This window comes from Paenibacillus sp. Y280, assembly GCF_056786335.1.
Genome location: NZ_JBXCIW010000019.1, coordinates 1 through 80,857 on the forward strand (window position 1 = coordinate 1; position 80,857 = coordinate 80,857).

General features: G+C 48.7%; 70 protein-coding genes and 4 pseudogenes. 25 read left to right on the plus strand and 49 right to left on the minus strand.

Translation table 11 applies throughout. The features are described from left to right. Positions 1-248: 248 nt before the first annotated feature. The 4 genes from AC1TPC_RS20620 to AC1TPC_RS20635 all read right to left on the minus strand — a co-directional run bounded on the left by AC1TPC_RS20620 (position 249) and on the right by AC1TPC_RS20635 (position 4,097). The gene (locus AC1TPC_RS20620; protein WP_482068685.1) at positions 249-1,202 is read right to left on the minus strand and encodes a hypothetical protein; all 954 of its coding nucleotides are present in this window, start codon (positions 1,200-1,202) and stop codon (positions 249-251) included. A 5-nt stretch (positions 1,203-1,207) separates the two neighbouring features. Then, entirely contained in the window at positions 1,208-3,385 is a 2,178-nt protein-coding gene (locus tag AC1TPC_RS20625) for a heavy metal translocating P-type ATPase (RefSeq protein WP_482068745.1), read from the minus strand. A gap of 155 nt (positions 3,386-3,540) precedes the next feature. Further along, on the minus strand, positions 3,541-3,741 hold the full coding sequence (locus tag AC1TPC_RS20630; protein WP_482068686.1) for a copper ion binding protein: 201 nt from the start codon (positions 3,739-3,741) through the stop codon (positions 3,541-3,543). A 17-nt stretch (positions 3,742-3,758) separates the two neighbouring features. Next, on the minus strand, positions 3,759-4,097 hold the full coding sequence (locus tag AC1TPC_RS20635; protein ID WP_482068746.1) for a metal-sensitive transcriptional regulator: 339 nt from the start codon (positions 4,095-4,097) through the stop codon (positions 3,759-3,761). A 238-nt stretch (positions 4,098-4,335) separates the two neighbouring features. On the opposite strand from AC1TPC_RS20635, the gene AC1TPC_RS20640 reads away from it, so the two are divergent. Beyond that, entirely contained in the window at positions 4,336-5,073 is a 738-nt protein-coding gene (locus tag AC1TPC_RS20640) for a glycerophosphodiester phosphodiesterase (protein ID WP_482068747.1), read from the plus strand. Between the two features lie 5 nt (positions 5,074-5,078). Continuing rightward, positions 5,079-6,281: an SLC45 family MFS transporter gene (locus AC1TPC_RS20645; RefSeq protein WP_482068687.1), complete on the plus strand. Its 1,203-nt coding sequence runs from the start codon at positions 5,079-5,081 to the stop codon at positions 6,279-6,281. 59 nt (positions 6,282-6,340) lie between these two features. On the opposite strand, the gene AC1TPC_RS20650 is transcribed toward AC1TPC_RS20645, so the two are convergent. From AC1TPC_RS20650 to AC1TPC_RS20680, 7 genes and pseudogenes are all read right to left on the minus strand, one after another. After that, a complete protein-coding gene (locus tag AC1TPC_RS20650; RefSeq protein WP_482068688.1) occupies positions 6,341-7,207 on the minus strand; it encodes a YitT family protein in 867 nt (288 codons plus the stop codon). A 79-nt stretch (positions 7,208-7,286) separates the two neighbouring features. Then, positions 7,287-7,729 (minus strand): annotated as a pseudogene (locus AC1TPC_RS20655) (substrate-binding domain-containing protein); the annotation flags it as partial. Positions 7,730-7,832: 103 nt separating this feature from the next. Then, positions 7,833-8,150 (minus strand): annotated as a pseudogene (locus AC1TPC_RS20660) (ATP-binding cassette domain-containing protein); the annotation flags it as partial. A 162-nt stretch (positions 8,151-8,312) separates the two neighbouring features. Then, positions 8,313-8,591 (minus strand): hypothetical protein, encoded by a 279-nt coding sequence (locus AC1TPC_RS20665; RefSeq protein ID WP_169087885.1) that lies wholly within the window; start codon positions 8,589-8,591, stop codon positions 8,313-8,315. A gap of 73 nt (positions 8,592-8,664) precedes the next feature. After that, positions 8,665-10,404: an ABC transporter ATP-binding protein gene (locus AC1TPC_RS20670; RefSeq protein WP_482068689.1), complete on the minus strand. Its 1,740-nt coding sequence runs from the start codon at positions 10,402-10,404 to the stop codon at positions 8,665-8,667. 2 nt (positions 10,405-10,406) lie between these two features. Next, positions 10,407-12,137 (minus strand): ABC transporter ATP-binding protein, encoded by a 1,731-nt coding sequence (locus AC1TPC_RS20675; protein ID WP_482068690.1) that lies wholly within the window; start codon positions 12,135-12,137, stop codon positions 10,407-10,409. Between the two features lie 81 nt (positions 12,138-12,218). Then, on the minus strand, positions 12,219-12,416 hold the full coding sequence (locus AC1TPC_RS20680) for a hypothetical protein (RefSeq protein ID WP_482068691.1): 198 nt from the start codon (positions 12,414-12,416) through the stop codon (positions 12,219-12,221). A 736-nt stretch (positions 12,417-13,152) separates the two neighbouring features. Between AC1TPC_RS20680 and AC1TPC_RS20685 the strand changes: the two genes are divergently transcribed. After that, complete coding sequence (locus AC1TPC_RS20685; protein WP_482068692.1) at positions 13,153-14,262, plus strand: IS4 family transposase; 1,110 nt, start codon at positions 13,153-13,155, stop codon at positions 14,260-14,262. A gap of 126 nt (positions 14,263-14,388) precedes the next feature. On the opposite strand, the gene AC1TPC_RS20690 is transcribed toward AC1TPC_RS20685, so the two are convergent. The 4 genes from AC1TPC_RS20690 to AC1TPC_RS20705 form a co-directional block, all read right to left on the minus strand. Continuing rightward, positions 14,389-15,345, minus strand: coding sequence for a sugar-binding transcriptional regulator (locus AC1TPC_RS20690; protein WP_482068693.1), 957 nt, complete (start codon positions 15,343-15,345; stop codon positions 14,389-14,391). A 212-nt stretch (positions 15,346-15,557) separates the two neighbouring features. Continuing rightward, a complete protein-coding gene (locus AC1TPC_RS20695; RefSeq protein ID WP_482068694.1) occupies positions 15,558-21,278 on the minus strand; it encodes an S-layer homology domain-containing protein in 5,721 nt (1,906 codons plus the stop codon). A gap of 454 nt (positions 21,279-21,732) precedes the next feature. Beyond that, entirely contained in the window at positions 21,733-23,493 is a 1,761-nt protein-coding gene (locus tag AC1TPC_RS20700; RefSeq protein ID WP_482068695.1) for an ABC transporter ATP-binding protein, read from the minus strand. A gap of 12 nt (positions 23,494-23,505) precedes the next feature. After that, a complete protein-coding gene (locus AC1TPC_RS20705; RefSeq protein ID WP_482068748.1) occupies positions 23,506-25,248 on the minus strand; it encodes an ABC transporter ATP-binding protein in 1,743 nt (580 codons plus the stop codon). 296 nt (positions 25,249-25,544) lie between these two features. Between AC1TPC_RS20705 and AC1TPC_RS20710 the strand changes: the two genes are divergently transcribed. Continuing rightward, positions 25,545-26,672 carry a glycosyltransferase family 2 protein gene (locus tag AC1TPC_RS20710; RefSeq protein ID WP_482068696.1) on the plus strand — a complete coding sequence of 376 codons (1,128 nt, stop codon included), beginning with the start codon at positions 25,545-25,547 and terminating at the stop codon, positions 26,670-26,672. A 409-nt stretch (positions 26,673-27,081) separates the two neighbouring features. Here the strand turns inward: AC1TPC_RS20710 and AC1TPC_RS20715 are convergent, their stop codons facing one another. Together AC1TPC_RS20715 and AC1TPC_RS20720 are read right to left on the minus strand one after the other, a co-directional pair. Continuing rightward, positions 27,082-28,128 carry an anthranilate phosphoribosyltransferase gene (locus tag AC1TPC_RS20715; RefSeq protein ID WP_482068749.1) on the minus strand — a complete coding sequence of 349 codons (1,047 nt, stop codon included), beginning with the start codon at positions 28,126-28,128 and terminating at the stop codon, positions 27,082-27,084. 15 nt (positions 28,129-28,143) lie between these two features. After that, the gene (locus AC1TPC_RS20720; protein ID WP_482068697.1) at positions 28,144-28,761 is read right to left on the minus strand and encodes an ANTAR domain-containing response regulator; all 618 of its coding nucleotides are present in this window, start codon (positions 28,759-28,761) and stop codon (positions 28,144-28,146) included. A 322-nt stretch (positions 28,762-29,083) separates the two neighbouring features. Here AC1TPC_RS20720 and nirB point away from each other — a divergent pair, with 322 nt between their 5' ends. The 4 genes from nirB to AC1TPC_RS20740 all read left to right on the plus strand — a co-directional run bounded on the left by nirB (position 29,084) and on the right by AC1TPC_RS20740 (position 33,771). Next, positions 29,084-31,525 (plus strand): nitrite reductase large subunit NirB, encoded by a 2,442-nt coding sequence (gene nirB, locus AC1TPC_RS20725; RefSeq protein WP_482068698.1) that lies wholly within the window; start codon positions 29,084-29,086, stop codon positions 31,523-31,525. 21 nt (positions 31,526-31,546) lie between these two features. Beyond that, positions 31,547-31,861, plus strand: coding sequence for a nitrite reductase small subunit NirD (nirD, locus tag AC1TPC_RS20730; RefSeq protein WP_482068699.1), 315 nt, complete (start codon positions 31,547-31,549; stop codon positions 31,859-31,861). Positions 31,862-31,935: 74 nt separating this feature from the next. After that, the gene (gene cobA / locus AC1TPC_RS20735) at positions 31,936-32,712 is read left to right on the plus strand and encodes a uroporphyrinogen-III C-methyltransferase (protein WP_482068700.1); all 777 of its coding nucleotides are present in this window, start codon (positions 31,936-31,938) and stop codon (positions 32,710-32,712) included. Between the two features lie 105 nt (positions 32,713-32,817). Beyond that, on the plus strand, positions 32,818-33,771 hold the full coding sequence (locus AC1TPC_RS20740) for a TRM11 family SAM-dependent methyltransferase (protein ID WP_482068701.1): 954 nt from the start codon (positions 32,818-32,820) through the stop codon (positions 33,769-33,771). Positions 33,772-33,793: 22 nt separating this feature from the next. On the opposite strand, the gene AC1TPC_RS20745 is transcribed toward AC1TPC_RS20740, so the two are convergent. Beyond that, positions 33,794-34,588 carry an alpha/beta hydrolase gene (locus AC1TPC_RS20745; protein WP_482068702.1) on the minus strand — a complete coding sequence of 265 codons (795 nt, stop codon included), beginning with the start codon at positions 34,586-34,588 and terminating at the stop codon, positions 33,794-33,796. A 191-nt stretch (positions 34,589-34,779) separates the two neighbouring features. Then, the gene (locus tag AC1TPC_RS20750) at positions 34,780-35,244 is read right to left on the minus strand and encodes a divergent PAP2 family protein (protein ID WP_482068703.1); all 465 of its coding nucleotides are present in this window, start codon (positions 35,242-35,244) and stop codon (positions 34,780-34,782) included. 231 nt (positions 35,245-35,475) lie between these two features. Between AC1TPC_RS20750 and AC1TPC_RS20755 the strand changes: the two genes are divergently transcribed. Both AC1TPC_RS20755 and AC1TPC_RS20760 read left to right on the plus strand, forming a co-directional pair. Next, positions 35,476-36,174 carry a cyclic nucleotide-binding domain-containing protein gene (locus AC1TPC_RS20755; protein ID WP_482068704.1) on the plus strand — a complete coding sequence of 233 codons (699 nt, stop codon included), beginning with the start codon at positions 35,476-35,478 and terminating at the stop codon, positions 36,172-36,174. A 24-nt stretch (positions 36,175-36,198) separates the two neighbouring features. After that, the gene (locus AC1TPC_RS20760; RefSeq protein ID WP_482068705.1) at positions 36,199-36,627 is read left to right on the plus strand and encodes a DMT family transporter; all 429 of its coding nucleotides are present in this window, start codon (positions 36,199-36,201) and stop codon (positions 36,625-36,627) included. A gap of 97 nt (positions 36,628-36,724) precedes the next feature. Here AC1TPC_RS20760 and AC1TPC_RS20765 read toward each other — a convergent pair. The 4 genes and pseudogenes from AC1TPC_RS20765 to AC1TPC_RS20780 form a co-directional block, all read right to left on the minus strand. After that, positions 36,725-37,057 (minus strand): annotated as a pseudogene (locus AC1TPC_RS20765) (aldo/keto reductase); the annotation flags it as partial. 113 nt (positions 37,058-37,170) lie between these two features. Beyond that, positions 37,171-38,670: a UxaA family hydrolase gene (locus tag AC1TPC_RS20770; RefSeq protein ID WP_482068706.1), complete on the minus strand. Its 1,500-nt coding sequence runs from the start codon at positions 38,668-38,670 to the stop codon at positions 37,171-37,173. Next, the gene (locus AC1TPC_RS20775; RefSeq protein ID WP_482068707.1) at positions 38,663-40,159 is read right to left on the minus strand and encodes a tagaturonate reductase; all 1,497 of its coding nucleotides are present in this window, start codon (positions 40,157-40,159) and stop codon (positions 38,663-38,665) included. Before AC1TPC_RS20775 ends, AC1TPC_RS20770 begins: the two co-directional genes overlap by 8 nt. Further along, complete coding sequence (locus tag AC1TPC_RS20780) at positions 40,156-40,986, minus strand: amidohydrolase family protein (RefSeq protein WP_482068708.1); 831 nt, start codon at positions 40,984-40,986, stop codon at positions 40,156-40,158. Before AC1TPC_RS20780 ends, AC1TPC_RS20775 begins: the two co-directional genes overlap by 4 nt. 147 nt (positions 40,987-41,133) lie before the next feature. Between AC1TPC_RS20780 and AC1TPC_RS20785 the strand changes: the two genes are divergently transcribed. The 3 genes from AC1TPC_RS20785 to AC1TPC_RS20795 all read left to right on the plus strand — a co-directional run bounded on the left by AC1TPC_RS20785 (position 41,134) and on the right by AC1TPC_RS20795 (position 42,488). Continuing rightward, positions 41,134-41,994: a helix-turn-helix domain-containing protein gene (locus tag AC1TPC_RS20785; RefSeq protein ID WP_482068709.1), complete on the plus strand. Its 861-nt coding sequence runs from the start codon at positions 41,134-41,136 to the stop codon at positions 41,992-41,994. 99 nt (positions 41,995-42,093) lie between these two features. Beyond that, on the plus strand, positions 42,094-42,264 hold the full coding sequence (locus tag AC1TPC_RS20790) for a hypothetical protein (RefSeq protein WP_482068710.1): 171 nt from the start codon (positions 42,094-42,096) through the stop codon (positions 42,262-42,264). A 53-nt stretch (positions 42,265-42,317) separates the two neighbouring features. Beyond that, the gene (locus AC1TPC_RS20795) at positions 42,318-42,488 is read left to right on the plus strand and encodes a hypothetical protein (RefSeq protein WP_482068711.1); all 171 of its coding nucleotides are present in this window, start codon (positions 42,318-42,320) and stop codon (positions 42,486-42,488) included. Between the two features lie 158 nt (positions 42,489-42,646). Here the strand turns inward: AC1TPC_RS20795 and AC1TPC_RS20800 are convergent, their stop codons facing one another. After that, positions 42,647-43,591 (minus strand): EamA family transporter, encoded by a 945-nt coding sequence (locus tag AC1TPC_RS20800; RefSeq protein WP_482068712.1) that lies wholly within the window; start codon positions 43,589-43,591, stop codon positions 42,647-42,649. A 235-nt stretch (positions 43,592-43,826) separates the two neighbouring features. On the opposite strand from AC1TPC_RS20800, the gene AC1TPC_RS20805 reads away from it, so the two are divergent. The 3 genes from AC1TPC_RS20805 to AC1TPC_RS20815 all read left to right on the plus strand — a co-directional run bounded on the left by AC1TPC_RS20805 (position 43,827) and on the right by AC1TPC_RS20815 (position 47,423). Beyond that, positions 43,827-45,044: an acyltransferase gene (locus tag AC1TPC_RS20805; protein ID WP_482068713.1), complete on the plus strand. Its 1,218-nt coding sequence runs from the start codon at positions 43,827-43,829 to the stop codon at positions 45,042-45,044. A 327-nt stretch (positions 45,045-45,371) separates the two neighbouring features. Continuing rightward, on the plus strand, positions 45,372-46,301 hold the full coding sequence (locus AC1TPC_RS20810; protein WP_482068714.1) for an ABC transporter ATP-binding protein: 930 nt from the start codon (positions 45,372-45,374) through the stop codon (positions 46,299-46,301). Continuing rightward, a complete protein-coding gene (locus AC1TPC_RS20815) occupies positions 46,302-47,423 on the plus strand; it encodes an ABC transporter permease (protein WP_482068715.1) in 1,122 nt (373 codons plus the stop codon). Between the two features lie 78 nt (positions 47,424-47,501). Here the strand turns inward: AC1TPC_RS20815 and AC1TPC_RS20820 are convergent, their stop codons facing one another. Continuing rightward, positions 47,502-48,632 carry a cation diffusion facilitator family transporter gene (locus tag AC1TPC_RS20820; RefSeq protein ID WP_482068716.1) on the minus strand — a complete coding sequence of 377 codons (1,131 nt, stop codon included), beginning with the start codon at positions 48,630-48,632 and terminating at the stop codon, positions 47,502-47,504. A 269-nt stretch (positions 48,633-48,901) separates the two neighbouring features. Between AC1TPC_RS20820 and AC1TPC_RS20825 the strand changes: the two genes are divergently transcribed. Beyond that, positions 48,902-49,540, plus strand: a complete 639-nt coding sequence (locus tag AC1TPC_RS20825; RefSeq protein WP_482068717.1) for a hypothetical protein — start codon at positions 48,902-48,904, stop codon at positions 49,538-49,540. Between the two features lie 134 nt (positions 49,541-49,674). Here the strand turns inward: AC1TPC_RS20825 and AC1TPC_RS20830 are convergent, their stop codons facing one another. Together AC1TPC_RS20830 and AC1TPC_RS20835 are read right to left on the minus strand one after the other, a co-directional pair. Continuing rightward, on the minus strand, positions 49,675-51,360 hold the full coding sequence (locus AC1TPC_RS20830) for a glycerol-3-phosphate dehydrogenase/oxidase (protein WP_482068718.1): 1,686 nt from the start codon (positions 51,358-51,360) through the stop codon (positions 49,675-49,677). 187 nt (positions 51,361-51,547) lie between these two features. Beyond that, the gene (locus tag AC1TPC_RS20835) at positions 51,548-51,808 is read right to left on the minus strand and encodes a hypothetical protein (protein ID WP_482068719.1); all 261 of its coding nucleotides are present in this window, start codon (positions 51,806-51,808) and stop codon (positions 51,548-51,550) included. Positions 51,809-51,918: 110 nt separating this feature from the next. Between AC1TPC_RS20835 and AC1TPC_RS20840 the strand changes: the two genes are divergently transcribed. After that, positions 51,919-52,401, plus strand: a complete 483-nt coding sequence (locus AC1TPC_RS20840) for a hypothetical protein (protein WP_482068720.1) — start codon at positions 51,919-51,921, stop codon at positions 52,399-52,401. 188 nt (positions 52,402-52,589) lie between these two features. Here AC1TPC_RS20840 and AC1TPC_RS20845 read toward each other — a convergent pair. The 3 genes and pseudogenes from AC1TPC_RS20845 to AC1TPC_RS20855 form a co-directional block, all read right to left on the minus strand. After that, positions 52,590-52,951, minus strand: a pseudogene (locus AC1TPC_RS20845) (FGGY family carbohydrate kinase); the annotation flags it as partial. A 24-nt stretch (positions 52,952-52,975) separates the two neighbouring features. Continuing rightward, positions 52,976-53,530 (minus strand): glycerol-3-phosphate responsive antiterminator, encoded by a 555-nt coding sequence (locus AC1TPC_RS20850; RefSeq protein WP_482068750.1) that lies wholly within the window; start codon positions 53,528-53,530, stop codon positions 52,976-52,978. Positions 53,531-53,587: 57 nt separating this feature from the next. Further along, a complete protein-coding gene (locus AC1TPC_RS20855) occupies positions 53,588-54,613 on the minus strand; it encodes a LacI family DNA-binding transcriptional regulator (RefSeq protein ID WP_482068721.1) in 1,026 nt (341 codons plus the stop codon). 433 nt (positions 54,614-55,046) lie between these two features. On the opposite strand from AC1TPC_RS20855, the gene AC1TPC_RS20860 reads away from it, so the two are divergent. The 3 genes from AC1TPC_RS20860 to AC1TPC_RS20870 are packed head-to-tail and all read left to right on the plus strand — an operon-like array spanning position 55,047 to position 55,902. After that, the gene (locus AC1TPC_RS20860; protein WP_169090968.1) at positions 55,047-55,208 is read left to right on the plus strand and encodes a hypothetical protein; all 162 of its coding nucleotides are present in this window, start codon (positions 55,047-55,049) and stop codon (positions 55,206-55,208) included. Positions 55,209-55,258: 50 nt separating this feature from the next. After that, a complete protein-coding gene (locus tag AC1TPC_RS20865) occupies positions 55,259-55,531 on the plus strand; it encodes a metal-dependent hydrolase (protein WP_482068722.1) in 273 nt (90 codons plus the stop codon). Then, positions 55,486-55,902: a metal-dependent hydrolase gene (locus AC1TPC_RS20870; protein WP_482068723.1), complete on the plus strand. Its 417-nt coding sequence runs from the start codon at positions 55,486-55,488 to the stop codon at positions 55,900-55,902. Before AC1TPC_RS20865 ends, AC1TPC_RS20870 begins: the two co-directional genes overlap by 46 nt. Positions 55,903-55,965: 63 nt before the next feature. Here the strand turns inward: AC1TPC_RS20870 and AC1TPC_RS20875 are convergent, their stop codons facing one another. From AC1TPC_RS20875 to AC1TPC_RS20885, 3 genes are all read right to left on the minus strand, one after another. Then, complete coding sequence (locus tag AC1TPC_RS20875; protein ID WP_482068724.1) at positions 55,966-57,450, minus strand: amidase family protein; 1,485 nt, start codon at positions 57,448-57,450, stop codon at positions 55,966-55,968. 222 nt (positions 57,451-57,672) lie between these two features. Continuing rightward, positions 57,673-58,968 (minus strand): aspartate aminotransferase type Ic, encoded by a 1,296-nt coding sequence (locus AC1TPC_RS20880; RefSeq protein ID WP_482068725.1) that lies wholly within the window; start codon positions 58,966-58,968, stop codon positions 57,673-57,675. Positions 58,969-59,522: 554 nt separating this feature from the next. Next, entirely contained in the window at positions 59,523-60,494 is a 972-nt protein-coding gene (locus AC1TPC_RS20885) for a DMT family transporter (protein WP_482068726.1), read from the minus strand. Positions 60,495-60,609: 115 nt separating this feature from the next. Here AC1TPC_RS20885 and AC1TPC_RS20890 point away from each other — a divergent pair, with 115 nt between their 5' ends. Further along, a complete protein-coding gene (locus tag AC1TPC_RS20890) occupies positions 60,610-61,962 on the plus strand; it encodes an aminotransferase-like domain-containing protein (RefSeq protein WP_482068727.1) in 1,353 nt (450 codons plus the stop codon). A 3-nt stretch (positions 61,963-61,965) separates the two neighbouring features. On the opposite strand, the gene pruA is transcribed toward AC1TPC_RS20890, so the two are convergent. From pruA to AC1TPC_RS20935, 9 genes are all read right to left on the minus strand, one after another. Beyond that, complete coding sequence (gene pruA / locus AC1TPC_RS20895; RefSeq protein ID WP_482068728.1) at positions 61,966-63,513, minus strand: L-glutamate gamma-semialdehyde dehydrogenase; 1,548 nt, start codon at positions 63,511-63,513, stop codon at positions 61,966-61,968. Between the two features lie 42 nt (positions 63,514-63,555). Continuing rightward, a complete protein-coding gene (gene rocF, locus AC1TPC_RS20900) occupies positions 63,556-64,458 on the minus strand; it encodes an arginase (protein WP_482068729.1) in 903 nt (300 codons plus the stop codon). Positions 64,459-64,463: 5 nt separating this feature from the next. Beyond that, the gene (locus tag AC1TPC_RS20905; protein WP_482068730.1) at positions 64,464-65,675 is read right to left on the minus strand and encodes an ornithine--oxo-acid transaminase; all 1,212 of its coding nucleotides are present in this window, start codon (positions 65,673-65,675) and stop codon (positions 64,464-64,466) included. A 140-nt stretch (positions 65,676-65,815) separates the two neighbouring features. After that, on the minus strand, positions 65,816-66,586 hold the full coding sequence (locus AC1TPC_RS20910; protein WP_482068731.1) for a DUF2167 domain-containing protein: 771 nt from the start codon (positions 66,584-66,586) through the stop codon (positions 65,816-65,818). 55 nt (positions 66,587-66,641) lie between these two features. Continuing rightward, positions 66,642-66,938, minus strand: a complete 297-nt coding sequence (locus AC1TPC_RS20915; RefSeq protein ID WP_482068732.1) for a DUF6509 family protein — start codon at positions 66,936-66,938, stop codon at positions 66,642-66,644. 109 nt (positions 66,939-67,047) lie between these two features. Further along, positions 67,048-67,980, minus strand: coding sequence for a manganese-dependent inorganic pyrophosphatase (locus AC1TPC_RS20920; protein ID WP_169090945.1), 933 nt, complete (start codon positions 67,978-67,980; stop codon positions 67,048-67,050). Between the two features lie 404 nt (positions 67,981-68,384). Then, complete coding sequence (locus AC1TPC_RS20925; protein ID WP_482068733.1) at positions 68,385-69,275, minus strand: sugar phosphate isomerase/epimerase family protein; 891 nt, start codon at positions 69,273-69,275, stop codon at positions 68,385-68,387. A gap of 19 nt (positions 69,276-69,294) precedes the next feature. Continuing rightward, positions 69,295-70,152 carry a sugar phosphate isomerase/epimerase family protein gene (locus AC1TPC_RS20930; protein WP_482068734.1) on the minus strand — a complete coding sequence of 286 codons (858 nt, stop codon included), beginning with the start codon at positions 70,150-70,152 and terminating at the stop codon, positions 69,295-69,297. Continuing rightward, on the minus strand, positions 70,149-71,207 hold the full coding sequence (locus AC1TPC_RS20935; RefSeq protein ID WP_482068735.1) for a Gfo/Idh/MocA family protein: 1,059 nt from the start codon (positions 71,205-71,207) through the stop codon (positions 70,149-70,151). The genes AC1TPC_RS20930 and AC1TPC_RS20935 overlap by 4 nt, the downstream gene beginning before the upstream one ends. A gap of 137 nt (positions 71,208-71,344) precedes the next feature. Here AC1TPC_RS20935 and AC1TPC_RS20940 point away from each other — a divergent pair, with 137 nt between their 5' ends. Continuing rightward, entirely contained in the window at positions 71,345-72,214 is an 870-nt protein-coding gene (locus AC1TPC_RS20940; RefSeq protein ID WP_482068736.1) for a helix-turn-helix domain-containing protein, read from the plus strand. Positions 72,215-72,234: 20 nt separating this feature from the next. Here the strand turns inward: AC1TPC_RS20940 and rnhA are convergent, their stop codons facing one another. The 3 genes from rnhA to AC1TPC_RS20955 are packed head-to-tail and all read right to left on the minus strand — an operon-like array spanning position 72,235 to position 75,113. After that, positions 72,235-72,888 carry a ribonuclease H gene (gene rnhA, locus AC1TPC_RS20945; RefSeq protein ID WP_482068737.1) on the minus strand — a complete coding sequence of 218 codons (654 nt, stop codon included), beginning with the start codon at positions 72,886-72,888 and terminating at the stop codon, positions 72,235-72,237. A 50-nt stretch (positions 72,889-72,938) separates the two neighbouring features. Then, positions 72,939-74,201 (minus strand): UTP--glucose-1-phosphate uridylyltransferase, encoded by a 1,263-nt coding sequence (locus AC1TPC_RS20950; protein ID WP_482068738.1) that lies wholly within the window; start codon positions 74,199-74,201, stop codon positions 72,939-72,941. 15 nt (positions 74,202-74,216) lie between these two features. Then, entirely contained in the window at positions 74,217-75,113 is an 897-nt protein-coding gene (locus tag AC1TPC_RS20955) for a LysR family transcriptional regulator (RefSeq protein WP_482068739.1), read from the minus strand. Between the two features lie 123 nt (positions 75,114-75,236). On the opposite strand from AC1TPC_RS20955, the gene AC1TPC_RS20960 reads away from it, so the two are divergent. Then, on the plus strand, positions 75,237-76,319 hold the full coding sequence (locus tag AC1TPC_RS20960) for a branched-chain amino acid aminotransferase (RefSeq protein ID WP_482068740.1): 1,083 nt from the start codon (positions 75,237-75,239) through the stop codon (positions 76,317-76,319). Positions 76,320-76,555: 236 nt separating this feature from the next. Here AC1TPC_RS20960 and tyrS read toward each other — a convergent pair whose 3' ends face one another. From tyrS to AC1TPC_RS20980, 4 genes are all read right to left on the minus strand, one after another. Further along, positions 76,556-77,845, minus strand: a complete 1,290-nt coding sequence (gene tyrS / locus AC1TPC_RS20965) for a tyrosine--tRNA ligase (RefSeq protein ID WP_482068741.1) — start codon at positions 77,843-77,845, stop codon at positions 76,556-76,558. A 1,108-nt stretch (positions 77,846-78,953) separates the two neighbouring features. Continuing rightward, entirely contained in the window at positions 78,954-79,295 is a 342-nt protein-coding gene (locus AC1TPC_RS20970; protein ID WP_482068742.1) for a YnfA family protein, read from the minus strand. Between the two features lie 35 nt (positions 79,296-79,330). Then, entirely contained in the window at positions 79,331-79,813 is a 483-nt protein-coding gene (locus AC1TPC_RS20975) for an SRPBCC family protein (RefSeq protein WP_482068743.1), read from the minus strand. An 18-nt stretch (positions 79,814-79,831) separates the two neighbouring features. Next, a complete protein-coding gene (locus AC1TPC_RS20980) occupies positions 79,832-80,140 on the minus strand; it encodes an ArsR/SmtB family transcription factor (RefSeq protein ID WP_169090905.1) in 309 nt (102 codons plus the stop codon). Positions 80,141-80,296: 156 nt separating this feature from the next. Here AC1TPC_RS20980 and AC1TPC_RS20985 point away from each other — a divergent pair, with 156 nt between their 5' ends. After that, complete coding sequence (locus AC1TPC_RS20985; RefSeq protein ID WP_482068744.1) at positions 80,297-80,794, plus strand: hypothetical protein; 498 nt, start codon at positions 80,297-80,299, stop codon at positions 80,792-80,794. Positions 80,795-80,857 lie beyond the last annotated feature (63 nt).

The following is an 80,857-nucleotide window of genomic DNA, read 5'->3' on the forward strand; positions in this document are numbered from 1 at the left end:
GTGTATGCTAAAATCTAGCAATACCTGTCGATTCATCATTTCCACTTACATTTTTGGAAGTAGTCCCCTATGACATCGTGTATTAAGGCTCATTACTATGGACTTTCGAAATTCAGGTTCAATAGTATTATTGACTAGAATGGGCAAAAGAAATGGAAAGCTTCATCCTCAACATACCAAAAATCCCGATGAATTCTATATCATCGGGACTGACTACAGCCGTTCAACACTTTTTCATCACTGGATACTCACTTCAGCTCAACCGTAAAAGGAACGATAAACGACTTGTCTCCACGCTGAAATTGGCCCCATATTTTATACATGCCCGGCTCTGGAAAGCTTGTCGAGAACTCGGCTGTCGGACCGCTCTCATTGCCTTCCTTCGGATGAACATGCAAATAGCGAGTCAAATCCTCACTCAAGATGACGACATGTCCGATAGCTCCCAAGTAAGGCTGCAAATCGGTAATCGGCTTCTTCGTTTTTTCATCGCTTAACGTAAACGTAATATCCACCTCTTCCCCCGACTTAAGGGAGGATATGCCCAAAGCGGCGCTAACACCGTCTACGTCTTTCACCAGCGTTGCATCTGCTTCCAGCGGCTGCGCGGCCTGCTTCTTGCCATCTACCTTGATGAGCGACGTTGCCGTCTTCTGAGAAGAGCCTGTCGGAATAAAGTCCGCATACAGCTTGTACGAGCCGCCTTTAGGGAAGGCGGTTGTCACTTCAAACTTCCCCTTCCCTATATACTCGGGATGGATATGGCTGAACTCCGACAAATCCTCGCTAACGACGATAAGATGCATCAGCTTCTCGTGATTGACATCGTATTTCTCGATCGACTTTCCGTCTGCATCAGATAGGTGCAGCTCGATCTTTGTCTCTTCGCCTGGTTTTGGTGCCGCCGGCGAATACTGCCATTCCAGCTTCACGTCTGTTCCAGAGCTGTCTGCGTCATCTGCCTTGCCGCCATGCTCGCTATGATTTTCCGCTGCTTCATCGTCCGGAGCATTCGTTGCCGCATTAGAAGCATGCCCTCTATGCTCGTTCGCCGCTGGCTCCTTCCCATTCGTAGCTGCATGCTCCGTGTGATCATTCTTCGATGCACTGCCGCAGCCTGCGGCAAGCAAGCTTATCACGATTAAAGCCGCTGCCGCGGAGCGTTTGCGATATTTTGTCTTCCGTCCCGTTTCCTTAAGCATATCGATCATCTCATCCTTTGCAGCCTAAGCGCATTCAGTACAACGGATACCGAGCTTAATGCCATCGCAGCTCCCGCCAGCCATGGAGCAAGAAACCCGGCTGCGGCAATCGGTATTCCTATCACATTGTAAGCGAGCGCCCAGAACAAATTTTGTTTGATATTGGCCATTGTTACTCTGCTCATCCGAATCGCATCGGCGATGCTGTTCAAATCTCCGCGCATAAGCGTTATGTCCGCGGCTTCAATTGCTACGTCAGTGCCTCCGCCAATCGCCATGCCGATATCGGCTGCTACGAGCGCAGGCGCATCATTCATCCCGTCGCCTACCATGGCGACCTTTCTTCCCTCTGCTTGCAGCTCTTGAACGGCCTTCGCCTTCTGCTCCGGCAGCACCTCGGCAAGCACGCGGTCTATCCCGACGAGGCTTGCGATCGCCTTCGCCGTGCGCTCATTGTCGCCGGTCAGCATAATGACCTCTAGACCCATTTCCTTCAGACGGGCTACAGCTGCCGCCGACGTTTCCTTTACCGTATCGGCTACGGCAACGAGGCCTGCATATGTCCCATTAACAGCAATGAGCATAACGGTCTTGCCTTCCGTTTCCAGTTGCTGCTGTTCTTGCCCTACAGCCATGATATCAACGCCATGCTTCTCCATCAGCTTCCGAGTGCCTACTAGCAATTGTTGACCATCAACCTGCGCTTCAATCCCAAAGCCAGGCACCGCTTCAAAATACTCAGCATTCGGCATGACGATTCCGCGAGCCGCAATGCCGGCTACGAGCGCTTCCGCAACCGGATGCTCCGAGCTTCTCTCCGCCGCGCCAACCCAGCTAAGCAGCTTTGCCTCCTCGAAGCCAGCAGCCGATCTAACATCGGTTAGCTCCGGTTTGCCTTTTGTAACCGTACCGGTTTTATCCAGCACGACCGTATCAATATGATGCGTGCTCTCCAAATGCTCTCCGCCCTTGAACAAGACGCCTAGCTCTGCCGCTCTGCCCGAACCGGCCATTATCGATGTAGGCGTAGCAAGACCAAGCGCACAAGGACAAGCAATGACAAGAACCGCAATCGCCTTCTCCAAAGCATTCCCAATGTCTCCCGGCTCCACGAAGAAATACCACACCAAAAAGGCAAGGAGTGCCAAAGCTGTTACGATCGGCACGAATATGCCCGAAATCCGATCCGCCACCCGCTGGATCGGCGCTTTCGAGCCCTGCGCTTCCTCCACGACTTTAATAATTTGCGCAAGCGCCGTCTGCTTGCCGACTTTTTCCGCTTGCATGCGCATGGCACCGTTTTTATTGATCGTAGCGCCAATCAACCTATCGCCTTGGCGCTTCTCCACCGGCATGCTCTCTCCGGTCAGCATCGATTCATCGACCGTTGAAGTACCTTCGAGCACGATTCCGTCAACAGGAATTTTCTCACCGGGTTTCACGATCAGCACATCGCCTGCGACGACTTCCTCAATGGCTACGCGCTGCTCAGAGCCGTCCTGAATGACGATAGCCGTTTGAGCTTGCAGCCCCATGAGCGTCTTGATCGCTTCGGATGATCTTCCTTTCGCTAAAGCTTCAAGCAGTTTGCCAAGCACAATCAATGTAATCAGCACGGCGCTCGTTTCGTAATAAAGCTCGACCTCATGGGCTCCATGACCCGACTGGCTCAAAGTCTGCAGCGTCACGTACAGACTGTAGAAGAAAGCGGCCGATGTTCCGAGCGCTACAAGCACATCCATATTGGCCGATCCGTTTCGCAGCGCTTTGAACGCTCCCACGTAAAATGGCCAACCAATGATGAACTGAACAGGAGCAGCTAATGCCAGCTGGAACCATGCGTTCATAAACAATTCCGGCACCGGTATGAAGTCGGTAAAGGAGAAATGTCCCGCCATCGCCCACAGCAGCGGAAGGGAAAGGAGGATCGCAACGCCAAGGCGAAGCTGCTGCATTCTGATTTCCCGCTTCTTGTAATCGCCTGCGCTATCGTCCGAGTCATCGGCCAGCTTAATCGTGCCGTATCCTAAATCTTTAATTTTATTCTCAAGCTTAGCTTCATCCATCATTTGCGGATCAAAACTGACGGATGCACGCTCTAATGCCAAATTCACATTCGCCTCTACGCTTTCCATCCGGTTGAGGCCCTTCTCAATCCGGTTGGCGCAGGCTGCACAGGTCATTCCAGTAATTTGAATCGTCGTCTGCACTTTATCCACGCTTACTCACCTACCGACCACATACCCTCACGGGGTATATTTTATTGTAAAAAAAGAGAGGCTTACGAAGCCTCATCATGAATAGCTCACATGCTCATTGTTGCTCGACTGCCCTTCACTTAAACAACGTCGTAGCCTTGATCTTCAATTGCCGCTTTGACAGCTTCAATCGTTACCTTTGACTCATCGAACTCAACCGTTACTTTCTTATTCGCCAAATCAACCTTGCCAACCGCACCTGCATGGCTAACTGCTTTCTCAACCGAGCTCACGCAATGTCCGCATGTCATGCCCTCAACCTTCAATACTGTGTTTGCCATTTTATTTTTCCCCTCTCTTATTTCATTAATTTGTTAACGGTAACCAGCAATTCATCAATAACTTCGCTTTCGCCCGCTTGAATGCGTTCGATGATGCAGCTTTTCATATGGCCCTCAAGCAAAAGCTTGCCGACGCTGTTCAGTGCGGATTGCGCAGCCGCGATCTGATTAAGCACATCATCGCAGTACGTATCCTTCTCGATCATCGCCTTCACGCCTCTAATTTGTCCTTCAATACGGTTGAGACGCTTCGTTAAATTGTCTTTCATTTGCTCCGAGTGATGACTTTTGCGCGGACCAGCCGTATCGCAGCAATCATCTGAAGCATGAGAATGCTCTTTCGACTCCTCGTTCATTGTGCGATTGTTCATTCAACATACCTCCATGGGGTATCTGTTTCTGAATTCAATATATCATACCCCCGAGGGGTATGTAAATAGGCTTTTTTATTTTGTTTTTTTATTCCAGTAAAGGCACTTTAAATCTAACAGGCAATATGCTACGATCCACATAATCAACTGTAAAATAGCAACAACGATGCTGCTTGGCCAAAAGCTGCGAGCGGTCGTTTCCAAACAGAGAGGATGAATCGTTATCAAAACCACTATTAATTATGCCCATCGCGGAGCCAGCGGCTATTGTCCCGAAAATACGCTTGGCGCATTCAAAAAAGCGCTTGAGCTAGGCGCTACCGGCATCGAAACCGATGTTCATTTAACGAAGGACGGCCGTATTGTGATCATTCATGATGAATCCTTAGCACGAACGACCGGACTAAACAAGCTAGTAAAGGATACCGATTACGAGGAGCTTGTTGACTTGGATGCTGGAAGCTGGTTCGCGCCACAATTCGCAGATGAGCGAATTCCTGCACTGGAGCAGCTGCTTGATCTATTGCAATCAACCGATACCATCCTCAATATCGAACTCAAAAACGATTACATTCAATATAAAGATATCGAGCAAAAAGTAATCGAGATGGTTCGCGCTTATCATATGACCGATCGTATTATTCTATCCAGCTTTAATCATTACTCGCTCGCGCTGTGCAAGCAGCTGGCACCGGAAATCCGCACCGGCATTTTGTACATGGAGGGTCTATATCGCCCTTGGGATTACGCCGCATCACTTCAAGCCGACGCGCTGCATGCCTACCATTATGCCGTATTGCCAGAATGGGTAGCCGAAGCGTCCGAGCAAGGCATTGACTATAATCCTTTTACCATTAACGATATACCTGATATGGAACGGCTTCTTGATGCAGGCGTTGCCGGTATCATTACCGACTTCCCTGATCGTTTGGCAGATTTGCTGATGAAGAGAGGAGCTTAGGCGTAATGAAAAAAACATGGCTGCTCGGGTTCGGTTTTTTCAGCATCAGCATCACGTGGGCATTGTATAATGCGTTCGTCCCTTTTTTCCTTGAAAAGTTTTTGACGAGCACAGCGCTTATCGGGTTCATGATGACGATCGATAACTACTTCGCCTTGTTTTTGCAGCCATGGATCGGAAGCCGCAGCGACCGCACGAACAGCCGTTTTGGCAAAAGAATGCCGTATTTGATCATCGGAATGCCGCTGGCCGCCTTGTTTGGAGCACTCATCCCTTGGCATACCAGCCTGTTGACGCTCGTTTTGTTTATGGTGCTGATGAACCTGTCGATGAGCTTGTACCGATCTCCGACCGTCGCGCTTATGCCCGATATTACGCAGGACAGCAAGCGGACGCAGGCGAATGGGATCATTAACTTTATGGGCGGCATCGGCTCCATACTCGCCTTTGCGGGCGGCTCATTCCTATATGAGAAGCATTCCTCGCTCCCGTTTCTGTCAGCATCCGTGTTGACGCTCATCTGTTTAGCCATACTCGTGTATGTTATTAAGGAGAAACGAGATGCGATTGCCTACACGCCAGCTGAGCAGCATCCGGCAGTATCATTCAAGGGACAGTGGAACCGCCCTACCATCTTCCTGCTGGGAGCAATCTTCTTCTGGTTTCTATCCTACCAGGGCGTCGAAGCCTTCTTCACTCTATATGGCAAAAACCATTTGCAGCTAACGGAAGGCCAGTCATCGTTCTCGCTTGCCTTCTTCTCGCTCGCTTTCGTCCTAGCCGCCATTCCAAGCGGGCTATTAGGCAATCGCTTTGGCAAGAAGCTCATTATCTCTTTTGGCGTCATTGGCCTTATTATCATTTTTGCCGCCATCTCATTTGTGGACGCGCTGCTGCCGCTTCGCACCTTGCTTATCCTCGGCGGCATTTGCTGGGCGATGATCAATATCAACTCCTACCCCTTTATCGTTTCGCTTGGGAAGGAGCAAAGCATCGGCACGCGTACCGGCATCTATTATTTGATCTCCTCGCTCGCCGCCATTGCCTCGCCGCCGCTATTGGGAGGATTGATCGATTTGCTGGGCTACTCGGTGCTGTTCTACTTCTCCTCGGGAGGCATGGTTATCGCTTTGCTGTTCCTTCTCTGCGTCAAGGATAAGGGACTGTCTAGAGCTACCACAGAGTCTAATGCTACAACAAGCCTTTAATCCAAAAAAATCCGGCGCCTTCGTCTACAGACGAGAGTGCCGGATTTTTCTTTATCTCATTAGTGAATGCTGCCTTTGCTGAAGCCGCCGCCCATAACGTCGGATACATGCTCGATTGCAATAAACGCATTCTCATCAATCGATTGCACGATTGCCTTCAGCTTTGCCAGCTCAAGACGAGATACGACGCAATAAATCATTTGCGTATCTTCCTTCGAATAGCCGCCGCGCGCTTGAATCAAAGTGGTTGTGCGTCCAAGCCGGTCAATGATCGCTTGCGATACCTCTTCGAATTCGGACGAAATAATCGTAACCGATTTCGATTCGTCGAGACCCTCCACCACGATATCGATCAATTTGATCGCAATATAGTATGTAAACATCGAGTACATGGCTGAATCCCATTCGAATATAAAACCCGCGATAACAAAAATAATAACGTTGAAAATCATAATGATTTGTCCGACAGGCATACGCAGCTTCTTCGAGATCAGAATCGATACAATTTCCACCCCGTCAAGCGAGCCGCCAAAGCGAATGGCAAGGCCTACGCCAGCTCCCAGAATAAGACCGCCGAACAAAACGGCCAGCAGCTTCTCCTCGGTGAATGCATCTACATGATGTAGCAGCGAAGTCGTAACCGACATGACAATAATGCCGTACAGCGTCGAGATCGCGAACGTTTTGCCGATTTGCTTATAGCCGAGAATGAGGAAAGGCACGTTCACAATGAACAAGTATACGCCGAGCGGCAGCGATGTTAAGTGCGCCAGCATGATCGAAATACCCGCTATGCCTCCGTCAATTACGTTGTTCGGCACAAGAAACAATTCCAAGGCTACACCCATTAGGATCGAACCAATTGTAATAAAAATAAATCGTTTCAGTATCTCTAAAAATGATAACCCCTTATGCGTTTTTGCCAACAGCTCAACCTCCGTTTATTACGAGTATATCCTTTAACTTTAACATAAACGAACCTTTTTTTCAAAAAAACTACTTTTGATTAACACACCCGTCGCGGCACGATCGATGCCGGTACGACTTGTTTGGTCATGGACGACAAGCGCAACCTCGCCGGAGCCGCCGATCAGCTCCGCCATTTTGTCCGCAGCCAGCGCCGCTGCCGCAATGTTGTTTGTTGCCGCTGTTGTCACAGGAATGTCGCTGTCTACGCCGGAGTCGAAGTCAACGACGGGAATATTGTTCGCTTTGGCTTTCTCAAGCAGCGGAGTAGAAGCTTTGCTGTCCAGAGCTGCGAATGCAATCGCGCTTGGCTTCTTATCGAGCGCAGCCTGCAGCATCTCGATTTGTTTGTCCACCTGCGCTTCTGTCTCAGGACCTTCGAACGTAATCTCGACATCCAGCTCTGCTGCTGCCTTCTCGGCGCCCTGCTTCACCGCTTGCCAGAACTGGTGCTGCAAGCCCTTGGAGATGACCGGAATATAAAGCTTCTTGTCTGCTGCGCCGTTTTTCGAATCGTTGGTTTCCGCTGCCGCCGGTTTATTCTCGCCTTTAGTGCCGCCATATTTCCGCCGTTAGAACCGCATGCTCGCGTCCGATAAAAATATTTTGCGCGATCGTGAGATCCGGCATGAGCTGAAGCTCTTGATGGATAATGCTGATGCCGAGATTTTGCGCCGCTCTCGTACTCGCGATTTCAACTTCCTTGCCTTTATAAACGATCCGTCCGGCATCCTTTTTGTAGACACCGGTTAATATTTTCATCATCGTCGATTTGCCGGCCCCGTTCTCTCCGACCAGCGCATGCACTTCCCCCGCATAAAGCTCAAAGCGGCATTGGTCAAGCGCCATTACGCCGGGAAACTGCTTCGTGATGCCGTCCATCGACACTAAAATCAGGCTCATTGCTCCCACCCCTAATCGGTTTGTGAACTCATTGTATGATGAATCCGGCGTGCAATATATGGAGTAATCTCCTGAAAAAAGTAGACGATTTGACGATATAGCCGGGTTTTGGGCAAAAAAAGACCCCTGCCGTTTTCCTTCTTGGCAGGAGTCTATTTTGCATTAATCTACGTATCCGGCAAGCCCTTTATCCATCAAGTAATCCATTTCCGCGTCCATAATCGATTCCACGACCAGCTCGTTCGATTTGACATCGGGACGGCTAAGAATATAATCGACCAGCTCGTCGCTGTCGATGTCAACCTCGCCATTCTTATCTTCCTTCGCATTGTTGATGAAGGCTTGCTCATGCTTCAAAACCAGCTTAATAAGCTGCTCATCCGCGTTCGTTTCGCTTGCAATGTATTGCACAAGCTCTTGCTCATTTAATTGTTCAGTCATCGTTTGTCATCTCCTAATCACATCGCTTGTCTCATTGTACCACATTCTACTCAACCTTATTAAGCGCTGCAGGCTAAGCGTTTTGTAAAAACTGGTTCCCGTGCAGCTGATAGTAAAGTCCTCTACTCGCGAGCAGCTCCTCATGGCTTCCGCGCTCCGCGATCTCGCCGTCCTTGATAAAAAGAATCGTATCGGCATGGCGAATCGTGCTTAGCCGATGGGCAATGACGAAGCTCGTTCTTCCGCTGATCAGCTTCTTCATCGCCTCTTGGATTTGAAGCTCGGCAAGCGTATCGACGCTGCTCGTTGCCTCATCCAGGATGAGCAGGGCAGGATCTCCAAGTATAGCGCGCGCGATCGTAATAAGCTGACGCTGTCCATGGCTGACATTTCCGCCTTCCGCATTCAGCTCCGTGTCGTAGCCTTGGGGCAGCCTCGCAATGAAGCTGTGCGCATTCGCTTGTGCCGCAGCTGCCTCCACCTCTTCGTCCGTTGCATCCAGCCTGCCATAGCGTATGTTCTCGCGGATGGTGCCAGAGAACAGATGGGCATCCTGCAGCACGATGCCGAGCTGGCATCTGAGGCTGTTTTTGTCCATGTCGCGAATATCTTCATCATCGATCAAAATTTGGCCGTCCTTTATCTCGAAGAAACGTCCGATCAAATTAATGATCGTCGTCTTGCCCGCGCCTGTCGGACCTACCAAAGCGATCGTCTCGCCGGGCTTAGCCGTAAAGCTAATATTTCTAAGCGCAGCTGTGCCGTCCGAATATTCAAAGCCTACGTCACGGAATTCCACCTTGCCCGCAAGCGACTCTACCTTCGATGCCGCCTCCGCCCCCTCGTATTCCGAAGGAACCTCCATCATTTCGAATACCCGCTCCGCACCTGCTATGCCGGACTGGATCATGTTGTATTGATTGGCAACTTCATTAAGCGGACCACTAAATTGCCTGGAATAACCGAGAAAGCTTATAATAACGCCCACGGTAGCAAGGTCATGCACGGCCAGCCAGCCGCCGACGCCTGCAATGATCAGATAGCTGATATGACCGAACATGTTCATAAAAGGACCCATCGTGCCGGAATAGATTTGAGCCTTGATTCCGACCTTCTTCAGCTTCGCGTTTGCCTCGCTGAAGCGCTCCGCCATCCTCTCCTCTTGATGGAACAAAGCAACGACCTTTTGCCCGGATACCGTCTCTTCAATAAAGCTGTTGAGTCCTCCCAGCTCCTGCTGCTGGCCTTTGAATTGGCGCTTCGTAATCTTTGCAATTCGTTTGGAAACGAACACAATGAGCGGAATGACGACGAGAGCGACCAACGTGAGCCAGACATTTAAGAGAAGCATCATCGTGAAGGAGCCTATGAGCATAATGACGCTCGATATGATCTGGATTGAGCTTTGATTCAACGTATTCGTCACATTATCGATGTCGTTCGTCGTGCGGCTCATCAGCTCTCCGTGATTTTTGCTGGCGAAAAACGGGATTGGCAGCTTTTGCAAATGAATGAACAGGTTGTTGCGCAAGCTCCATACCGTCCGCTGCGATACATCCGCTAAGAAAAAGGCTTGCAGCCAGCCAACTAAGCTGCCTGCCGCATATACGCCAAGCATAAGCAGGCAGATTTGCAGCAGACCGTCATATTGCTTGGCTATAATATAATCATCTAGCGCCGTGCCAAGCAAATAAGGACCCGCCAGCGTGAGACCGGCAGCAGCTATCGTAAGGATGATGACCGTTATAAGTCTTGCCCGCTGTTGAAATAAATAAGTGCCGAGTTTTTTTAATGTCGATAGCGTTTGATTCATCCTTAAGCTCCTTGCTGGGATAAGGCAATCTGTTTGTAAAGCATGCTTTGCTGCAGCAGCTCCTGATGCGCGCCCATCGCCGTTATTTGGCCATCCTCAAGTACGATAATGCGGTCAGCCTGCTGAACGGACGCAATGCGCTGACCAATAATGAGACATGTGCTGTCCTTCATCAGCGTTTGCAGCGATTTTCGGATGAGCAGGTCGGTGTTCAGGTCAACTGCACTTGTACAATCGTCGAGAATGACGATTTTCGGCTTCAGCAATAGCGTACGTGCGATGGATAAACGCTGCTTTTGCCCGCCCGACAGATTGACGCCTCTTTGTCCGAGTACGGTATTATAGCCATGCTCCAGCTTCATAATGAACGCATGCGCCTCAGCCGCCTTGGCTGCTGATTCGATCTCTTGCTGGCTGGCGTTCGGCTTGCCGTAGCTAATATTTTCCGCAATGGTGCCGCTGAACAAATACGCCTGCTGAAGCACCATGCCGATCTGGCTATGCAGCTCCTGCGGAGCTATCTCGTTGATCGGATGGGAATCGATACGCAGAACTCCCTCGGTAGGCTCATAAAAGCGCGGAATGAGGCTGACCAGCGTCGATTTGCCAGCTCCGTTAACACCTACGATTCCTATCGTCTCGCCAGGCTCTACAGCAAAGCTGATGTCGCGGAGAATGGCATTTTTGCTGTTGCCGTCATAACTGAAGCTTACGTTCTCGAAGGAGATGCGCCCTTCGCGTATTTGAATAGGCTGTTGAACGCATTGCTGCTGCTTCGTTTCTAGTTTATCGATCGGCTGCTCCAACACCTCATTGATGCGATCCGCCGAAGCTTTTGCACGGGATATCGCCATCAATTGATTGCCAAGCCCCAACGTAGAGAACAGCAGCTGTGTAATATAAGTTAAAAATGCCGCCAAGCTGCCGACTGACAGAGTGCCCTGCTCAGAGAGCTTTCCCCCGTACCATAAGGCAGCTACGATGCTGAAATTAAGAATGATCGACATGAGGGGCGTATTGAGCGCAACAATTTTGGCTGCTTTTAGACTAGCTTGCAGCAAATTCGAATTCGCCTCATTAAATCGCCCTTCCTCGTAATCGGACCGAACGAACGCTTTGACTACGCGAATGCCGGACAAATTTTCCTGTATGACGGTATTCACCTGATCGAGCCGCTGCTGCATTTTCGAGAAGAGAGGAACGGTAATCCGAGTCGTAATAACTAGAAAAACGGCGAGCAATGGAATCATTGCGAGCAGGATAACCGAAAGGCGAGGACTAATCATGAAGGCCATCGTTAAGCTTCCGATTATAATAAACGTATCGCGGGCGAAGACACGGAGAACTAGCAGCACGAGGCCCTGAATTTGAGTAACATCGCCCGTCAGCCTCGTCACAATGGAGCCTGAGCCGAATCGGTCGAGCGACTTTAGCGATAACGACTGAATTTTCTGAAACAGCTCCTGTCTCAGATCGGCACCAAAGCTCTGGGAAGCTATCGTCGCAAAAACCGTGCAGCCTACACCTGCAAGCAAGCCGATAATCGCTGCAATCAGCATTTTCGGCGCGGTCGCTGCGATTGCTCCCAAATCTCCAGCCATGATCCCATCATTCACTATGGTTGCCATAAATCGCGGCTGCAGCAGATCCATGCACACCTCAAGCAGCATGAAAAGCGGCGCAATTATTGCGGACAGCCAATATTTCTTCAGAAATCTAGCAAGCTTTAACACGAGGACACCTCAATCTACTGGCATTTTGCGAGAACCGCAAATAAAGAGGACCGCTCTTCAAGCGCCCTCCTGTTGATGTAATTATAGCATCCGCAGGTCTCGTCCCATACTCCAATAAATGGGATTAAATGAATATTGCGTATCGTTTCTGGCTATAACCATTTTCGTAGCTAAGCAAGGGACGATCCCCTTAACGCCAAGCGACTCTACTCTTGCCTTCAACTGCTCTTTAATCGCATCTGCCACACGTATTCCGTCCAAAATGAGTTTCTCCGTCATCCTCTACCCCAGCTCCTTCGAACGGTTGTCGAAAAACTTAAAAAGGCAAGGGGAATGTCCCCTTACCTTTGACCAGGCTCACCGCTAATGATTCTATGCGCTTCCTCATGGTTCCCCATGCTCCGCCAGTTACGCACAGCTTTTGATGTGAAGTCTATTGTAGCAAGCGATGATCCTGCTTCTGAGACTTGCGTATGGATGAATGGCAACACGCGCAAGCGGCTTGGCATCGAGTCGCGACGCGTTCATTTGGCACATATGTGCTAAAAGCTGCCTTTTGACGTTTCCGATACGCCAATTCGATGCAATAAGCGCATATGTGCGCTTACGGCTCACCAACACACTTGATTTGTTAGCTGTAAGAGCATATGCGTTCTTACAGCTGCCTTTTGACGTTCCTGATACGCCAATTCGATAAGGCTGTCCCAAAAGCTCCCTGCTTGAGAAAGGTGAGCCTCGCCTACGTTGCACTCTCTGCAACAGAAAATCTATTTTAGCAATGCATTGCCTGCTACGCTGCACTTACTGCAACAGAATCAGCCATTTACGCCTCACTCCGCTCATTATCAGCCGATTCTGATGCATTTCTGCAACGTAGCGGTTCAAATCGGCTGTCATGTCAGGTTTCTGTTGCATTTTATGTAGGCCTGTTGATTAGGGGAAAAATGGTAGAAAAAAGGCCGCTCATTCGGTAAAGTGTTTGTACCCCTACAAACATCCGAAACGAGGCGACCTCATGAAAAATTCTACTTCATTATCGATCATTCTACAATCGGTGATTCCCGAAGTACAAATCGTTTCCCTTCTTCAAGAACTTAACTATGTTGATGTGGCGCGGAAATTTACCGTCTATGACCTCTTTCTGTTCCTAGCCGAAGCTGCATTCCAGCAATGGGACGGTTATCGGGACGGAGAAATAAGAATGGGTTTGAGTGGCCTCAGACCTGCGGACCATTCCACGCTTTCAAAAAAGGCTAAAGATGTTCCGTTTGAATTATTTAAGCGGCTGCTGAACGTGATGATTAGCATCTGTAATCGCTCGACTCGACGACATTTGGGCATCCCCAAAGCCGTACTCCTTGTCGATTCCACCAAAATTACCGTGGGGAAAGAACGACTGCCCTGGGCTCCACTTAAAGGAGAACGAGCAGGAATTAAGCTGCATGTTTCCTTGGTGGCAGATGAAGGACGACTACACAAAGTGACCGAAACGACCGGGAACTCCCCTGATCTGAATAGTTCTGCCGATGTATTAGACGACCGATTTATTCTGGTAGCCGACCGCGCTTACGGTAAGCACAAACGATTCGATGAGTATCTCATGCAAAAACAGTATTTTGTGATCCGGATTCGGGATAACACGCACTTTAAAGACCCTGTTTCAAGAGAGCGAAAGCAACCATTTACAGGGACCATCGAACAGGATTTCACGTGTCGACTCGGAAAGAATAGTCGGCTTTCTAAACATCGGTTTCGAGTGGTGATCCTCAAAGATCCAAAGGGAAACCCTGTTATTCTAGCCACTAATTTGCATTGGCATTCCGCTGAGCGAATCGCTGAGATTTACAAGAAACGGTGGCAGGTGGAAGTGTTTTTCCGTTGGATAAAGCAACACTTAAACATCCCCAGACTATTTGGAACGACGCCGAATGCGGTCTATGGACAGTTGTATACGGCTTTACTGGTTTACGTCCTGCTCAAATTTCTGTTTGATCAGGGGAATTCCGTTGTTCATTCGAGTGTCAGACTAATGTTCGCTGAATTTGATCGCTTATTGACATTAAATGCTCTACCTGCAGAATGGAGGGTTTATTTGGCTAATCATGTGATTCTTCCGGTCCCATAATTTGGTTAATCAACAGGCCTACATTTTATGCAATGGGATGTCTTAATGCTCGCAGAGTTCTATATCAAGAGGGTATTGTGCGTTCAGATTCACTTTTTAGCGGACAATGGTCTCCCTCGCCCTATTCTACATATCACGTTCCAGTAAATATCTAGCGGTAAATTGGTCCGTGATCAGCACATTCGTATAGCCGCCGCGAAGCGCTCCATAAATGCCGTTCACCTTCTTCGCTCCGCCCGCTACAAGTATCGACTGCTCCTTACGCCTAAGCTCATCAAGACTAATGCCAATCGTGCGCCGATTTAGCTCCTCCGAGCATATAGCACCAGCCGTATCAATGTAGCGCGAGCAAATGTCCCCGGCTGCCTTCTCCCGAATAATGTCCAGATCCGTATCCGTAAAATAGTTCGCTCTAATTAATACAGAATCATCGGTTGGTGTTCCAACCGTCACAACGGCAATATTAGACATCTTCCCTAGCTCCAAAATATTGCGAATATGTCGATCCGACTCAATCGTTTCCTTAACAACCTCGTGATCGACAAGTGCTGGCAGCGGGATGAAGTATGGAATTGTATGGAATGCCTTGCCGAACAAATGAACGATTTCATAGGCGTATGTATTGGTCTCCGAATGACTGACCCCGCCATTTAATTGCACGACCTTCACATCCCGGACCGGCTTATCCTTTAGCTGAGTAGCCATTTGGAAAAGCGTTGTCCCCCATGTCGTAGCGATAATATCGCCATCCTTCACCGTATCATACAAATAGGTCGCTGCCGCTTCGCCAATATACCTTTTTACGATGCTATCCTCGAATTGCGGCACTGATACGATGACTGCTTTTTTAAGCCGAAACTTTGATTCCAGCCGCTCAGCAAGCACATCGTTATTGTCGTTAGGTGAAACGATCTTAATTTGAACGTAGCCCTCATCCTTCGCCTGCTGGAGAAACCTAGATATAGTCGGACGCGACACGCCAAGCTTCTGCGCGATTTCTTCCTGATTATAATTTAATTCATAATAAAGCCTTGCAGCATCAATCATTTTGCTCAGCTTATCGTCCAATCGATCATCTGCCATCCATGCTCAACTCTTTCTATATATGTCTAAAGCGTAAACGGCTGCTAATCCTGCTAGAGGCGAGCCGAAACGCTTGAATGGAATACGTCCCACTTATATATAACAAAGCCTTAACAAAATTACAATGAAAACCCCTATCCCCTTTCCACTGTAAAAATAAAACGTCCCAATCCACTCGTAACAAAGTGGACTGAGACGTTTGTACTTATTGATTACCCTTTATTCTTATCATACTTTAGCGCCGCCAAAATCAGTGTCACAACCTGTGCCCTTGTTGCATTCTCTTGCGGCGCAAATTGGTTGCCGCCCATTCCCCCAACAAGTCCTGCAGCCTGCGCCGCAGCGATATATGGCCGAGCCCATACCGGTATTTTGCTTATATCAGTAAAAGTTGTCTTTGCATTCGGATCAACTTTAATGCCGAGTGCGCGAACCATAATGACTGTCATTTCTGTTCTTGTTAATGGATTTGATGGACGAAGCGTATTATCCTCATACCCTGAGATGATCTTATCCTCGATAAGCTGTGCAAAGAAGGAGCTTGCCCAGGCAGGCACTTGACCCGCATCCGCAAAATTCAGCTTGCCACCTGTTGATTCAAGCTTCAGCGCTCTTCCGACCATCGTAATGAACTGTGCTCTTGTTGCTTTGTCTCCCGGATGGAATGTGCCGTCATCATATCCCTTAACAAAACCAATCTTCACAGCCTCTTCAATCGCTTTAGCCGCCCAATGGCTGCCTACGTCGCTAAATTCGACTGCCGGACTATTGCCACCAGGCGTTGGTGTCGGTGATGGAGTCGGCGTTGGTTTAGGCGTTGGTGTAGGCGTTGGTGTAGGTTTTGGATCTGGATTTGGATCTGGATTTGAAATTTCCCCGCTCGGAAGCGATTTTCCTTCCAGATTGGTAATCCGGCCTTCAATTCCCGTATTGATGGTGCCAAGCTTCGTAATGTGTTCGATGAATACCTCATAGTCAACCAGGTTCATCTCATACTGACGACCAGCATCCTTCGCTTTCTTCATCGAGCTGTAGAAGTCGCCGCCATTTGCCATAAAGGAATTCGTTGCTACAAAATAATAAGCATTCAAATCGATCGGGCTGTAGCTGCCGTTATCATTTTTAATTTCTACTCTGACGATACGGCTGCCTGCTTTTACCAGCTTGCCGCTCGCATCAAGCACCTCTGCCTGCTTCAAGGAATCATAGTAGTAGCGCATGCCGGATACTTGCGGGAAGCGGCCTTGAGTAGTCTCGATTCCGCTCACGCCGTTCTCTAACGCTTCAACAATTTCCCGACCCGTCATGCGAAGCGATGTCAAGTTATTGCCGAATGGCATGACCTCCAACAGCTCTCCTAATGTTATGTCGCCATCCTTTTTGCCTGCTGCGGTTACGGCAATAGACTTACGGATACCGCCACCATTCTGAATGGCTACAAACCCTTTTACATCTAATTTCTTTAATTCTGGATTGTTGTTAACAAAGCTTTTTACTTTAGAAACCATCCCGTCCGTCATTATATTTGCAAGATTAGTTTCCCTAGTACGAGAAAGAGGGTTGCCGCCTTCTAAAACCACATTTGTCTTGCCGATAACTTGATTTTTAATATCAGCAATTCCAATATTGTAAGGCTCAAGCATTTTTGTCACTGCTGGATCTGGTGCAAAAGTTGCAATATCCAGCAGCTTTCCATTCCATTTCGTTAGTACGCCCGCTTGACTGAATTTAACTTCCAATCGACCTAGATATCTGTTATATTCCTCGGCCTGTACAACAAGTGTTGGCTCACCATTTGCATGGATTACCTTTGGAGCATCGACTTTCGTATGGCTGTGTCCGCCAACGACCACATCGATACCAGCAACCTGATCAGCCAATATGAGATCAAATGTATGACCAAGATGTGTTATTGCAATGATTTTGTTAATGCCCTTGTCTTGGAGCGATTTGACTGTTTCCTTCGCTTTAGCGATGTAGTTCTCAAATACGATGTTCTCGCCAGGCGAGGCAAGGAACTTCGTATCCTCAGTTGTAAGTCCAAATACGCCAACCTTCGTTTTATCTTCGCCAACCTCAAGAATGATAGATTTATAAATCTTTCCAGCTTCTGCTTCTTTACCAACCGCTTGCTCGGCTAGCAATCCACTCAGTTCTGGCTCCTTGCTGAAATCAATATTGGAGCTAACGAGCGGGAATTTGGCATTTTTCACAAAATTAGCCAACACTAACGGACCTTTATCGAATTCATGGTTGCCGAATACCATGGCATCGTACTTCATCTTATTCATAAATTCTAGATCAGCCAGGCCTAAATATTTAGTAAAGTACAATGTACCCGAGAACACATCACCAGCATCAAGAAGGATCGATTTAGCTGTTTCACTTCGAACCTGTTCAACCGCAGTATATCTTTTTGCTACATTCGCTAGATTGCCATGTGTATCATTGGTATGCATAATCGTCATAGCGAATTCCGCATCTTTCTTAGTTGAAAGATCTAGCTGTGCAAGAAGCGGATCATGATCGCTCACCCTGCCCTGTTCTGTCGAGAAATCAGCATTGACGTGAACAACATCAATAACAGCATTTGTTCCAATTTTATTGTCTACTAGAATATGATCAAGCGTTTGCGAGTTGCCGTCGTAGATGTAGGAGTAGCGTTCCGATACATCCAGCTTGTCGACAAGGTTCGTTAATTCCGCACCCCGCAGCTTATTCAGCGTACCGGAGAATTGGAAATCGTTAAAGTCCCCTAACACGATTACGCTAGCCTCAGGATCTTTAGCCGTCAAATCCTTAACGAAGCTGTTAACCGCTTCCGCTTGCTTGGCGCGCTGCACTTCACTGCTGCGTACAACCGGCTGTACGCCGCCCCATGGCTTGCCGTCTCCGCCTTTGGAATTAAAATGGTTCGCTATCGCGACTACACGTTTCCCCTTAAAGAGAAATTCTGCTACAAGCGGCTTGCGGGATGAAGCGAAGGTAGCAGCATCCGTAGAACCAATGCGTCCAGGATTTTGAGTCAAGCCTCCAATTCCGTCCACTTTAACGAAAGTGTTGGAACTGCCTTTTTTGCCTGATGCAAGCTTTACGCGATCTGTTTTGTATAAGAAGCCAACTCGGATATTGCCGTCAGGTTCGCCGCCGTCCATATTATTTTCCGGAGCAATATCGGTGAATTTGTAAGTTGCGCCGCCTTTCGCAGTAATGGCGTCGATGAGAGTCTGGAAGCTTTTAGAAGCATCCGTATTGCCAGAAATTATATTGCCGTCATTATCTTGAACCTCCATCAAACCGATAATGTCCGGCTGCTTCATGTTCGTTACGATAATGCTCGCGATTTTGTCAGCTTTCGCTGTATCGCCGGCGCTGAAGTTTTCCACATTAAATGTACCAATTGTCAGCTTGTCTTCATTCGGAACAATAGTCGTTACTTTCGGAGTATTGTTGCTGCGTTTAATTGAAGGCAAAGCCTGCGTAGGTATCAGCTTATAGAGATCGCCTGCGTATTGAATGACGCCCACGAGATTGCCTTCAAAAGCATCGCCTGTTTTAATTTTTGTGCCTGCAGGCTCTGAAACGCCTACAAACAGCTTTTGCGGATTCAGGCTGCTCTCTACCGAATTGATACCGTTGCCTTGCAAAACAACGCCGCCGAAGGCCGTTTTTACCGGATTATTCGTGCCATTGGCAAACGTAACCGGTATTACTGCATTTGCATAAGGTCCCGTTATCGTAGGTTGATTCACTTCAACCAGCATGCTCTCCAAGCTCTCGAAAAAGTCGATAGCATCGACATTCGGATTAAATTGGGCGAAGCTGTCCGTATCAATCAAATTAGGAATGATGCGTCCGCCTGTCCCAAGCAATGTGGTGGAAGGAAGCGTATTATTGCTGGATTGCTTACCAATCGTCGTTGCATTAATTTGTGTTACGGTTAGAGATGGACTGTTGCCAAATTCCTGCACCGTACCGGACACATATACAGAATCCTTTACGGCTAGACCATGGGTATTCTTGAAAACTTGAATAGCCTCGGAAGTGTTCGGATTGCTATCCTGCTTGTCATTCGGTGCCTGCATGTAGAAGGAATTCGCACTGACCGAAGTGATAATGCCTGTTACGTTCGTAACTTTAACATTATTGTAGATCGATCTATGCGTCTCGCCTTGAATTTTATTGATCGCAATACCATCTGTATTTTCTAATACCTTATATATGAAGGTTGATACTTCACTTGTCACCCCGCCGGCTGTAACAACGGCTTTAATGATTGTATCCGCATTAACAACAATTGGACCACTATATTGCGTTCCCGTCGTTGCTGTCGGAGTGGTCCCATTTGTCGTATAACGAATGACACCGCCCTCAGCAAGCGAGCTTAAATATACCGAACCTCCAACGTTGATGCCGCCCGAAGGAATGCTCGCTTGAACAGCCAGCTTCTTCTCAACAATATCGAGCGTATTGCGTGGCAGCAGTTCAAGTCCTACGCTGGAATGGTAAGTCATGACGCCTGTAACCTGCTCAAACGTTTTTCCCGCGACAAATGAAGCATCAGAGGAATAAATAATAACTTTACCTGCGCTGACAGCATCCGTTGCCGTAACGACGCCTCCAGCCACACTTTCAACCTTAATATTTTTCAGTTGCACGAAACGGCCTTCGAATTTGTTCTGGTTCTCAATCGTTTTGCCAAAGCTTGTAGAATCTACAACTATTGGCGCAGGGAGCGCGACTGAGCCCGTCACCTTCACATCTTCGACATTCGCGATCAATTGGACTAGTCCCGCGAACGGGGTAAGTTTTCCGAAAGCCTCGATAGTATCCCCCGGCTGAGCGGAGACTGAGTTCAGCGCTCTAACGACAATTCCGTTATTTGCGTCCTGAACGAATAAATTGACGTACTCGTTTGAATCCGCACGGTGTATTACTGTACCGCTAAGCTTTACGTTTGTGCCAGATGCAGAAGCCCGAGCTGCCGCGATCGTAATCGGGTTCGCTACAACGCTATATGAAAACTCACGTAATGCACTGTTTACCAGCCCGTCTTTTTTCGCATAGGCATGTACCGTCTTTGGCGCGTTTATTGCAATAGATGTCACGCCAGACTGATACAAAGTAAAGTTTTCAGGAGCAACCTGCGTATCGCCTGAGCCGTATACGCTATAGTACACACTTGCTCCAACCGTTGATGTCGAGAGATTAATAATAGTGCCGGGTTGAACCGCTCCTGGCGCTACATCTGCCGTTACAGGCTCCACGCCTGCAACAACCGCTCCATAAGAGGAATTGCGTGGGGCTGGCGTGCCCACTTCGAAATCTGCAGAATTGACATCCGTATCTTTGCCGCGGCTGTCAATTGGTGCATTGTCAGCAGCTTTACGAATGGCTGCGTTCGTGTTATTTAGGGCTGCTGTTGGAGCCGTTTCGAATTCGCTAGCCGCTCCAAAACCAACAAAATCGACTCTCGCCCCCGAATTGTTGACCAGCTCTACCTTCCCTTCCGAACTGCTCACTGTTATTGATCCGGTGGCATCAGGTGCCGGCAGGCTCGTAGTTCCGCCATTACCAGCCGATTGTTGAATGAGGTAGTAGCCTTTAGATTTAATTGTACCGTTTAAATATGTTGAATTAGTTACAGTAGCTGTACCATCTGTTGGCAAATTTCCGGTTTTACTTGCATACCTTACCTTCCAATTAGACAAACTCACGTCCGCATTAGTCGGATTATACAATTCAATAAAATCATTTTTCCATACTGCCCCGGAGTTCCCCCCACCGCCATAAACCTGAGAGATAACGATATTGTCCCCCGCAGGCGTCGCCTGAACAGGGCTTCCCAAGCTGCCTATCGTACCGGTAACCACTAGAATAGCCGCTAAAAGCATGCAGGCTTGTCTCTTTATTCTTATAACCAATTTCTGCATTCCAACCTTCTCCTCCCAAAGACCATAAATGGTATTAATAAGCAATACATATCTCAAATAGAGTAGTTAAAAATTGTAATCAGAACATCATTGTGAAATTAAGTTCTAGTAAACATGCACATTCGTTCGATGGCAGCAATAAAAATCCCCTTGCTCCAATACATGCATGACATCCGAAAGCAGATTTTTGCATTAAAGAAGGAAGGGGAATATAGCTTTGGGCCCAAAAGCTATTGGAGCCGCCTTTATAAATGTGATGTAAACTGACATATAATATATTGAAGAGTATACTGTGGAACATTTTTCCTGTCAATTGGTACAATGTAATGAAAAAACGGGTATTAAAACCTAAAAAATATAACAAAAAGTGCCATATACATGACAACATTCGTCATGTGCATGGCACTTTAGATTTGTTACTAGATTTGTTACTAGAACAAGATTATTAATTTTTCTACATGCTTACCGTTTCCGCTGAGGCCTTCTCGCCCTTTTGCAGCTGATACATTTTGTAATATCTGCCGCCGAGCGCCATCAACGCATCATGATTGCCCCGTTCGACAATCTCTCCGCGATGCAAGACGAGAATTTGATCAGCCTCACGAATAGTAGACAGCCTATGCGCAATAACCAGCGTCGTCCGCCCTTGGCTGACAACCCGCAGCGCTTGCTGAATTAGCCCCTCAGTCTCGCTGTCTATGCTCGCCGTAGCCTCATCCAAAATGAGAATCGATGGGTCGAAAGCTAGTGCTCTAGCGAAGGAAATAAGCTGACGTTGTCCAGATGACAATGTGCTCCCGCGTTCGACTACCAGCTCATCATAGCCATTCGGCAGCTGCTCGATGAATGGCGCGGCGCCAACATCCTTCAGCACGCTTTTTACACGATCGATGGAAATGTCCTTATTGTAAAGGCTGACGTTGAATTTAATATCGCCGGCAAATAAATACGGATCCTGCAGCACGATGCCCATATGCTTGCGCAGCGCCTGCTTCGAATATTCCGAAATATCGCGCCCATCAATCGATATAACGCCTTGATCCGGCTCGTAAAAGCCCAGCAATAGGTTCATGATCGAGCTTTTCCCCGAACCGGTATGGCCTACCAAGGCGACTGTCTCACCTTTCCGCGCTTCAAACGATATTTGCTTCAGTACGTTTTCACCCTCTTTGTACGCGAAGGTTACTTGATCGAATTTCACGACGCCCTCTGGCCGCTTCACCGCCGCTACTTCCTCGACCTCCATGCCCTCCATATCGAGTATTGCAAACACCTTCTCGGCAGATACGAAAGCACGCTGAGCATTCGTCAACTGATCGAAAATTCCGATAATCGGCTGAAAGATACGCCCCAGATAGTCAATAAAGGCGTAAAACACCCCGAACATAATGGACGTTTCCAGCGACGCGTGGCCAAAATACCAAATAACTAGCGCCGTCACCAGGCTGCCAATCGTGCCTACAATGTTTCTCGAGGACAAAGAGAACACTCTAAACTGTTTGATCTGATTGACGTATCGGTCCTCGTTCAGCATCTCGAATTCATCCAGTGTCACCTTCTCGCGCCGAAACGCTTGAATAATCGGCATAACGACAATCGATTCATTGATCATCGCATTCATATCGCTAAGCCGCGCTCGCATGATCGTAATGTAACGCTTGGAATACTTCAAATGGATGACCATAATGAGCGCAAAAAGCGGAGGCAGGAGCAAGCAGAACATCGCCAGACGCACATCCAAAATAAACAGCGCCGTAAATATCCCTATTAGCTGCACGAAGCTGACGACAAAGGTCGCCATGAAGCTCATGAATAAGTCCCGCACAGCCTCCGTGTCGTTCGCTATTCTCGATACAATTTGACCAATAGGCGTATTGTCAAAATAGCGCAGCGGAATCCGCTGAATATGGCGCATGAGATCCATACGCATGTTTTTGATAATTTGCAGCGCCGTCGATTGCAAAATATACGATTGCGAGAAATTGCCGATGCTCGCAACGAGCAGCAATCCCATATAAAGCGCAAGCAGCCAGAGAACAGGCGCCAATTCGCTGCCTCCGGCCGATAAATGCTTATCAATTATTGTTTTTATAATAAAAGGTCCGCCAAGCTCAGCGCCTACCGCGCAGCAAAGAATAAGCAGCGCGCCGATAATTTTGAATTTATAGACGAGAGCATATTGGAATAGTCTTCTCGCCGTAGATTGCTTTGGCATGCAACAGCCTCCTTATTCTTCCAAGCTAGCTTCCATTTGCTGCCGTTCCCACTGTTCCTTATACCAGCCTCCGAACAGCATCAGCTCCTCATGCGTGCCTTCCTCGACAATTCTGCCTTCGTTCAGCACGATGATCCAATCCGCATGACTAACCGCCGATAGACGATGAGTGTTGATAAAAGTTGTCTTCCCCTCGCGCTCCAAGCGAATGTGATGAAGGATCCGGCTCTCGGTCCGAGCATCAACCGCCGACAGCGAATCGTCCAGCAGCAATATTTCGGAATCGACGAGCAGCGCCCGTGCAATCGCCAAACGCTGCTTCTGGCCGCCTGACAGCATGACGCCATTTTCACCAACGATGGTCTCAAGTCCCTCAGGCATCATCGCAATATCCTCCGTAAAAGAGGCCATTTCGACCGCGCGCGCAATTTCTTCATGCGTCGCATTCGGCTTGCCAAGCGCGATATTTTCTCTAATCGTTTTGGATAGGAGCAGATGCTCCTGCGGAACATACGCAATCCAGCGTCGCATCTGATCAATGGTGATTCGCTCAACAGGTACGCCCGCTATGTAAAGCTGCTCCTGATCCAGTGGATACTGGCGAAGCAGCTGCTTCAGCAGCGTGCTCTTTCCGCTTCCAGTCTTGCCCACAACACCAAGCGTCTGGCCTCGCTCAAGCCGGAAAGATACGTCGACTAAGCTAGCATGAATAGCTGTAGGATAAGTAAAAGTAAGCTGCTTCATCTCTATGCTTGCAGGCACTGCGATCGCGACCGGCTTGTCCGTGTCATCCAGATCAGGCTTTTGTGTGAGCGCCGTATCCAAACGATCAGCCGATGCACTTCCGCGCTGCAGGACGTTAATAAACTCGCCGAAGGAGATCATCGGCCATATAAGCATGCCTAAATATATATTGAACGAAATCAGCTGTCCGAGTGAAATTTCGTCTTGAAAAACGAGATAAGAGCCATAGCCGATACCGATCGAATAGCTCACGCCAACAATCAACGAAATGATCGGCTGGAACAATGCATTTAGAATCGATACCCGTTTGTTTTTGAACATTACATCAGAGGTCACTTTATCGAATGCCGTGAGATCATCGTTCTCCTGCACGTACGAGCGGATAACGCGAATGCCGGAGATCGATTCCAGCGCGTGATCGTTCATTTTACCGAAGGAGGCCTGCGCATCCAGAAATCTTGTTCGCACTTTTTTGCCAAGCTTGCTAATCACGACCGCCAGCAAGGGCAGCGGTATGAGAGCAGCAATCATCAATTTATAGCTTACGAGGGAAATCATCATAATAACGACAACCGAAGCGCCAACGAGCGTATTGACGAGAGTCATGACGCCGTAGCCCGCCGTTTGTCCGATTGCCAAAATATCATTTGTTGCGAGCGCCATTAGTTGCCCCGTGCTGTTGCGCTGAAAGAAAGCAGGCGTCATCCGCGTCAAATTCGCAAGTAGCCGGCCTCTCAGCACCTTCTCGACAAGCGCCGAATTGCCAAACAGCGTCGTAATCCAAATATAAACCATGACGTAGAGCAGCAGCGACAACCCGACAAGCAGCAGCACCGTCTGTGACAAGTCCGCCGAAGTGAGCTGCCCTTTATCTATATGATCGACCGTTCTCCCAATGAGATTAGGCGGTACCGTAGACAGCAGGCTGACAATTGCCATGATGCTAACGGCTAATAGATAACTCCCCCATCGATCCTTAAAAAACCATCGCAACCGATTTACAAATGACATCATATCCCCCTTTTCCTGTTTCCTTTACTATCAAAGCTGAACAGCTAAGTAAGGAAGTTCCCTTCCTTCCAAATGCCTCAAAGCCATCTCTAGACTATACTAGTGCGCCGATCTTTTGAAGCAAATGGTTAAAATTAAAATATTTCATGACTATTCACCCTCAACTTTTTACTTCAAATCGCGCAACATCCTTATATTACCACGGAAAAGATTAGCCTTCCAAGCTTAAATATTGGCTCTAAATACGATCTGCAAAATAACGATTCGTTCTTTATAACGAATATGGTATGATGATTTTGAAGCTGAGCTTGGCAGCGCTTCAATTATTGATCATAGCTGAGGTGAAGCGTTTGGACTACGCCATTAGTGTAATCATCCCCATCTTTAATGCTGAAAAATGGTTGCTCCGCTCCGTAAAACGAATCCTAAATCAGCCCTTCCAAAATCTAGAGCTGCTGCTAGTCAATGACGGCTCCACCGATCAAAGCGGTGTTATTTGCGAAGAGCTCGCTGCCATAGATGCTAGAATAAAAGTGCTTCACAAGCCTAACGGCGGAACGAGTTCCGCTAAAAACGCTGGCCTCAAGGCAGCAAGCGGCAAGTACGTCGCCTTCCTGGATGCCGACGATGAAATCAACGAGATGTTTTTCGTTAAGCTTTATGCCACAGCGGAGGAGCATCGTTGCGACGTTGTAATCAGCGGCTACGAGACTGTGCCCTCTGGGCTAAACGTTTCTCCACATTACAGGCACCATACGCCGATGAACGGGAAGGACTTTATATTAAGCGCACCGGCTGTTCATTCGAATAACGATTTGTGCTTTAATTGGCGAAGCTTATTTCTTCGGGAGTCGCTTGAAGGCAGCGGCATTCAATTCCATGAGGGACTTGCGATCGGCGAGGATACCATTTTTCATATGGAAGCCCTATTGTCCGCACAGCGTGTCTATGCGCTTCCGGATTCGTTATATTTTTACACCGTCGACAATTTAGATAGCTTAATGAGCTCTCCCTATAAGCCTTATTTGGAGAAGAGCTTGATTTTGCAATATGAGTTAAGGAAGCGGATTTCCGAGGAGTTCGGTATATATGCCTATAGTCATTATAAAAAAGATATGGCAGCCTATCATGTTGGGTCCATCCTTAGCATGCTGATTCGTAATTTAAGGAATAGCCCAACCCCCGTTACGAAGGAAGATATGACGAGGCTTCTCCGACTGAAGATGATCACGGAAAGTACCCATGTATTGGGTTACCGGTATAGATGCGGAAGCCTGAAGGTGTATCTGTACTATTTGTCGATCAAGCTCGAGCTTACAGCCTTACTCTTCAACTGGGAGTTCAACACGCCGTTTATCTCCTCTTTCCTGCCCTTCCGGATAGCGGCCAAAAGCAAGCGAGTAAACAATCGGACCACCCGATAACGGATGTTAACAGAGTTTTAGAAGAGTGAACCATGGATAAACCACTTAGGAATGAATTGCCCGCAATTTGCAAGGGTGAACGTTTTCGAAGTTGATCCTCCTTGCACGGAAATTCAGGCGCAAATCGATGCTCCTATTATTTTCTCAGAGGCACTTATTGCTGTAGCTGTGATTCATGTGTCTTAGAGTCATATTAACTGGAAAAACTCCCGTTATCTTCACGAAATCATTTAAGGATTCTATAGTCTTCACAGCTCTAGCAGGACGCCAAACGAGCCATAAAAGCGATTCTACGGCTCGTTTTCTTTCGTCATATTAAGTTCAGAGTAAGCAGGCTATGCCGGGCGATCGTTCCCCGCTTCTCGCCGCTAGGCCATCCGACAAGGCAATGACGTTTCGATTCTCGCCGCTACGTCATGCGACAAGGCAGCGATGTTTCGCTTCGCATCGCGCTTTGCCATTTGCGATAAAGCTCCCATGGGGCGCCATTATCGAGCAAATCCTTGCAAATATACAACCCTTCCTCAATGGAGTCGACCTTCTCTGCCAATTGCAACCTCACGGCCGCATTAAGCAGCACTTGATTGACGAAAGCGATATGGCCGTGTCCTTGCAGGACGTATTCCGATACGCGCAGCTGCCCTGCGGGCGTCCAATCGATTTCCGGCACTGGCGTTTCTAAGCCATAGGTGTCCGGATCGATGATATTCAGATGCGACTCTCCGTTTTCTACGTAATAGGTGCGGGTCGGCCTCTCGATGAACAAATCCTCGGAGCCCTCCATCCCCTGTACGATGAGCGCTTTTTTGTATGCCAAGTTGCTGGCTAGCTTCGCCATTCGCTCAAACACCGTATTATGAAAAACCCCGAATATCAAATAAGGGGAATGGGCGTAATCAATGAGCTTCTCGGCCGTATTCAGTACGGTCCGCATACCGAGCTCAATACGAATGGAGCGCAGCGCCTTAAGAGGCGGACACCATTCCTCTGCCGGAACGTACAGCACGCCGGTACCCGAAGCCGCTTGAACAATCTGTTCGCTCGATAAGCGTTCAGCATCAATGCCTGCTTCCTTCAACAAATCATGCAGCGTTATTCCCCATTTTGGAGGCAAGGATGCCGCTGAGTGCAGCGTAATGGGAAGCCCGGCGGCCGCAAGAAGAAACGCAGTAGGAAATGTAGCGTAAAATGATTTTTTCCGACCGTCATAGGGGCCAGCGCAATCGAGTCCTTGTTGAATAGGTACGCGATGAGCATGCTTGCGACAGACGGCTACAAAGGCCTCAATTTCTTCAACGCTTTCCATCTTTATTCGCTCAGCGATAAAAAAAGCGCCGATTTGCGCTGGGGTCGCCTTTAATTCTAAAATTGCATTGGCCGCTTGCAACGCCTCATCATACCCGAGGTCACGCGCTCCTCTTTTTCCACGGCCGACTTCCTTTAACAGGTTGATCATCATCGCATCGCCCCCTTATTTTTGATCCTGAAGGATTTGGTATACCTTTACAATCGATGTCGCTACATCAACCATACGCTTGCGCTCATTCATCGCCTGCTTCCGCAGCACGTCGTAGGCTTCCGCTTCGGAAATGTTTTTGATTTTGCACAAAATCCCCTTTGCCATATCAATCCACTTCCGCTCCTCAAGACGTCCTTCCAGCTGCTTGCGCTCGTTTATCCATTGCAGCCTCTCGAAGCATTGCTTAGATCCAAAATGCAGCGCCCAGTGCAGTTCTTGCTCGCTCATCGAAGGGGTCAGCACGCCATCCACAGGCACGTCGTCCTCGCAAAATGCGGCTGATAAGGATGCTGTCGCAGCGCTGCACCACCAGAGCATCGGCACCGTTTTTTGCTTCAACAGCTTCGTTCCCCATTGTTTCACTTCATTAAGAGGCAAGTGAAGAATAACGGCATCTGCACTGTTCATTTGCAGCACAGCCTTATTCTCATCACCTGCACGAATGACATGATACCCATAAGTCTCAAGCAAAAATTTTGGAGTATGCTTCTTGGAAAGCTGATTCGATTGAGGGTCCGCCACCGGTACCTCGCTTGCTGCACGTTGATCGATCACCAACAATGAACGCATGTAGAAGTGCCCCCTCCTATTCGACTTCATTTGTTAACAGTGCACAAGTCGATGTCTTTGTGATTATATATAACATACAAAACATGAAATTGTCATCACCCAAGTTTTTCACCCATTTGATGTTAAGTATATTGACATAGCTTCTAATCTCATTGTATATTTACGATAACAAAAACATATCATTCACGAGTACAACGATGTATTCGTTTGGAGCGGCAAAGAAGCCTGCTATCGTTTTCAAGGGAGACGTACGTTTTCTCTTGGATCGAAGGCAGGCTTTTATTATTTTTGCTTAGACAGAGATTGAGAGGAGAGAATTACAATGAATACAACGAAAAAGAAACTAATCCTAATCGGCAACGGCATGGCGGGGGTTCGAGCAATCGAGCATCTATTGAAGCTTTCACCAGACAGCTACGATATTACAATTTTCGGCGCTGAGCCGCATCCTAACTATAATCGAATTATGCTCTCTTCCGTCCTCGCAGGCGGCGCAGACATGCAAGAAATCGTCATTAACGACTGGGATTGGTACAAAGAAAATAACATCACCCTTTACACCGGCCACAAAGTAACCAAAATTGACATGGACCGCAAAAAGGTAATCTCCCACCAAGGCATTGAGGTTGACTATGATTCGATCATTGTGGCGACTGGCTCCAATCCTTTTATGCTGCCGCTCCCCGGCGCAGACAAGGAAGGCGTTATCGCCTTCCGCGACATCCATGATTGCGAAGTGATGATCGATGCATCCAAAAAATATAAGAAAGCAGTCGTCATTGGCGGCGGCCTGCTCGGACTCGAAGCCGCTCGCGGCCTTCTCCATCTCGGAATGGAAGTCAATGTCGTCCATATTCACAGCTACCTGATGGAGAGGCAATTGGATGAAGCAGCATCCAAAATGCTGCAGCGCGAGCTGGAAGCGCAAGGGATGCAATTTTTATTGAAAAAAAGCACAGCTTCCATTAAAGGCAAACGCCGCGCTTCCGGGCTCGTCTTCACGGATGGCACCGAGGTAGATGGCGATTTGGTCGTGATGGCCGTCGGCATTAAGCCGAACGTTGAGCTCGCTAAGGCAACAGGCCTTGAAGTAAACCGCGGCATTGTCATCGATGATTTCATGCAAACGAGCGTGCCTGACATTTATGCTGTCGGCGAATGCGCTGAGCATCGCGGGATTGCATACGGTCTCGTTGCTCCGCTGTATGAGCAAGGCGCCGTGCTTGCTAAGCGTCTGGCTGGTGTGGAAACGGCTGGCTATGCAGGGTCCGTCACCTCAACGAAGCTTAAAGTATCTGGCGTAGACGTATTCTCAGCTGGACATTTTGATGAATCGCCAACCACTCGCGCATTGAAGATCCAAGACGATTTGGCAGGCACGTACAAAAAAATCGTCATTCAGGATGGCAAGCTGATTGGCGCTGTACTATTCGGCGACACCTCAGATGGTGCAGAATTATTCGCTTCGATTAAGAAAGGCGAATCGGTAGAAGGCCGCGAGAAGGAGCTGCTGCTCGGCATCTCATCCGATATGCTTGGCAAATCCTCGGGCGGCAACAGACTAGAGGCGATGGCCGATGATGAAATCATCTGCGGCTGCAACGGCGTATCCAAGGGTACGATTGGCGAGGCGATTACGAATAAGGGCTGCAACACGGTTGGCGCCATCAAGTCCTGCACGAAAGCTTCCGCTTCCTGCGGCGGCTGTAAGCCGCTAGTTGAAGGACTGCTTCAAATATATGCCGGCGATGCGGTAGGCGAGCCGGTCAAGGAAGGCATTTGCGGCTGTACGACGCTTAACCGGGATGAGATCGTCGCAGAAATAACAAGGATGAATCTTAATTCCACTAAAGAAGTCATGAACGTACTCGGCTGGCATAATCCAGAGGGCTGCTCGAAATGCCGTCCGGCGCTTAACTATTACCTCGGCATGATCAATCCGGAGGAATACGTTGACGAGAACGAATCACGGATTACCAATGAACGCTACCATGCCAACATTCAGAAGGACGGCACATACTCCGTCGTTCCGCGTATTTACGGCGGCGTAACCTCCCCAGCCGATTTGAAAAAAATCGCCGAGGTCGCCGAGAAATACGACGTTCCGTTGGTTAAATTTACTGGCGGGCAGCGGCTCGACCTGCTCGGCGTCAAGAAAGAGGATCTTCCGAAAATATGGGAAGAGCTTGATATGCCATCCGGCCACGCTTACGGAAAAACGCTGCGTACGGTAAAAACATGCGTCGGCTCGACCTTCTGCCGCTTCGGCACGCAGGACGCAATCGGCATGGGCATCAAATTGGAAAAAGCGTTCGAGCGTCTAAATGCGCCGGCTAAAGTTAAGCTTGCCGTGTCCGGTTGTCCGCGAAATTGCGCGGAAGCAACCATAAAAGATTTTGGAGTAGTCGCCATAGATGGAGGCTGGGAGCTTCATGTCGGCGGCAACGGCGGGGTAAAGGTTCGCGCAACAGACCTGCTCTGCATCGTCAAAACCGAGGAAGAGGTAATGGAATGGTCCTCCGCCTACTTGCAGCTTTATCGCGAAAATGCGCAATGGAATGAACGTACCGCACAATGGATCGAACGTGTTGGACTCGATTATGTAAAGATTGCGCTGCAAAATCCTGAAGATCGTCTTGCCTTGAAGTCGCGCATTGAGAAGACGCTCAGCTTAACGACCGATCCTTGGAAGCAAATCGTTGAAACCGATGAGCTCCGCAAAAATTTCGAGCAATTATCCGCCGCTGAGACTGTGCAATTATAACTTTTAAGGAGGAGTACTCACATGACAACGAAGCTGCTCGTCGCTAATCTCAGCGACATTGATGTAAAGGGCTCGCGCCGCATTCAAATAAAGGACATCGAAATTGCCGTATTCCGCCTAACAGACGGCAGCGTGCTCGCCGTTGAAAATAAATGCCCGCATAAGGGCGGACTGCTTTCGGAAGGGATGGTGTGCGGCACGGCCGTACACTGCCCGCTCCATGATTGGAAGGTGGATTTGCGCAGCGGCCGCGTGCATGAGCCTGACGACGGCTGCGTAACGACCTTCGAGACCGAAATCGATCAAGAGAGCGGATCTATCTATGTAACGATCTAAGGCGGACTTGTCTCAAGAGAAAATCATAAAACTACGGAATACGAAGCGGCAAATTGAGCCGGAAGGAGCAGCTTATGAGAAATATAACGGCAGGAATGGTCTATATTGTCGGAGCAGGTCCAGGCGATCCTGAGCTTATTACGATTAAAGCGATGCGGCGCATTCAGCAGGCTGACGTCGTCCTGTACGATCGGCTCATAAGCAAAGAGCTGCTTGGCTATGCCAGCTCTCAAGCTGAGCTGATTTACTGCGGCAAAGCTCCTGGCTCGCATGCCATGCCCCAGCATCTAATTAATGACGCGCTCGCCCATTATGCTCGCCAAGGCAAAAGCGTCGTCCGCCTGAAGGGGGGAGACCCGCTTGTCTTCGGAAGAGGAGCCGAAGAAGCGCTGGCGCTCGCCACACAAGGCATTCCGTACGAAATTGTGCCAGGCATCACCTCGGCAATCGGCGCTGCCGCAGCGGCGGGCATCCCCGTGACCCACCGGGAATATGCCGCTTCCTTTGCTTGCGTGACCGGCAGCCGCTGTCACGGCGTAAAGTCCCCAATCCGCTGGGATTTGCTGGCGCATAGCGTGGATACGCTAGCGATCTATATGGGCGTAAGCGAGCTGCCCGCTATTCGAGAGGAGCTGCTGAAGCACGGCAAAGCCTCTTCAACGCCCGTTGCGTTAATCGAACGCGGTACGACCACGCGACAGCGCACAATCGTAGGAACTCTTGCTAATATTCATACCCTTGCCATATCCATGAAACTGAGCAATCCAGCGCTAATTATTATTGGGGAAGTCGTTAAAGTACGGGAACAGCTTCTGCTTGCCGAGCAACAAGCGGTCGCCCAAATAGGCTGAATAGATGTGAAACAGCCTTCTCCATTTCTGAGCAGCAGGCATTTGCAAGCCATTTAACGTATAATGAAAGTTTCAGTACGTTATGGTAAAGGATGCGACTACGATTTGGAAATGAAAAAGCAAGCGCCGTTATTTATTTATACTTATGGCTACCGGCCGGAGGAAGCAGATCTATGTCACTTGGAGATGCGGTCTTTTTTTGGCAAGCAATCGGATTCCGGGCTCTTGATGAGTGAGATAGCCGTTCATCCCGATCGAAGCCCCTTTATGAGAGAGCGGCTAGAGATGCTTTATGAAGCGGATCGACTCGAGGATATATTGGAGCAAGTGAAGCAAATCGAATTAGCCGATTCAACGTTTAAAGTTATTTTTATCAAAATGAGCGATCTTGCATCAGAGGATAAAATAGATTTCGACGACAAGCGCAGCATCGAACGTGAAATTGGAATCTATATTGATGGGGAAGCCGATGTGCACAATCCCGATTACACCTTCGGCATATTGAACTGGGGCGGGCGCTGGTATTTCGGCAACTACATCAAGAGCAAAGCTGTTTGGCTTACGCAAATGAAGAAGCCGCGCAGCTATTCGATTGCGCTTAGCACCCGGGTAGCACGTGCGGTGGCGAATATAGCTGTCCCTCTTCCAATCGGAAAGACAGCGATCGACCCCTGCTGCGGCATTGGGACGGTGCTCGTAGAAGCGCTCTCGATGGGCATTGACATCGTCGGCCGAGACATCAATCCTTTTGTCATTCGCGGTACGCTTGAAAACTTAACGCATTTCGATTTCAAAACGGATGTTGTATGCGGCGACATTGCCGACATTACCAGCCACTATGATACAGCGATTGTAGATATGCCCTATAACCACTTCTCAAGCACGACGCCTGAGGCGCAGCTTTCGCTGCTGAAGAATGCTCGCCGCATCGCGAGCAAGGCCGTTATTATTACGGCTGATCCGATGGACGACCTTATCGCAGGCGCAGGCTTCACCATCTCAGATCGCTGCACCACCAGAAAAGGCAGCTTCATTAGGCAAATCATCGTTTGCTCGTAAGCTATCGCAATACCGCAAGCTGTTAGTTGAATCCATTCAATGCAAGCCATGAAGCACATGCAGCCGTCCAGCCTCTCGTATGCTCCTCGTCCTCAGCTAAGCCTAGCCCATGCTGCCCCTTCTCATACACGTGAAGGTCAAAGCGCACTTTGTGCTTGCTGAGAGCAGTAGCGAACATTAGGCTATTCTCGACGGGAACGGCTGCATCATTCGACGTATGCCATAAAAAAGTCGGCGGCGTATCCTCGGTTACATTTCGCTCGCTGCTAATCCGCTCAACTTGTCCTATCTCCGCTTCCTTGCCCAGCAAGTTATCTCTTGTGCCTTCATGCGTGAACGGCTCTGTGAGCGTTATAACGGGATAGCAGAGAACAAGCAGATCTGGACGGCATGACATTCGTTCAATAACATCTTCGGCACTCTCATTTCCTTTGTCATAGATTGTCCCCGCATTCGACGCCAAATGTCCGCCCGCCGAGAAGCCAAGCACTCCGATCTTGTTCGGATTGATTCGGAACAAATCCGCTTTGAATCTGATGGTACGTATCGCCCTCTGTACATCCAGCAGCGCGCATGGATACGGATAAGGGGCCACCCTGTAGCGCAAAACGAAAGCAGAAATGCCCAGCCCATTCAGCCACTGAGCGATAGGCTCCCCTTCATGAGGGGCTCTTCCCTGATAGCCGCCGCCAGGACATATAATAATCGCGGGAGAATGGTCGCCTTCCACAAGATATGGGGTGATAGCTGGACAATCCTCGTCCGCATTACCTACTGCATACGGTGCTCCATGCATCCATAATAATTGCTCCGTCATTTGCAAAAAATCCCCCTTATATCGTTTCAAATAAAATTCCATCTTTCACCATTATATAAGAACGAAAACGACCCGGCTATCCGAATCGAAAAATCGAATTGAGCTTCAAACAATGGACCTTCAAACTAAAAAAGGCTTAAGCGCATGAACGCCTAAACCTTCATCCAATCTGAATCCCGACTTTGCTTTTGTCATCTTTTTGACCCGGTTATTGCGCCAACGAACCCAAACAAAAGGCCGAGCAGAGAGCCTGCCGCAACCTCGCGTGGTTGATGGCCTAAGCTTTCTTTGAGCCGCCTACGCCGGCGCATATGATAAATTCCCGGATGCTTGCCAGCCAGCTTCTCGACATCCACATCCAAATCATTCACTTGCATAGCAATTTCTCCTGCATGCCTGCGAATATTCATAGCGTCATACATAACAATAATGCCAAGCATCGCCGATATCGCAAACTCTGGCGTCTTCACGCCGCATTTGGTTGCCGTATATGCAGCTAAAGCCGATACCCCGCTCGAATGTGAGCTAGGCATACCGCCCGATCCAATCAATTTTCGGATTTCCCATCTACCGGTCTTTGCATAATGCAATGGCAGCTTAAGCAGTTGCGCTGCACCTACAGCGGCAATCGCCGTTACAAGTCCTCTATTGGCCACAGCAGATCATCCTCCAGTCATCGCTCTCCCCTTATTTTGCCCTGCAGCCAGCAAATTCATGTGGACCTTGAAATGGCAGCGTACAAAAAGAAGCGGAATAGAAAAATTTAAGATAACTTATCTTTGAGAATGGGACATATGTCCTTTTCATATTCACGTTCTGTTTCTAAAATAATAAATGAGGATAATAACTGGCAGTTGCTTTTCTACTCAACAGTTGACGGAGGGACCATGAAAAAGATTCATAACAAAGAAAGCATTGCCCAATATGTAGCCGAAAATCAGCTTGATATCATATTTGATGCGGCAAGCATTGTGATGATGAACCTTCTGGCTTACGAGAATGGAGAAGCGATCTGCTCGCCAGGCGATCAGCTTGATCAGCTATTCCTATTAGTAAAAGGGAAAATTAAGGTTTACACGACGCTTCCGAACGGAAAGTCCGTACTGCTGCGCTTCAATGAACCGCTTGCGATCATTGGGGATATGGAGCTTATGACCGGCCTTCCGGTTCGCTGCATGGTCGAATCGGTCGGCATAAGCCACTTTATTGCCATTAAGACGGAGGCGCTGCGGGAAACGGCATTTCAAGACCCGCGCTTCCTAACCTTCATCATCAAGCAAATCAGCCACAAGCTGCACACGGTTTCGTATGTATCAAGTCTTAACCTGCTGTATCCGGTAGAAAATCGCCTGTCGAGCTACCTTATTTCTATTATGTCCGAAGATCCGCTTACCCCCTCGCTTGTAGAGATGAAGACAGAGAAGCTGACGGAGGTTGCCGAGCTGCTCGGAACCAGCTACCGCCATTTAAACCGCGTCATCACGAAGCTTGCCGCTGACGGCATTATCGAGCGAAAGCGCGGCGCCATCTATATTCGTAACGTGATTCGCCTTCGAGAGCTTGCCAGCGGCAATTTATACCGTTAACTTATCCGGTTGGAGGGATTATTCATGATGGGCATTATTTATTCGCTGCTTGCTGGCGTTCTGGTCAGCTTTCAAGGCGTATTCAACACCAGGCTCAGCGATAAAGCAGGCTTCTGGTTTACAAACACTTGGGTGCATGGCACCGGGTTTTTGCTGTCGCTGCTCATTTTGCTAATGGTCAAGGACGGCGGCCTATCCAAGCTGTATACCGTGAACAAGCTATACTGGCTCGGAGGCGCGTTCGGCGTTATGATTGTGTTTACCGTTATGAAGGGCATCTCGACGCTTGGTCCTGCTTACTCGGTTGCGCTTCTGCTTGCTACGCAGCTGCTTGTCTCACTGATCATTGACAGCCTCGGACTGTTCGGCGTCGATAAGGTGCCTTTATCAGCCAATAAGCTGATCGGAATTGGCATCATGATCGCCGGCGTTGTCGTGTTTAAGCTGAAATAAGAACTCTAAACTGTTTATTTCATATAAATAAGCCGCTCGCCGGGAGCGAACATATGGAACTTCTTAGCCGGATAATGGCGATGAATGTAATCGACAAGGTCTGCAATCGCTGCAAGCTCTCTTCTACGCTGCTGATGATACGCTTCTCCGAGAAGTCGAACTGATCCGTGCCATAACGGCCTGCCTTCGTCGTCAAAATAAACCGATCTCTCGCAAGCTCCGCTATCGCCTTGCCCAGCACCGTCTCCGCCTTCGTCAAGCCGTAATACGGCGACACGTCGATCAGATTGATGCCCATGTCCACAGCCGTATGCACCGTGCGCACGCTTTCCGCATCATCGGTCTCCCTAAACACAGACCCAAGCGACGATGCCCCGAAGCTGAGCGCCGACACCTCTAGGCCCGTCTTTCCAAGCTTGCGATATTTCATCTCTCAACACTCCTTATGTGAATCCACGCCTTGTCTTGCGCAGAAGCTTGCCGCCTAACGCTCCAATGAGAATCCATGCCGAAACCTATGCATAAGCTTGCCGCCTAACGCTCCTACAAAATAACGCCGTCCTTAAAGATCGCAATTTCCTTAAAGCCATTGCGTTCATTATGGGTCTGCGTCTCGCCTGAAGCAAGGCTGATCAACTGCTCCCACAGCTCATCCGTCAGCGTCTCCATGCTTTTGTCCTCAAGAAGCTGGCCTGCATTAAAGTCGATCCAGTTCTTCTTGCGCCCGGCGAGCTCGCTGTTCGTCGCAATCTTCACCGTCGGCACCGGCCCGCCAAACGGCGTTCCTCTGCCCGTCGTGAACAGCACGATATGCGCGCCCGCCGCGGACAGCGCCGTTACCGAAACGAGATCATTGCCCGGCGCCTCCAAGAGATTAAGCCCGCTGCTCGTAATGCGCTCCCCGTAAGGCACAACGTCCTGCACGATCGCATGGCCGCCCTTTTGCGTGCAGCCAAGCGACTTCTCCTCCAGCGTGCTAATGCCTCCGGCCTTGTTGCCGGGAGACGGGTTCTCATAAATTTCTTGATCATGCTTTATAAAATATTGCTTGAAATCGTTGATCAAATGAACGATTTTGCCAAAAACCTGCTCATCCGCAGCACGGTTCATCAGAATCGTCTCCGCTCCGAACATCTCCGGCACCTCGGTCAAAATCGCCGTTCCGCCCGCCTCGATCAAGCGATCGGACACCGCGCCGACGAGCGGATTGGCCGTTATGCCGGACAAGCCGTCCGAGCCTCCGCATTTTAGCCCAAGCTTCAGCTTCGACACCGGAACCGGCTCGCGCTTAAACCGTTCGGCGTAACAGACCAGCTCTTCAACGAGCGCAAGCGCATCCTCGATCTCGTCCTCCGCCTCCTGCGACTTCAGAAACTTCACCCGCTCCGGGCTATGATCGCCAATCGCCCTTTTGAACGCATCGATCTGATTATTCTCGCAGCCGAGGCCGATGACGAGCACGCCAGCTGCATTCGGATGGTTCACGAGCGAGGCGAGCAGCTTCTGCGTATGCACAAGATCATCGCCAAGCTGCGAGCAGCCGAACGGATGCGCAAAGTGATATACGCCATCCACGCGTCCCTCATAGAGCGCATGCGCTTTTCTAGCTACGATCTCGCAGGTCTTGTTAATGCAGCCTACCGTATTGATAATCCAAATTTCGTTGCGGATGCCGATGTCGCTATTTTCGCGGACGAAGCCTTGGAAGGTGCGGCCCGCATCAATCGACGATGCCTTGCTGGGCTCCAGCTTCGCAGGCTCGTAGGAATAGTCCAGAAAGCCCTTCAAGCCAGTACCCATATTATGCGTATGCACCCAGCTGCCCGGCTCGATATCTTCCTTTGCTACCCCGATCGAATAGCCAAACTTCAGCACATGCTCGCCCTTCATGACTGCACACGCAAGCAACTTATGTCCCTTCGGCACCTCATCCTGCAGCGTAAGCGTATTCCCCGCTTCCAGCGTCAGTTGATCCCCTTTGGCAAAAGGCTGCAGCGCGATAATGACATGGTCCTCCTCATGCAATCTGACCCAGCTATTCACTCGCAACTCCCTCCATTTCCGCTATTTTCGCACGAACAGCAGCAGCTAACGCAGGCCATTCGACAGCTAGATCACGTCCCCAAATGCCCGCAAGACTAAGCAGCTTGCTCGTTGTCTGCTCAAGAGGCCAACGCTGCTTCTCCGCTTCCGACCATACCGCCGCAATCGTCTCCAGCATGCCAGCATCATCCCGTACTATATAAGCAGCGCCGCTTAACGTCTTCCCTTCGAAGCCCGCCTCAGTCCGCTTCACCTTGTAATAACGCAGCAAGCCGGCGAAGCCTTGCGCAAGCCCGCTCGGTACTGCCTTGCCGTCATCCGCATAATGAAGCAGCGAAGGCAGCAGCCGCACCTTGAATTTGCTTAAGCTATTCATCGCAATATCAGCAAGCCGGTGACGGATGAACGGATTCAAGAAACGCTCGTACACATCCTCCGCGTAAGCTCGAAGCTCTGACTCGTTAGCCGAAATCGAAGGAATAATTTCCGTCTCTACCGTCGTCCTCACAAGCGTCCCAAGCACCGCATGCTCCATCGCCTCGCGCACCTGCTCCACATCATGCAGCAGCCCGAGCGGCGTCATGAGCGTATGCGCTCCGTTTAAGATCCTTACCTTTCTTAGCTGGAACGGCTTCAAATCTGGAACCCAGTGCACATTAAGGCCTGCCTCCCGCAGCGGCAGCAGCTTCTCAAGCTCCGGCTCCGCCTCGATCGCCCACAGATGATACGGCTCCGCCGTGCTCAGCATCGAATCGGAATAACCCCATTCGCTGAACCATTCCTCTGCCTGTGATTCATCCGGATAGCCCGTAACGATCCGATCGACAAGCGAATTCAAAAACCGATTATGCTTAATGACCCATTCTTTAAATGCCTCGGAATAGCCCCAATCGTCGCTATAGCGGAGTACACAGCTGCGAAGCTCATCGCCGTTGCGCTCCAGCAGCTCGCAGGGCAAGCACACCAAGCCGCGCTCAGGATCACCGTTAAAATGATTAAATCTGCGATAAAGCAGCTGCGTCAGCTTGCCGGGAAACGACTGAATCGGCTGCCCTTCTGCCTGCTCCTCCGGCCGGTAGGCAAGCCCCGCTTCCGTCGTATTGGATACGACGACCTGCAGGTCAGCATTTTCAGCTAAAGCGAGATAAGCCTCCCAGTCCGAATAAGGGTCAAATACACTGTTGAACACCGAAATCACTTCCGTCCGCTCCACGCGCTCCCCATCTTCCAAGCCTCGAATAACGAGCGTATATAATCCATCCTGCCCAGCGAGCGCGTCGATCTTCGGCTTGCCGCCAGGACGCGGCTGCGTGACCGCGATACTGCCCTCATACAAGCCTTTCTTCCGGCATTCATGCAGCATCCAGTCAAAGAAGCCGCGCAAAAAATTGCCTTCGCCAATCTGCAGCACCGTCACCTTCGCTTGCTTCGCTGCCTCGTATAATCGCGTCTGTTCCTCATTCAACTTGCTATGGTTTAACGTTGTCATAGGTGATAAAACTCCTTTGCATTTAGTCCGAACAGCCGCTCCCGCTCCGAATCCGTCCACGTCTCCGGCAGAGCCTCTTCAAGCACAGCCACAACATCATCATAGCTTGCTGCCAGCAGGCAGACCGGCCAATCGCTGCCGAACATCACTCGGTCTGCCCCGAATGCCCCGAGCACATGCTCGATATAGGGCTTGAAATCAGATGGCTTCCAGCTATCGTGGCCCCCCTCGGTCACCATGCCCGATAGCTTGCAGTAAATTTGAGGATGGGCGGCGATTTGGCTCATTTGGCTTTTCCAAGGCTCAAGCAACATGTCCTTAATACGCGGCTTCGCGATATGGTCAATAACCGCATGAAGGCCGGGCACCTTATCCAGCAGCTTGATCAATGGCTCGAGCTGAGGCGATACGACGAGCAAATCAACGGGCACACCCTTCTCCGCAAAAAAAGTGAGCGCTTCCACAAAGCTGGGCGCAAGAATCGCGTTTGCATCAGCCATCTCTTGGATCATGACGCGGAAGCCAACAAACTTCGGATGCTGCGCAAAGCGCTCATAATGAGTGCGGTAATCAGGGTCAGCAAGATCCAGCCAAGCCACTACACCTGCTATCGTATCGGAAGAGGCGCTTAATGCGAGCAAATAGTCGGTTTCCGCAAGCGTCGCCGCCGCCTGAACAACAATGGATCCGTCCAGCTTATGTTTATGTAAAAGAGGCTCTAAATGCTTCGGCAAAAAATCTCGGTACAGCACCGGAATTTCCGGTGTAATCCAGCCGTAATCCCCTCGCTCAATGCTCCAATAATGCTGATGCGCATCCAATCTCATCGCTTCCGCCTCTTTTCCAGCCGATTAGGTTCCTCTTTATTATAAAAAACAATATTGATCTCTGAAATAATCAATACTCGCATATTTGTACTCTATTTTGATATTTGCTACAATCAGGCTGACAAACTACTCGAATGAGGTGAAGCGATGAATCCGTATCGCAAAAGGTTCGATGCCAATACCCCTTTTCCATTCGAATGCGTCTATCGGGATACCAAAAGCGCGCAAAACGAGCTGCCCGACCATTTCCACGATTGGTATGAGCTGGTCTACATTTATAGCGGCAGAGGCACCTTTTTTATCGACCAAACTTTCTATGACGCCGCCCCCGGCGATATCTTTTTCATTCCCGGCAACACCATCCACCGTTCCTTTCCCGATTCTGAAGATCCTAAGACCTCAACCGCACTGTTCTTTAACGCTTCGCTCGTTCACAGCCCGCCGCTTGGCGACGCCTTCTCCTATTTGCGCTGCTTCGAGCAGGCCAAGCGCCGCAAAGCCTATAAGCTGCCGGCAGTGCTTGTTGCCGATAAGCAGCAAATTATCGGTTTCATCGATCGCATACATGACGAGGAGTCAGATAAGCTGCCGGGCTACCGCCAGGCCGTTCTGCTTCATCTGCAGCTGCTGCTGCTGCTGCTCGGACGTACCCTTAACCCTTCTGAGGAAGGGCAACCGATATCATCATCAGCACCGGGCTGGATGACCGCTACTTTAACCTATATCGATGAGCATCCGGGCAGTCCCCTCGGCTTGTCGCAGCTGGCGAAGCGCGCCTCCGTTACCCCTGCCCACTTCTCGCGCGTCTTTAAGAAGCTGACGGGCATGAACGTGACGGAATACGTGACGACCAAACGGATTATTCGCGCCAAGGAGCTGCTTATGGAGAGCGATGCCAATATCGCTGGCATCGCTGAGCAATGCGGCTTCGAGAGTCTTCCGCATTTTCACCGTATGTTCAAGAAACTAACGGGCATGACACCCTCGCATTACAAAAGGAATGAGTAATTGATAGATTTGACGGTTATCATTCGCGGATACAGCCTGTCTATTCCTCTCATATACTAACTTGCAAAGTCAAACTGGCTGGCAGGGGAGGGTTCACAGATGGTTCGTTCAAGCGTGAAAACGATAAAGTATCAAGTAGGAAAAAACAAATATTTGATCATTAATATCTACCAATCTTCCGAAGCGAGTGCTGAGCATGGCAATGTGCTTGCCAGCAATGCGGCAACTGTACAAATTTTTAAGAAAAGCAAAAAAAGCAGGAAATACTAGCCCTCTCTTCATTTTGGCAGCGCTCCTAAAGACGCTTGAAGGGGGGTGAGGAAATGACTCGTAAATTTTCTAAACAAGGCAACTGGGTAAAAAAAGACACCGGCAAAACCTTCGTTAACGTAAAGCAAGGCGCTAATGCATCCATCAACCAGGGCGGCAATGCATTTGCCATCAACGCAACAGATATCGGCGTCGTCCGCATTCGTCCCGGCCAGCAGTCATGAAATAAGGCGGCAGCTATATGAAAAAATAAGGGCAGCCCAATGAGGTTTTTTCAACCAGTTGGAGCTGCCCTTATTGATGTTCATACGTGCTGGCCTCTTCGCTTTAAACTCGCCAATTGACCAACCTCCGCTACAAAGCTTTTTCTACATGTTAATCGCTATGTCCCAAACAATCGCAAAAGCAGGATACCCGCGAACGCAAGTGTAATGCCCATAACCTCAATTCGTTTGAACTTTTCCTTAACGAAGAAGCGCGTATAAAGAAGGACAATCAATACATTAAGGGCAGCAACCGCGGATACGAGCCCGGCTTTGCCAAGGGAGAATGCCGTTACAATAAGCATCATGCCAACCCCATTGGATATCCCGATGGCGAGTCCGACAAGATAAGTACGCTTGACGCTCCATGCAATCGGATGGTTGTCTGCGATACTGCTGGAAGCATGCTGCGACACGCGCACCCCACCGCCTGCCGGACTTACGCTTTGAAGAGCAAGCGCTCGCTTGCCCCGCTCGTTCTGCAAATCCCGCAGCCACCATAAGCCAAAGCAGACCGTTCCCGTCATAAACACAAAAAACATCGTTGGAAACAAATCCGCCTCCATCATCGTCGACCATTTGCCTGACAAATCATTTGCCGCAAACAACAGCATCGCCAGCATGCCCCACTGCGCTCCTTGCAAATTCCGCAGCGAGATGTCATTAGACATACGAACCAGCAGCACGCCGCTTATAATAACGACAAACCCAATAAGCTGCATAGCATGAAGCTTCTCGTTCCACAATCCAAAAGCAACGATGACCACAACAACCGACGGCAGCGCCGTTAAAATCGCGACGAGCGACGCCTTTCCTACCGCAAAGCCTTTAAACATGCTCGCATTGCCGCCAAAGGAGAACAATCCCATTTGGATCCCGATTAGCGTTGCCATCGTCCAATCCGACGAAAATACGAGCGCGCAAATGCCGTTTATAATTGCACCCATGCTAAATGTTCCGCAGAGCAGTAAATTACGGTTGAGCGGCCTTTGACTCGTCCAATGATACAGAATGCCTCGCACGCCAAAGATTAGGGCAGCGATTACCGAATAAGTAAGCCACATGAGAGCAAGAAGCCCCTTTCCAAGATCCATCCTATGAGGACGGTAAACATAACAGAGTCTATCATATCAAGCTGAATCCATTTTGTCTGTACTGAATAAGGACTGCTTCGAATGCGGTGAGACTTAAAAAATAAAAGTATTGGCTGAAATTAGGACTGACCTTATAATATCGATAGTGGCGGTTTCATCGTCTTCATTACTGCTCTAGCATCCTATAAAAAACAAGGGGATTTTAATGGAACACGCTGCAAACAGACCGTATTTGCCCCAGTTGGACATCTTTCGAGCCTTCGGTATTTTAGCGGTCCTCATGATTCACGCAACATCTTCGATTGTAGCAGGCTACGATCACCAAGCTACGCTTTATCCGCTTTACATTTTTTTAAACAACTTTACCAAATTTGCAGTTCCCGTCTTCATTTTTCTAAGCGGCTTTGTCCTTTTTTACAACAACTGCGACAAACCCTTCACCGCAAAAACGATCGGACAATTTTACAAAAAACGAATGTCCAAAATATTGATTCCGTTTCTCTTATTCTCCTTCTTGTATTTTGGCTTTACGAGGCTGGTGCAGTTTGGCTTTACTGACATCCAGACGTTTATCAGCTACTTTACGACGTTTAAATTTCTCAAGCTGCTTGTCATCGGCAAAACTTACACGCATCTATATTTTGTCGTTATTATTATTCAATTTTATGCGCTTGCTCCGCTCATGCTGTATGCCCTCAAACGATTTCCATCGCTTGGCAAGCATATCGCCTGGATAGGACTGCTGGTGCAATGGCTATTTATATTTAAAATCATCACGCTGCTTCATATTACAACTCCAGGCAGCTATTCGTTTACCTACATGTTTTATTTTACGGCTGGCGCGTTTATCGGCATTTATTACGTGAAGCTTGCTGAATGGATCAACCTCACACGACAAAACGCCACGCCACAAAAAATAATCGCGACAATTGTGCTATGGGTATTATTCTTATCGTCGAGCATGGTTATGGTTTATTTTTATTACGAGAACTGGGTATATAAAATATCGGTAATCAATACGGATCTATTAGATCTGGTGGACGAGCTGCGCTGCGTGACAGCGGGCATTGTACTGCTTCAACTTTCCTTTTGGATCCATACCACATGGAGCAAATGGGTGGTCAGAGCGCTTCTTCATATTGGAGCGACCTCCTTTGGCATCTATTTGGTCCATCCTGTCATCTTGTTTCTATACCGCAAAATAAACCTAAGCGCCTATCCGCTGCTGTATCACATCTGGGCGGCAGGAGGGTTCGTGCTTGCTCTGCTTGTTCCTTGGGTGATCGTATCGCTATGCGCGCCATACAAGTGGCATTGGCTGCTGTTCGGTCCGCTTCCTTCAAAGAAGCAGCAGCCCGCAGCGCCAAGTCAGCCAAGTATTCAGCACTTAATCAAAAGAAAAGCCGTCCGACCGCTTGATTAAGCGCGGATGGCTCTTCTTTTTTTTTGCCCGCTCCCCCTCTATCTGCCCTCAAATGCGCCTCAGCGGCAATATTGCCCATATTCGCCCTTACTGCTTCTGTTTGCGCTTCGGTTTGCGCTCCTACAGATGCTCATGTGCAGCAACAATTCCACTCTCCGCCTACAGACCGAGATTAAAAGCATGCTCAAGGCGGTACTCACATAAAATGGATACGGTTAAAATGACGGTAGCAGATAAAAGAAACCGGAGACCATGCTTCCAACTTCACTTCTTAAGCCTTCGCTTCCAAAGCTAGCTTGCTTCACCAAACTTTGAGGAGGTTACATAATGCCCGTTTTAGAAGTCCGCAATTTGAAAAAGGCTTACGGCTCAGTCAGCGCAGTTAAAGACATCAGCTTCACGGTGGAAGCTGGCGAAGTGTTCACCATTATTGGCCCTAACGGCGCCGGAAAAACGACTACGCTCGAAATGATTGAAGGACTGCAATCGCCTGACGCGGGCCAAATTGAGTTCGGTGCTTTAAATTGGTCCAAAAATAGTGAGCAAATCAAAGTGTCCATCGGCGTGCAGCCGCAGTCCAGCGCTTTGTTCGACCTGTTGACGGTAGAAGAAAATTTGGATTTGTTCGCGACCTTTTATCCGAAATCCCGACCAGCGGCTGAGGTGCTCGAGATGATCAGCCTCACGGATCAACGTGATAAGCATGTCAAAAAGCTGTCCGGCGGCCAAAAGCAGCGGCTAGCGATCGGACTTGCAATGATAAATGATCCGACGATCATTTTCCTTGACGAGCCGACGACCGGACTTGATCCGCAGGCTAGACGCAACATATGGGATATCATTCTTAAGCTGAAGGAACTCGGCAAAACGACAATCCTTACGACGCATTACATGGAGGAGGCCGAGAAGCTGAGCGACCGCGTCTGCATCGTCGATCAAGGGAAGATCGTCACGCTCGACACACCAGCTGCTCTCATCGATCGGCTTACGAAGGAACGCGAGGTCCGTCTCACCTTTCTTGACGGCGCCGAAGCAGCAATCGAAACGGAGAAGGTAGCTCTCCTCCAACCTACTGTTGTCAGAACAAGCCGTGAAGGCGCTTCGCTCCAGCTATGGACGACGCAGCCGGAAGAAACACTTTATGAACTGTTCGGCTTTACGAAAGACCGCGGTTTCCGGGTCGAGCAAATTTCGATTCGCGAAATGAGCCTTGAAGATGTATTCATCGCCTTCACCGGCAAGGAATGGAGGGATTAAATGAACAACGCCAAGCAATTTTCCAAAATGTTCACCGCGCAAATCAAAATGATGTTTCGCGAGAAACAAGTATGGTTTTGGAACATCTTTTTTCCCGTTATCTTAATGGTGTTATTTATGATTATTTTCGGAGGCGGCTCTGGCGATAGCTTTAAAGCTAAAATCGCTGTTGTTGATCCCCAGCCAAATGCAACCTCAAGCATGCTGCTTGAGCAGCTGCGGCAAATTCCTGTGCTCGAGTTCAAAGAAGAGCAGCCCGTTACGAAAGAAGCCGGCAATGAGCTGGTTGAAAAGCAAGATATCGACGCCCTTATTATTTTGCCTGAATCAGAAGGCTCCACCACGATGCAGCTTGTTGTGAACAAGGCTGATGAACAAGGCGCTACTACTCAAGCAATAGCCGGCATATTAGATCAATTTATCCAGCAAGCGAACTGGACGGTTGCCGGAGAAACACCTACGTTCAGCTTAACCAAAAGCTCGGTCTCCTCTGGCGCAGACGATTTGAATTATGCGGACTTCCTGCTCACCGGCATGATCGGATTATCCGTTGCCCAAGGCGGATTGTTCGGCATGGTCGAGCTCGTCGAGATGCGCAGGAAAGGCTTGATGAAGCGGCTTCGCATGACTCCTGCCAAAATGGGACTCTACGGCTTAGCCGGCATGGTCGTGCGGCTCATGCTCGGCGTCATCCAAATCGTTATTTTATCGTTGATTGGCGTATTCGGATTTGGCGCAAATCTTCATATTAACGTGTTCAGCTTGGTCATTGCCTTTTTTGCAGGCGGATTGGTATTTAATGCGATGGGGTATTTGTTCTCCTCGTTCAGCAAATCGATGGAGGCTTACATGGGGATGGCGAACATCGCGAGCATGCTTATGATGTTCCTAAGCGGCGTTTTCTTCCCGCTCGAAACTTTGCCGACTTGGCTGCAGCCGGTCACGCAAATGCTTCCGCTCACCTACTTCGTCGATGGCATGCGGGACGGCCTCATTTACGCATCAGGCGTAGCATCCAGCTCCTTCTGGATCGGAATCGGCATTATGGTGCTGTGGGGCGTCGTTTCCTTCTTGGTCGGCTCGCAGGTATACAAAGCCAAATCAATTGCCGCAACCCGTTAAACGCGCACAAAATAGCAGGTCACAATGCTTCAACAAAGCATCGCGACCTGCTTTTCTGTTTATTCTTCAATACAGTCCCTACACCTTTAAAACCGAATGCTTCAGCTCCGATTTTTCGATCTGAATCGTCGTATGCTCGATCTGAAAATCATCTGCAATTTGCTGAATCGCTTCCTGCAAAACCTTCTGGCAGTCCACGCTGTCTTCGACGATTAGATGGCAGCTTAAGGCGTCCAGCCCAGACGTAATCGTCCAAATATGAAGATCATGCACATCTTTTACCCCACCGATGCGAAGCAGCGTCTCCTCGATCTGCCTTGCGTCCACATTAGCCGGCGTACCCTCCATTAAAATATGAACGGTAGATTTAATAATTCCCCATGCGCTTTTCAAAATAAGAACCGCAACGATTACGCTTATGATCGGGTCCGCTATATACCACGAGAACAAGGACATGAGAATACCGGCAATGATTGCACCAACGGAGCCAAGTGCATCTCCAAGAACATGGAGATAAGCGCTGCGTACATTTAAATTGTCCTTAACGTCGCCTTTGCGCATAAGAAACCACGCACTCGCCATATTAGCCAGCAAACCAATGCCTGCGATAATCATCATCGAACCACTCGCCACAGTTGGCGGCTCACCGAACCGTTTGATCGCCTCCGCGATAATAAAAGCCGCGATGACAAACAACGTGACGCCATTCAGCAAAGCGGCTAATATTTCAAAGCGATGAAAACCATACGTACGTTTGGTCGACTTCGGTCGCACCGCAAACCACATCGCCAGCAGGCTCAGTGCCAGCGCAGCGGCGTCGCTCAGCATATGACCGGAATCGGACAGCAGCGCCAAAGAGTTCGTCACTAAGCCCCCGACAAACTCCAATATCATAATTCCAGCTGTGATGACAAGCGCAATCAGCAGACCAGCCTTATTATTAGGGGCATGTGAATGACCGTGATGTCCATGCGAGTGACCATGGTGATGTCCGTGCGAATGATCGATATGATTGCCATTTGTGCGCTTCTTGTTAACGTTGTCATACTTATGATCATGTCCGTTAAGGTCATGCTTATGATCAAGACCACTATGGTCATGCGTATGCTCGCTCTTCCCATCAGAATGTCCATGCTCATCCTGCTGTTTATCCCTTCCATCTGCTGCTATCCGTAAGCTTTGTTTATGCTCATCATTTGCTTTGCTCATCTAACGCAACCTCCGATTCAAACTCTATTCGTCTGCTTCATACCTCATTATTCCATTTAGCTCTGATCGAATCATTTTATTCAATCATTTTATAGAAACAATCCACAACATATGAATACATGCTCATATGTATATTATATGTATGATTAGCTTCAATTGCAACAACCAAAGCGAATGATGATGCGTTTTGACACTTATAACTTTGGAATAAGAAATCCGTTAGCAACACAAATTAACGTCAAAAAAGCGATATTGAAAAGGAGGCGTTTATGAGGAACAGAAAAAAAATCCCCTTAACTTTACTGACTGCGTTCTTGTTAGCTGTAAATGTTCCATCCGTCGCAGCACAACAACTACCTGCTTGTGAAGAACAAATAAAAGCACTTGAGCCTTCCCAGCCAACTTCTTTACGTAATCCACCCTTCAGCCATAGTGAAATACCTAAAACGATAGAATCAATCAGCAAGGTCATTCATAATGGTAATAATCTAAAGTATACCGTTGTTCTGGATATGCCATCTTGGGAAAGACCGTCTTATCTTCCTTATTGGCATAGCAGTATTGGTCGTTGGTCGTATGTGCCAAATCGAATCCATTATGCAAAGCATCGCATATTTACTTCACCCATGAATGCGTCGGTACTTTATGATTTCACCCATAATGTCGGGATAGTCAAGGAAATGGAAAAAGCTGCACCTATCAATGACCGATTAAAAAAAATATTAGTTGTCGTCATGAACACAGACATAACCTCTTTAAAGATAAAAAATCAACAAATTATAGTGATTGGAAGACCTGTCCATTCGAGACTGAAAATATTTACTATAGAAGGCTTAGACAATACTCAGCCTTATTATTTCCAGCTATCAACTCCCGATGGATACGAGGTTGATTATAGCCTTTATTAAAAGAACGAGACTGCCGGTATCGTAATACCAGCAGTCTCGTTCTTTCGAAAAAACCTCTATTTTTTGAAAAGGGTTGCGTTCAATCATATTGCCAAATCACACTTGGCTCTCTAGTTTTTTTTAGATGCGAGCTATCAGCTTCTCAGCGGCTCAACCGCCTCCACCAGCTTCTCCTCCAGCTCCGCTGTATAAGCAGCACGCTGCTCGTCGCTCCACTGCAGACGATCCGCCATTGCGGCTATGATATGCCATTTCCATTGCTGCACGTAGCCGATACGGAAGAACAAATCGCCTGTTCGGCGGATAAAGAAGTCCGTCGGCTTCACCGTCATCTCGGCTTCTAATGAGTAGCGCAGTTGCACCGCCAGCACGAGCGGAAGCTCATGCGAAGCTGCCCATGCTGCCGCCCCTTGAGCCATCGCAAACAAATGATCGACATTGGAGCCATAACGCTGCGCAAGATAGGCCGACTCTTCCTTCGTAAAGCCAAAATGAACGCCTTCAGCCGTTTTCTTCTGTAAAAATGGCTCAAAGCCTGCCGATCCGCCAAGGTCTCCGCCCGACATCGGAATCGATTTTGTTGCGCTTTTCGCAAAGTTAACGCCGCTCCCTTCTTGCCCTAGCAGCTCAACTACTTTATCGACAACCGTTTCAGCCATCTTGCGATAGCCTGTCAGCTTGCCCCCTGCAATCGAAATAAGGCCGGATTGCGATACGAATATTTCGTCTCTGCGTGATATTTCCGAAGGCGACTTTCCTTCCTGCTGGATAAGCGGGCGCAGTCCTGCCCAGCTCGATTCGACATCCGCTTCAACAAGCTTCAGCTCGGGGAACATAAAATTGACGGCCTTCAGCAAATAGGTCCGATCCTCCAGCGTCATAACCGGATTCACGGTGTTGCCTTTATAATTGGTATCGGTTGTACCGAAATAAGTCTTGCCGGCGCGAGGAATCGCGAATACCATGCGTCCATCCGGCGTATCGAAGTACACCGCTTGGCGAAGCGGAAAGCGACTCTTGTCGAACACGAGATGAACGCCCTTCGTCAGACGAAGCGTTTTCCCCTTTTTGGAGCCATCCATCTCCCGTATATCATCGACCCAAGGTCCGGTTGCATTGATGATTTTTGTTGCTTTAATCTCATAATCTGTGCCGCTAATGGTATCTTTAACGAGCGCGCCTGTTATTTTACCATCGTTATCGTACCGAAGCGTCTCCACTTTCGCATAATTGACTGACAAAGCGCCGGTTTCTACCGCTTTCTTCATCACTTCAATCGTCAGCCGCGCATCATCCGTCCGATATTCCACATAATAGCCGCCGCCCTTCAAGCCATCGCGCTTCAATAGCGGTTCCTTCGACAGCGTATCCGCCACGCTAAGCATCATGCGCCGCTCTTTTCTTTTGACTCCTGCCAAAAAGTCATAGACACGCAGCCCAATCGAGGTTGAGAATTTGCCGAAGGTGCCTCCCTTGTAGAGCGGGAGCAGCATCCATTCCGGCGTTGTCACATGCGGTCCATTCTCGTATACGATAGCTCGTTCCTTGCCGACCTCGGCTACGACGCCTACCTCGAATTGCTTCAAATAGCGCAAGCCGCCGTGTACAAGCTTCGTCGAACGGCTAGATGTTCCCGCCGCAAAATCCTGCATCTCCACCAGCGCTACCTTCATCCCGCGAGCGGCAGCGTCAAGCGCAATGCCTGCCCCCGTAATTCCTCCGCCAATTACCAGCACATCATGCGGTGAAGCCTGCATTTCTGCCAGCACCTGCTCGCGATTTTGCGCTGCAAAAATTTCCTTGCCCTTATCATTTGTCATTATGATTGCCTCCCGATTCTCTACCCATTAATGTTCTGCCAAATTCATTTGGTTACTCATGATTTAGAATATATAAACAAAAAAACCACTTAAACCGCTTCCTAGCCATATAAAATGGGTTTGGAAGCGGTCTTCGTGGTTTCTCCTGATCTCCAACCGTTATTAACTTATCGACATTATAGCACGATTATTTCGCAAAAGCCATGGCCGCTTTTACCGCACGATGCCAGCCATTGTATCGTTCAGTTCGCTTCTCAGCCGCCATGGATGGCTCAAACAATCGATCCACTTTGTGCAGCTTTGCCAGCTCGATTTCCGAAATCGTTCCTTTAAACGCCTTCATCTCAGGAGCAGACGCATCCTCTGCACTCGCAAAGTAAGTAAAGATGGAGCTGGAAATTAACGAGCCGGCCAAGATAACGGCAAACATTACTTTTCTCTTAATCATTGGTTTATCATCCCTTCAAAGTAATTAATTTTACGATATTGTCAGCCTATATAAACCTGGCTGAAACAAAAACATAGCACATAACGTCTGTTTGGTTGGAGGTGTTTAATTTGAATAAGCTGGTAATTATCCTTATCCTACTATTATCTTTGCTTGGCTGCCAGTCTTCAGAACCCGGATCTATAGCAAAGACAAAGCTTCACCCCTCTACTACGGCAAGCGCTGAAAACGATCTTTTTTCCATTCATGTTTCAGTTCAGGAGCTAGTTGAGACAAATGAGGCTTTTCCGATTGAGGTTGAATTGAAAAATGAGGCTGAGCGGACAATCGAGATTATGAGCGGGGAGCCGGTATTCTACTTTGTCATACGGGACAGTACTGGGAAGGCGATTAACACGATTGTCAGAACCGATGTCGGGGTTATACGTCCAATGTCAGTGAATGAGGTTATATCAGAGAAGCATCCATATCAGTTTAAAAAGTCCGGCCTATATGATGTTTCGGCAGTTGCGGAATTTACGCTTCAGGACGGAGACTACAGCAAGGTCTATAAGTTGGAAACGGTTCGGAAGCAGATCGAGGTAGTTGAATAATCAGATTACCTGCTTGTTTTTTACAGTCGAACGATCGATTTGCCTGCAGTACGACAATGTCCGAGTTTTTGTCAGAAAACAATATCGTACTGAGGGGAGTTTAATTAATAGATTTAATTTTTTCCTAAACCCAATGAATAATAAATAATACCAATCAATAAAAATAAGATCATAAATGGATATGCAAATAAAGTGCCAAGCAGAAGCTCGTCCTTCTCCGATCGCTCGCGGGCGCCATCGACATGTTCCAGCAGCCAGCTCACCTTTGTGCCGAGAAATAAGCATCGATCAGCAATCCAGTCTTCGAGTGAAACAGCTGCTCATATCCGCCCTGCTTAAGACCTTCGCAAATGCCAGCGGTTTGACGAGACTGCCAAACAATCGCGTGATAAATGGGCTGACCGGTCTTCTTGTCCCAAACAACCTTCGTTCCCCGTTGATTCGTAATTCCGATTCCAGCGACTTGCTCAGCCGTTATACCTGTCTTGGCAAGCAGCTCCGCCATTACCTTCTTCGTTGATTCCGATATAAACGAAGCATCCGTTTCCACCCTCCTCCTTGCAAGCGAAACTCTTTAATTCTCGGCCTTCCAAAGCTCTTTCCGCGATGTCGTGATAGCCGTTGCGCCGGCCTCGAGCGCCTGCTTGACATGGTCCTGGGTCCGTATAAGCCCTCCCGCAATAATCGGAATGCCGCTTCGCTGCTTGACCTCGCTGATGATGTCCGGAATGACACCCGGCAGGACCTCAATGAAATCGGGACGGTTTTTGTCTAGGCCCGTATAGCTTCTCTCGAGGGCGTCCGAATCGATTAGAAAAAGCCGCTGAATCGCAATCAGCCCGTTCTGCTTCGTGCGGCCAATTACGCTTGAGCGGGTGGATATAAGGCCCGCGGGACGTATCGACTGACAGAGAAACTCGGCTGCGTATTCGTCATTTTTCAAGCCATCAATCAAATCGGCGTGCAGCAGCACCTTTTTCTCATGCTGCCTTGCCAAATCAACGATATTTTTTATTTGTCCCAGATGTCCTCCGAGCAGCACCATAAAAGCATAAGGCGAGGCAAGCACCGCCTCCACATCCTTAAGCTTATGCACAGCCGGCAATACGTTCTGACCGTTCAGCAACAAAGACAACCCAGCCACCTCCGCGCATATTCTAATAACTTCCGTTATTCACAGTGCCAATCATTTCTTAGCTGGCGTCCCGCTGCTCTCGCGTATTTGCAAAAGGGTCGGCAAAACGATTTTTTTGGCAATTTCCCGCTTGGCGGCCAGCCGATCGGCAAGCAGCTCAACCGCGGTCTCGCCCATATGCTCCATATGAACCTTTACCGTCGTAAGCGGCGGCTGCAAAAATTCAGATATGGCGATATCGTTGAATCCAACAATCGAAATGTCCTGCGGAACCTGCACCTTCGCCTCATGCAGCGCACGCAGCGCGCCAACCGCCATCGAATCATTTTCGATAAAAAACGCCGTTGGCAGCTTTGCTCTGGATAAAGCCTTCTTCATCAGCTTATAGCCATCCTCGGAATATAAGTGGCTGCCTGTAAAAACCAGCTCCGCATCGTACAGGCCATGAGCGGCTAGACGCTCCATAAATGCCTGCTCGCGCTCATCCCGCACACGCTTATTGTTGACCTTATTGTGCCCGCCGATATAACCGATCGCGGTATGGCCCAGCCCAATAAGATAGTCCACAACCTCGGAAACCGACTTGCGCAAATCAATGACAACAGAGTCGAAGCGGTTATCATCAGGTGAGGAATCGACGAAGACGATGTTCCCAAGGCCTATCGGAAAATAATCCAAATCCTCCTTCTCAAACCGCCCAATCGCAATTATGCCGTCGAGCTTCTCGCCAGGCCAGTCTTTGCTTTCTAAATTTCCTTTGGGCTGCATATATAATTTAACTAAATCCAGCTTTCGCTGAAAGCATTCCCGTTCAATACCGAGCCTTATCGCCAAATAATACGGATCGAGCATTTCCTCCTGATCGGAATACCCGTTCACAAGCCCGACAAGGCAGTGCTCCTTGGCAGCAGCGCCATTGCGCTCACGCAGCGTCTTGTAGTTCAATTGCTGTGCAGCCTCGAAAATACGCTTGCGGGTTTCGTCTGCTACCGAAATGCCCGGATCATAATTAAGCACCCGAGATACCGTTGCGATCGACACATTGGCTCTTTGTGCGATTTCTTTGATCGTAGCCACACTACCCTTCCTTCCTGTGGACATCAAATGCTTGCTGTAAGCGATTTCTGTATGATGAGTAAAATTATACTTTTATTTTACTAAAAATCAATAAAAATTTATTCCATTCCATTAAAAAAGAATAGACTGCTCTTAGGTTATCAAACCTGTCGAGCAGCCTACTAATCTCAAGCATGATGGATTCCTCTTTAATTTCAAAATTTGCATTCCATACCTTTACTTAACGATGACGTTATTTATTGCGTGTTCGCCTTCCTTGCCTCGACTCTTTCCTCTATAATTATAAAAAAGCAGAACGAAAGAGCCCCTACTATGATCATGATTTTCTCGAATGCGCATATATCGCTGAGGGTGCCGGCTATCATCATATCGGGGATTTTGTTCATAAGGTACGGTAGGGGCAGGCTGAATAGATAGGAGGCTCTTCATCAGCATGTTTACGTTAAAAGAAAAGCTCTACCTGCTGGAGCTGCTCAAAAAGCAAAACCGAAAAAGGCTCTTCAGCTTTGGCAAAAAAGACCCCTCGCATGACCGATTGGTAGAGAAGCTGGAGCAAATGGTACGCAATGAGCAGGTTAACCGGGAACAACTATAATATAGGCTGTCATCATACATGCATAAGCATAGTCAGTCACAGGAGGAATTATGACAGGAAAGACTCATCTTGCCATCGGAGCAGCCGTCGGTGCTGCCGCTTCGATCTATTACCCGTTCACTTTGGAGCATGCCGCTTTGTACATTGCAGTAGCCGGCTTCTCCGCATTAAGCGCCGATCTGGACGGCCCTAGCATGCTTAGTTCCAAGCTTAGCAAGATCTCCAAGCTTATCCGCGAGCTTACGCTCTGGTCAGGCTTCCTGCTTGCCGGCATCATTTGCTATTATTTTTTACCGATCGATCACCGTCACCGTTATACATAGGCGTCGCCGCAGCCGTCTTCCTGCTCGGCCTCGTCGCTAAGCAAGGCGTCATCCGAAATGTGCTCGCCAGCATCGTCGGCTGCCTCGTCATGTACGCCGGCTACTATTACCAGATGAACTGGCTTATCGGCTTTGGCCTGTTTGCCGCATGGGTACCGTGGCTGAAGCACCGCGGCATGACGCATACGATATGGGTGGTCCCGATTTGGGGAGCGATTGGCTGGGGACTCGAAAATCAATTGCATATCGAAGGCGTCGCAATCGTCGCCATGCTCGGTTATTTATCTCATCTCATCGCGGACACGCTCACGCCAAGCGGCGTAAAATGGCTTTATCCGCTAACGAAAAAATCATTTAAAATTCGGTTGTAGCATTTCATTAAAATAAGCGCAAGCAACGAGGCTATAAAACCTGATGCTTGCGCCTATTTGATTTCAACTGAAGGCCGATGGCGGAAAAAGATGCTTAGTCGCCTGCTCGAAGCCGTAAGCCAGCTTAATGAGAGTCGGCTCGCTGAAGGCTGTGCCGATAAAGGTTATGCCCTGCGGCCCTTTGGTCGTATAGCCGCCTTCTGCGATGATGCCGGTTTCCGCAAATCCGCCTGGCACCGTAATGACGGGATAGCCTGCTCTGGCGGCAACATCATCGAGCTCCTCATTGCCGAGGATCAGCAGCGCATCTAATCGATGCTCCGCCAAGGCATGATCAATTCCGCCATTGCCTGCCAGCTCCTTATTTCTAATTAAACTATCCACATATTCCTGCTCGGTCAGCGTCCCGCTCGTTTCCTCTGCCGATATGAGCGTATCCTGGCCATATTTCAAGGCAATCTCTGCATGCTCCTCATTATAGGCAATCAGCTCCTGCAAGGAATGAACGGGAACCGACTCATTCAAATTGCCGAGATAGTCATTGATATATTTTTTGAATTCATAGCGCAGCACATGCCAGTCCCAATCGACCTGCTCGCACGGCAGCTCAACAGGGTCAATAATCGTTGCTCCTGCCTGCTTCAAAACCTCGATTGCTCCTTCAATAATGACGAGTCTAGCTTCGTCTAAATCCTTATAGTAAAAACGCGGAATTCCAATCCGGGCTTGCTTCAAGTAGTCCGCATCCAAAAACGGCGTATAATCCCGGTAAGCATGCTTCACCCCGGCTGCAGTCACCTCGTCCTTCTCATCCGCACCCGTCAACGCTCCAAGCAGGATGGCTGCGTCCGCCACCGTTCTTGCCATCGGACCGGCTGTATCCTGACTGTTCGTAATCGGTATAATGCCGCTTCGGCTTATTAAGCCAATCGTCGGTTTAATGCCTACCAAGCTCGTCTGGCTTGCAGGGCTGATGATCGATCCGGAGGTTTCCGTGCCGATTGCTCCAGCTCCCAAATTCGCGGCAGCCGCAGCCGCTGAGCCTGAGCTAGAGCCGCCAATGAACAGCTCTCCCGGTCCATATGGATTAAGCACAAGTCCTCCTCTTGAGCTGTAGCCCGCCCACATCGAGCTGGACATGAAATTGGCCCATTCCGTCATATTCGCTTTTCCGAGCAAAACGGCTCCAACTGCGCGCAACTGAGATGCAACGAAGGAATCCGCCGCTGCGTAGGAATTCGCTAATGCGACCGAGCCTGCACTCGTGTGCATGTTGTCATGCGTATCGATATTGTCCTTGAGCAGGATCGGTATGCCATGCAGGCTTCCCCTGATTCCCTGCTCGATTCGTTCCTTGTCTAATGCTTTGGCGATTTCAATCGCATCCGGGTTAACTTCCAAAATAGAGCGAAGTTCTCCGTCGTATCTCTCAATCCGAGCCAGGTACAGCTTCACCAGCTCTTCCGAGCTTAACCAGCCCGCTCCCATAGCCGCTTGCATGCTTGCTATATCAGCCTCTATAATCCACTTTTCCTTATTCACGTTCATTGGACCAACCCCCACAATGCTTCCAGCATCCCTTTTGATCCAATGATATCCAATTATAGTAAAGCTGTCATCGTAATAAATAGGTATATCCAAACTTTACGCCAGTTTAGACTAGTTCTTAAAATGGAACAGCGGCGGACTATAACTCAAAGATAAAGTCTTAGACTGCCGCTGTTGTATTGCGCTAACGTCTCCGTTAGCGCAATATATGTTTTGAAGCAACTATCTTTCTGTTAGAATTTTATTAACACTTGCCAATTGGATACAAATACATAATACCTCGATTGATTTCTCTAGTTCTTTCAAAGATGGAAAGGTAGGGGCTATGCGTATATTACGGTCGCGCAGGTCTTTGCCGTAAGGAAAAGTCGCTCCGGCCGCAGTCAATGTAACACCGGCTTCGGCTGCCATTTTTACAACGATCTTGGCACAACTGTCCAATGTATTCAGACTAATGAAATATCCTCCATTTGGTTTTTTCCAGGTTGCAATATTCTTCCCACCCAGCTCTGACTCTAATTTATTTAGGACCATCTCAAATTTGGGTTTAATAATAGCCGCATGTTTTTCCATATGACTTCGTAAATGATCCATATCCTTCAGAAATCGGACATGCCTTAGCTGGTTGATCTTATCGGGACCAATTGTCTGGACAGCAATCTGTTTCCTAATATATTTTATGTTTTCAACGCTTGCTGCCATAGCAGCAACACCGGCTCCAGGAAAAGTAACCTTGGAAGTAGAACAAAATATAAAAACACGGTCAGGATTTCCAGCCTCTTTACATGCACTTAGGATATTTTTCAAATGATCGGGTTTGTCAGTCAAATGATGCACAGCATAAGCATCATCCCAGAAAATTTTAAAATCTCTTGCCTTCGTTTTCATACTGGCAAGTCGGTCAACAGTCTCATCCGAATAAGTAATGCCATCAGGATTGCTGTATTTTGGAACGCACCATATTCCTTTAATCGTATCATCTTGACTAACAAGTTTTTCAACTGCTTCGATATCCGGACCATCATTAAGCATATCCACTGCGACCATCTCAATATTTAATAGTTCACATAAGGCAAAATGTCTGTCATAACCTGGACTTGGGCATAAGAATTTAACAGTGGAGTGTTTTCCCCATGGCAGTTCGCCGCCGTAAACACCGTGAAGCATCGCTCTGCTTAGAGTATCGTGCATCAGAGTAAGACTTGAGTTTCCTCCGATTATAATTTCATTTGAACTAACTTCAAGTATTTGTGAAAAAAGCTCTTTAGCTTCGGGTATCCCATCAATACCACCATAATTAAGACAATCCGATCCGTCCAACGCCTTTAAGCTGTCACTGGATGTGACTATATCAAGCATGCTTCTGGAAAGTTCAAGCTGTTCAGGACACGGTTTTCCTCTGGACATATCCATTTTCATTGTCTGATTCTTATACTCAGCATACCTTTCTTTAAGAGACACATCATGTTTGTTTAATTCTGCTATATTCATGTTCAAAAAATCAGTTCTATTCCCCATGTACCAGCTCTCCCGTCAGAGAAAATATTATTGATATTGATGGCGTTAATCAGCCCGTTAGCGCTTAACTACAGCTAATTATAACGAGGGCATTCATATAGATGAAATTAATATTTGTGATATCAGATATAAATGAAATTAATGGATGGATAGTTACTTCCGTTACTTCACTGCTGCCCGTTAAATGGTGTATCGTCAGTCTAAAACTTTAAATTCTCAGTCTACATCTTTATTTTCCTAGTCTACCACTTAATTCTTCAGTCTAACACTTTATTTTCTGTGGACACCTCTAACGGGAAAAGCTCCTTCTAATTCCTTCGTTTGGCGCGATCAATGAAACATAACTGGAAATTCTCATGCTTATCCAATACGTGATCATACCGTCCAAATGTTAGAAAAAGGTTGCTGATATGGCGTTATTTGATCTATTATCCGTTAAAAGGGTTCGGGTAACGAATACTGCTGCCACTCAGCCGGTTTCTATGGAGGTACTTAATCTCTCCGCTATGCCGCTTTATCTGGCGCTATTGTTTATCCGTTCCTCTATTACGTAGTTAGCGTTTCGCCGTTGGATCAAGCGCCTTGGGAGGAAGCGCCGCTTTCCTCCTTCCCCTTGTCCCCGCATTCGTGCCCAGTACCCCCGCGATGATAACAGCCGCGCCGATAAGGTGGTAGTACGCAAGCTGTTCATTTAAGAAGACAAAACCTCCAACAATCGAAACCAATGTAGCAAGATGATTGAACACGCTCACCTTCGATGCCTCCAGCTTCGATAAGGCGTAATTGCTGAGCAGGCTGGAAATGAGCGAGGAGAGCACACCCAAATAGAGAATCGAAAATAGAAATACAGCGCTTGCAAACGGCTCAAAGTAAAGGGACAGCGTCCCTTCTGCCACATGCTTGCCAACCGCCATTACATTAAAAACGAGAAAGCCGATCACCGTCATCACATAAGTCATGGCAATCACACTCATCCGCGTAGTAAGCTTCCTTGCAAGCACGCTATAGCCGGCTAATGCGAGGGCTGACAACAGAATGAGCAGCGTGCCTTTCATATTAGCAAAATCAATCGTCGTTCCTTTCATGACAAATATGAAGATGACGCCTGCTACGGAGAGAAGCGTCGAAAGCTTCTGCAGCCTCGTCGTCCGCTCCTTCAGGAAATAGGCTGCCGCAGCCATCGTAAAGATCGGCACTGTCGCGTGAATAATGCCCGCTTCCGCGGAGGTCGTGAATTGCAAGCCAAAGGCTTGAAAAGCAAAGAACATCGACGGATATAAAACGGCTAGCGGTAGAATAGCGAGTACATCCCGCGGTTTGATCTGCAGCTTTACCCACCCGAATAGAACAGGAATGGTTGCCGCGGTAAAGGAAACGGTAAAGCGGTGAGCGAGACTATCCAGCGGCGTTGCCACCGTTAAGGCTAATTTTCCGAAAAGAAAAGAAAGCCCTATAATGGTCGAATAAATTACGATCGCAGAGTATGCGAAGCGCTTTGTTTTGGCATCTAATTGTGCTGCTGTCATGACGTACCTCCTTGTGGCTGTTTATGTTAGCTATATCGTATCTCCCAGCCATGCATGCTACAATAAGGAAAACCGCTATCTGTACCGTTACAGATAACAGCAAGGAGCATGTCCGATGTACATGTATTTGAAGCTCATGAACGAGCTGGAGGAATTGATTCTGAAGCAGCCCTATAAGGATGGACAGAAGCTCCCCTCGATCCGCACGCTTTCGGAGCAGTATGGCTGCAGCAAGAGCACGATCATTAAAGCGCTGGATGAGCTGGAGAAGCGCCATCTTATATACGCGATGCCAAAGAGCGGCTATTACGTTGTCAAAGGGACGGATTCCGATCAAAGCGAAGCATCTCCTATTTTGAATTTTGCGGCTGCTGCTCCAGATCCGAATGTGTTCCCTTATTTGGATTTTCAGCATTGCATCAATAAAGCGATCGACACGTATCAGAAGGACTTATTCGTGTATGGCACTGCCAAAGGAATGGCCTCTCTGATCGATATCGTGCGCAAGCAATTAATGGGCTATCAGGTATTTACCGCGGAGCGGAACGTTTTTGTGGTGTCCGGCGTACAGCAGGCGCTGTCGCTGCTTGCCGCTATGCCCTTCCCAAATGGCAAGCAGAAGGTGCTGATCGAGCAGCCAGGCTATCATCTGTTTATCGAATATTTGGAGACGCGCCGCGTGCCTGTCATCGGCATCGAGCGTCGCTTTGCGGGCATTGATTTTGACAGGCTGGAGGAAATCTTCCGTACGGAGGACATTAAGTTTTTTTATACGATGCCGCGTTTCCATAATCCGTTGGGCTGCTCTTACACGAACAAAGAAAAGAAGCGCCTTGCGAAGCTGGCCGCCAAATACGATGTGTACATCGTTGAGGATGATTTCCTCGCCGACTTCGAGCGGGACAGCAAGGCCGATCCGATATTCGCCCATGACGATTCGTCGCATGTCATTTATTTGAAGAGCTATTCCAAAATTATTTTTCCCGGCCTGCGCATCGGCATCGCCGTTGTTCCCGATCTACTCTCTGAAGCGTTTCGGCTGTACAAGAAACATGACGACATCGACAGCTCCATGCTGTCGCAGGCCGCTCTTGAAATCTATTTGCGCAGCGGCATGTTCGATCGTCACCGCGCCAAAATCCGCAGCAGATACGCGGCTAGGGCAAAGCTGCTAGATGCTGCGCTTGCAAAAGAGGCTGCTCGCAGCGGCGGCGCTTTCACTTATGAACGCTCGAGGAATCCGATCATTCATACGCATATTTTGCTGGACAAAACGATTTCCGCTCCGCTGCTGATTGCAAAATTAAAGAAGGAATCGATCCTTCTGGACACTTTGGACCGGGATTATTTGGCGAATTTCGAGAGGGAAAATATCGTGAAGCTAAACGCAACCAACGTAAACGAGGATGATATTGAACGAGGAATAGAACGGATTGGCACCCTGCTTGCCCAATCCGCTCGCAAATAACGATCAGAATCTTTCCGATACAACCTTCGCCTGCGTGAAGAGCAGCAAGTAATCGCGCCCGCCTGCTTTCGAGTCCGTGCCTGACATATTAAAGCCGCCAAAGGGATGAACACCGACCAAAGCACCTGTACACTTTCGGTTAAAATAAAGATTGCCTACGTGGAACTGCTCGCGTGCCTGCTCCAGTCTGCTGCGGTTCCGCGAGATGACCGCACCCGTTAACCCATATTCGGTGTTGTTCGCGATATCGAGCGCCGCGTCGAAGTTGGATGCCTTAATAAACGCGAGTACGGGGCCGAATATTTCCTCCTGCGCGATGCGGGCATAGGGGGCAACATCCTTAATGATCGTAGGCTCAATGAAATAGCCGCTGCTGTCGCCGATTCTTCCGCCATGCACGATAGCGCCTTCGCTGCGGCCAACCTCGATATATTTTAAAATGCTAAGGTATGCCCGCTCATCGATAACCGGACCTATATAGGTGATTTGCTCGTTTGCCTTTCCAAGCTTCAGCCGCTTCGTCCGCTCAACCACCTTCTCGATAACCTCGTCATAGACGAGCTCATGCACGACGGCTCGCGAGCAGGCCGAGCACTTTTGGCCGGCATAGCCGAAGGCGGATGCTGTAATCGCTTCGGCTGCCAGATCAAGATCCGCATCCTCATCGACGATGATCGTATCCTTGCCGCCCATCTCTGCGACCACGCGCTTAATCCATTTTTGATCCTGCTGGCTAAGCGAGGCTTTCTCATTAATGCGCAAGCCAACCTCGCGCGAGCCCGTAAAGCAAATAAACCGGGTTAACGGATGCTCCACCAGAAAATCGCCCACCTCGCTTCCTGCCCCTGGCAAGAAGTTGACAACGCCGTCCGGCAAGCCAGCATCCTCCAGCAGTTCAACGAACTTGGCAGCGATGACTGCCGTCGCGCTGGCTGGCTTGAGTACGACCGTATTGCCGGCAACGACGGCGGCCATCGTCATGCCTGCCATGATCGCAAGCGGAAAGTTCCATGGCGGAATAATAATGCCGACTCCAAGCGGGATATATGTCAGCTCATTATCCTCGCCCGCTATCGCTACTATCGGCTGGCGCTCCGCGAGCCGCTCCATTTCCCTCCCGTAATACTCCAGAAAATCGATGGCCTCCGCCGTATCTCCGTCTGCTTCGGCCCAGCTTTTGCCCGCTTCGTATACGAGCCAAGCCGAGAACTCATGCTTGCGCCGCCGCAGCAGCGCCGCAACTTTATAAAGCACCCTCGCCCTGGCAGGCGGCGTTACCTTCTTCCAGTCCTCGAAGGCCGCCGCTGCGGCAAGTATCGCTTTATGCGCAAGTCCGGTGTCCGCCTGCGATACGATGCCGATCAGCTGATTCACATCGGAGGGGTTGATCGATTTGCGCTTTTGTATCGTTTCGATGCGGTCCGGACCAATCTTCAGCGTATACTCCTGGCCAAGCTCCGACTCCACTTTACGCAGCGCTTCCTGAAAATCGTTAATATGATCGGTTATCGAGAAATCGGTAAATGGCTCGTTCTGAAATGGTTCCCGCATAGGCGTATCCCTCCTACCCATTCAAATGGACGCTCGGTATCCTTACAATATCTGCTCGCCAAGAAGCGAGCCAATCAGCTCTACGGCCAGCTTAGCCGTCTGGTCATGATGGTCAAGGATTGGATTGACTTCAACGACTTCCGCCGATGTAACGAGATTCGACTGATAAAGAAGCTCAAGCGCAAGATGCGCTTCACGGTAGCTTAACCCGCCGCGGACTGGCGTCCCCGTGCCCGGCGCCTCCAGCGGATCAAGACTGTCGATGTCAAAGCTGACATGGACGCCATCGGTCGTCTGCTTTAGCTGCTGAACCACTTTCTCCATCACGCGCGCAATGCCGAGACGATCGATATCATGCATCGTATAGCAGGCGATGCCTAAGGAGCGAATGTACGCCTTCTCCCCGGAATCGAGCGATCTGGCCCCGACGATCGCTACGTGCTCTGGCTTTATTTTAGGAGAAATGCCTCTTAATCCGGTTAATAACGGAATACCTCTCCCAAGGCTGATGCCAAGAGACATCCCATGAATATTGCCCGATGGACTTGTATCCTCCGTGTTCAGATCCGAATGGGCATCGAACCAAATGACGCCAAGATCCTCGTAATGCTCGGCAAGGCCCGCAATCGTCCCAATCGAAATGCTATGATCGCCGCCGAGAACTAACGGGAAAGCTCCCTCTGCCACAATTTCAGCTACGCGCTCCGATAGCTGGCTGCAGGCTTCATGCACCTCCGACAAATGCTTTGCATTCGCTGACTGAAGAGGCGGAAGCTTCGCCGGGACGCTGATCTCTCCTGCCAACCGATAGGGAATATTCAGCTCCGTCAGCTTGCGGCTTAGCCCTGCAGCATGCAAAATATGCGCCGGACCGAGCTCAGCACCTGGCGTGCCGGCCCCTTTTCCGAAAGGTACCGCAACAATGGCAACCTGATGAATGCTCATAGCCGTCACTCTCCTGCCAAGTTGCTATTCGTGAAGACAGCTTGAATTTTCTCAAACGCCCATTCGATCTCGTCTTCCGTTATAATGAGCGGCGGCGCTAGCCGGATCACATAGTCATGCGTTTCCTTGCACAGCAGCCCCAGCTCCATCAACCGCTCGCAATAAGCTCTAGCAGGCGTATTCAGCTCGATCGCAATAAATAAGCCGCGGCCCCTCACTTCTTTTATATCTGGATGCTGGAGCTGGGCGAGCTTCAATAAGAAATACTGCCCGAGCACAAGCGAGCGATCAGCCAGCAGCTCATCCTCGGTCACATCAAGCGCAGCGATTGCAACGGCGCAGCTGAGCGGATTGCCGCCAAACGTAGAGCCGTGAGACCCTGGCTCAAACACATCCATAATGCTGCTGCTTGCTGCAATGGCCGATACCGGCAATACGCCCCCGCCAAGCGCTTTGCCCATAACGTAGATATCGGGAACAACATCCTCCCAGTCGCAAGCGAACTTGCGTCCGGTGCGGCCGAAGCCGGTTTGAATCTCATCTGCGACGAGCAGCACCTGATGCTCCGCGCACAGCTTAGCCGCAGCGGCAAGAAATCCTCTTGGCGGAATGCGTATGCCCGCTTCGCCTTGAATCGGTTCGATCAGCACCGCGGCGGTATGGGGGTGAATCGCAGCCTTTAAAGCTTCCAGATCCCCATATGGAATAACACGAAACCCTGGCGTGAACGGGCCAAAGCCCTGCCGGTAGCTCTCTGTCGAGGAGAAGGAGGTAACCGTCAGCGTCCGTCCGTGAAAATTGCCTTCAAAAACGATAATTTCCGCTTGCTCGGCCGGTATATGCTTGACGCTGTAAGCCCAGCGCCGCACTGCCTTTATCGCCGTCTCGACCGCCTCCGCCCCTGTATTCATGGGTAGAATCCGCTCTTTGCCGGTATAGGCTGCAAGCTTCTCGCAGAACGTGCCCAGCACCTCGTTGTGAAATGCGCGTGACGTAATCGTGACCTTATCCGCTTGCTCCTTTAACGCTTCAATAATGCGAGGATGACGATGCCCTTGATTTAAAGCCGAATAAGCGCTCAGCATATCCATGTAACGCGAACCTTCTGAATCCTGCACCCATACGCCCTCTGCGCTGCTAATCACTATCGGCAGGGGATGATAATTATGGGCGCCGAATTGCTCAGCCAGCTCGATGTCTTTACTAGCCCTGTTCATCACCTGCTCCTTTCTGCATCCACCTGCAAAAAATAGCTGTTTTTAAATTTTATGCGGTTAAGGGGTGACAAATAACAAAAGGAATGGATGTTAGGTAGAAAGTAACATTTTCTCTTGTGTGGATAAGGCTTGTTCTATGCCTACATTCTTTCTTGCTTCGCTTGCCTGCGTCGTTTAATCCACGACCATATTCCGGCTGGAATGGCAATTAACACAAACCAAAACTTTTTAAGCAGGAGCGCTGCAGCCACTAACAAGCCTGCTTTCTTCGCAACAATCAAACCCGCTCCTCCTAGAATCAGTCCCGATAAGCCGAATTCGGATACTTTATCCGTTGACGCATCAAAATCGGAATAGCGATGTCCTGCGTTAACTGAATAATTTGGTAAAATAATAGCATTTAACATTTCGATATCCTTATCCAATCTTTCAATGTCCGTAACTAGCAATGTCGAGATGTATCCTTTGCGAGTCAGTGTCCGAACATTGTAATTGATAATGGAATTTCCTTGGCTGTCATTAGCCTCAAGAGCCCAAATAAGTGTATGATTCGCTTCATTGTAGAAAGGCTCAGTATGCCAGCCCTTCACATATAGACGGTCTTCTTCCGCTCGATCTTTATTTGCTTCCTCCGATCCTTTCTTATAGCTTTTGAGAAGCTTGCCCGCATCAATTTCATTCTTTTCCTTATCCGAAATATTTCCAACCTCTTCGTATTCAAACAAGACAAACCAATTTTGACTTTCATCTACCGGAAATACGCTGCCTATCTCAGTATCATACGATTGATTGCCTATGTACTCCTGAATTATTTTTGTATCCTCTTTGTCCAAAAAAAGCAGCGATTCGTCCAGCTTAAGCGAAGACATTCCGCCTATCTCTACCGTACCGCCTCCCTTTACCCAACTCACCTCGGGGCCTCCCTCGGTTGGGGACACATCATCTGTGTCCCTCTCTTTGGTACTGTTATTCAGACTTTTGAAAGTGCTCTTTGCAAACTTCAAGCACGAACGTTTTTTCTTCCTCTTCGAGCTCAAAATCGATATATGTACTGGAGGAGGTCGTCAAAAACTCATATTTTACAATCCGAGCTGATTCATCATCCTCAATGACATAAATGACGCGAAGCGTTACACCTTCCACGTGGTAAAGCTCATCATCGTCGGCAACGTCAAGATCGAGTATGAATTCATATCTCTTTCCTGTCAAAATGCCAAACGGGTCCTTCATTAATTCGGCGCTGTATTCGGTAACTGCAAACATGTCATCCGCTCCTTCTCTATCTATTATAGCAAAATAAAAGCAGCCTGAAACTTGTTGGACAAGCTCCAGACTGCTATTTGTAAATGAACGGCTGCAGCCGCCCAATTTCCTACAGGTTGCTCAGCGTTTCTGTAAGAACAGGAACGATTTGCGATTTGCGGGAAACAACGCCCTTGAGTACCGCTTTGTTGTCGGACAATGTTACGTTGTAAGCTTTCTCAACAGCATGAGCTTGAGCGCCTAGTGCAAGTGCAACGGAATCGTTGTTCAAAATATCGGTAACGACTAGCACGAACAGGTCAAGTCCTTTAGTTGCGATGATGTCGTTCAATGCCGCTTCCAGCTCAGCTTGGCGGGAAATAACATCATTTGTGTCAACCGCGTTTACTTGTGCGATTTCTACTTTATAGCTGCCCATTGCGAACTCTTTCGCGTCAAGGGAGATCAGCTGTGCAATTGTTTTGTCGCTTAGATCCGCGCCTGCTTTAAGCATGTCCAGACCGTAGCTTTCTGCGTCAACGCCAGCGATTGCGGCAAGCTCGCGAGCTGCTGCTACGTCTTGCTCTGTGCAAGTTGGCGATTTGAACAGCAAGGAATCGGAAATGATGGCAGACAGCATAAGGCCGGCAATTTCTTTACGAATTTCAACGCCATTCTCTTTGTACAATTTATTCAAAATCGTCGCTGTGCAGCCCACTGGCTCAGCGCGGAAATATAACGGGTGGCTTGTCTCGAAATTAGCGATACGGTGGTGATCGATAACTTCCAAAACGCGTACTCTATCGATATCGTTAGCGCTTTGTTGACGCTCGTTGTGGTCGACCAAGATGACCGTGTCCGTCTCGTCAGCAACGTTCTCGATAAGACGAGGAGCTGCAATGCCGAAATAATCAAGCGCGTATTGCGTTTCGCCGTTTACGTCTCCAAGGCGAATAGCCTCAACGTCAGCACCTAGCTTTGTTTTCAGCTCAGCATAAGCAATAGCTGATGTAATCGTGTCGGTATCCGGGTTTTTATGCCCGAAAATAAGCGTTTTAGTCATTTCGAGTACTCCTTAAATGTTATTTTTCGGCAGGGTTCCAGCAGTCGCTATAGGCCCAATACCTTTTTTCATAATTATACACCAACCGTAACCGGCTGTCGCCTTTGGCAAGCAGCAGATGCTCGTTTTACGTTGGAAATCTACTTAAAACCATTATAGCTTTAAGTTCTCTTTATTCCTATACCTTTACACTGAATTAAATCATAAAATTTGTGAATAACGAATCGGCTATACGATAAAGCGCTTCCTGCCAGCAAAATAAGACTAGAGAAGCGGCAAAAAAAGCTCTCTTGGCATTCGCCTAGAGAGCTTTTTCAACTTAACGGGAGGTAATCCATCCCATGCAGACATTTTACCGGTTATCCCTTTATTAGCGGGAGCTATTCCAGTTAATGCAGCCGCCGCTAACCTTTGAAAGCTTTCAAAAACTGTACCGCATTGCTAATATCAGCCTCTGGGCTAGTTCCAACCTCACGCTCAATTGTCAAATAACCGTTATAGCCGATTTCTTGAAGCGCGCGCAGATAGGCAGCCCAGTCCACGCCGCCTTCTCCAAGCGGTACTTCGCGGAATGCCGAGCCGGATTCGGCCATGACCGCAATTTTCTCATGGTCAAGCGTAACCTCGTAGCCGTAATCGCCATAGACGTCGCGCGGGTCGATATGACCGAGCTTAACGCCATCCTTCGCATGGGTATGGACGATATAATCCTTCAGCGTATGTACGCCTAGAACCGGATCATCGCCCGTAACCATAACCATGTTGGCTGGGTCAAAGTTAACCGCTACCCCTTTGGTGCCGAGGCCGTCCAGAAAGGACTTCAGATGAGCCGACATTTCGGGACCTGTCTCGATGGCAAAATATGCATTCACATCGTTGGCGAAACGGGCCAGCTCTTCACAGGCGTTATGCATCGTCTCGTATACGCGGCTGTTCTTGTCGCTCGGCACGATACCGATATGAGTCGTAATGATATTCGTTCCAAGCTCCAAGCCCAGCTCCATAATTCGCTTGGACTTATCGATCTTCGCGCGGTTTTGCTCCGGGTCCTGAAAGCCGTGGCCGCCCAGATCGCCAACTAAGGCGGAAACATCGAGGCCAAGCCCTTCAATGTAGGACTTCCATTCTTTTCTCGCAGCTGCAGTAAGACCAGCAGGGTCAAGCTCGCCGTGAACAGCATACATTTGCACGCCATCGGCGCCGACCTGCTTCGCCTTGAGCAGGCCTTCCTTTACGCCAACCTGAAAGCTATCCACGATAACGCCGATTTTATTCGTAATAATAGGCAATGTCATATCAGGCACGCTCCTCTTGTTATAGTTCGTTCCATACACGCTTTACGAATTCAAAGCCGAGTCTCGTTCCAAGGCGGCAATCTTCCAGCCCTTCAAACTCGATGGAAACATAATCATCATAACCGCTTTCCTTCACTGCGCGCAGCACTTGCGGCATCGCGATGTCGCCATGGCCGACGATTGCGCTGCGCAGCCAATTGCCGCTCGTCGATTTAAACCAGCCTTCGCCAGGATTTCCGGCAGCTGGACGATAGTAGAAATCTTTAACATGAACCATGGAAGCGAGGCCAATATTGTTTGCGACCGCAGCAACAGGATTCTCATCTACGCATAGGAAGTTGCCTACATCCAGCGTCGTTTTGAAGTTCGGACGGTCTACCGCATCAACTAGCGCCTGCACGCGGTCGCTATGCTGAATATAATAGCCGTGATTTTCTACGCTTGTCGTTATGCCGTGCGGCGCTGCATAGTCCGCGATGATTTGGCAAGCTTTCGCCAGCTTCGGCAACTCGAGCAGAAAGTTAGAGATCGATAGATCCTTTGACGAAGCTACGTCATGGCGCATCTTCTTGACGCCTAGTGCTGCCGCGATATCTACCTCTTGCTTCAACCGGGCAATCTCCTGCTCGAACTGCTCATCGTTTAGGCCCGAGAAGTTGGCGCCTACCGCATAATTGGACAGCTCGATTCCGCTTTCCTTCGCTTGCTTCTTGATGGCTTCAATAAGCTCCGGGGTTTCGGTAAGGTTAAAGCCGAGCGGTACGATTTCCGCATGTTCAGCCCCGATTGATGCTATATAGATGATAACATCCTGTATCGTCATTTCACCTGTTCTCAGCATTTGATATAAGCTGTATGTGCTAATCCCTAATTTCATAGTCGAACTTCCGCTCCTTTGGCGGCAGATTCATAAATGCCGACCAATATTTTCATAATCTCCACGCCGTCCTCAACCGGACTGATCGGCTGTGATCCGCTTGAAACGCAATCGATAAAGTGATTGATCTCATTTTGGAATGCGCCGACAAAATCAAAGCCTTTGTTGTCCGTCTGCGGATAAATATTCAATATCGTGTCGTTTTGCTCCGTGACAATGACGGTTTCCGGATCGATCTCAAAGCCGCCTTTTTCACCGTATAGCTTCACTGCCGTTTCATTCGATTTTGCATGCAGCGTGAAGCTGACATCTACGAGCAGTGATGCGCCGTTCTCGAAACGAATGAGAGCGTTTGCCATATCTTCAACAGTATTTTTTTCTGCATCGTAATCCGCCGCTTGATAAAAGCTTAAATTTTTCACATTCGAGCGGTTGCCAAGCTTGTGGTACGTATTGGCGCTAACCGAAACCGGCTTAGGGCGTCCCATCATATACCAGCACAGATCGATGACATGAACGCCGATATCGATCAGCGGCCCGCCGCCGGAGCGCTCGATGTCGGAGAACCATCCGCCCGGGTTCCCGAGACGTCTAAGCGTTGATGCTTTGGCAAAATAAATCTCGCCGAATTCGCCTCTGTCCGCCATGGCGCGCAGCAGCTGCGCATTCGTATCATAGCGGCGAACGAAGCCGACTTGAAGCAGCTTGCCCGATTTGTTTACAGCCTCCTGAACAAGAAGCGCATCCTCAACGGTGCGGCATAGCGGCTTCTCGACAAGCACATGCTTGCCCGCATTTAGCGCGGCAATGCTGATCTCGGCATGCGTGTTGTTCCATGTACAGATGCTTACTGCTTCGATAACGGGATCAGCGAGCAGCTCGCGATAATCCGTATAGATCTTCTCTGCGCCGTATTTCTCCGCCGCTGCCTGTGCGCGCTCTTCGTTCAAATCGCATACCGCGTAAATGTTCGCATTTGGGTTATTCTTATATGAATCTAAATGAGATGATGAGATAGAGCCGTTTCCAATAACCGCAATTTGTACCGGTTTCATTGCTAATCTCTCCTTTGTCATAGTAAGGTTTTGCACGTCTACACTTTCGTATTATAATGGTTTCATCGCTTAACACCATGCAAAGCTGTGCGGTTTGTTTGTACAATTGTGCTATCCTGATCAGGAGGTTGATGAAGATGGAAAAATTCGAAACGCTGCGCGAGCCCATGGACATGCCAGACCCTCATTTTCCAATCAAGCTGCACCGTATTACCTTTAATGAGCAGGGCGTCGTCATCTTCCCCCATCACTTTCACGAACATCTTGAATTCCTATATATCGTCACCGGCCAAGCCTCGATCGAATGCGGATCTACGACCACAATAGCCTCCGCCGGCGATCTTGTTGTCGTCAACAGCAACGAGCTGCACTACGGCATCAGTCTCTCTTCCCATTTGTACTACTATGCGCTCATTGCGGACATTTCGCTGCTGCACAGCCAATCGGTAGACGCCGCCGAAACCAAGTTCATCACCCCGATAACGCAAAACAGGCTGCTGCTGCAAAACCATGTCACAGGCAACAGCAACGTGTCCTCCTGCATGCTTGCGATTATCAAAGAACTGGAGGAACGCGAGTTCGGTTTCGAGCTTGCGATTAAGTCGGAGCTTTACCGGCTGCTTACGCTGCTGCTTCGCGGCCATGTCGCTACTGTGCTTACCCAGGACGAATATGCGGAACGGATGAAAAATATCGAGCGCTTTGCGCCCGTCTTCCAGCATATAGAGAAGCGCTATCAAGATGAGCTTTCTGTCGATACGCTCGCGAATATGGCAAGCCTCAGCCGCTTCCATTTCAGCCGGTTGTTCAAGGAACTCAGCGGTCATACGGTGACCGAGTACATTACGATGACTCGACTCGGCAAAGCCGATTATTTGCTGCGCCACAGTCCGCTCACCGTATCGGAGGTTGCGGCCGCTACAGGCTTCAACGACATCTACTACTTTAGCCGGACGTTCAAGAAACACAAAAAAGTTTCCCCGTCATCGCTCCGAGGAAACCAGTAGTTGTGCTTTTCCATGCCGTTTTATTTTCTTCCGAAGTCGGCTTTAATTTCTCCCCATTCCTCGGTGTTCCATTTCATCACTTTATTGGAATAGGTATTGGTTTGAAGCCACCTCACCGCCTCGTCCGTAAGCTCCCAGATTTTCGCGGTAGAAGCATCCCGTTTCAAACTCGAGGCAACCTTCTTATTGCGAAGCCAACTGAGCGCTGTCCGGGAATCGCTGTAAACCGTTCTCCCGCTGCCCTTCTCCTTCAAGTACGAAAGGGCATGGACGATCGCAATAAACTCGCCCAAGTTATTTGTTCCGTTAGCGATTGGCCCGACATAAAACAGAATTTCGCCGGTCTGCGTATCTACGCCTTTGTATTCAACGGGGCCGGGATTGCCTCTAGTGCCCACGTCAACGGATATGCTGTCATAGTCGATAGAGGCTTCATCGCCAAACAGTACCGGCTGCTTGACGCTTGTACCTGTCTTGGCGGCGGCAGTGCCGCTCCCTTGCCCCCAATGCTTGCGCCAGCCGTCCTTGAAAGCTGCTTCAGCAAGCGGCTTGCTCTCGAAGGCTTTATACTTCGCATCCTTCACACCGCTAACCTGTGCTTGGCATTCTGGCCAAGTTGCGAATACACCGGTTTTTTTGCCTACCCAAACGACATAATATTTGCCCTTAGCCATTCTTCCAAATTACCACCTTTGTCATCAATGAAATAAGAACCTATTTTAGGCTATTCGCCAGCACTTTGCCAAATACGCCTATGCTGTGCGAGTACGAGATTGCGCGCGCTTTGCGGACTGTCCTCTCCAGCTTTATTTTTCACAGGAGCAAACTCATCTTCTCGCCTTGCCTTGAGTACGGTCAATTGATCCGCATACGGAAAAAAATCAAAAATAAATCGTTCCAGCTTATACGCGTTTGGTTCAACAGGCATGACTTTATTTCCTGCGTTGCTTAAGTAATCCAACTTTTTGGAGGCGATATGAAAGGGGATATCGGCATCGGCATGCTCTTCAATGAAATCCAGCTTGAATAAATGAATCGAGATATGCCCCAGACTATAAAACAAATGCCCATCCATCGTCCTTGCTTCGCTAATTTCTGCCGGAATCTCGTTATACTCCAATACAGCCGGACGTCCATTATTCATGCAAACGATGCCGATCTTCTCTTTAGCATCCGACTTCTCGATCACCTTCGTGGCAATCGGATGGTTATGCGAGGCAGCTACGCCGATAAAAGCGGGGTCAGCCACCTTAATAAGCGCGTTATCTACGTTGTAATAGAATAGCCAGCTTAAGCCCCTTTGCTTCATGTCGGCTATTGCGCCAGACCGCTTTAAGGAAGCGAAACATTCCCCATGACCGCTTGGCACTTCCTTAATGGCGCCATCGTCCGTTAATAGCAGCTTGCCTTCAAAATCAAGCGCAGGCAGCGTATTTTGCTGGAAGAAAAAGCAGTCCAAAGCCGAATAGCCAAAGTAATGATGTTTTTGAAAAAAAGATACCGTTGCATCATGGTTGTCCGGACTAGTCATGATATACCACGGGATAGGCTTGCCGGCTCTTCTAGATAGAATGAGCAGCCTTTCTGCTTGAAGCTGAAATAAGGATTTGCCGGATGGCAGGCCGATATCAAATGTCCCCTTGGGTCCATCGTGGCCTAATCTGCTGCCTTGGCCTCCCGCGACGACGATAGCGCCGATTTCCCCTTTGCGCAGCAGTTCCCACCCGAGCTCCGTAAAAGCATGCTGTTCTCCCGCATCATAGCAGTCCCAATCCTCAAACGGGATTGGCTTTACATTTGCTATGCTGGATTGGTTGGACTCATGATGCTCGTCCAGCGCTTTGAACAGCCGCTCGAAATCGATAAGCTCTATTTGTGCGGCCAGCTTTTGTTTTGACATCTCGGGCAAGTTCATGAGAACCTCAAGGACATGCTCTTGCTTATAGGCGCGAAGCTTGGCTTCTGCCCGTCGAATGTTGGATTCCATTTGCTGCCTCCTTCCTCACATTTCCGAGCGAAAGCTCTCAATAAACAGCTGTGCACGCTTAGGCAAATAATGATCTCTCAGCCATAGGATGCCGACATCGGATTGGAAATCCGCATCCTCGATATGGAGCATTTTGATGACAGTGCTTGGAAAGGAAGACATGACTGACTTCGGAAAAACCGTTGCGCCGATCCCTCCTGCAATTAGCGACATAATAATCGCAACGCTGGAGCATTCGCATATAATATTAGGCACGAAACCATGCCTTTTGCATTCATTTACGACCTGCTCATGCATCCGGGTCGTCTTGTCCGTCTTCAAGGTGAGGAATGGAAACTGAGCTAAATCCTTCATGCATAACGATTCCTTGCTCGAATAGGCTGTCCATGAGCTGGGAATGACAGCAACAAACGGATCGGATGGCAGCGTCAAAATGGTATATTGCTGCGGATGCTTTTGCGCCTCAAACGGCAGCCTCGCAACAACCAAATCGATGGCCCGCTTCTCAAGCTGCTCGCCTAAGTAGAAATGGTCTCCCTCCGATATTTTAAACGTGACCTGGGGATAACTGTCTCTAAACAGCTCAATTCGCTTAGGCAATAAGGAAATGCAGGATACAACCGATCCGATCGACAGGACGCCGCGAATGCCCTCCTCCATTCCCTTTACCTCCCTGAGGGATTCATCGAATTGAAGAAGCAGAGATTCGGCTTTCTGCTTAAGCAGCTCTCCTGAGTCTGTAAGGATAAGTCCCTTGCCATTGCGCTCAAATAGCTTAACGCCAAGCTCCTCTTCCATCAGCTTCAATTGTCTGCTGAGGGGCGGCTGCTCCATATTCAACAGTTTAGCTGCGCGCGTAACCTGTCCTTCTTGTGCTATAGTTAAAAAGTACTTCAGCTGACGCATGTCCATTACGTTGCGTTCACTCCGTTCATCCATACCTTTAAAGTATGGACATTCAATAAAATAGATATTTTAAATATAGCGTATGAAGTGTTAGCATTCAATTAATGATCAAAAAGGGAGATGGGCCAATTGCTTCAATCATTGGAAATCGAATTGACCAAAAATAAGAAACAACAACCAGCGGCGGATCAGCTCGGATTCGGCAACCATTTTACGGATCATATGTTTATTATGGATTATTCGACGGACAACGGCTGGCATAAGCCGCGTATCCTTCCTTACCAACCGATCGTATTAGACCCGGCAGCAAAAGTATTTCATTATGGACAAACGATCTTTGAAGGCTTGAAAGCGTACAAAACCGACGACGGCCGCGTGCTGCTGTTCAGACCTCAAAAAAACATACAAAGAATGAACCGCTCCAACGAGCGTCTCAGCGTTCCCGAGCTTGATGTTGATACCGCGATTGAAGCTTTGAAGCAGCTTATCGCTGTTGATAAGGACTGGATTCCGAATGCGCCAAGCACGTCGCTGTACATTCGTCCGTTCATCATCGCAACGCAAGCCCAGCTTGGTGTGGCACCGTCTACGCATTATAAATTCATCATCATCATGTCGCCGGTAGGCGCTTATTATACCGAAGGCGTGAACCCGGTAAAAATCTTCGTAGAGTCGGAATACGTCCGTTCCGTTAAGGGCGGCGTCGGCGAGGCGAAGACTGCAGGCAATTATGCGGCTGGTCTGAAAGCGCAGGAGCTGGCTACGTTAAAAGGCTATTCCCAGGTACTATGGCTCGATGGCGTACACCGCAAATATATCGAGGAAGTCGGCAGCATGAACGTCTTCTTCAAAATGAACGGCGTCGTGTACACCCCAGCGCTAACTGGCAGCATTTTAGACGGAATTACGCGCAATTCGATTATTCAAATGCTCCGCCATTGGGATATCGAGGTTGTCGAGCGTCAGATTACGATTCAAGAGCTATATGAGGCTGGCCGGAGCGGCGCGCTGGAAGAAGCTTTCGGAACAGGAACAGCGGCCGTTATTTCTCCAATCGGCGAATTGAATTGGCAGGACGACGTTCTGGTCATCAATGAAGGCCAAACAGGCGAGCTATCGAAGAAGCTCTATGACACGCTAACCGGCATTCAAATGGGCAAGCTGGCTGATCCATTCAGCTGGATGGTCGAAGCGACTGCCGTTAATGTCTAACCTATTAATAGAAGGCTGCCGATTATCATGATCGGCAGCCTTGTTTGCTTTTACAGAGTAAGCGATTCGTCGGGCTCGGGCAGGTGTAAACCGAAGGATCTCAACTAACTGGAATTTCTCCAGAGTAAACCTTCTAATTAGAATTACTTCTAATCCCGCTACCTCCAACTTAACTCTAGTTAACTCCAGAAATTCCAGCTCGTCCGAGCACCAACGCCGCTCACCAACGTTCTTTACTATTCGAACCGAATGAGGAAGTAGTTTTTCTTCCCGCGGCGCAAGACGACGAATTTGTCATATAACCTTTGCTCTTTGCCGACAACGCCCTCAGCATCCGTTTGCTTCGCTCCATTAATCGAAATCGAGCCGCTCGTAATATCTTGCTTCGCCTGGCGGCGGGATGGCGCTGCTCCTGATTCAATCAGCAAATCCATCAGCCCAATCTCTTCCCTATTCGTAAGCACCGTTGTAGGCATGTCCTGCAGCGCTTCGATAAGCTCCGCTTCGCTCAGTTGGTTGACATCACCCGAGAAGAAAGCCTGCGTAATTTTCTCTGCGCTTACTAGCGCCTCTTCGCCGTGAACAAGACGGGTAATTTCGCGTGCCAGCTCACGCTGCGCAGCACGTTTCTCCGGAGCATTCTGCAGCTCATTCTCAAGTGCCTCGATCTCGGCGCGGGACAGGAACGTGAAATATTTCAAAAACTTTATCGTATCGCTGTCTTCCGTGTTGATCCAAAATTGATAGAACTGGTACGCAGATGTCTTCGAGCGGTCGAGCCAGATCGCGCCGGATTCGGATTTGCCGAATTTTTTGCCGTCGCTCTTTGTAACGAGAGGCATCGTCATTCCATAAGCGTCTCCGCCGCCCATTTTGCCAATTAGATCAAGACCTGCTGTAATGTTGCCCCATTGGTCGCTGCCGCCAATTTGCAAGGAGCAGTTATGATCCTGATGCAGCTTGTGGAAGTCGTAGGCTTGCAAAATCATATAGCTGAACTCCGTGAAGGAAATACCCGATGACAAGCGTGAATCGACGGAGTCCTTCGCAAGCATATAGTTGACGGTAAAGTTTTTGCCTACATCCCGCAGAAACGTAATAACATCAAGCGGCGCGATCCAGTCGTAATTGCTTACGAGCTTAGCCGAATTTTCCTCCGCTTCAAAATCAAGAAAACGAGACAGCTGACGCTTTAAGCTATCCGTCCATTGCGATACTGTCTCCGACGTGTTAAGTGAACGTTCCGTCGAGCGTCCGCTCGGATCTCCGATCAAGCCCGTTCCTCCGCCGACCAGCGCGAGCGGGATATGTCCCGCCTGTTGGAAGCGTCGCAAGCATAGAATCGGAAGCAGGCTCCCGATATGGAGGCTGTCCGCAGTCGGATCGAATCCGCAGTAGAGCACAACGCGCTCGCTGGTGAGCTTCTTATGTAATTCCTCGCGGTTGGTAAATTGCTGTACCAGCCCTCGGTACTCCAAATCTGCCAAAAGATCATCATGATTGATTGCTATTGCTTCATTCGTCATTTCATTCTCTCCTCCGTTGTTTCTTATATTTTACGTCTAAATCAGCATTTTTAAAAGAAGCGTGTGAAACTTGCGATCATATTTCACTTTAGTCGACGCCGAGGATCGTACAAATGACGTTAGGCTGCTGGCTGTTTCGCAGGTGAATCCAACAGCAGCAGCCTGAAGCGAAAGCTTCATTTTGCAGCCTTTAAGCGTCTGCGGTTTATTTCCAAACGACGACATTGCACAGGACCAAGCTCATGCCGACTACGATGTCGGTAAAAACCACTAAAATGAAGTTAAACGGATACCCGCCCATTTTCGAAATATAATAGATCGTAAAAAACCATATGCATAGCGCGCTCAACGTAAAAATAAAGCTCCTCCTAAAGAATAGCGCATACCCTTGGATCAGACAGGACGAAGAAAGTTTACTTCTTTCTAATGAATCTCAACACATGAATTTGTAGTGAGAGGACTGTATTTCCGTTATATTTGCATTTTGACCATTTAGGCGTAATAGGCGGACAGGAGATCCGTTAAATCCATTTAAACGATGTTAAAATTGGTTTTTTGAGTGAATAGCGGAACCTGAGTCCGCGAACGCCACAATAATCGCTGAATTAGAAAAATAAAGGATTCTCTGTCCGTTAAATCGCTGAATATCTCATTTACACCGCTTGCCCACATGCTTGATTAGTTAAAATCGAAGATTTTGGGAGAGCAAATCACTTTGCAGCGTTTCTTTCGCTTGCACATCATTTACTCGAATAGGCTGCGATAGCTCAAAATAGAAATCGTGTGCACATAGGTCTGCTGAAGACGCCCGCTTGATTATCCTCATTAATGATTTTGTATAAAAAATGATCCGCATCCGCTTTTATCTCATTACTCATCGTAAAACCTCCATTGTAGGGTTAGTACCGCGGTCCATCTTCTCATCACGTCTTCAAAAAAAAATTTCACCCCCAAGACTTAAGTCTTGGGGGCGAAATTTTCGCGGTACCAACCCAGATTCGTCGATATGTCGCCATATCAACCTCTTCAAGTACGGCACCAATGGATGCTTATACTCTAGCTCTATAACAGGAGCTCCCGTCACAGCATCCCCTTGCTTGCACATTTCTTAATGCCGAGGCGCCCAAAGAATGACCGAAACCCCGATTAAGCAAATGCCAGCGCCAATCCAATCGTACAAATCCGGCGTTTTCTTATCAACGAGCCATCCCCATAGAACAGCAAGCGCGATAAACACTCCTCCGTATGCCGCGTACACTCTTCCGAACGATTGAAAGGATTGAAACGCAGCAATAACGCCATATAGCGCTAACGCTGCTCCTCCAACGATTCCCCAGTATAGCGGCTTTCCTTCACGGAGCCAGAGCCAAACTAAATAACCTCCGCCGATTTCCGCTAATCCAGCCAGTACAAATATAAAAATCGCACCTATTATTTTTCTCACATCCAAATAACGCAAGCTGCTTGTTGATTCAACGATTCAAGCTACGCTTGAGGCAAATTTTCAAAGGCTTGTACATATTCATCGTATTTGATTTTCCAAATGTCTTTGCGCGATTCAATTGTTCTGCCGTCCAGCAGTGCCTCGATCACATCCAGACATACATCCCAGCCCGCAATATCTCTTGGCGTATGGGCAGTAATCTTATTGACTGTCTCGATCAAAACCAAGCGGCAGCCTTCCGGCTCCGGATACAATTCAAACCGGACTTGATCCTCACCCCATGTATACGCCAAAACGGACTGCTGCTTAAGCTCGATGATTTCCATCTCTTCGAAAGTACCGTCCTGCATATCGAACTTAATGATTCCGCCTTCTCGAAGGTCATCGACCCTAAGCTCAGAGAACCATTTTGCCAGCTTCTCGTTATCCGTCAGCATAGCCCAGACCTTCTCGACAGGATGCTTCAGATGGCGTTCGAAACGTACCGTATGTCCATTTTCAACTTGCGTGATGACAGCTAACATATTTATTCCTCCTTGTCGTTATTCCTCATCCAGCATCCGCTCGAGATCATCCAGCTTATTGGACCAGAACAGCCGATAAGGCTCCAGCCAATCGCTAATCTCCTCTAAGGGCTTCGCGTTCAGACGATACAAATGCTTTTGTGCATCTTTCCGCACCGCTACAAGGCCCGCTTCCCGCAAAATCCGCAGATGCTTCGATACACCAGGCTGACTCAGTGACGAAATCGCTACAAGTTCTCCGACAGATCTCTCCCCCGCACGCAAATAATCGAGAATCGATCTTCGATTGGGCTCTGCCAATATTTCAAAAAGTTTATCATTTTTCATAACGCTATATTACCACATGGTTATATTCCCGTAAAGAAATGTAGTTAAGCGCGATTTGCATTAGCTTCACCTCTTAAGTCTTCCTCTTTCGCAAGGGAGTTATAGTATAATATAGAAAAAAATATATATTTCAATTGTACTGCGGGGGAAATAAAAATGAGAACGGCAAAAGAAGCTCAACAAAGCCGTAATTCCTGTTTGCTGCATGCTTTTCTGATTCTGTCCGTTCCAGCCGTTATTTTTATTTTGTTCATTGCTTACATTGTAGGAATCGTCTTTGGCAACCCGTTTGCGAAATCGCCCACCGTAACGGAAAACATCTTAATTACGGAAAGCTATTTGACTGGCCTTTATGAGAAGGATAGAAGTAGGCTGGAAGGAATACATGAGGAAGGAGAATCGCTAAAAGAGATTACCATTGCTGCTGGGGAGCTCGAGAAGCTGGTACCGTTACGTACATACCAAATTACTTATAAAGTGAAAAACAATCGAAAAACCTTTGTTGAGGCAAAGCCGATTAATGAAAATTATTTCTCCGCAGATTTTAAGCTTTATGAAGCAGAAGCGGTTAAATCGGCATCCGGGAAATACAGCATCAAGGTAAGCGTCAAATCCAGCCCACCTTCAACGTCCAAACCATTCATGAGAAAATGAAGGCAACCCAATGAAGGAGGTTGCCACATGACCACGAGAGAACAACGTCGTCAAGCATGGATT

Coding starts and splice junctions, on each gene's coding strand:
- AC1TPC_RS20620 (WP_482068685.1), bottom strand. CDS start 1,202: ATGCTTAAGGAAACGGGACGGAAGACAAAATATCGCAAACGCTCCGCG.
- AC1TPC_RS20625 (WP_482068745.1), bottom strand. CDS start 3,385: ATGACCTGTGCAGCCTGCGCCAACCGGATTGAGAAGGGCCTCAACCGG.
- AC1TPC_RS20630 (WP_482068686.1), bottom strand. CDS start 3,741: ATGGCAAACACAGTATTGAAGGTTGAGGGCATGACATGCGGACATTGC.
- AC1TPC_RS20635 (WP_482068746.1), bottom strand. CDS start 4,097: ATGAACGAGGAGTCGAAAGAGCATTCTCATGCTTCAGATGATTGCTGC.
- AC1TPC_RS20645 (WP_482068687.1), top strand. CDS start 5,079: ATGAAAAAAACATGGCTGCTCGGGTTCGGTTTTTTCAGCATCAGCATC.
- AC1TPC_RS20665 (WP_169087885.1), bottom strand. CDS start 8,591: ATGACTGAACAATTAAATGAGCAAGAGCTTGTGCAATACATTGCAAGC.
- AC1TPC_RS20670 (WP_482068689.1), bottom strand. CDS start 10,404: ATGAATCAAACGCTATCGACATTAAAAAAACTCGGCACTTATTTATTT.
- AC1TPC_RS20680 (WP_482068691.1), bottom strand. CDS start 12,416: ATGACGGAGAAACTCATTTTGGACGGAATACGTGTGGCAGATGCGATT.
- AC1TPC_RS20685 (WP_482068692.1), top strand. CDS start 13,153: ATGAAAAATTCTACTTCATTATCGATCATTCTACAATCGGTGATTCCC.
- AC1TPC_RS20690 (WP_482068693.1), bottom strand. CDS start 15,345: ATGGCAGATGATCGATTGGACGATAAGCTGAGCAAAATGATTGATGCT.
- AC1TPC_RS20695 (WP_482068694.1), bottom strand. CDS start 21,278: ATGCAGAAATTGGTTATAAGAATAAAGAGACAAGCCTGCATGCTTTTA.
- AC1TPC_RS20700 (WP_482068695.1), bottom strand. CDS start 23,493: ATGCCAAAGCAATCTACGGCGAGAAGACTATTCCAATATGCTCTCGTC.
- AC1TPC_RS20705 (WP_482068748.1), bottom strand. CDS start 25,248: ATGTCATTTGTAAATCGGTTGCGATGGTTTTTTAAGGATCGATGGGGG.
- AC1TPC_RS20715 (WP_482068749.1), bottom strand. CDS start 28,128: ATGATCAACCTGTTAAAGGAAGTCGGCCGTGGAAAAAGAGGAGCGCGT.
- AC1TPC_RS20720 (WP_482068697.1), bottom strand. CDS start 28,761: ATGCGTTCATTGTTGGTGATCGATCAACGTGCAGCAAGCGAGGTACCG.
- nirB (WP_482068698.1), top strand. CDS start 29,084: ATGAATACAACGAAAAAGAAACTAATCCTAATCGGCAACGGCATGGCG.
- nirD (WP_482068699.1), top strand. CDS start 31,547: ATGACAACGAAGCTGCTCGTCGCTAATCTCAGCGACATTGATGTAAAG.
- cobA (WP_482068700.1), top strand. CDS start 31,936: ATGAGAAATATAACGGCAGGAATGGTCTATATTGTCGGAGCAGGTCCA.
- AC1TPC_RS20745 (WP_482068702.1), bottom strand. CDS start 34,588: ATGACGGAGCAATTATTATGGATGCATGGAGCACCGTATGCAGTAGGT.
- AC1TPC_RS20755 (WP_482068704.1), top strand. CDS start 35,476: ATGAAAAAGATTCATAACAAAGAAAGCATTGCCCAATATGTAGCCGAA.
- AC1TPC_RS20760 (WP_482068705.1), top strand. CDS start 36,199: ATGATGGGCATTATTTATTCGCTGCTTGCTGGCGTTCTGGTCAGCTTT.
- AC1TPC_RS20775 (WP_482068707.1), bottom strand. CDS start 40,159: ATGACAACGTTAAACCATAGCAAGTTGAATGAGGAACAGACGCGATTA.
- AC1TPC_RS20780 (WP_482068708.1), bottom strand. CDS start 40,986: ATGAGATTGGATGCGCATCAGCATTATTGGAGCATTGAGCGAGGGGAT.
- AC1TPC_RS20785 (WP_482068709.1), top strand. CDS start 41,134: ATGAATCCGTATCGCAAAAGGTTCGATGCCAATACCCCTTTTCCATTC.
- AC1TPC_RS20790 (WP_482068710.1), top strand. CDS start 42,094: ATGGTTCGTTCAAGCGTGAAAACGATAAAGTATCAAGTAGGAAAAAAC.
- AC1TPC_RS20795 (WP_482068711.1), top strand. CDS start 42,318: ATGACTCGTAAATTTTCTAAACAAGGCAACTGGGTAAAAAAAGACACC.
- AC1TPC_RS20800 (WP_482068712.1), bottom strand. CDS start 43,591: ATGTGGCTTACTTATTCGGTAATCGCTGCCCTAATCTTTGGCGTGCGA.
- AC1TPC_RS20805 (WP_482068713.1), top strand. CDS start 43,827: ATGGAACACGCTGCAAACAGACCGTATTTGCCCCAGTTGGACATCTTT.
- AC1TPC_RS20810 (WP_482068714.1), top strand. CDS start 45,372: ATGCCCGTTTTAGAAGTCCGCAATTTGAAAAAGGCTTACGGCTCAGTC.
- AC1TPC_RS20815 (WP_482068715.1), top strand. CDS start 46,302: ATGAACAACGCCAAGCAATTTTCCAAAATGTTCACCGCGCAAATCAAA.
- AC1TPC_RS20820 (WP_482068716.1), bottom strand. CDS start 48,632: ATGAGCAAAGCAAATGATGAGCATAAACAAAGCTTACGGATAGCAGCA.
- AC1TPC_RS20825 (WP_482068717.1), top strand. CDS start 48,902: ATGAGGAACAGAAAAAAAATCCCCTTAACTTTACTGACTGCGTTCTTG.
- AC1TPC_RS20830 (WP_482068718.1), bottom strand. CDS start 51,360: ATGACAAATGATAAGGGCAAGGAAATTTTTGCAGCGCAAAATCGCGAG.
- AC1TPC_RS20835 (WP_482068719.1), bottom strand. CDS start 51,808: ATGATTAAGAGAAAAGTAATGTTTGCCGTTATCTTGGCCGGCTCGTTA.
- AC1TPC_RS20860 (WP_169090968.1), top strand. CDS start 55,047: ATGTTTACGTTAAAAGAAAAGCTCTACCTGCTGGAGCTGCTCAAAAAG.
- AC1TPC_RS20865 (WP_482068722.1), top strand. CDS start 55,259: ATGACAGGAAAGACTCATCTTGCCATCGGAGCAGCCGTCGGTGCTGCC.
- AC1TPC_RS20875 (WP_482068724.1), bottom strand. CDS start 57,450: ATGAACGTGAATAAGGAAAAGTGGATTATAGAGGCTGATATAGCAAGC.
- AC1TPC_RS20880 (WP_482068725.1), bottom strand. CDS start 58,968: ATGGGGAATAGAACTGATTTTTTGAACATGAATATAGCAGAATTAAAC.
- AC1TPC_RS20885 (WP_482068726.1), bottom strand. CDS start 60,494: ATGACAGCAGCACAATTAGATGCCAAAACAAAGCGCTTCGCATACTCT.
- AC1TPC_RS20890 (WP_482068727.1), top strand. CDS start 60,610: ATGTACATGTATTTGAAGCTCATGAACGAGCTGGAGGAATTGATTCTG.
- pruA (WP_482068728.1), bottom strand. CDS start 63,513: ATGCGGGAACCATTTCAGAACGAGCCATTTACCGATTTCTCGATAACC.
- rocF (WP_482068729.1), bottom strand. CDS start 64,458: ATGAGCATTCATCAGGTTGCCATTGTTGCGGTACCTTTCGGAAAAGGG.
- AC1TPC_RS20905 (WP_482068730.1), bottom strand. CDS start 65,675: ATGAACAGGGCTAGTAAAGACATCGAGCTGGCTGAGCAATTCGGCGCC.
- AC1TPC_RS20915 (WP_482068732.1), bottom strand. CDS start 66,938: ATGTTTGCAGTTACCGAATACAGCGCCGAATTAATGAAGGACCCGTTT.
- AC1TPC_RS20920 (WP_169090945.1), bottom strand. CDS start 67,980: ATGACTAAAACGCTTATTTTCGGGCATAAAAACCCGGATACCGACACG.
- AC1TPC_RS20925 (WP_482068733.1), bottom strand. CDS start 69,275: ATGACATTGCCTATTATTACGAATAAAATCGGCGTTATCGTGGATAGC.
- AC1TPC_RS20930 (WP_482068734.1), bottom strand. CDS start 70,152: ATGAAATTAGGGATTAGCACATACAGCTTATATCAAATGCTGAGAACA.
- AC1TPC_RS20935 (WP_482068735.1), bottom strand. CDS start 71,207: ATGAAACCGGTACAAATTGCGGTTATTGGAAACGGCTCTATCTCATCA.
- AC1TPC_RS20940 (WP_482068736.1), top strand. CDS start 71,345: ATGGAAAAATTCGAAACGCTGCGCGAGCCCATGGACATGCCAGACCCT.
- rnhA (WP_482068737.1), bottom strand. CDS start 72,888: ATGGCTAAGGGCAAATATTATGTCGTTTGGGTAGGCAAAAAAACCGGT.
- AC1TPC_RS20950 (WP_482068738.1), bottom strand. CDS start 74,201: ATGGAATCCAACATTCGACGGGCAGAAGCCAAGCTTCGCGCCTATAAG.
- AC1TPC_RS20955 (WP_482068739.1), bottom strand. CDS start 75,113: ATGGACATGCGTCAGCTGAAGTACTTTTTAACTATAGCACAAGAAGGA.
- tyrS (WP_482068741.1), bottom strand. CDS start 77,845: ATGACGAATGAAGCAATAGCAATCAATCATGATGATCTTTTGGCAGAT.
- AC1TPC_RS20975 (WP_482068743.1), bottom strand. CDS start 79,813: ATGTTAGCTGTCATCACGCAAGTTGAAAATGGACATACGGTACGTTTC.
- AC1TPC_RS20980 (WP_169090905.1), bottom strand. CDS start 80,140: ATGAAAAATGATAAACTTTTTGAAATATTGGCAGAGCCCAATCGAAGA.
- AC1TPC_RS20985 (WP_482068744.1), top strand. CDS start 80,297: ATGAGAACGGCAAAAGAAGCTCAACAAAGCCGTAATTCCTGTTTGCTG.